This is a genomic window from Promicromonospora soli (genome assembly GCF_014653785.1).
In the GTDB taxonomy this organism is placed as follows: Bacteria; Actinomycetota; Actinomycetes; order Actinomycetales; family Cellulomonadaceae; genus Promicromonospora; species Promicromonospora soli.
Map to the genome: position 1 here is coordinate 43392 of NZ_BNAS01000009.1, position 108469 is coordinate 151860.

Sequence of the window (108469 nt, forward strand, 5' to 3'; positions counted from 1 at the left end):
TCTTAGGCGCAACGGTCGCGCCCACAACCAAGACTTAGCCGTGCGTGAGCGCCGCGACGTCGACCACCAGGTCCAGGCCGGCCGCCAGCTCGTCGGCCCAGGCCTTCGCGTCGTGGCCCGACCGGTCCACGACCAGGACGTGCCCGATCCGCTCGTTGTTGTCGCCCGGCCGCACCTCACGGCCGGGCGACGGCGTCTCGTGGCTGAGCACGCGGTCGTCGTCGGCCAGGCGCTGCGCGCCACGGACCTCCCGCACGACGCCGTCGGCGTCGGCCAGGAGGAAGGTGACCGCCGCGCTCGCCGCGACCGAGGGACCGGGCACGGGGCCACGGCCGAGCGCCAGGTCCACCAGGACCTGCAGCGGGTTGAAGCCCGTCACGAGGCGCACCAGCTCGAAGATGTAGCCGCCGCCCTGCCGGGGGTTCAGCTCGATCAGCCGCGGCCCTGCGGCGGTGACCCGCACCTCGGTGTGGCTGATGCCGTGCGTGAGGCCGACGGCGTCGAGCACCGCGATCACGTGCCGCTCGATAGCGTCGCGCTCGCGGGGCGCGAGCGGCGCCGGGAACAGGTGCCCCGACTCGACGAACCCGGACCCGGCCTCGACACCCGGCTCCGCCACGGACTTCGCGGTGATCCCCAGGATCCGCGTGACGCCGTCCCTGGTCACGGACTCGACGCTGTACTCGGGACCTTCCAGGACCCGCTCGAGCAGCGCGAGCCGCTCCAGCGGCTGGTCCCTGGTGTTGCGCTCGGGCGTGGTCGCCTCTGCGAACGCCACGGCGAGGCCCGCCTCGTCCACTACCTTGCGCACCCCGGTCCCCGAGTTCATGTCGACCGGCTTGACCACCAGCGGGTAGCCGAGGTCCGCGGCCGCCTTGTGCGCCTGCGCCCAGGTGGCGGCTGTCGCGAACGGCACGTCCGGCACTCCCCCGGCCGCCAGCACCTCGCGCACCCGGTGCTTGCGCGTGGCGGTGCGCAGCACGTCGGACGGCGCGCCGGGCAGGCCGAGCCGCTCGGCGACGAGGGCCACCGCGGGCAGGTAGTAGTCGCAGGTCGTCAGCACGCCGTCGATCCGGCGTCGCGCCGCCACCGCCCGAGCGGCGGCGACGAGCGCGGCGTCGTCGTTCGTCTCCGCGATCGCCACCTCGGAGGCGAGCGCCAGGACGGGATGAGGCTCGCCGTCGGGCAGGCGGTACAGGTCGGGATCGCGGGTGACCAGCACATAGCTGTGGCCGCCGTCGCGCAGCAGGGGCGGGAGCATCAGGCCGGTGGACTGCAGCCAGCTCTCGATCATCAGCAGGTTGGCCACGTCAGCACGCTCCGCTAACGAGAGTCGTTCTCAACATGGCGCACAGCCTGCCACGGATCGCCAGGACGAGCCGACCAGGGCTGTGGACCGCCCAGGAGAAATACAGGACAGTGGCTGGCCGCTTCTCGCCCTACGGTAGGCAGCACCGATGGAACCGCGCTCCGAGAGGACCCCTGCGATGCCCGACAACACAAGCGCAGCCCCCGCCGGCTACACGACGGTCGCCCCGTGGGTCGTCACCGATGACACCGGAGCGTTCGTCGACTTCGTCGCCCACGCGTTCGAGGGCGAGGAGCTGGCGCGCGTCGTGACCGAGGACGGACTCATCGGGCACGGCGAGATCAGGGTCGGCGACACCGTCGTGCTGGCCTTCGACCGCCGCCCCGACTGGCCGGTCATGCCGAGCCTGCTGCGCATCTTCGTGCCCGACGCCGACGCGGCGTTCGCCCGGGCGATGACGGCGGGCGCCGTCGTGGTCACGGCGCTGGACAACAACGCGTTCGGGCAGCGCGGCGGACGCATCAAGGACCCGTTCGGCAACATCTGGTGGGTGGTCAGCCAGGTCGAGGAGGTCCCCGAGGACGTGATGTGGCAGCGGCTGCAGGACCCGGTCTACGCCGAGGGCATGCGCGTGGCGCAGGAGACGCTCGACGCCGAGCTGAGCGGACGACCCGAAGGTCGGAGCAGTGCGCCCGTCGCGCCGTCGACCGCCCCGGCGGTCGAGCCCGCCACGGAGTGACACCGGGCTGACGCTGCGCGACCCCGCTCGATCACCCTTCGGCCATTTTTCACCCGCTCATTCACCCGCCCCTCCGGGACGCGCGCGCCGGGCTCGGCATAGCGTTGCCACTCCCAGATCGAGGGCGGTGGAAGGCCGCAGCTTCCACCGCCCTGGTTCTGGGAACGTCTCGCGCCGCCGGCCGGCCTTCCTGATCTCGTGGTGCCGGGCCGAGGGGGTAACGGAGACGTAGCAATGTTCCCTCTCCGTTACCCCCTTGGCCAGGTAGTCATTTCCCCGGACGACGGATGCGCAGAACGCGCAGTCAGACGCCCAGCCGGCCCGGGCCCGGGACCGCCGCTACGTCCTCGGGCGCTAGCTCTCGCCCGTCGTCGGTCATGAAGGCGAGATGCACCGGCCTCGCAGTGGCCGCCTCGACGTACACGGTGGAGGGGCCGAACCCGGAGGGACGGTGGACGTCCCCCCACGCGACGAACGCCGCCAGGATGGTCTTGAGCTCCGCTCCCGCCGCGGTGAGCACGTACTCGTCGCGCTGCCGCTGGCCCTTGTCCTGGTAGGGCCGGCGCTCCAGCACGCCACCCTCGACCAGCGTCTCGAGCCGGGCCGCGAGCACGTCGGGTGCGACGCCCAGCCGCGCGCGGAAGTCGGCGAACCGCGTCACGCCAAGTGCCGCCTCGCGGATCACCAGCAGCGCCCACTTCTCCCCCAGGACCTCCAGGCTCCGGGCCACGGAGCAGCGGGCGTTGAGGCCGCGAGGCGTTGTGCTCATCCCGACATCCTACCGATCTGAGTTGCCGTTTCCAATCCAGCCCTGCTAAGTTGGCGTTTCCTACTCAGATCGGAGCCGGATGGCCTACGCATGGGCTGCGCGTGGCAGTCGTTGGACGGCGGCCGTCGCAGTGGCACTCGCGCTGTGGGCGTCGGCGGCGCCGACCCTCGTCTACCCGGCCTATGCGGCCGAGTGGCACCTGACGACGGCGGTCACCACCACCGTGTTCGCCGCCTACCCCGTTGCCCTGATCGCGACGCTGCTCCTGCTCGGCGGGCTTCCGGAGGCCGTGGGCAACCGGGGCACGATCCTGGCCGGCCTCGGGTTCCTCGGTCTCGGGACTCTCGCATTCCTGCTCGCGCCGAACCTCGCTCTCCTGCTCGTGGGCCGCGCGCTCATGGGCGTCGGGGTCGGCCTCAGCCTCGGTCCCGCGACGAGCGTGATCGCCGCCTCCTGGTCCGACGGCACCCGCGACCGCACCGGATCGATCGCAACCGGGGCGACGGCGGTCGGCCTCGTCGCCGCGCTTCTCATCGGTGGCGCGACCGTGCAGTTCGGCCCCAGCCCGCTGCGCTCGGGCTACGGGGTCCTGCTCGCCGCGATCGTCGTCGCCGCGATCGCCGCCTGGTTCCTGCCGAGGCGCGCACGGACGACCGCGAGCCGCTGGCGGCCGCGCCCGCCCGCCGTGCCGCAGCGCCGGCGGCCGTTCCTGGCGGGAGCGCTCGGCGTCTCCGCCGCCTTCGGTGTCGGCGCGATCTTCCTCGGCATCGGGGCCCAGTTCGCGCGGGACGCCGTGGGCTCCGACGACGCCTTCGTCAACGGCGTCATCCTCGCGATCTCCGCGGCCGCCATCGGCGTCGTCGCGCTCGTCGCGGGGCGGCTCGGTGCCACCTCGGCGCTTCGCCTCGGCGCCCTCGGCGTAGCGCTCGGCCAGGGCCTGATGGTCACAGCCGGCGCGACCCACTCGCTGCTCGCCCTCGTCCTGACCTCGATCATCGGCGGCGCCGGCTACAGCCTCCTGTTCTCGGGCGGGATCACCCTCGTCACACGCAGTGCTCCCGCCGAGCACCGGGCCGCGACGACGTCATCGGCCTACCTGGTCGCCTACCTCGTCCAGGCGACGGTCGCGCTCGGCGTCGGCGCGATCGGCACCGCCCAAGGCCTGCAGACCGCGCTCGTCGCGGGGAGTGCGACCGTCGTCGCGCTCGCGCTGGCGGCTGTGCTCACGCTCCGCGGCCGTACGGCTGCGCCCGCCGTTATCCCCGCTCCCCAAGCCCCCGTACGAACGACTCCCACGAAAGCGAGCTCCTACTGATGACTGCCCTCCGAAACGCCGTAGTCCTGGTCACCGGCGCGAACGGCGGCCTCGGCCGCGCGTTCGTGGCGGAGGCGCTCGAGCGGGGCGCCGAGAAGGTCTACGCCACCGCCCGGACGCCGCGCGACTGGGACGACCCGCGCGTGGTGCCCCTCGCGCTGGACATCAACTCCCGCGAGTCCGTCGCCGCAGCGGCCGAGCGGGCCGCAGACACGACGATCCTGATCAACAACGCCGGCGTGTCCGACGCGGGGCTCCCCACCCTGAGCACGCCGCTCGACGCCGTGCGCTCGGTGTTCGAGACCAACGTGTTCGCGCAGCTCGCGGTCACGCAGGCGTTCGCGCCCGTCCTGGCCCGGAACGACGGCGGCGGCATCGTCAACGTGCACTCCGCGCTGAGCTGGCTCGGCACCGGCCCCTACGCCGCGACGAAGGCGGCCTTCTGGTCCCTCAGCAACGCGCTCCGCGTGGAGCTGCTCGACCAGAAGACGCACCTGCTCGGCGCGCACCTCGGATACACGGACACGCCGATGACCGCCGGTCTCGACGTGCCGAAGGAGGACCCGCGCGAAATCGTCGTGGCGATCTACGACGGGCTCGAAGCGGGCGAGCCGGAGGTCCTCGCGGACGAGACGAGCCGCCAGGTCAAGCAGGCCCTCGCTGGGCCGCTGCCCGCGCTGTACCCGCAGCTGCAGAACGCGCGGTAACGCCGCGCGCACCGTATATCGCGGGCGTATCAAAAAATGCATACGCCGCCGCAACGGTCACCGGCCTTCACTTGGGCCATGAACCATGAGGCAGCACCGTCAGCGCCGGCCCTTCGTACCCGCAGGATCGTGCTCGTCAGTCTGGCGGTCGTCGGCGTGGCGACCGTCGCGTTCGGCCCTGCCGGCACGGTACTGAGGATGCTGTCCATGCCGATCCGGAGCTGGCACGACCTGGCCGGTACCTGGAACGGCGTGGCCATCATGACCGTGGTCACCCTGCCGTTGGCCGCGCTGGCGCTGTGGATCCTGGCACGCCGCCGGCGCGCCGCCGGCATGACGTCTGCATGGCGGATGTCAGTGGCCGAGGTCGGCGTGGTCTACGGGACGGTGCCGTTCGTCTGGCTGACGATGCAGCCGGGAAGCGGGGCCGGCACCGTCCCCGGCCGGCTGAGCCTGGTACCGCTGCACGACCTGCAGGAGACCCTCGCCGAGGGGGCGACGGGCCAGATCGCCGGCAACCTGCTGGTGTTCGCGGCGCTGGGTTTCTTCGCCCCCATACGCTTCGCGCCGCTGGCGTCCGTACCGCGAGTCCTGGCGCTCGCGGCGGCCTGCTCGGTCCTGATCGAGGTCGCGCAGTACGTCCTGCGGCTGGATCGGGTGTCCTCCGTCGACGACGTGCTGCTCAACGCCGCCGGCGCCGGGCTGGCCGCGCTTGCGTCGCACCCCTGGTGGCGGTCAACGCCCCGCCCGGCCGGAACGGGGCCTCGTATCGCACGCGGTGCCTAGGCTTCAGGCATGCGCGTGCTGATCGTGGAGGACGAGCCATACCTGGCCGAGGCCGTCCGTGACGGCCTCCGGCTGGAGGCGATCGCCGCCGACATCGCCGCCGACGGCGACTCGGCCCTGGAGCTGCTCAGCGTCAACTCCTACGACCTGGCGGTCCTCGACCGCGACATCCCCGGCCCTTCCGGCGACGAGATCGCCAGGAGCATCGTCGCCTCGGGCAGCGGCATCCCGATCCTCATGCTCACCGCCGCCGACCGGATCGACGACAAGGTCTCCGGGTTCGAGCTCGGCGCCGACGACTACCTCACCAAGCCCTTCGAGCTCCGGGAGCTCGTCCTGCGGCTGAGGGCGCTCGACCGCAGACGCGCGCAGGCCCGGCCCCCCGTCAGCGAGATCGCGGGTCTGCGGCTGGACCCTTTCCGCCGGGAGGTCTACCGGGACGGGCGCTACGTGGCGCTCACCAGGAAGCAGTTCGCCGTGCTGGAGGTCCTGGTCGCGGCCGAAGGCGGAGTCATCAGCGCCGAGGAGATCCTGGAACGGGCGTGGGACGAGAACGCCGACCCCTTCACCAACGCCGTGCGCATCACGGTGTCGGCGCTGCGCAAGCGACTCGGCGAGCCGTGGATCATCGCCACCGTGCCCGGCGTCGGGTACCGCATAGACACGAGGGCCGACGCCGCGGGCTCTGGCGCCCCGGGGGCCGGCGCCCTGGGTGAGGCGGGCACAGGTCAGGGGGGCGGGCGTGGATAGGGCGCCCGGGATGAGCGTCCGCCTCAAGCTCACCCTCAGCTATGCCGGGTTCCTCATGGTCGCCGGCGTCCTCTTGCTCGCGGTGGTGTGGGTGTTCCTGCTGCGCTACGTGCCCGCGGACATCTACACCCCCGAGGCGAGTTCCGTCTTCGGGCGCCCCGGTGCGCCGTTCATCCCCGACCGCGAGGATCTCCAGCGCGCCTTCTTCCCGAAGGCAGCCGCAGCGCTGGCGTTCCTGCTGGGGTTCGGGCTCCTGGGGGGATGGATCCTCGCCGGCAGCATGCTCGCGCCCCTGACTCGCATCACCCACGCCGCCCGCCTGGCCACGGACGGATCGCTCTCCCACCGGATCCAGCTGGAGGGCCGCAAGGATGAGTTCCGTGAGCTCGCCGACACCTTCGACGCCATGCTGGGGCGGGTCGAGGCACACGTCGCCGAACAGCGAAGATTCGCGGCCAACGCCTCCCACGAGCTACGCACACCACTCGCGATCACACAGACGCTCCTCGACGTCGCCCGCAACGATCCGGGTCGCGACACCGGCGACCTGGTCGACCGTCTCCAGCTCGTCAACACCCGGGCGATCGACCTCACCGAAGCGCTGCTCGTGCTCAGCCGCGCCGACCAGCGGTCCTTCATCCGAGAGCCCGTCGACCTTTCCCTCATCGCGGAGGAAGCCTCCGAGACGCTCCTCCCGCTCGCGGAGAAACGCGGCCTCACCATCGAGACCTCCGGCGACATCACCCCCACCGTTGGCTCGCACGCGCTCCTCCTGCAGATGGCCACGAACCTCGTCCACAACGCGATCGTCCACAACCTCCCCGAACAGGGCAGCGTGTGGGTCACGACCGGCGCCCGCCCCGAGACCGTGCTGCTCACCGTCGAGAACACCGGCGAGACGCTCCCTCCTCAGCTGGTCTCGACGCTCACCGAACCGTTCCAGCGCGGCACCGGACGCATCATCCGCGGTGACCATGTGGGTGTCGGCCTCGGCCTGGCGATCGTCAAGAGCATCGTCCGGGCACATGACGGCACCCTCACCCTCGTCCCCCGCCCTGACGGCGGCCTGCGCGTGACGGTGCGGCTGCCCGCCGCGCACGTCCACGGAGACGTTTCGCAGCTGTGACGGTGTCGTAGACGCGCTGCCGGCGCGCGGTTATCGCCGGCATATCGAAAAGCGGAGACACCGTGGCAACGCCGTCGTCGCTGTGCTGGAGGCATGACTCGACAGGAATTCGCTCAGTACCCGGCACACGTCAGCGCCACCTCCCGGCACAGCGGTCGGCGCACCGGCGGACGTCGCATGGCGTTCGGTCTCGCGACGGCCGCCGCCGTGCTGGCCGCCGTCTTCGGCGTCTATCCGCTGCTCGACAGGGCCGACTCGCCGGTCGTGCAGTCCGTCGAGGTTGCGCCGGACGCGGGCACGGGCTCGGGTGCGGACTCGGCGGGGTCGACCGGCGTGGGCGGGGGCGAGGTGCCCGACGGCGCCGCGACGCTCGACGACGACATCCCGGCGATCACGGGGCTCGACCCCGACCTCCGTGCCGCCGTCGAAGAGGCTGCCGCCGACGCAGCGGCCCACGACATCGACTTCTGGGTCACGAGCGGCTGGCGCAGCCTCGCCTACCAGGAGCAGCTGCTCGACGAGGCGGTCCAGGAGCACGGCAGCCTCGAGGCGGCCCGGCGCTGGGTCAGCACGCCGGAGCTGTCCGCACACGTCACCGGCGAGGCGGTCGACATCGGGCCGACCGAGGCCGCCTACTGGCTCATCCAGCACGGCACCGACTACGGGCTGTGCCAGGTGTACTCGAACGAGATCTGGCACTTCGAGCTGCTGACGAAGCCGGGAGGCACCTGCCCACCGATGAAGGACGGCGCCGCCGGCTGAACGTCCAGCCACTCCTGACCTCAGTTCAGCAGGCTCGGGAGAGCCGTAATCCGCCGCAATATGGCCCTCTGGAGCCTGCTGAACGTGAGTCAGCCTGCGTCGGCCGCGCCACAGGCGGCCAGCCGGGCCCGCGCACCCGCATCGGTGAGCGTCCCGACGTCGTCCACCCACTGCTCCACCCCGCCGCGGTGCGGCAGGGCGCGCACCTCCGGGTCGGTGACGGCTCCGCGCAGCACGCCGGGCAGGTCGCGCAGCCCGGTGAACGGCCGGTCGTAGAAGGGCCCGCACGCCGGCCCGTCCAGCGCGGGCAGGCCGATGGCACGCTGCCGCTCGTGCAGCGCGTCGCAGGCAGCGCGCAACGCGGCGTCCCGCTCCTGCCAGGTCGCGGCAGCGAGCGCCCGGGCCAGGTCCTCGCCGGCCGACGGCGCCGTGGGCAGCCGGGCGAACAGCGTCCCGGCCCACTTGGGGTACGGGGGCCAGTGCCGCTCCAGCAGGAAGCCGAGCCGGACCAGCGACGTGACCAGACGTCCGGCGATCACCCGGGAGCCGAGGTCGTCGCCGCTCTGCCCGGTGCGGCCGACGAACGGCAGCTCCTGCTCGACACGCGTCCAGTCGGCCGCAAGCACGTGCAGCCACAGGTCGTGCGGGTACCAGGCGAGCCGCTCGCGCAGCGCGGTGATCTCGCCCCACGTGTCCTCGAACACCGGGCCGGCGGTGACCTCCAGCGCGGACTGCCCCGTCAGGGAGAGCCAGTCGGTAACGGTCAGGCCCGCGCCGACGTCGAGCCCCGTGCGCGACCGCACGAAGTCCCCAGGCGCCGCCACCTCGATCCGGTGCCTGACCGCCAGGTCCCAGGTGACGGGGAACGCCGTCGGCAGCCCCTGATACGACGCCGGGAGGAACGCGCCGAGGGCCTGATCGACATCGCGCACGTGCTCAGGTGGGACCAGCAGGGTCAGCCGCAGGCCCCAGTCGTGGTCGCGGGAGGTGTCGTCGTCGAGCCCCAGCACGTCCGAGCCGGAGCCGAGCCGCGCGGCCGCGCGCGGCACGTCCGGCAGCTTCCGGTCCAGGATCGGGCGGACGACGTCGTCCCAGTACGCGCGGGCGAGCTCGGTTCCGGACATGCGGCAAACCTAGGAGCCGTGCCGGCGACGGTCCAGCTCAGCGCGACGGTTCAGTGCACGCTTGCCGTGACCTCCCGCGCCGTCAGGCAGGTCCAGCCGCCCACGTAGATGCGGTCGCCGTCAGCCAGCCAGCGGCGCTCCCCCGGGTGCAGGGGCTCGGTGGGCAGGGCGTCTCCGCGCGCGGCGACGTACGTGCCGTTGGCCGACCCGAGGTCGATGACGGTCCAGCCGCCCTCCAGCCAGGCGATCTCGCAGTGCCTGCGCGAGACGCCGGTGTCCTCGCAGACGATGTCGGGCACCACGCCGCGGCTCCGGGACGGGCGGCCGACCACGAGGCGCTCACCCGTGAGCGGCACGACGGCGTCGGCCGGGACCATGCCGCCGGCCGGGACCTCGCCGGCCGACCACTCGAAGTCCGAGCTGACCTCGACGGCCCAGGCCACGGGCGCGCTGTCCGGCCGCGCCATGGGCCGGACGACCGGGAGAACCACCCTCGGCAGGGTGATCGAGTCGACCCGCCTGGGTGCCGAACCGATCCGGACCGCCAGCAGCGGGACGTGCTCCTGGACGACGGCGGGGTGTGCGGCCAGCATCCGCGCCAGGGACAGCGCACCGTCGAGCGGCAGCCCGGCGCTGGCCTGCACGCGCACGTCGTCCCGCTTCTCCAGGAGGTGCCGGAGCACCATCGACCGGAACATCGGCGCGTACGTCAGGAGCTTTCCCGTGGTGACCGCCACCGGTGCGACGCCGGGGTGGTTCAGCACCGCACAGAGCCCGTCCGCCAGGAACCGGGCCGCCTCGTCGAGGATCTCGCGGGCCGCCAGGTCGCCGTTGCCCGCCGCCCCGATGACCCGCGGCGCGAAACCGGCGAACAGCGACACGTCGTTGACGGCCGTCCACCGCTCCCGCCGCCCGAAGTGCTCCTCGGCGGCCTGGACGAGGCCCGGCGACGCGCCCATCCGCCGGCCGTCCATCGAGCGCGCCGCGGCGTCCAGGCCGCGCCGTCCGATCCAGGAGCCGCCGCCGTTGTCGCCCACGTGCGGCCCCATCCCGTCGGCGAGGTGCCACCGGCCGACGTCGTCGCACGCCACGGCCACCGCGCCGGTGCCGACGGCGAGCGTGGCGCCCGGCCCTGCGCCGAGGGCACCCAGGTGGGCCGTGACGGCGTCGCTCGAGACGGCGGTCGAGCCGGTGCGCAGCTCCTCCGCCAGGATGTCGTGGACGCGGTTCGCGTCGAGGCTGCCGGACTGCGTCATCGCCCGGAACCCGCGCATGCCGACGGCGGCGGCCGCCACCCGAGGACGTCCGCCGAACTCGGAGGCGAAGTCCCGGCACAGCTCCCGGACCACGTCCGGCACGGTCGAACGCCCGGCGACGACGGCGGCCGGCGGCCCGGTGACCTCGTAGGACCTCCCGCCCCGTCCGGTACTGACCCGCAGGCGCGAACCCGTGCCGCCGATGTCCACACCAACCACCCGGGTGTCCGTTTCGAACGCCTTTGCCCCGCCCTGCTGACCAGTCGCTATCGGCACCGGGACATACTCCCCCGGGATCTCTCGATCCGCATGCGCCGGGCGAAATTTGCACGCTGCGGTGGTCAAGCCCCAGGTCACGGGGTCTGACACATCGAGGTTGGGCGGCTCGCGTAGCGAGCGGGCCCGGGTCGCGACAGCCTGGTGGGAGAAGCTTCGAGGAGGTGACCGCGTGCCACGCGCCGGAACGGCCCGATCCGCACCCGCCCGCGTCGCCGACCTGCGGGTGGCGGCGGAGGCCGCGGCCTGACGACGCCGCTCGCCACATTCACCGGGAACGGGTGAGGTCAAGGGGCCCTCCCGGCGTTGGAGTAGCAGGGTCCGACCACTCCACGTGATCCCGAAGGAACCTCACATGCCCCAGGCAACACTGACCGTCTGGAAGTTCCGGAGTGCGGAGGGCGCAGAGACCGCATCGAAGACGATCCAGCAGCTCACCAAGAAGAACCTCATCACCCTCCACGACGCGGCGACCGTGCGGTGGGACGAGGGCGCGAAGAAGCCCAAGACCCATCAGCTCAGCTCGACGGTCGGCACCGGAGCCCTCGGAGGGTCCTTCTGGGGGATGCTCTTCGGTCTCCTCTTCTTCGTCCCGCTGCTCGGCGCGGCCATCGGCGCCGCCACGGGCGCGCTGAGCGGCGCCCTCACGGACGTGGGGATCGACGACGGGTTCATCAATCGCGTCCGGGACGAGATCACGCCCGGCACCTCGGCGTTGTTCGTCATGTCCTCGGACGCCGTGGTGGACAAGATCCACGACGCCTTCGCCGGCCAGGAGGCACCCGAGCTGATCTTCACCAACCTCAACGACGAGCAGGAGGCCGCGCTGCGCGAGGTCTTCGGCGAGGACTGACCCACTACCGAAGGAGAGATCATGACCAGCGCAAACCCACCGGGACGTGACCCCTACCCAGGGATGACCCCCGTCGCCAGCTACGGCCCTCCGCCCGGCGCTGTCACCACCGCGGGATTCGCGGGGACCATACTCATCATGGTTTCGGCGTTCCAGATCCTCCAGGGGATCGCCGCGGTCGCGGCGGACGAGGTCTACGTCACGGGGATCGAGTACGTCTACCAGTTCGACGTCACCACCTGGGGATGGATCCACATCGGCATCGGCGCGATCGCCCTTGCCGCGGGGTTAGGTGTCCTCGCCGCCCAGACATGGGCGTATATAGCCGGAATAGTGCTCGCGGTCATCGCGAGCTTCGCAAACTTTGCATTCCTGCCCTATTACCCCATATGGAGCCTAGTCATTATTGCGTTCAATATCGCGGTGATCTGGGCGCTGGCCACTCTGCTCGGAACCCGCGGCTAAGACACTGCCGCGGAGGCTGGGTGAAGTTCCCCCCTGGCAGGCGTCGGCGGACGATGGAGAGCATCATTGTCCGTAAGCACCTTTCCCATTCCTTACGTCAGTCCTTGGCTTCAAGGAATGCGCAGATATCGGGCCGGTGACGTCACTTCGTCACGGGTCGGCAGCACGGGGGCAACTGCCACTTCACCATCCGAGTGGAGGACGCGGCGGTATGCCTTCCGAACAGAGCCCTTCCGCCGTTCGCGGGAGAACTTCTGCGCCACGGGGGCCCCGGCTCATGCTCGCGCCCGGCCCGCCGGGGCGCACCCGCCGACCTGGCCGCGACTCTCCCGCACGGCCGCTACCGCGGATCTACGTCCCACGCCAACGCCTGTGGCAGCGGCTGGACGCGGCGGTCGAGGGTTCCGTCACCCTCGTCGTAGCCCCCGCGGGCGCAGGCAAGTCACTGGGCGTCGCCGGATGGTTGCGGCAGACCGCGTCGAAGCACGCCGACAACGCTGTCTGGGTCAGCGCCGACAGCTCGTGGACGCCTGACCGCCTCAGCTCCGTCCTCGACGGTCCAGGACCCCGCGAACCTGGCACGTCCCCACCCCTGGTGGTCGTCGACGATGCCCATCTGCTCCCGGGCACGACCCTGCGCCGTATCGACGAGCGCCTCAACACGGCACCGGACTCCATGCGGATCCTCCTGCTGAGCCGCTGGGCCCTTCCGCTGACCCGGCTGGTCCCTGAGCTCCTGGGCAACTTCACGTTCCTGCGGGGCGACCTGCTGCGACTGAGCGACGCCGAGGTCGCGTCGCTCGTCTCGGGACATGCCAGGACCGACGACCAGGAGGTGCTCCACGCAGTGACCAAGCACGCCGACGGCTGGTGCGCCGCCGCGGTCCTCGCCGCCCGCGAGCTGAGCGCAGCACCGGACCCGGCGGCCGCGGCGCGCCTCCTCGCCCACGACGCCACGCCGATCGCGACGAGGGTGGCGGGCGAGGTCTTCAGCACGCTGACCCCCCGGCAGCGGCACCTGCTGCTGTCCATCGCCGGCGAGGACGTGGTCAGCGTGTCCACGGCTGCCCACCTGTCCCATGACCAGCACGCGGGAGAGATCCTCGCCGAGCTGGAGGACACCGGCCTGCTCGTGATGCGCGACGACCACCACGACTGCGCCGATACCGACGAGGAGACTCCCGTTCCGTCCGGCGAGGATCTGCTGGAACGGACCGATCTCGACAGCACGCCGGTCCCGCCGGACGCGGAACCCCCTGGCACGGGCGGCTTCCGGGTCCATCCGCTCCTGGTGGCGGTGGTGCGGCAGCGGCTTGCCGAGGGCGGCGTCGACGCGGCCCGTGCGCGCTCCACCGTCATCCGTGCGGTGGGTCTCGACGTGGCGCGCGGCAACCTGTCCCAGGCCTTCCCCCGCCTCGTTCGTGTAGGAGCGCCCGCCGAGGCGGCTGACGTCCTCGCACGGGACGGCGTGCGCATGGTGCTGAACCAGTGCGACCACGACGAGGTGGGCGAGTTCGTCCGGACAGAGCCCGAGGTCGTCGGCAGCCGCCCGGACATCTGGTTCGCGATCGCCCTCGGCTGCTGGCTGCGGGACGACGTCGAAGGGACGCGGCACTGGGGGGACCGGCTGCTGGACGCTCGGCGACGGTGGTCGAACTCCTGGCTCCCAGGTGGCATGGACGGTCTCGACGCGACCATCGCCTGCATCCGGCTGTGGCGGGTCGCGCTGGGGCTCGAGCCGGCCTACGCCGCCGTCGGGCACGCGAAGCGCGTGCTGGTCGCCTCTCAGACGCGCCCCACCGTGCGGGAGGCCAACGCCGAGGTCCTGCCCGTCCTGGCCAACGAGCTCGGCGTCGCGCAGAACTGGCTCGGCGAGCTCACCGAGGCCGAGACGAGCCTCACCCTCGCTGTCAGCCTGTCGCGCAGCCAGGGGCTGGCACCGCTCGGGATGTGCGCCCTGAGCCACCTCGCTTTCACCCAGTACATGCGCGGGCGGGAGAGCGCGTGCATCGAGCTCGCCCACGAGGTCCTCGTCGCCGCCAGGTCTCCCGGGGCGCGGAGGCTGCGGTTCGTCGCGGAACGAGCGCGCCTCGCCGAGATCCTCTCGCGCCTGCTCGACGTCCCGGCGCCGTCGAAAGACCTCGACGTCCCGGCGCCGTCGAAAGACATCGTGGAACGCACGACCGGCGTCCGATATCACAGCGGCGACCTGTGCACGCGCTTCTGGTTCCGCGTCTGGGACGCCCGCAAGGAGGTGGTCGCCGGCAACGTGGCCGTGGCGCAGCGCATCCTCTCCGGTCCCGGGGAGTGCCTACGGCTGACGGACGACCAGCTCCCGGAGCACCTGCGGGTCACACTGCTCGTCGAGCGCGCGTTCGTCGCGGCGCTGGCGAGCGACCGCGAGACGCTCAAGTCGCTGGGCGACACTCTCGGGCTGCTCGGCGCCGTGGGCGAGTCAGCGCTCGTGCAAGGACTGCGCGCCGACCGGGACGGCGACCGGCGCGGGGCGGCCGCCGCGTTCGAGGCCGCCTCGGCGGACGCGACCTACTCGCAGCCGCCCACGCGCGCGCTCGCGCTGGCGTGCGAGGCTCAGCTGCTCGACGCCCTGGGCGACCCGTCGCGCTCGGAGGACCGCCTGGTGGAGGCGATCTCGGTCACCGAGGCGCGCCGGAACGCCGTGCCGTTCTTCGGCTGGGCGCGCCAGGGCACGCCCATCGAGACGCTGCTGAGGCGGCTGGACGAGCGTCCCGCCACCAGATGGCAGCACGAGCTCGCGGCGACAGCGGCCGGGCGACCGGACGTCACGGCCCTCTACGCCTCGAAGACCGCGACACCGCGCGAGCTCGACGACGTCAGCCAGGCCCTCGTCCCGCCGGCCCTGAGCCCTCGCGAGCGCGAGGTGCTCAACGAGCTGGCCCGGGGCGCGACCTACGCGGACATCGCCGCCGCGCTGTTCGTCTCCGAGAACACCGTCAAGACGCACGTCTCGAGCCTCTACACCAAGCTCGCGGCGTCCCGCCGCAGCGAAGCGCTCAAGATCGCCCGAAGCTTCCACCTGCTCTGACGACCCGCCCCGACCGCGCCGAGGCCAGCCGCTCGGCCCTCAGCACCCGAGCTCGTCCGCCAAGGCGTCACGCGCCTCCCGCACCTCCGCGGCCTGGTCCCGGATCGAGTCGGCCGCCTCGGAGACCGTCGTCTCCCCTCTGACGTCGTCGACGGCCTGCTCAAGGCCCTCCCACGCCTCGTCGAGCGCCTGGCCGCGGTCCTCGGCCACGTCCCCCGCTGCCGCGTCAAGGTCCTGCCAGGCCTGGCGCACCTCGCTACCCGCGGCACGAACCTCGTCCACGGTGGCATCCGGCGTCAGCGTCGTCTCGAAGTTGTCCAGCGCGACGGTGAGCTGCTCGGCCGCGCCACAGGCTTGTTCGGTGTTCTGCTCCGGTGTCTCGCTGGAGCACGCGGCCGTCGCCAGGAGCACCAGCCCGACCAGGGCACTTCCTGCGGTCCGTCTCATGTCCACGCCCTTTCTGCCATCGATGCGGGTCGCCCCCGAAGGGCGGTGCCTGCACGGTCCCTCGGCGTTCCCCGCTCGGTATCACCCATGTCGGGTGAGTCCTGGGCCCGACGGCGGCGGGGTCGCGCTCAGCGCAGCAGCATCGCCTTGGCGGCCGAGAACTCGTCGTCGGTGAGCACCCCCCGCGCATTGAGCTCGCCGAGCTGCGTCAGCTGGGCGAGCAGTACCTCGTTCCTTCCCGCGTCAGCCCCGGTCGCCGCCGGCTGGGCCGCGGGCTCGGCTCCCTGACCGTCCTGGACGAACACGGACTCCCAGTCGTGCTTCATGCTGATGGTCGTCCAGCCGAGCCGCTGGGGTCCCGCCAAGATCGGTGCCCTCCCGATCACGACGATGTTCGGCTTGCCAGCCACGATGTCGCCTCGGAGTCGGTGGTTCTCGGGCGATCACCTCTAGGACGAGTCGTCCCGGGCAGCGGACTGGGGGCGGGCCAGCAGCTCGATCAGCGCGATGAGCAGACCGGCGCCCACGGCGACCCCGACGACGAGGCCCGGTGTCGGGTTCGCTGCCAGCAGCAGGACGAGGGCCGCGAGCGCGACGACGGTCGTACGGGCGAAGCCGCGATGCTGGGCGAGCCAGACACCGGCCGGGCCAGTGGTCACTCCGCGGCCCTCGGCCCACAGTCGAGCCTTGCCGAAGCCCCGGCCGACGCCGGCACGCAGGCTGCGCGCCGAGGCGCTCGCCCCGCCGAGGTAGGCCGCCAGCGCGACGACCAGGCCGAGCACCGCGACGGTGCGCAGCGTGGCACGCAGGAACGTGACGAGCTGGTCGAAGACGACCTCGGCGGCGTCCAGCCGCGTCACCGTTCCGCTGAGCGCGTCGAGATACAGGCCGCGGGCGACCGCCAGGCCGACGGCCAGGAGCAGCATCGCCGCGGCGAGCGCGAGCCCCGCGACGACCAGGGCGCGCAGGTGACGCTGCGCGACGACGACGCCGGCGCCCAGCAGGACCAGGACGACCCACGGGAGCCAGCTCCCCAGCGCGACGACCTGGGCGTATCGGTTCTGGATCTCGACGAGCTGGGAGGACTGCATGACCGTGAACGTCGCGTTGATGGTGGGCAGGTTCGCCGCGAGCCCCAGCCCGCGCTCGACGAGCCGGTCCTTGAGCAGGTCGACCATCCCCGCGAGCTGGATGGTGAGCTGGCCGTCCTGGCCCACCTGGAGGACTTCGCCCCCCGTTCCCTGCATGACGGCGACAAGCTGCTCGTGCGCGACCCGGTTGGCCTGTTCCCACGCGGACGCGAACTGGTCGCTCTCCACGACGCGGTCAGCGGCCCGGCGGACGAATGACTCGACCCCACTGGTCAGGGGCGCTTCCAGCCGGGGCAGTGCCGCCGCCGCCCGCGGCGCCACGTCCCGCTCGTTCAGCCCGGCGGCGACGTCGTCGAGCAGCGCCCCTACGTCGATCCGCGTCATCACCTCCGCGGTCAGCCGGCCCGCCAGGGCGGACTGCACCGTCGGGTCGTCCGCCAGGGGGGCGACGGTGGCGACGTAGCGGTCCGTGTCGGTCAGGGTGCGCTCGGCCCAGGCGGCGACGACGCCTACGGGCGCCAGCAGGGCGCCGAGGACGATCAGGACCACGGCGGCCGCGCTCCGGGCGCGGTGGCGTGCCGGCCGGTCGGCTGACCCGCCCGGCGCGGGTGGTACCTCGCCCAGGCGTCGGCGGAGCTCCGCGTTCTCCCGTTCCAGGGCGGCAAGACGGACAGCTACGTCGGACGGCCCGACGCCGTGACCGGCTCCGACTGTGTCGCTCATGCCGTCCCTGCCCCTCTGTGCCCGCCAGGTGAATGACCTGCGGTGTCCGTCCTCCATGCTTCGGGGACGGACGGGGCGCGGCTTCCCCCAGAACGGGTGAGATGGGCTGCCGAACCCGGCTCGGGCGGGCGACGCGAGTCAGATCGCGGACATCATCAAAGAGACCGCGAAGCCGATCGCCACCAGTGAACCTGTGGCCACCCCTTCGACCCGGTACGACTCGGGAAGCAGGGTGTTCGAGACCATCGCGAGCAGTGCCCCTGCGGCAAATCCCTGCGCGAGTGCTCCCGTACGGCCGCTGGCCGGGTCGAGCAGCAGATAGCCGAGCGCGGCACTGACCGCCGCGACGAGCACCACTGCCGCCCACATCCGCAGCACCCGCGACCGCGCCCACCCCGCCGCGCGCAGCCCGCTCGACGAGGACAGCCCCTCGGGGAAGTTGCTGAGGACGATGCCTGCGAGCAGGGCGACGCTGACGTTGCCCTCGAGCACCGTCAGGCCCAGGACGAACGACTCGGGTATGCCGTCGAGCACAGAGCCGAAGACGATCGCGAGCGGAGCCCCGGTCGCCTGGGCTCCGTCCGCGTCCTTGCGCCCGCCGCCACCCTGGCGGCTCAGCCACCAGTCACCGGCGGTAAAGGTCACGGCGCCTAGCAGGGTCAGCAGCCCGACCTGGCCGACCGACGCGGTCTTGACCGCCTCGTCGACCAGCTCGAAGGCGACCGACCCGATGAGCAGCCCGGCTCCGAGCGCCATCATGACGGCGATGAACCGGCGGCTCGGCGCCCCTGCATAGGCGACCAGGGCACCGACCAGCAGGGCCGCAGCGCCGACCGCGCCCCAGAGGAACGCGACGAACATCAGCTTGGCTGGTCAGGCAAGCGCCTTGGTCTTGAGCCTCTCGAACTCCGCCGGAGCGATCGTGCCGGCGTCGAGGAGCGCCTTGGCGCTCGCGATCTGGTCGGCTGGTGACGTGGTGGCGACGTCGCGGATGTAGGCGTCAGTCTCGCTACGCGCCCGCATCACCGCCTCACTCTGCCGCTCCGCCATTCCTCGACCGCGCGCGATGAGGTAGATGAGGGCTGAGAGGAAGGGCAGGAAGATGAGGAAGAGGATCCACAAAGCCTTCCACCACCCGGAGAGCTCCCTGTCGCGAAAGAGATCTGCGACCACCTGGAAAAGCACCATCAGGTAAGCCACGAAGAAGAAGCTGTAGACCATCAGCCAGAAGAAGTCCCAGAAGTCGTTCATGACCTGCCCTACTCTCGAAGTTCCTCCATGAGGCTCGACCCTCGACGCGCTCGTGAGCACGGGGCCGAGAATTCGAAAGTAACCACGTGCCACGTTCGCTACCTCGTAGAAATCGGGTGAACGCGGCTATGCGAGCGACAGGAAGAGCTTCTCGAGCCTCTGCATGTCGGCCCCGCCGTTCTCCTCGTCGGCCAGGCACTGCTTGAGCCCCGAGGCGATGACGGCGAAGCCTGCCCGGTCGAGCGCCTTGGAGACGGCGGAGAGCTGCGTCACGACGTCGGCGCAGTCGCCCCCCTCGTCCACCATCCGCACGACGGCGGCGAGCTGGCCCTGGGCACGCTTGAGCCGGTTGGAGACCTTCTTCATCTCGTCCGGGTCGAGGTCCATGGTCGATCCTCCGTTCAGTTCCCGAAGAGGCGGGACAGGAACGAGCCCTTGGCGGGCTCCTTGGCGTGCCCTTCGCACCGGTCGCGGCGCGGCACGCCCGCCATCACCTGGTCGACGTGCTCGCCGCAGCCGGCCCACGTCGTCTTGTCGCACGTCTTGCACGTCACAGCTCTGCACACGGTGATCTCCTTCGCCAGGTTTTGGGCGAGCATACCCCCCGGGGTATCCTCGTCGTCAACCCAGGGAGGATCCACATGAAGATCGTCATCGTCGGAGGAGTCGCCGCGGGCATGTCCGCGGCCACCCGGCTGCGCCGCCTGTCGGAGGACGCCGAGATCGTCGTCCTCGAGGCCGGCGACCACGTCTCGTACGCGAACTGCGGGCTGCCGTACTACGCGGGCGGCGTCATCGAGGACCGCAACGCGCTGCTGCTGCAGACGCCGGAGTCCCTAGCATCGCGGTTCCGCCTCGACGTGCGCGTGCGGCACCGGGTGACCGGCGTCGACGCCGCTGCCCACACCCTGACCGTGGCCGACCTAGCGACCGGCGAGGAGTACGCGGAGCCCTACGACCGGCTCGTGCTGAGCCCGGGTGCCCGGCCGGTCGTGCCCCCGGTGCCCGGCATCGACCGCGCCCTCGTGCTGCGCGACGTCGCCGACGCCGACCGGCTGGTCGCCGGGATCGACGGCACGTCCGGCAGCGCCGCCGACGGCGTCCCCGCCCGCACGGCCGTCGTGATCGGCGGCGGCTTCGTCGGCCTGGAGGTCGTGGAGAACCTCGTTCGTCGGGGCATCGCCGTCACGCTCGTCGAGCTCGCCGACCAGGTGCTCACGCCCCTGGACCCGGAGCTGGCCGTCCGCGTCCGCGACGAGCTCGAGGCCCACGGCGTCGACGTCCGCACCTCCACACGGGTCTCCGCCCTGACACCCACCACCGCGGTGCTCGCCGACGCCGCGGGCGGCGACGTCGACGAGGTCTCCGCGGACATCGTGGTGGCCGCGGTCGGCGTCCGCCCCGACACGGAGCTCGCCGCGCTCGCGGGCGCAGCCCTAGGCCCCGGCGGCGGCGTCCTCGTGGACGAGGACCTGCGCACCTCTGTCCCGGACGTCTTCGCCGTCGGCGACGCCGCGACCAAGCGCGACGCCCTCGCCGCACGCGGCGAGGGCGGCCACGCGACCACGCTCATCCCGCTCGCGAACCTCGCCAACCGGCACGGCCGGCACGTCGCGGACGTGATCCTCGGCCGGACCGGCATGCGCCCGTCAGTCGGTGCGGCGGTCGTCGGCGTGTTCGGCCTGACCGCCGCGTCCGTGGGGCGCAGCGAGAAGCAGCTGCGGGCCGAGGACCGCCGCTACCGCGCTATCCACACGCACCCGAGCCAGCACGCCGGCTACTTCCCGGGCGCGAGCCAGATGGCGCTCAAGCTCCTGGTCGACCCGGACACCGACCTGATCCTCGGCGCCCAGGCGGTGGCGCACGACGGCGTCGACAAGCGCATCGACGTGATCGCCACCGCCGTCGCCGGCGGGCTGACGGCGTCCGACCTCGCGGACCTCGAGCTCGCCTACGCCCCCGCGTACGGGTCGGCGAAGGACCCGGTCAACATGCTCGGGTATGTCGCGGACAACCTGCGCTCCGGCGACACTCGCAGCATCCAGTGGCACGAGCTCGACGGCCTCGTCCGCCGCGGCGTGACGCTCGTGGACGTGCGCACCCCGGCGGAGCACGCCCGCGGCACCGTCGAGATCGCCGCCGTGCGGGCACCGTCCCGGGCCCTGAACGTCCCGCTCGACGAGCTGAGGGACCGGGCGCTGGACGAGATCCCCGCCGGGACCCCCGTCGTCGTGCACTGCCAGGTCGGCCAGCGCGGCCACACCGCGGCCCGGCTGCTCACCCAGCTCGGCTACGACGTCCGCAACCTCGACGGCGGCTACGTCACGTGGCGGGACGCCACCCGCGCGACGGCAGAGGCCGCCGGTGACGCGCGGCTGAGCGCCGTGCGGTGAGCGAATGAGCGCCCCGACGTGTCAGCCGTACAGGTCACCCCAGTGACCTGTACGGCTGACACGTCAGGGCGTTCCGTCACTCGTACCGCAGCGAGGAGATCGGGTCCTGCCGGGCCGCCCGCAGCGCGGGCAGCGTGCCGGCGAGGAACGCGATGGCCATGACGCCCAGGACGACCGCGACCACCGTGACCGGCTCGAAGGCGATCAGCGTCAGCCCCGGGAGGTCGGTCAGCAGATCCCCGGACACGCTGCCGACCAGCTGTCCGACGCCGATCGCGGCCAGGACGCCCAGGGCGCTGCCCACCAGGCCGATGACCACCGCCTCGATGCTGAACAGGGAGAAGACCCGCGCGCTCGACAGGCCCATCGCCTTCATGAGCCCCACCTCGCGCGTGCGCTCCTGCACGGCCATGAAGAGCGTGTTCACGATCCCGATGCCGGCGGCGACCAGCGCGATCACCGCGAACCCGTTCAGCACCAGCACTATCGCGTCGATGACCGCGGTGATGGTGCCGAGCTGGTCCTCGAGGGTGCTGCCGGTGTAGCCGGCGTCCGCCAGCCGGTCCTTCAGGGCCGCGGCCTCCTCCTCGCCGGCGTCGACGTCGAACGAGACGGAGGCCTGCGCGTAGCGGGTGGTCTCCGACTCGGGTGCCCCATTGGTCTGCAGGTCGTAGAGCTCTTCCGTGAGGACGTCGTTCGGGATCGCGCCGCCCATCGTGATGACGCCGGGCTCGGCGACGCCGACGACGGTCGCCTCGGTGGTCACCTGCTCTCCGGTGGCGTCGGTGACGGCCAGCACGACGGTCTGCCCGACGGCGTCGGCGGCGCTGCCCAGCTCCAGCGGCTCGAGGTAGCTCTCGGGCAGCACGAGCTGCGGGTCCCCCGCGTCGAGGTCGACCTGTTCGCCGGACGCCAGCTCGACCTTCATCCCTGGCACGAACTGGGAGATCGACAGCTGGTACTTGGTCCCGTCGTCGTACTGGACGTAGTCGGCCAGGACGCTCTTGGCCGGCTGGACGCTCAGCACGCCGTCGATCCCGGCGATGGTCTCGATGTCGTCGTCGGTCAGGGCCGACGTCGTCGTCCCGGGCGGCCCGTCGGCCTCGATCTGGTTGGGGTCGTACTCCGCGGGCCCGCCGTCTGCGGGCTCGTCCTCGTTCGTCTTGGTCACGGTCATGACGTCGTCGACGCCGACCGAGGCCACCGTGTCGTCGATGTACTGGTTGATGCCGGTGCCCAGGCCGTTGGTCAGGGACAGCGTGAAGGCGCCGATGAAGATGGCCAGCACGGTCAGGCTGGTCCGCAGCCTGGACCGGAAGGCGTTGCGGAAGGCGGTTGCGACGATGTCGACGATCTTCATGCCGCCACCCCCGCGGGCGCGGCGATCAGGCCGTCGCGGATGTAGATGCTGCGGTCGCACCGGGACGCGAGGTCCTCGTCGTGCGTGACGACCACCAGGTTGATGCCCTGCCGCTGGTTGAGGTCGAACAGGATGTCCTCCACGACGGTGCCGGTGGCCGTGTCCAGGTTCCCGGTCGGCTCGTCGGCGAAGATCACGCGCGGCTGGTTGATCAGGGCCCGGGCGATGACCACGCGCTGCTTCTGCCCGCCGGACAGGTCGTTGGCCTTGTTGCCGGCCTTGTCGTCGAGCTCGAGCTGGGCGAGGGCCGCCATCCCGCGGGCGGTACGCTCGCGCCGCGAGACCCCTGCGATCTTCAGCGGGAGCGTCACGTTGTCCAGGACGCTGGCCTGGGCGTTGAGGAAAAACTGCTGGAACACGAACCCGAAGGCGCTGTTGCGGGTCTGGTTGAGCTGCTTCGCGGAGAGCCGGGAGGTGTCGGTGCCGTCCAGGGTGATGGTCCCCGAGGTCGGCCGGTCGAGCAGAGCGAGCAGGTGCATCAGGGTCGACTTGCCCGAGCCGCTCTTGCCGATGATCGCCATGGACTCGCCCTCGGCGATGTCCAGGTCCAAGCCCTTGAGCGCCTCGAAGGCGCTGGGTCCGGACCCGTAGGTCTTGTGCAGGTTGCTGACGGAGAGCAGTGGGGAAACCACGTCGGCCGCCTCTCTCATGTGTTGCCGGGGTGCTGACGTACTCAACCCTCGGCGACGAGGCGCCCGTACGAATCCTCCCAGCGGTGACTCTCGTGTACCGCCGTGGTGGTACTCCCGGATACCGCCTGGGCGGGACGCGACCGCCTGCCGGGTGCGGGATGCTTGGCACGGCAGCGCGAGGGGACAGGACGGGGGACGAGATGCCACGAAGCGAAGAGGTGCGGTTCGGCCTCGCGCGCCGGGTGCCCGCGTGGGTCGGCCACGTCGTGGCGACTCTCACCGTGGTGGGCGCCTCCGCACTCCCCACCAGCGAGCACGGCTCCCCCGACTGGCGGGCCGACACCGCCGCACTTGCCCTGGTCGCGGCGGCGCTGCTGCTCATGCGCCGCCGGCTGCCCGTCGCGACCGTCGCGGCGACCGTGGGCGTGGTCTGGCTCAGCGTGCCGCTCGAGCTGTTCAACCAGGGTGTGGTGTTTGCGGCCGCGATCGCCACGTTCACCGCGACCCGCGGCCTGACCCGCCGGCGGGGACTGTGGGTGGGCATCAGCGCCGCCGTGCTCGTGGGCGCCGCCGGGGCCGTCGCGGTCGGCCGCGGCGCCATGCAGGTCCTGCTCCTCATCCTGCTCTTCGGCGCGCTGGGCGACATGGTCCGGGTGCAGCGCGAGCAGTTCCTGGCGATCACCGAGCGCGCCGAGCGCGCCGAGGCGACCCGGGAGGCCCTGGCCCACCAGCGGGTGGCGGAGGACCGGCTCGCGATCGCCCGCGACCTGCACGACGCCGTCGCGCACCAGATCGCCGTCATCAACCTGCACGCGGGGGTGGCGACCTCCGCACTGCGCGAGCGGCCCGACGACGCCGCGCACTCGCTGGCCGTCATCCGCGGCGCCTCCAGGACCGTGCTCGCGCAGATCGGCGACCTGCTGGCCACGCTGCGCGACCCCGGCTCGTCCGGCACCGGACCCGTCAGCCTGACGCAGCTCGACGACATCCTGCGGGAGTTCCGCGGCCACGGCCTTGACGTCACGGTGCGCCGGCTCGGCGACGCGCGCGAGCTGCCCGCGGCCGTCGACGTCGTCGCGCTGCGCGTCATCCAGGAGGCGCTCACGAACGCCCACAAGCACGGCACGGAGCACCGCGCGCACGTCGTGCTCGAGTACGCGGCGGGCAGGCTGCACATCACCGTGGCCAACCCCGTCCCGGCCCAGCTCGGCCCGACGGCGGACGCCGCCGTCGGAGCAGGGGCGGAGCGTGCGGCCGGTCACGGCCTCGTCGGGGCACGCGAGCGCGTGGAGTCGGTGAGGGGCACGCTCAGCTACGGCCGCACCGGGCTGAGCTCCTGGCAGCTGGACGTGGACCTGCCGACCGACCCGCGCCGCCCCGGCGCCGAGGCACCCCCGGCCGAGACGCCGTCCGCCGACGCCCCCGCCGTCGACAAGCCCGGCGACGAGCTCCGCGGCGACAAGCCCTCAACAGGAGAACGTTCATGATCTCCGTCCTCATCGCGGACGACCAGGCACTCATCCGCTCGGCGATCGCCGACCTCATCACGCACAGCGGCGACCTCGCCATCGCGGGCGAGGCCGCCGACGGGCACCAGGCGATAGCCCTCGCCCGCGAGCGCCGTCCCGACGTCGTGCTGATGGACATCCGCATGCCCGGCATGGACGGTATCGCCGCGACCCGTGAGATCTGTGCGGACCCGGAGCTGTCCGCGGTGCGGGTCCTGGTGCTGACGACGTTCGAGGAGGACGAGTACATCGTGGCGGCCCTGCGCGCGGGAGCGAGCGGCTTCATCGGCAAGGGGGCGGAGCGCGAGGAGATCGCCGCCGCCATCCGGGCGGTGCACCGGGGCGACGCGCTCCTGTCCCCCACGGCCACGCGGACCCTCATCGACCGGTACGTGCACTCGTCCCAGCTGCACACGAGCGAGCCGCTCCGCGCGCTGCACGACCTGACCGAGCGTGAGTCCGAGGTGCTGGCGCTCGTGGGCAGCGGCCGGTCCAACGGCGAGATCGCCGAGCTGTTGGTGATCTCACCGCACACCGCCAAGACGCACGTCAACCGCATCATGACGAAGCTGAACGCCCACGACCGGGCGCAGCTGGTCATCGCTGCCTACGAGAACGGCCTGGTCCACCCAGGAGGCCAGTAGGTCCTTGGTTGTGGGCGCGATCGTTGCGCCTAAAACGGGCGGGTAGTCGCAACGATCGCGCCCACAACCAAGAGCTACTCCCAGACGGCGATGCTGCGGCGCACCGGGACGCTGCCGTCGTCCGCTGCGAAGAGCTCGGGCGAGCGCCGGCGGGTCTTCTCGATGTCGTCGAACACGGCCCGCAGGTGGGCTCGCAGGCTGTCGCGCGCGTGGGAGATGTTGCCGGAGACCACCGCGTCCAGGATGGCGTGATGCTCGTCGACGAAGCGGCCGACGCCGTTCGTCTCGTGCAGCCCGAGGCGGCGTGCCCGGTCGAGGTGTCCCTTGGCCGCGACGACCGTCGACCAGGCGTTGCCGTGCCCGCTGAGGCGCAGCAGCCCGTGGTGGAAGGCCTCGTCCAGCCCGAAGAACGTCTCCAGGTCGAGGCCCGGTGCCCGCTGCTGCTCCAGGTTGGCCCGGAGCTCGGCGAGCACGGCGGGGTCGAGAGTGGCCGGGATGTCGTCGAACGCGGCCAGCTCGACCGCCTCGCGGAGGAACTGCGCGTCGGCGACGCGTGCGGCGTCGACCCGGGACACGAACGACCCGACCTTGGGGAAGACCCGGACCAGGCCCTCCTCGCCCAGGAGGATCAGGCTCTCCCGGACCGGCGTGCGGCTGACGCCGAGGGACGCGGCGAGCTCGTTCTCCGACAGGGAGGCGCCGGGCGGCAGCTCGAGGGTGAGCACCTTGCGGCGCAGCGTCTCGTAGACGACGTGTCGGTTGGACCGGTTCGAGGCTTCCCTCATGCCAGGAGTCTAGGCGAGGCGAGGCCAACTTCCACACCAGGGACAGTTGACACAACTTGTCGACGCTGCTTACATACAAGACCTGCCACACATCGGCCCTCGGCTTCCAACAGCCTCGGCTTCGAACAACTGAGGGCCGTCCGGACAATGACGTCAGTCAAGAAGGCAAGGAGCAGCTCCCATGGCGGAAACCGCTATGACCCCAGCCGGGAACGCAGTCACCCGGTCCACCAAGGACCTCACCAAGGCGGCCGTCTCCGGCTGGCTCGGCACGGCGATGGAGTTCATGGACTTCCAGCTCTACTCGCTGGCGGCCGCCATCGTCTTCAACCAGATCTTCTTTCCCGGCGTCAGCCCGGCGATCGCTCTCATCGCCGCGATGGCCACCTACGGCGTCGGCTACGTGGCGCGGCTCGCGGGCGCGATCTACTTCGGCCGGATGGGTGACCGGATCGGCCGACGCCGGGTGCTGTTCCTGACCATCGCGCTGATGGGTGTGTCGACGACGCTGATCGGCGTCCTGCCGACGTATCAGATGATCGGGATCACCGCGCCGATCCTGCTGGTCGTGCTGCGCCTGGTCCAGGGCTTCGGCGCCGGGGCGGAGATCGCCGGCGCCACCGTGATGCTGGCGGAGTACGCGCCCGTGCGACGGCGCGGCCTCGTCGCCTCGCTGGTCTCGCTCGGCACCAACTCCGGGACGCTGGCGGCGTCGGCCCTGTGGGCGCTGCTGCTGGCCGTGCTCAGCGAGGAGCAGCTCCTCAGCTGGGGCTGGCGGCTGCCGTTCCTGCTCAGCTTCGTGCTGATGATCTTCGCGGTGTGGATCCGCACCAACGTGAAGGAGAGCCCGGTCTTCGAGGCCCGGCCCGACGTGGTCGACGGCGTCGCCCTCACCCGCGCCGAGGTCGAGTCGGCCGAAGCCCGGCCGGTGCTCCAGGCGGCGCTCGAGCAGCGCAAGGGCAAGGCGTTCTTCCTGGCGCTGGCCCTCCGGTTCGGCCAGGCCGGCAACTCCGGGCTGGTGCAGACCTTCCTCGTCGGCTACATCGCCACGAGCCTGGCCCAGGACCGGGCCCTGCCCACCGAGGCGATCATGTGGGGCTCCATCGTCGGCTTCGTGACGGTGCCCCTGGTCGGCATGCTGGGTGACCGCTTCGGCCGGCGCTCGATGTACAGCGCGCTGTCGCTGCTCACCATCGCGTTCGCGTTCCCGATGATGCTGATGATCACGAGCGGCAGCACGGCGGCCCTGCTCTTCGGCATGATCGCCGGCCTGAACCTCGGCGTCCTGGGCCTGTTCGCCCTGGAGAGCGTGACGATGGCCGAGCTGTTCGGCGCCCGCACCCGGTTCACCCAGCTCGCCCTCTCCAAGGAGATCGGCGGCATCCTCGCGACGGCGATCGGCCCGGTCATCGCCGCGTCGCTCACCGCCGCCACCGGCAGCTGGTGGCCGATCGCCGCGATGCTCATCGTCTACTCGACCATCACCCTGGTGGCCGCCCGCCTCGCGCCCGAGACCCGGGGCCGCGACCTGGTCCAGCTCGAGGACGCCGCATGAGGGCGGTAGTCGTGCACGGCGCCGGCGACCTCCGGGTCGAGGAGCGCCCCGACCCGGTAGCCCGGCCCGGCGAGGTGCTCGTCGCCATGGAATGGGGCGGGGTCTGCGGTTCGGACGTCGCCTACTGGAAGAACGGCGCCTCGGGCACCGCCGTCCTGCGCGACCCGCTGATCCTGGGCCACGAGGTCGCCGGCCGGGTAGTCGCGAGCGGCCCGGGTGTCCACGGCTGGGATCCCGGGCTGCGCGTCACCGTCCACCCGGCGCAGGCCGCGACGGGATCCGTCCTGCCGCCGCGCCTGACGGGGCGGACCAACCTCCACACGCGGGTCCGGTACTTCGGGTCGGCGGCCTTCCACCCGCACACCGACGGCGGGTTCAGCGAGCTGCGCGCCGTCCCGGCCGACCAGCTACGGCAGCTGCCGGACGGCGTCAGCACCGAACAGGGCGCCCTCGCCGAGCCGCTGGCTGTTGCCATGCACGCGGTCAGCCGCGCCGGGGAGGTGCGCGGGCGCGACGTCGTGGTCAACGGCGCCGGGCCGATCGGCTGCCTCGTCGTGGCGGCCGCGAAGTTCCGCGGCGCCGCCTCGGTCACCGCGGCCGACGTCTCCGACGCCTCGCTGGCCGTGGCGAAGGAGCTGGGCGCCGACCAGATCCTCAACGTCGGCGGCGGCGACCGGCTGCCCGACGACTGCGAGCTCGTGTTCGAGGCGTCCGGCGCGCCGGCGGCCCTCGGCGGCGTGCTGCGGGCCACCGCCCGCGGCGGGACGCTCGTCCAGGTCGGCAACCTCCCCGGCTCCGCCGCGCCCGCCGTCCTCGGCGACCTCGTGACCCGCGAGATCACCTGGATCGGCGCCTACCGTTTCGTCGAGGAGATCAGCGACGCCCTCGATGCCCTCCGTGACGGGCTCGACGTGTCCGGAGTGATCACCCACCGCTTCGACATCGGGCAGGCGGCCGAGGCGCTCGCCACGGCGGCCGGGCCCGAGAGCAGCAAGGTGATGATCCGCCTGTCCGGCGGCTGACCCGCCGTCGGCGCCCGTCATCCGTGCACGCCCTGGCCAGGCCGCACCGGGCGACCGAACGGGCACCATGGCATCGTGTCAGTGGACGCCGTGGCTCGGAAGGGGGACCGTTCATGCGTGGCACGGATCTGCTCGTGGACGCGTTCGGCCGGATCAAGGGGACGGTGCACAGGTCGGTCAGGGGGCTGTCCGCGGACGAGCTCGCGTTCCGCGTCGACGACAGCGCGAACTCGATCGCCTGGCTCGTCTGGCACCTGACCCGGATCCAGGACGACCACATCTCCGACGTCGCCGGCACCAGCCAGGTCTGGTCCGACGCCGGCTGGGACCGCAGGTTCGGCCTGCCGTTCTCGGCGGCGGACACGGGCTACGGGCACGACGCCGACGAGGTCGCCGCCGTCCGCGTGCCGTCCGGCGAGCTGCTCACGGGATACCACGACGCCGTCCACGACCAGACCGTGCGTTACCTGGCCCGCGTGTCCGACGACGAGCTCACGCGCATCGTCGACGAGTCGTGGAACCCGCCGGTCACCCTCGGCGTCCGGCTGGTCAGCGTCGTCAGCGACGACATGCAGCACGCCGGGCAGGCGGCGTACGTCCGCGGGATCGTGCTGCGCCGGCGCTAGATCATGCGTTGGTTGTGGGCGCGATCGTTGCGCCTACGCGCCCGTTATGGGCGCAACGATCACGCCCACAGCCAAGGTGGGCGGTAAACTGGCCGAATCGCCACAGACATGACGCGTCCCGAGACCGCGGGCGAGCTCCTGACCCTCGCGGTTAATGACCTCGTGCGCACGATCCAGGACCGCGTCCCGGCGGCGCTCGCCGACGAGCCGGACGCCGTGCACCAGCTACGCACCGAGATTCGTCGCCTGCGCAACGTGCTTGCCGCGTTCCGCAAGCACCTCGACAAGGACGCGACCGCCGAGCTCCGCAGCCGCCTCAAGGAGTGGGGTGACGTGCTGGGGCGGGCGCGCGACCTCGAGGTACGCACCCAACAGGCCGCGGCGGCGGCCGACACGGCGGGCCTCGACGAGAAGGCCCGCTCAGACCTGGTCGACCCGCTGCGGACAGCCCATGCGCAGGCCCACGCCGAAGCGGTGCGCTGGACCCGGTCGGACCGGTGCGGCGACCTCGCCCGGCTGATGTACGAGTGGGCCGCCGAGCCCCGGCTCGGCGAACGAGCCTCGCGGCCGGCAAAGAAGGCCGCCCGCCGGGCCGTGCGCCGTCAGACCGACCGCACCCTCGACGCCGCCGGCAGGCTCGACGAGCCCGAGACCGCGCACGAGCTGAGGAAGGCGGCGCGCCGGCTGCGGCACACCTCCGACGCGATCACCCGCGATCCGGTCGGCCTGCTCGGCCCCCGAACCAAGGACCTCGGCGCCGCCGGGCACCGGATCCAGTCCGTGCTCGGCGACCACCGCGACGCGCTGCTCCTCGCCGAGCACGTCCGCGACCAAGCGGACGGTTCCGCAACATACGACGGCGTCGTCTACGTGTGCGAGGAGCGCGCCCTCACCGCCCTGGCGGATCTGCCGGCTGCGCTCGCTGAGCTGGAGGCCCGCTCGCACTGAACCACTTGACCGGCTACGCGATCGTACCGACCGCTGTCTTGGGAACCAGCAGCTCACCCAGCCGGCCGGCGTCGACGTTCGCGCCGAACACCGGGGTTCCCGGCTCCATGCGGACGCCCTCGGCGAGCGGCCCCGCGTTGACGGGGTCGAAGCCGAGTGCGTCCACGATCTCGGCGACCGTCGCGACGTCGGCCGCGTCGTCGCCGGCGATCGCTATCGCCTTGCGGCCCGGCGCCCCGGCCGGCCGGGCTTCGTCCTCGAGGTCGTGATAGCCCATGTGGTTGAACGCCTTGACGACGCGCGCGCCGGGCATCGCGGCCTGGACGAGCTCGCTCGTCGACTCCTCGGGGCCGAGTATCCCGTCGCGGGGCCCGTCGACCTCCCACCAGTGGTTCATCGTGTCGACGACGAGCTTGTTCTCCAGCACGGCGGCCGGGACCGTGTGATACCTGCCCAGCGGGAGGGCGAGGATCACGGCGTCCGCCTCGCGCGCCGCCGTCTCCGCGGTGACCGCGCTCGCCCCGGGAGCGAGCACCTCAACGGTGAGCGCGATCCGGGCGGGGTCGCCGGAGCCGGCGACGAGCACCCGGTATCCGGCCGCGACGGCGAGGCGGGCCAGCACCGTGCCGACCTTGCCCGCACCGAGGATCCCGATCGTGTGCACGGCGCCGGTCATCGCGACACCGCCAGCTTCGCCGGCTGCTCGGCGAGCAGCTCGCGGACCATCGGGATGACGCGCGTGCCGTAGAGCTCGACGGCGCGCAGCCGGTCGCTGGCGCGCAGGGCGCCTCCGGCGGAGTAGATGAGGTCGAACCGGCCGACGTCGAGGGCGCGGATGGCCTTGGCCATCTTGCGGGCGACGGTCTCGGGCGAGCCGATGTAGAGCGAGCCCTGGGCGACGTCCGCCTCGAACTCCTCCCGGCGCAGGGGCGGCCAGCCACGCAGGGCGCCGATACGGTCGCGGATCACCTTGTACCCCGGGTAGAACAGCTCCATCGCCTCCTCGTCGGTGTCGGCGATGAAGCCCGGGGAGTGCATGCCCACGGGGTAGGCGGTGGTGCCGAGCTCGCTCGCCGCCCGGCGGTAGAGGTCGACGTATGGCGCGAACCGCTCGGGTGCGCCGCCGATGATCGCCAGCATGAGCCGGAGCCCGTAGCTGGCGGTGCGGATCACGGACTGCGGCGAACCGCCCACCCCGACCCAGGTGGTCAGGCGGCCCGACTCGGTCTTGGGGAAGACATCCGCCTCCTCCAGCGACGGCCGCAGGGTGCCCTCCCAGGTCACCGGCTTCTCGTCGAGGAGCTTCACGAACAGGTCGATCTTCTCCTCGAAGAGCTGGTCGTAGTCGCGCAGGTCGTAGCCGAACAGCGGGAACGACTCGGTGAACGACCCGCGTCCGAGGATGACCTCCGCCCGGCCGTTCGAGAGGGCGTCGACCGTGGCGAACCGCTGGAACACGCGCACCGGGTCGTCCGAGCTCAGGACCGTCACGCCCGAGGCGAGCCGGATGCTGGAGGTCTTTGTCGCGATGCCGGCCAGCACGGTCTCCGGCGTCGAGATCGCGAACTCGGGCCGGTGGTGCTCGCCGACGGCGATGACGTCGACCCCGGTGTCGTCGGCGAGCACAGCCTCGTCGACCGTTCGGCGGATCGCCTCGCCGTAGGAGACGACCTCGCCGCGGTCGTTCCGCGGCAGGTCTCCGAAAGTGTCGATGCCGAACTCGATGTCGCCCATGCGAACTCCTCCACGACTGCACTACACATCTGATTGACACGTCAATCATGCACCCGATATAGTTGACACGTCAATCACCCGGAGGTTCTCGTGACAGACGACACACAGCGCACCCGCCAGTCGCCGACGGCCGACGAGCTGCGCATCTGGCGCGGGTTCATCGAGACCGCCCAGGCCCTGAATGCCCGGCTGGCCAGCCGGCTCCACGAGGAGTCGGCGCTCTCGCCGGGGGACTATTCCGTGCTCCTCGCCCTGAGCGAGGCGGACGGGCGCCGGCTGCGCTCCTCGGAGCTCGCGGACGCGGTGGGCTGGGAGCGGAGCCGGCTCTCGCACCACATCAGGCGCATGGAGGGACGCGAACTCATTCGCCGCGACGACTGCGCGGTCGACTATCGCGGGGCCGAGGTGGTCCTCACCGACCACGGGGCGCAGGCGTTCCGCAGCGCCTCGGTGCCGCACCTGCGCGCAGTAAGAGAGCTGTTCATCGACGCACTCTCCCCCGGGCAGCTCGACGAGGTCGAGAGATTCACCGCGGCCCTGAGTGCCCGCCTGACCCCCAAGAACTGATTTGTTGTGGGCGTGATCGTTTCGCCTAAAGCGGGCACGTAGCCGCAACGATCACGCCCACAACCGAGCTACTTGGCGGTGGCCAGGTCTGCGGCCAGCTCCTCCAGCAGGTCGTACGCCTCCTGCATGCCGCCCTCCATGCCCGTGGCGATGATCATGTCGCGGATCTCCTTGCTGGAGACGGCAGTGCGGACGGTGAGCGTGGTGCGGTCGTCGCGCTCGGCGAGCGTGTAGTGGTTCAGGCTGGGCTCGGAGTCGCCGTCGGGCATCCCCTCGAACACCTCGGTCTGGACCATGCGCTCGGGGGCCTCGATCTCCCGGAACTCGCCGTGGAACGCGACCTCGAAGCCCTCGTTCGCGCTCATCACGTACCGCCACGTCCCGCCGACCCGCAGGTCGACGGCCACGTCGGTCACGGTGCCGCGCTGCCCGGCCCACCAGCGCTTGATGAGGTCGGGCTCGGTGAGCACCTTCCACACGAGGTGGCGCGGTGCGTTGAACTCCCGGGTGACCAGGATCTCGGTGTCGGTCGGCAGCGTCAGGACGGCGCTGCCCTTGGTCGTGGTGGCCATGTCAGTCTCCCTCGGTGGTTTCTGTCTCTCCTGCGGTTGCTGCTTGCGTGAGCTCGTCGAGCACGTCGGCGACCAGGTCGAACCGTTCGTTCCAGAGGCGCTCGTACTGGGCGACCCAGGCGTGGACGGCCCGCAGCGGCACGCCGTTCACCCGGTAGAGGCGGCGGCGTCCGTCGTCGCGCACGTCCACCAGCCCGACCTCGCGCAGGACCCGCAGGTGCTTGGACACCTGCGGCTGGGCGAGCCCGAGCCGTTCGGTCAGGTCGCTCACAGCGAGCTCGCCGCCGGCGAGGGCGTCGAGGATCTCGCGGCGGCGCGGCTCGGCCACCGCGTTGAACGCGTCGGTCGTGGTCGCTGCTCGTGCCATGGTTCAAACGTATACCCATATGGGAATGTGTCAAGACCGATGCGCCCAGGGGGTTTCCGCCCGATAGCGTTGGGGCATGACTAAGACCTCGAAGAACTCGAAGTACTGGCAGCTGCTGGGCGAGCAGGTGGGCCACGAGATGGCAGCACATCTGCAGTACGTGGCTATCGCGGTCTGGTTCGACAGCCACGACCTCCCGCAGCTCGCGGCGCACTTCTACCGGCAGTCGCTCGAGGAGCGCAACCACGGGATGATGATCGTCCAGTACCACCTGGACCGGTCGCTGCCCGTGGCGATCCCCGGCATCCCCGAGGTGCGCAACGACTTCGCGAACGTGATCGAGCCGCTCCAGCTCGCCCTCGACCAGGAGCAGCAGGTCACCCGCCAGATCGAGGCGATCTTCCGCGCGGCCCGCGAGGAGGGCGACGCCCTGGGCGAGCAGTTCCTGATGTGGTTCCTCGAGGAGCAGGTCGAGGAGGTCGCGGCCGCGACGACGCTCCTCACCGTCGCCAAGCGCGCCGGGGACAACCTGTTCGACCTGGAGAACTACGTCGCCCGCGAGACGATCGGCGACGCCGGCGTCTCGGCGGACGCGCCGAGGGTGGCGGGCGGGTCGCTCTGAGATCCCGCGACTTCGGTCGAATGCTCTGAGACCGGTCCGTCGATGGACCGGTCTCAGGGCATTCGACCGAAGTCAGCAGGACGCCGGTCTTCGGCAGAAGCTACAGCGCCCTGTCCCCCGCCGCGCTGCCCTCGCCGATCCACCTGTCCGCCAGGGCCTCCGATTCTCGAGCGAGCAGCGCGACGTCGGCCCCGACGAGCACGAAGGACGCCCCGGCGTCCAGGTAGGCCTGGGCCGCCGCCGGGTCGAAGGCGTTGACGCCGACTGGTTTGCCCTCGCCGCGTACCGCCTCGAACGTCTTGAGCACGGCGGCGGTGACGTCCGGGTGCGTCTGCTGTCCGAGCAGTCCCATGGACGCCGCCAGGTCGGACGGCCCGACGAACACGCCGTCTACGCCGTCGACCCCCGCGATTGCGGCTGCGTTCTCGACGCCGGTCGCGGACTCGACCTGCACGAACAGCGACACGTGCCGGTCTGCGTCGCGCATGTAGCCCTCGACGCGGTTCCAGCGTGCGCCGCGGGCCAGCGCGCTGCCCACCCCGCGCACGCCGCGCGGCGGGTAGCGCACTGCTCGCACGACGGCACGGGCCTGCTCGGCCGTGTCGACCATGGGCACCAGCACGTTCTGCGCGCCCAGGTCGAGGATCTGCTTGAGCACCACGACGTCGCCCGACGGCGCCCGCACGACCGGGGTGACCGGGTACGGCGCCACCGCCTGCAGCAGCGCCGTCATGGTCTCCAGGCCGATCGGCGAGTGCTCGCCGTCGATCAGGAGCCAGTCCAGGCCGGCTCCGGCACAGATCTCCGCCACCAGCGGGCTGCCGGAGGACACCCACATGCCGATCTGCGGCCGGTCCGACCCGGCGATTCGGTCGCGGAACGTGGGCGGCAGGGTCAGACGAATCGGCACGAGACGGTCCCCAGTTCTCGGTAGTCGGCCAGTATGGTGTCGCCACGCTCCACCCACACGGGTCGGGTGAAGGAGCCGGCCAGGATGATCTCGCCGGGTTCCAGCGCGTCACCGTGCTGGGCGAGCTTGTTCGCCAGCCAGGCGACGCCGGTGGCGGGGTGGTTGAGGACCGCGGCGGCGACGCCGGACTCCTCGATGGTCTCGTTGCGGTACAGGAGCGCCGAGACCCAGCGCAGGTCGGTCTCCCCGATCCGCACCGGGTTGCCGCCGTAGACCATGCCGCCCATCGCCGCGTTGTCGCTGATCGTGTCGACGATGGTGCGGCCGGCCAGCTCGATGCGCGAGGACAGGATCTCCAGGGCGGGCACCACGTACTCGGTGGCGCGCAGCACGTCGAACACCGTGACACCCGGCCCCTTGAGGCCCTCGCGCAGCACGAAGGCGAGCTCCACCTCGATCCGCACGTTCGAGAACCGGCCGTGCTCGATGACCGACCCGTTCTCGAAGACCATGTCGGCGAAGATCGCGCCGTAGTCCGGCTCGGTGATGCCCGTCGCGGCCTGCATGACCTTCGAGGTGAGCCCGATCTTGCGGCCCACCGGGCGGCGTCCGTCCTCGATGCCGCGCCGGCGCCACGTGTTCTGCACGGCGTACGAGTCCTCGACCGTCATGCCGGGGTACCGCGTGGTCAGGAGCGGCACCGTGGTGCGCTCTGCCTCGGCGCGGGCCAGTTCGTCGGCGATCGTGGCGATCGTCGCGTCGTCAAGCATGGGCTTCTCCCTCACAGCTGGTGTCCCAGCTTGTACTCGCCCTGCTTCCACGACGGCAGCGCCTCGGCGTCGTCCTCCGGACGCGTGTAGGAGAACCCGTCCGCGCCGATGGTCACCGCCATCTCCGAGGTGTCCGTGCGGGCGACGACCGGCTGCGGGTTGCCGTCCAGGTCCAGGACGAGCGATGCCTCCGTGTACCAGGACGGCACGACCGGGTTGCCCCACCAGTCGCGGCGCTGGTTGTCGTGCACGTCCCAGGTCACCACGGGGTTGTCGGGGTCGCCCGTGTAGTAGTCCTGCGTGTAGATCTCGACGCGGTGCCCGTCCGGGTCGCGCAGGTACAGGTAGAAGGCGTTGGAGACGCCGTGCCGGCCCGGACCGCGCTCGATGCGGTCCGACATGCGTAGCGCGCCGAGCTTGTCGCAGATCGCGATGATGTTGTGCTTCTCGTGCGTGGCGAACGCGACGTGGTGCATGCGCGGCCCGTCACCGCCCGTCATCGCGGTGTCGTGCACGGTGGGCTTGCGGCGCATCCACGCGGCGTACGTCGTGCCCTCGGAGTCCTGGATGTCCTCCGTGACGCGGAAGCCGAGGTCCTCCATGAACTTCACCGCGCGCGGCACATCCGGGGTGACCTGGTTGAAGTGGTCCAGGCGCACCAGCGCGCCGGGGGTGTGCAGCTCGTACCGCCACGCGAGACGCTCGACGTGCTCGACGTCGTAGAAGAACTCGTAGGGGAAGCCGAGCGGGTCGATCACCCGCACCGAGTCGCCGAGGCCCTTGGTGAAACCATCCTTGCGGCGCACTACGCGGCAGCCGAGCTCGGTGTAGAACTCGACAGCCTTGTCGAGCTCCTCGGGGCTGCGCACCCGGTAGGAGAACGCGGCGACGGCGGCCAACGGCCCCTTGCGCAGCACGAGGTTGTGGTGGATGAACTCCTCGAGGCTGCGCAGGTAGACGGTGTCCTCGTCCTCCTCGGTGACGACGAGGCCGAGCACCTCGACGTAGAAGTTCCGGGAGGCGGCCAGGTCGGTGACGACCAGCTCCATGTACGCGCACCGCAGGATGTCCGGCGGTGGCGCCACGGGCGTGGGGATCGGGTCGCTGGCGGTGATGGGCGCGTCGCTGGTCACGGCGGGTCCGGTGGTGTCGGTCATCTTCAGGCTCCCTTGCCAAAAGTCGGGTTGTGCACTGCGCCGAGCGTGATGTGCACGGCCTGCTGGTCGGTGTAGAAGTCGATCGAGCGGTAGCCGCCCTCGTGCCCGAGGCCGGAAGCCTTGACCCCGCCGAACGGCGTGCGCAGGTCGCGCACGTTGTTCGAGTTGAGCCAGACCATGCCCGCCTCGACGCTCTGCGCGAAGTTGTGCGCACGCTTCAGGTCGTTGGTCCAGACGTAGGCGGCCAGCCCGTACTTGACCCCGTTGGCCAGGTCCAGGGCCTCCTCCTCGGTGTCGAACGGGGTGATCGCCACGACCGGGCCGAAGATCTCCTCCTGGAAGATCCGGGCCGACGGCGGCACGTCCGCGAAGACGGTCGGAGCCACGTAGTTGCCGGCGTCGAAGCCCGCAGGGCGCCCGCCGCCCGCCACGAGCCGGCCCTCGGTCTTGCCGATCTCGATGTAGGAGACGACCTTCTCGTAGTGCTCGGGGTGCACCAGCGCGCCGACCTCGGTCTTCGGGTCCTGAGGGTCACCGACCACGACACGCTCGGCCTGCTCGGCGTACCGCTCGACGAACTCGTCGTACACCCCGCGCTCGACGAGGATGCGGCTGCCGGCGGTGCAGCGCTCGCCGTTGAGCGAGAAGACGCCGAAGATCGTCGCGTCGATCGCGGCCTCCAGGTCGGCGTCGGCAAAGACGATGGCCGGGGACTTGCCGCCCAGCTCCATCGACAGGCCCTTGAGGTACGGGGCGGCGTTGGCGAAGATGAGCTGTCCCGTGCGGCTCTCCCCCGTGAACGAGATCAGCGGGACGTCCGGGTGCTTGACCAGCGCGTCCCCCGCGTCCTCACCGAGGCCGTTGACCAGGTTGAAAACGCCCTCGGGCAGCCCGGCCTCCTCGAAGATGCCGGCCCACAGCGACGCCGAGAGCGGCGTGAACTCGGCGGGCTTGAGCACCACCGTGTTGCCGGTTGCCAGTGCGGGGCCGAGCTTCCAGGACTCGAGCATGAACGGGGTGTTCCACGGCGTGATGAGGCCCGCGACGCCGATCGGCTTGCGGTTGACGTAGTTGATCTGGCGGCCGGGCACCTTGAAGGTGTCGTCCGACTGGCCGACTACCAGGTCGGCGAAGAACCGGAAGTTCTCCGCGGCCCGGCGCGCCTGGCCCAGCGCCTGCGTGATCGGCAGGCCGGAGTCGAAGCTCTCCAGCTCGGCGAGCCGCGCGTCGCGGGACTCGACGATGTCCGCGATCCGGTGCAGGATCCTCGAGCGCTCACGCGGCAGCATCCTGGGCCAGGGCCCGTTCAGGAACGCCTCGCGTGCCGCAGCGACCGCGCGGTCGACGTCGGCCGCCTTTCCTGCCGCGGCCTGCACGTACACCTCGTTGGTCACCGGTTCGAGCACGTCGAACGTGTCGCCGTCCGCCGAGTCGACGAACTTGCCGCCGATGTAGTGCTGGATGCGGCCGGGCAGGCCGGCGGGCACGTGGCGGGTCGTCTTGTCGTTCACCTGGTTGGTCACTGTGTCTCCGTGGGTCGGGTCCGGTGGGGCGCGGCTCCGTCGGCGCGGGCGTCCAGGAAGGCCTGCATGGTTGCCCACCGGTGGTTGCGCGCGGCTATCTCGATCTCGAGCGGGTCGGCCCTGGCCGCGATCAGGTCGAGGATGTGGGCGTGCTCGGCCACCGAGTCGTGGGCCCGGCCGGGCACGAAGGCGAACGTGGAGTCACGCAGCCCGGACAGCTGGGCCCAGCCGCGGTGGACCATGTCGAGCAGCAGCTGGTTGGGGCACGACTCGAACAGCACCGAGTGGAACTGCCGGTTGAGGGCCGTGAACGCGTGCGGGTCGAAGTGGTCGAGCAGGGAGCGCAGGTGCTCGTTCACCTCCGCCGCTCGCTCGAGGTCCGCGCCGGAGATGCGGGGCGCCGAGAGGCCGGTGGCCGCGCCCTCGACCACGCCGAGGGCCTGCATGGCGTCGACGTATCCCTGCTCGTCGACCATCGCGACCCGCGCGCCGACGTTGCGTTCGTACGTCACGAGGCCCTCGGCCTCGAGCCGCCGGATCGCCTCGCGCACGGGCACGACGCTCATCGCGAGCTCGCCGGCGATGCTCTGCAGCACGAGACGGTAGCCCGGGCTCAGCTCGTGGAGCGCTATGCGGTCACGCAGGTAGTCGTACGCGAGCTGGGACTTGCTGAGCGCGCCGGCGAACGCGGTCTCGACGGCCGACGTCGTCACGTCCTCGGTCGTCATCGCGACTCCCTCTCTGTCTGGGACTTCCATGACTCGTAGCGCGCCTGCCACTCGGCGTTCGGGGGGAACAGCCCGTCGACGGGGTGGCCGGCGGCGACCTGCTGCGCCACCCAGGCGTCCTGCTCCTCCTGGGCGAGGGTCGCGTCGGCGACCTCCTCGGCCAGGTGCGGCGGGATGACGACGACGCCGTCCGCGTCGCCCACCACGACGTCTCCGGGCAGCACCGTCGCGCCGCCGCAGGCGACGGCCACGTCGGTGTCCCACGGCACGTGCCGGCGGCCGAGCACTGCGGGGTGGGCGCCCTTCGAGAAGACGGCGAGCCCCGTGGCAGCCACGGCGTCGAAGTCGCGGACGCCGCCGTCGGTGACGACTCCCGCGGCCCCGCGGACCTTCGCGCGCAGCGCGAGGACGTCGCCGAGAGTGGCCGAGCCCGTCTCGCCGCGCGCCTCGATGACGATGACCTCTCCGGCACCGACCGCGTCGAACGCGCGCTTCTGCGCGTTGTAGCCGCCGCCGTGCGAGGCGAACAGGTCCTCGCGGTTCGGCACGAAGCGCAGCGTCCGCGCGCGGCCCACTATCGTCGCGGCCGGCGTGTTCGGCCGCACCCCTTCGATGATCACGTTGTTCAGGCCGCGTCTGCGCAGCTGGGCCGAGAGTCCGGCGACCGGCGCGCGGCGCAGCTTGTCCGCGAGCTCGTCGGTGAGCGCGAACGGCTCCGGCTCGGCCGGGAGGCCCGCGGCCTCCCGGCTCCCCCACGCCTCGGCACGCTGCGTGTCGTCGATCTTCGGGCCCGCGCCGATGTCGCCGAACGGCACGTCGCCCTGCACCACGGTGGTCACGAGGCGGCCCGACGTCGGCGCGCCCGGCGCCGCCGGGGCGTCCACCTCGACCTCGACGACGTCGCCCGGCCCGACGACGCTCGACCCGGCGGGCGTACCCGTGAGGATGACGTCGCCCTTCTCGAGCGTCAGGTGCTGGGACAGGTCGGCCACGATCTGCGCGAACGGGAACAGCAGCGCGTCGGCGTCGGTGGTGTCCTCCTGCACGAGCTCACCGTTGACCCAGGTGCGCAGGCGCAGCCCGGCCGGGTCGACCGCGCGGGCGTCGAGGAGAGCGGGGCCGACCGGTGTGTAGCCGTCGCGGCCCTTCGAGCGCACGTTCGATCCCTTGTCGGCCCAGCGCAGGTCGTAGACGCCCAGGTCGTTCGCGGCGGTCACGGCGGAGACGTGGTCCCACGCCTTCTCGACCGGCACGTGCCGGGCCGGCTCCCCGATGACCAGCGCCACCTCACCCTCGAAGGCGAGCAGCTCCGTCCCTGCGGGCCGCTCGACCTCGCCGCCCGTGGCGGCGAGCGAGCTGGTCGGCTTGAGGAAGTACGACGGTGCCGCGGGGCGTCGTCCGCGCTGGTCGGCGCGAGAGGCGTACGCGACGTGGACGGCGACGACCTTCCCCGGCCGCACCACGAGCGGTCCTGGCGCGGACGGCGGCCGGTTCGTCGGCACGTGCGGTTCGGTACTCATGAGCTCCCTTGCCCGTTCTCAAGCGGTCTTCCATGACCCTCTGGCATTTCGTATCACAGATCGTATATGGTCTGTGTAAGCACGGCAAGGCCCATCCGGGCCTCGCCCACGACGACGGGCCTGCCGAGGACGGCGGGGCCGGATGACAAGGGAGTCACGTTGCAGTTCCACCACCACGGCTACGTGTCCGGCGACCCCCGCGTGCAGCCGGCTGAGGGCTACGGCCTCGACCGGCCCGCCGAGCTGCCGGACGAGGTCGACGTGCTGATCGTCGGCAGCGGGCCGGCGGGCATGATCGCCGCCGCGCAGCTCGCGCAGTTCCCGGGCATCCGCACCCACATCGTCGAGCGGCGGGCGGGACGTCTCGAGATGGGCCAGGCCGACGGCATCCAGGCGCGCAGCGTCGAGACCTTCCAGGCGTTCGGCTTCGCCGAGCGGATCACCGCCGAGGCCTACCGGATCACCGAGATGGCGTTCTGGAAGCCCGACCCGGACAAGCCGGAGAACATCGTGCGCGGCGCCGTCCCGCCGGACGACGGCCACGGGATCAGCGAGTTCCCGCACCTGATCGTCAACCAGGCGCGGGTGCTCGACTACTTCGCCGAGGTGGCGGCCCGGGCTCCCGCCCGGGTGACCCCGGACTACGGCCTCGAGTTCGTCGGGCTGACAGTGGCGGACGTCGCCGACGGCGCGGACCAGGACTCGCCACCCGTCACCGTGACGCTGCGGCACACGGCCGGGCCGCACGAGGGCACCGAGCGGACGGTGCGCGCCCGCTACGTCATCGGGGCCGACGGGGCGCACAGCGCCGTCCGGCAGGCGATCGGCCGCAAGGCCGTGGGCGACAAGGCCAACCACGCCTGGGGCGTGATGGACGTGCTCGCCGTCACCGACTTCCCCGACGTGCGCACCAAGTGCGCCATCCAGTCGCACGACGGCGGATCCATCCTGCTCATCCCCCGCGAGGGCGGATTCCTGGCGCGCTGGTACGTCGACCTCGGCGAGGTGCCGCCGGGCGGCGGCAGCGTCCGCGCGACTCCGCTGGAAGACGTCATCGCCCGAGCCAACCGGATCATCCACCCCTACACCCTGGACGTGAAGGACGTGCCCTGGCACAGCGTCTACGAGGTGGGCCACCGGGTCACCGACGGGTTCGACGACGTCGCCCACGACCACACCGGCACCCGCACGCCGAGGGTGTTCCTCACCGGCGACGCCTGCCACACGCACAGCGCGAAGGCCGGGCAGGGCATGAACGTGTCGATGCAGGACGGCTGGAACATCGCCTGGAAGCTGGCGCACGTGCTCACGGGCCGGGCACCGGAGGCGCTGCTGGCCACGTACTCGGCCGAGCGGCAGGTCATCGCCCAGAACCTCATCAGCTTCGACCGGGAGTGGTCGCGCCTCATGAGCACACCGCCCGAGGACCTGCCCGACCCCACCTACCTGGAGGACTTCTACGTCCAGACCGCGGAGTTCCTCTTCGGGTTCAGGACCCAGTACCAGCCGTCGATGATCGTGTCCGGCCAGGCCCATCAGGAGCTTGCCGCGGGCTTCCCGGTCGGGAAGCGGTTCAAGTCGGCCCTGGTCGAGCGGGTGGCCGACGGCAACCCGACCCACCTGGGGCACCATGCCCGCGCCGACGGACGGTGGCGGGTCTACGCGTTCGCCGACGCCGCCGCACCGGGCGAGCCCTCGGCGCTGCGGGACTGGGCCGAGTGGCTGAGGACCGCACCCGGGTCGCCGCTGCTGCGGCACACCCCGGCCGGGACCGACCCGGACTCGGTGCTGGACGTGAAGGTCGTCTACCAGCAGGACCACTTCGGCGTGGAGATCGCCGAGGTGCCCGAGGTCTTCAAGCCCCGGGTCGGCCCGTTCGAGCTGGTCGACTACGAGAAGGTCTACGCGACGGACCCGGCGCACGACATCTTCGAGCTGCGCGGCATCGACCGGGGCGGCGCCGCCGTCGTCGTCCGGCCGGACCAGTACGTGGCCGCCGTCCTGCCGCTGAGCGCGACGGACGAGCTCCGAGAGTTCTTTGCCGGGGCGCTGCTCCCGCAGGACAACACGACCACCGAGGAGAACGCATGACCAGCACCCGCGAGTCCGACCTGCTCGCCGCCGTCCCCGACGGGCTCCTCATCGGCGGCCGGTGGCGGCCTGCCTCGTCGGGGGCCACGCTCACGGTCGACGACCCGTCGACCGGCAGGACCATCAAGACCATCGCCGATGCCGGTGCGGACGACGGCATGGCCGCGCTCGACGCCGCGGTCGCCGCCGCGGCCCAGTGGGCGGCGACGCCTGCCCGGGACCGCGGGGAGATCCTCCGCCGCGCGTTCGACCTCCTGCAGGAGCGCAGCGAGGACGTCGCGCTCCTGATGACCCTCGAGATGGGCAAGCCGCTCGCGGAGGCGCGCGGCGAGGTGAAGTACGGCGGCGAGTTCCTGCGCTGGTTCGCCGAGGAAGCGGTCCGGGTCACCGGCCGCTACGGGCCGAACCCCGAGGGCACGGGGCGCATGATCGTCACCCAGCACCCCGTCGGACCCTGCTTCCTCATCACCCCGTGGAACTTTCCCCTCGCCATGGCCACGCGCAAGATCGCGCCGGCCCTGGCGGCGGGCTGCACCGTCGTGATCAAGCCCGCAGCCCTGACCCCGCTGACCACCCTGTACTTCGCGCGGCTGCTGCAGGACGCCGGCCTGCCCGACGGCGTGGTCAACGTGATCACCACCTCCAGCTCCTCCGCCGTCTCCGGACCGATCATCGCCGACCCCCGGCTGCGCAAGCTGTCCTTCACCGGCTCGACACCGGTGGGCCAGCGGCTGCTGGAGCAGGCCGCGCCAGGTGTGCTGCGTACGTCGATGGAGCTGGGCGGCAACGCCCCCTTCGTGGTCTTCGACGACGCCGACCTGGACCGGGCCGTCGAGGGCGCCCTCGCGGCGAAGTTCCGCAACATCGGGCAGGCGTGCACCGCCGCGAACCGCTTCATAGTGCACCGGTCGGTCGCCGACGAGTTCGCCCGGCGGGTCACGGCTGCGGTCGACGACTTCGTCATCGGACGCGGCACCGAGCCGGACGTGACCATCGGCCCGCTGGTGGACGCCAAGGCTGTCGCGAAGGCGGAGGCCCTCGTCAAGGACGCGGTCGCCCGGGGCGCCGAGCTCACCACCGGCGGCTCGCGCGTCGACCGGCCGGGGACCTTCTTCGAGCCGACGGTCCTCACCGGGGTCGCGCCCGGGAGCGACATCCTGCGGGAGGAGATCTTCGGCCCGGTGCTCGCGATCGCCGCGTTCGACACCGAGGACGAGGCGGTAGCCCTCGCCAACAACACCGAGTACGGGCTCGTCTCGTACGTCTACACCGAGAGCCTCTCGCGTGGCCAGCGCATGATCGACCGCCTGGAGACCGGGATGATGGGCCTCAACGTCGGGGTCGTCTCCAATGCCGCGGCCCCGTTCGGCGGGTGGAAGATGTCCGGCCTCGGCCGCGAGGGCGGCGCCGAGGGGATCCACGAGTACCTCCAGACCAAGTACACGCTCACCCCGGCGTGACGGCAGCAGGCTCACGCGGCCCATTGGTGGGGACATGCGCGGACAGCACCGTCCCGTGCGCTGGCAGTCAATACGGGGGCTCTCCGCGCTGCCGACAATCGTCGCGAAGCGCGTCACACTACGGAGGGCCCCATGTACACGTACGACACACTCCTGGCCAAGGTCAGCGCCACTGGCGGCAGGACCCGGGACGTCACCGACCCCGCAACAGGTGAGCTGATCGGGCCCGCCCCGGTCAACGCCCTTGCCGACCTCGACAGCGCGGTCGCCCGCGCTGTCGAGGCCCAGCCGGCCTGGGCGGCGCGGACGGACGCAGACCGGCGTCAGACGCTCCTGAAGCTCGCCGACGCCGTCGACGAGTCCGCCGAGGCGCTGGCGCTGATCCTCTCCCGCGAGCAGGGCAAGCCCCTCAACGGGCCGAATGCCCGGTTCGAGGTGGGTGCGTGCGCGAACTGGCTGCGTGCCACCGCCGCCCTGGACCTGCCGACGCAGACCGTCCTGGACGACGAGTCCGGGCACGCGGAGCTGTCCTACCGGCCCGTAGGCACGGTCGGTGTCATCACTCCGTGGAACTGGCCGATGATGATCGCGATCTGGCAGATTGCCCCGTCGCTGCGGATGGGCAACACCGTCGTCGCCAAGCCGTCGGAGTACACGACCCTGTCCGGCCTGGCCCTGGCAGCGGTGCTCAACGACGTGCTGCCCGCCGGCGTGCTCGAGGTCGTCACGGGCGCGGGCGACATCGGCGACGCCCTCGTGCGCCGCCCCGAGATCGGCAAGGTCATGTTCACCGGCTCCACGGCAACCGGCTCGAAGATCATCACGGCCTCTGCGGGCAACATCACCCGCCTCACGCTCGAGCTCGGCGGCAACGACGCCGGCATCGTGCTGCCCGACGTCGACCCCGCCGCGATCGCCGAGGACCTGTTCTGGGGCGCGTTCCTCAACACCGGCCAGACCTGCGCCGCGCTGAAGCGCCTGTACGTGCACGACGACGTCTACGACGCCGTCGTGCAGGCCCTTGCGGAGCTCGCCGCCAAGATGCCGATGGGCGTGGGCACCGACGAGGCCAACGTGCTGGGTCCGCTGCAGAACGAGATGCAGTTCGACATCGTGGACGCCCTCGTCGAGGAGGCGAAGGCGCGTGGCGCCCGCGTCGTGCTCGGCGGCGACCCCGACCGCGACGGTGCCGGGTACTTCTATCCCACGACCCTCGTCGCCGACATCGACAACGACGCCGCGCTGGTGCAGGAGGAGCAGTTCGGGCCGGCCCTGCCGATCGTCCGGTTCAGCGACGTCGAGGAGGCGGTCGCCGCTGCGAACGGCATCGACGCCGGTCTGGGCGCCTCGGTGTGGTCCGCCGACCGTGACGCGGCCGTCGCCGTCGCGAGCCGCCTGCAGGCGGGGACCGTCTGGATCAACAGCCACGGCGGCGTGCACCCGTTCGTGCCGTTCGGCGGTGCCAAGCGCTCCGGCTACGGCCTCGAGTTCGGTGTCGAGGGCCTCAAGTCCGTCGCCGTGCCGCAGGTGATCAACGGCTGACCGGTGGGGCCGACCTCGTTGGTCGAGCCTGTCGAGACCTGGGTCTCGACAGGCTCGACCACCGCGAGTCAGACGGGCTGCACGTCCGGGTAGCGGACGGCGCCGAGCGGGTAGATGTGCCCGCCCGCCCGCCGGTGGTCGGCGCTCCCCTCGGCGTTGATGCCGAGGAAGATGCCGGTGGTCCGCAGCTCGTAGCCGAGGTCGTGCAGCCAGACGCTGGCGACGGGGATCACGAACTCGCGGAAGCAGAACAGGTAGAGGCCGTCGGCGAACTTCCACAGCGTCGACAGGTCGACGTCACCATGACCGCGCTGCTCGCCCTGGAGGCACTGCCACGCGTAGCGCTCCGAGCTGAGGTAGACGTGCTCGTACAGGTGCGACGGGCTGTATCGGTAGACGTTGCGCATGCCGACCAGGTCGCGCGTGGGGCCCGGCCTGGCCCCCGTCACCACGATCCCCGCCACCTCGCCGGCGGCGAAGGTCTGGCCCACCTGGGGCACTCCCTCGGTCTTCTCGGGGGCGATGACGGAGTGGGCGAGCAGCGCACGCCCGGTGGTCCGGGACCAGACGACGGTCAACGCCTCACCGTCGCGCGAGGCGAACGGCAGGTTGACGAAGACGACGTCGTCCCGCACCCGCACCGCGTCGTACGGGTCGACGGTGCCGTCGGCCGCGCTGAGCAGCTGCGCCGACGTCCAGCGCACGGTGGCGGCGTCGAGGAACCGGAGCCTCAGCTCCGTGCCGCCGTCGAACCTGAGCTCGACCGTCTGTCCCGTCAGGTCGGCGCCCGGAAGGCGGTAGGCGTCGATCCCGGCGGCGAAGTCGTCGTAGGTCTTCCACTGCGACTGGTCGGCGGCGTCGACGCGCACGCCGACCTCGACTCGCTGCGACTGGGTCATGATGCTCCTGACGTGGTGGTTTGCAATGCTGGTCAAGCTGCCGGTCAAGCTGCGGGTCAGGGCGCCGCTCATGGCGACGGCGGGACCAGGACCGCCTTGATCAGTCCGTCGGTGCGCTCGTGCACGGCCGCGAACGCCCGCTCGACGTCGGCGAGTTGGTAGACGTGCGTGACGAGCGACGCGAACGGGAACCGGCCCTGGGCCAGCAGGGCGAGTGCGCGCTCGTAGCCGCCCGCGGCGAGGAACGACGGCAGGATGTCGATCTCCCGCGTGAGCAGGTAGTCGTCGGACGGGACGGACAGGGCCGGCCCCGAGCCGCACGCACCGGCCAGGACCACCCGGCCGCCGCGACGGACGATCCGGATCGCGTCGAGCTGTGCGTCGACCGAGCCGGCCGACTCGATCACGACGTCGGGGCCGCCAGGGATACGCTCGCGGATCGCCGGGACGAGCCGATGGCCCCGCTCGGCGACGGTCTCGGTGGCACCGAAGGCGCGGGCCAGGGCAAGACGCCCGGTGCGCCCGCCGACCACTACGACCTCGCTCGCACCCGCGGCCGAGGCGGCGGCTGCGGCGAGGAGGCCGATGGGTCCGGGCCCGATGACGACGACCTTGTCGCCGAGGCCTACGCGGCCGCGCTCGACGGCGCGGACCGCGACGGCGAGCGGCTCGACGAGCACGGCCGTGTCGAGGTCGAGCCCGTCCGGGATGCGGTGGACGACGCCGTCGCGGGGCACGACCAGGTGGGTGGCGTACCCGCCCGCGAACGGCAGGGTCGTGCGGGGTATGTTCACGCCCAGCTGCCGGCCGGGGCCAGGATGACGCACGGGGTCGTCGAGCTCGCACAGGTTGTGGCGACCCTCGCGGCACCGGTCGCAGCGGTGGCAGGGCACGAGCATCTCGACGGCGACGGGCTCGCCCACCCCGATCCCCCGGTCGTCCTCGGGGCCGACGGCGTCGACCACGCCCACGAACTCATGCCCGGGCACCAGGGGGAACGGGTCGCCGATGTGCCCGTCGAGCAGGTGCAGGTCGGTGGCGCACACGCCGACGCGCGCGATCCGTACGACGAGCTCGCCCGGCCCGGGCTCGGGGACGGCGGACCGCTCCAGCGTCACGACGCCCTTCTGGGGGAAGACCACCTGGAGGCCGCCGTCGCCCTCGTTCTTGCGCGTCATCGCGCCTCCTCAACCGTCGTCGTACCGATCGTCGCCGAACGCCGGCGGCTGAGGCTTGCTCGTGCGCGCGCAGCCGTTGTGCGCTCGCGCAGGTGTGCGGCGCGGCGGCCGCGCGGCCGCTAGGCGACCCGGGCGCGGAACTCCGACGGCGTCTCGCCGTAGGCCGCCTTGAAGGTGCGCGAGAAGTGCGGGGCGTCGGCGAACGACCAGCGCGACGCGATCGCCGTCACCGTCGCGCCCGCGAGCGCGGGGTCGGCGAGGTCGGTGCGGCAGCGTTCGAGGCGTCGGGTGCGGATGTAGGAGGAGACCGAGATCCCCGCGTGGTGGAAGAGCGCGTGCAGGTAGCGGACGGAGATGTAGTGCGCCTCGGCGATCGCGGTCGGGGAGAGCGCCGGGTCGCCCAGCCGGTCCTCGATGTAGGAGTAGATAGCGTCCTGCAGCTGGTCCGCGGGCACTGCCCGGTCCTCGCCGAGCTGGTCGCGCAGCAGGATGGTGACCAGGTCCACGGCGTTGCGGGCGAGCCGCCATCCGGTCGAGGCGTTGACGAGGTGGAGGCGGCCGGCGAGCTGCTCCAGCACGGAGCTGACCATCTCGCCCAGGGAGTCGTCGCTGCCGAGCGCCGTGGCGGTGAGGCGGGCGACGCGGTCGTCGGACAGGTCGACGAGCCGCTTGGGGAACATGGCCACGATGGTGCGCATGCGGTCGTCGAACACGAGGGTGTACGGCCTGGTCGTGTCGTAGACGGCGACGTCGCCGGGGCGCAGGACGACGTCGTGGCCGTCCTGGCAGATGTAGGCGCTGCCCTCGAGCATGAGGCTCACCTTGTACGCCGGCTCGTTCGTGCTCTCGCCGACCAGGTTGCGGGTGCGTTCCACGACGTGCGGCACGGCCGCGACCTCGACGAGGTCGAAGTCCCGCAGGGACGCCGCGCGGACCGCGGCATGGAAGTCGTGCGGGCGCTGGCTCGACACGCGCAGCGGCACGAACGACCGGTCGACCGTGTGCTGGAACTCGGCGAACGACCCGACTCGCTGGAGCTGGGAAACCGCGCCGAGCGGGGGCGCGTACATGGAAGACATCTCTCACCTCCGGGCGGGGCCCATCCACGCCGATGCGGCCCCGGTTGCGGCTGATCGTAGCCCTGTACTCCGGGCGTTGGTACCTCCGTCCAGCCGTTCACCCCCGCCGTGCACGGAACGACAACCGCTCTTCGCGCCGGTTCAATCCGCGGGCCTGCCCGTTCCGCTTGCCTGTCTCCTGGCAGGGCGTGCATCCATGTCTGCCCCCAGTACGAAGGAGTGCTGCAATGAATCGCATCCTCAGGGCGACAGCTGCCCTCGGTGTCGGAGCGCTGGTCGTCACACTGTCGGCCTGTGTCCCGGAGAGCGACCCCGGAACCATCCAGGGCGCTCCGTCGGCGGCCGCGGACGACCTCAAGTGCGGGCTCGGCACCGGCGAGCAGGCCGCCGGCGAGCCCATCAAGGTGGCCGCCGTCGCCACGGCGTCGGGCGGCGTCGACTTCTCGTCGTCGCCGAACTCGGCGAAGGCCTATTTCGACTGCGTCAACGACAACGGCGGCATCAACGGCCGGCCGATCGAGTACGAGTTCGGCGACGACGCCCTGGACCCGACCAAGACCGCGCAGCTCGCCGCCGGTTACGCCTCCGACGAGTCCGTCGTCGCGCTGGTCGGCGACGCGACCTTCGTCGGCTGCGACGTGGCCAACGTCGAGTACAAGAAGGCGGGTCTGTACTCGATCACCGGCGTCGGCGTGCCGCAGGCCTGCTTCGAGTCCTCGAACATCGCGCCGGTCAACGCCGGCCCGCGAACCTCGGCGCTGGCCGTGCTGCAGTACTTCGAGCGGCAGGGCCAGGCCGACACGTTCTTCGCCGTCGGCCTCAACACTCGCGGCAACGGCGACTGGGCCGCCGACGGTATCGAGAAGTACACCGCGGAGGCGGGCATCGACCTGGTCGGCAACGTGCTTTCGGACCCGGCGGAGAGCAACTACCTGCCGCTGGTCAGCCAGATCAAGCAGGCCGGTCCCACGAGCCTCGTCATCGTCGACCCGGCGCCCATCACGGCGTCGATCCTCGCGGCCGCCGAGCAGCAGGACGCCAAGGGCGACATCCAGTGGGCCTGCACGGCCTCCTGCTACGACGCCCAGTTCGGCGAGCAGATCGGCGACTACTGGGAGGGCTTCGTCTCCAACTCCGAGCTCGCGCTCGTGACCGCCGACAGCAAGGACGCGAACCAGTGGCGCGCCGTCATGGACGAGTACGCGGACGCCGACGCGCCGCGCGACACGTTCAGCCAGGCCGGCTTCCTCGCGGCGAAGATCTTCGTCGACACGCTGCTCCCGCTCGACGCCGACACCCTTGACCGCGAGACCGTGTCGGAGGCCGTGCTGGGTGTGAAGGGCTACGAGTCCGACCTGCTCTGCGCCCCCTGGTACTACGGCGAGGCCGACGAGCACCACGCCAACCACGCGACGCGCACGGCCGGGATCGAGGCCGGCGCCTACGTCGAGCTCGAGGGCTGCCAGGACGTCACGGACCCCGACATGGCCGGGATCCTCGAGCGGGAGCAGTCCGAGGGACTGCTCAACAAGTAGGGCGGGCCACGACGTGAATCTGCTTCCCTTCGTTGTCGCCGGGCTTGTCATCGGTTCGGTGTACGCCCTGTCCGGAGTCGGGGTGCTCGTGTTGTACCGCACGACGGGCGTCCTGAACTTCGCTCACGGAGCCGTCGGCGGCATGGCGGCGCTGCTGGTGTGGCAGATGGTCGAGCTGCGGATGCAGCCCCCGGTCGCGATCGCCCTTGGCGTCGCGGCCGGGGCGGCGATCGCCCTCCTCTTCGGGCTGGTCGCCGGGCCGTTCCTGGCCCGGGTCGACCAGCTCCGGAAGGCGATAGCGACGCTCGGGCTCGCCCTCGCCCTGCTCGGCCTGATGCTGTTCGTCTGGAACGACAAGGCCCGCACGATCCGGCTCGAGTCGAGCCGCATCTCGTTCGACGTCGCCGGGGCGCGGGTCAACGTCACCCAGCTCGTCTGCCTTGGCCTCGCGCTGCTCGTCGTCGTCGGCACGCTGCTCGCGCTGCGCTACACGTCGACGGGGACATCGATGCGGGCGCTCGCGAGCGACCGCGAGCTCGCCGCGGTCGTCGGCACCAACGTGCGGCTCGTGGAGAACACGGCCTGGGCCATCTCGGGCGCGGTCGCCGGCGTCTCCGGCATCCTGCTGGCCGACCAGACGCGGCTGGAGCCCGCCTTCCTCACCTTCCTCATCATCCCGGAGCTGGCTGCCGTGGTCATCGGTCGTTTCGTCTCGCTCTGGCTCACCCTCGTCGGCGGCCTCGCCGTCGGCGTCGGTCAGTCGCTCGTCTCCGCCTGGCCCACGGTCAGCGCCTTCAGCACAGCGGTGCCGTTCGTCGTCGCGACGATCGTCATCCTCGTCGCCGCACGGCGGCGGGTCGTCACGGTAAGGGTGGTCCGCACATGAGCCAGGTCTTCCTCGCCCGGGCCGACGTGCGCGGCGCACTCGTCGGCCTCGTTCTCGGCCTGGCGCTCGCGCTCGGCCTGCCGGCCCTGCCCGGCGTCGGCGCGGGGCTCTCGCTCCGTACCCTCACGGTGTGCGCGATCTACGCGCTCGCCGCCGCCGGCGTCGGCGTGCTGTACGGCCGGCTCGGCCTCGTGTCGATCATGCAGATCGGCCTGGTCGCCGTCGGCGGCTGGGTCACCCTGCGGATCTACCACGCCACCCACCTGCCGTTCGAGGTGGTCATGGTCCTTGCGGCCCTGGTCACCGCCGTCGTCGGCGTGCTCGTGGGCCTGCCGGCCCTGCGGCTTTCTGGCCTCAGCCTCGCGATCGTCACCCTCATGGTCGCGGGAGCGCTGGAGGTGCTCGTCACCTACGCCGGCTTCCCCAACGGCGGCGACGGGTTCCTCGGACGGGCGTCGGGCGGGACCCTCGCGGCCATCATGCCGCGGCCCGCGCTGGGACAGTCCGACGACGACTTCTTCCGCTACGTCGGCGTTGCGGTGGTCGTCGTCCTGGCGCTGCTGCGGTGGCTGCTCATGGTGCGGCCCGGCCGTACCTGGGCCGCCATCCGGCAGGGCGAGGCGGGCGCGGTGTCCCTCGGCGTCAACACCGTCGCTCACCGCCTGTTCGCCCTTGCGGTGACGAGCGCGGTCACGGGCGTCGCGGGCGCGCTGCTCGCGGCCAGCTCCGGGATCCTCGACCCCGCGTCGTTCAAGGCGCAGCAGTCGGTCCTGCTCTTCGCGACCGTGCTGATCGGCGGGGTCTTCTCCCTGCTGGGCGCCGTCATCGGCGGTCTGCTCTTCTACGGCCTGCCGCAGCTGCTCAGCACTGTCGGCGTCGACGGCAACCTCGTGTTCGTCGTCCTCGGCCTCGGGCTGGTGCAGGCCATCACGACCACCCAGGCCGGCATCGCCGGCCAGCTCGGCGGACTGTGGCGGCGGCTACGACAACCGCGGCCGCGCCGTCCACGGGAGGTGACGGCATGAGCCGGCTCACCCTGTCCGGGATCACCGTGCGCTACGGCGGCGTGACGCCGCTGGACGACGTCTCGCTGGCGTTCGAGTCCGGCGTCTGCGGGGTCATCGGCCCCAACGGCGCCGGCAAGACGACGACGTTCAACGTGCTGTCCGGGTTCGCGCTCCCGGTGGCCGGGTCGGTCGACCTCGACGGCGACGACCTGCTGGCGGTCCCGGCGCACCGCCGCGCGCGCTGGGGACTGCGCCGCTCGTTCCAGCAGGAGCAGGTCGTGCGCACCCTCACCGCGCGCGAGAACGTGCTCCTCGCCGCCGAGCACAGCGGCTCCCCCGCCGCCGACGTCGACCGCGCGCTCGACTATGTGGGCCTAGACCGGCCGCACCGGCTGGGCGCGGAGCTGACGATGTTCGAGCGGCGGCTGGTCGACATCGCGTCCTGCGTCGTCGGGGCGCCGCGCCTCGTGCTGCTCGACGAGCCCGCCGCGGGGCTCGACCCGGCCGAGTCCGAGCAGCTGCTCGGGCTGATCACGCGGATCCCCGAGGAGGTGGGCGCGCTGGTGCTGCTCGTGGACCACGACATGGACCTGGTGCGCGCGGCGTGCGGCACGGTGGCGGTGCTCGACTTCGGCCGCCGCATCGCGGCTGGCCCGACGCTCCAGGTGCTGGGCTCCCCCGAGGTGCGCAAGGCGTACCTCGGCATCGACGAGGAGGTGACGGCGTGACCGCCCTGGAGATCCGCGACCTGCACATCCGCCGCGGCGGGATCGAGGTCGTGCACGGCATCGACCTGACCGTCACCGCGGGCGAGATCACCGCGCTGCTCGGCGCGAACGGGGCCGGCAAGTCGTCCACGGTGCTGGCGGTCGCCGGGATCGTGCGCGACACCAGCGGCTCGATCACGGCCGACGGCAGCGGTATCCGCGGGCTCGCCCCCAACAAGGTGCGGCGCGCGGGAATCGCGACGATGCAGGAGGGGCACCGCGTTTTCAGCGACATCTCGGTCGCCGACAACCTCGCGATCGCCGCACTGCTGCTGCCGCGCGCCGAACGCGCCGAGGCCGTCGAGTCGATGCTCGACCTGTTCCCCGAGATCCACGGCTTCGCCGACCGGCCGGCGGGCTCGCTATCCGGCGGCCAGCAGCAGATGCTCGCCCTCGCCACGGCGCTCGCCGCCCGCCCCAGGGTCCTGGTGATCGACGAGATGTCGCTCGGGCTCGCGCCGCTCGTCGTGGCGCGCCTGGTGCCCGCGCTGCGGGCCGTCGCCGAGCAGGGCGTCGGGGTGCTGCTCATCGAGCAGTTCACCAGCGTCGCCCTGGAGCTGGCGACCAGCGTCACGGTGCTCGCGCAGGGCCTCGTGACCCTGCGCGCGCCGGCGAAGGAGCTACGGGACCACCCCGAACGACTGGCCGCGGCGTACCGCCTCACCGAGCAGTGACCCCACCGAGCAGCAACCCCACCGAAGCAACCACCGAGCACGACATGGACGGCGTACACGCCGCCGTCCGGAGGGAGAATACAACCATGGCCGATTACGACGTCGTCGTCGTGGGAGCAGGGACGGCGGGGAGCGTCGTCGCTCGCCGTCTGGCGGACGCCGGTCGCCGAGTGGCGATCCTCGAGGCGGGCGGGTCCAACCGCGACGACATGATCCAGGACGTGGGCCGCCTGAACCAGCTGTGGCACGGCGAGCGCGACTGGGGGTATCACACGGTGCCCCAGCAGCACGCCGCCGGGCGCCGGATCCACCTGCCGCGCGGGCGCGTGCTCGGCGGCTCCCACTCGCTCAACGCCGCGATCTGGGTGCGCTGCGCCCCCGAGGACTTCGACGGCTGGGCGGCCGACGGCTGCCCCGGCTGGTCGTGGGCGGACGTCGAGCCGGTGTACCGGCGCATCGAGCAGTGGCACGGCACGCACGACGCGCGCCGGGGCTCCGACGGGCCGCTGCCGGTCGCACCCAACGAGCCGCTCCACCCGGTGCAGCAGGCGATCATCGACGCGGCTGTGCAGTCCGGCCTCCCCCTCAACGCGGACTACAACGTGGACGAGCTCGACGGCGTCTCGGTCCAGCAGGTCACCGTCGCCGACGGCGATCGCGTCACGACGTGGGACGCCTACGCGCAGCCGGCCGTCGACGAGGGCCGCCTCACGGTGCTCACCGGCGTCGTCGTGCGCCGGGTGCGGATCGAGGGCGGCCGCGCGACAGGTGTCGAGCTGGCGGACGGCCGTCTGCTCACCGCCGACCAGGTGGTGCTCTCGGCGGGCGCCGAGGGCAGCGCGGAGACCCTGCTGCGCAGCGGGGTCGGCCCCGCGGAACACCTCGCCGCCCTGGGCATCGACGTCGTCGCGGACCTGCCGGTCGGCGAGAACCTGCACGACCACTACCTCGTCCCGGTCATCTTCTCGACCGACCGCGAGGTGGACCCGCCGGCCCCGCACCGCAGCGTGACCCAGACGCACTGGTTCTGGCGCTCCGACCCGTCGCTCCCGGTGCCGGACACGCAGCCGATCAACTTCGCCGTACCGATGCTGGAGCCGGACATGGAGCCGATCCCGTGGGGCTTCTCCCTCATGGCCGGCATCGTCACCACGCGGTCGCGCGGCACCGTGCGGCTGGCGAGCGCCGACCCGGCCGACGGCATCCTCATCGACCCGCAGGTCCTTCAGGACGAGCGTGACGTCACCTCGATGCTCGCCTCCGTGCGGCAGTGCCTGGAGGTCGGGGCGCAGGAGGCGCTCGCCACGGACTGGAAGGCGCGGCCGCACTACCCGTCGGGAGACCTGAGCGACGAGGCGCTCGTCGAGTACATCCGGCAGCGCGTGATCACCTACCACCACCAGGTGGGCACGTGCCGCATGGGCTCGGACGAACGCTCCGTCGTGGACCCCACGCTGCGGGTGCGGGGAGTCGAGGGGCTCATGGTGGCCGACGCATCCGTGATGCCGACGATCACCACGGGCAACACGAACGCGCCGTCGGCCATGATCGGTGAGCGGGCGGCCGAGTTCCTGCTCTCCTGAGCTGAGCAAGCTTGCGGTGGGCACGCGGATATACTCCAATCGTCAAGGCGGACGAGAACCGCCTGCGCTCGAAAAAGGGGCGCGCGACGGGCTCGGAGCCGAGCCCGCACGGGACACATACGGACCGCACCACTCATCCGTCACTGTTCTCCCTGGAGGCCCTCGTGCCCACCGTGTCCGCACACGTCGCCCGTACTCTCGCCCGGCACATCGACCACGTCTTCGGCGTCATGGGCAACGGCAACGCCTGGTTCCTCGACGACCTCACGCGCTCGACGACCGCCCGGTTCACCGCCGTCCGGCACGAGGCCGGCGGCGTGGTCGCCGCCGACGCCCACTTCCGCGCGTCGGGCCGCATCGCCGCCGCCACCGCCACCTACGGCGCGGGCTTCACCAACGCGCTCACCGCGCTCGCCGAGGCCGCGGCGGCCCGGGTGCCGCTGGTGCTGCTGGCGGGCGACGAGCCGACGTCGGGCCCCCGCCCGTGGGACGTCGACCAGATAGCGCTCGCGGCCGCCGTCGGCGCCCGGACCTACACGGTGGGCCGTGCGGACGCTGCGGCCACGTGCGTCATCGCCATCGAGCACTCCCTGACCTACCGGGTCCCCGTGGTGCTGGCGATCCCCTACGACGTCGCGGCCCTCGAGGCCGGCCCGGTCCCGGACGCCCCTGAGCCGGCGCTGCCCCGGCCGATGGCTCCGGCGGGGCCGTTCGACGCGGCCGCCATCCGTGACCTCGCCCGGCACCTCGCCGACGCCGAGCGGCCGCTGCTGCTCGCGGGCCGCGGCGCCTGGCTCGCCGGCGCGGGCGAGGCGCTCGGCGAGCTCGCGGACGCGACGGGGGCGCTGACGACGACCACGGCGCTGGGCCGCGGCATCTTCCCCGACGGCCACTACGACCTCGGCGTAGCGGGCGGCTTCGGCGCCGAGGGGGCGATGGCGCTGGTGCGGGAAGCCGACGTCGCCGTCGTGCTCGGCGCGTCGCTCAACCAGTTCACCATGCGTTTCGGCGAGCTGTTCGCGCCAGGGACGCGCGTGGTCCAGGTGGACATCGCGCCCGCCGCGACGCACCGGCACGTCGGCGGCTTCATCCGGGGCGACGCCGCGCTCGTGGCCCGCGCTCTCGTGGACGAGCTGCACGCCATCGGGGCGGCACCGTCCGGGTGGCGCAAGTCGGTGGACGTCGCCGCGGCCCGCACCTACGAGACCGGCCCGGCGGACGGGATGGCCCCCGACGGGCGGCTCGACCCGCGCGCCGTCGCGCACCGCCTCGCCGGCCTGCTGCCCGCCGACCGGGTGGTCGTCTCCGACGGCGGGCACTTCATCGGCTGGGCGAACATGTTCTGGCCCGTCGCCTCCCCCGACCGGATGATGATGGTCGGCACCGCCTACCAGTCCATCGGGCTCGGCTTCCCCAGCATCGCCGGCGCTGCCGCGGCACGCCCGGACGCCGCCGTCGTGCTCACCACGGGCGACGGCGGCGGGCTCATGGCCCTCGCCGACCTCGAGACCGCGGTGCGCACCGCCCGCGGGCGCGGCATCGCCGTCGTATGGAACGACGCCGCCTACGGCGCCGAGCTGCACGTGTACGGGCGGCAGGGAATCACCGAGGAGCCGATGCTCATCCCCGAGACGGACTTCGCCGCCATCGCCACCGCGATCGGTGCCGAGGGCGTGGTCGTGCGCTCGCTCGCCGACCTGGACCGCGTGGCGGCGTGGACCGCCGAGCCCGTCACCGACCGCCGCTTCCTGCTGCTCGACTGCCGGGTCTCGGCTTCCGTCGTCGCCCCCTACCAGGAAGAGATCCTGCGGGTGAATCGCACCCGCTAGGCCTGAGCCCCCGAACGCGACGCCCGGTCCCCCGGCGTAGTCTGAAAAGTCCAGCGTTCGCACGGCCGCCAGCCCGGGAACGGGTGGCCGCGCAAGCGTTCCGGAGCACAGGAGCACCGGAGTCCATGAGATCGGAACGACGCCATGCACATCTCGGCCTTCCCGCACGAACTGGCCCATCGTGCCGCCACAGTGCTGGGTAGCAAGCTCGAGGCCAGCATCATCCTGGGTGAGCGCGGGTTCGCGGTACGCGCGGGCAGCAGCACCGACGCCGCCGGACGGTGCGACCGCGCCGAGTCCCTCGCCGACGACGGACCGTGCGTCGACGCCATCGAAAAGCGGACGGTCCAGGTCGTGCCGGTGATCGCCGAGACCGAGAGGTGGGAAGCCTGGCGCGACCAGTCGCTCCGTGAGGGCTTCGTCTCCGCGCTGGCGGTCCCCGCCTCTGTCAACGCGGACATCGCCGTCGCAATAAACCTGTACTCACGTACTCCGGACCCGTGGACCCGAGAGCTCGTCACAGCGGCTGACGGCTACGCGCAGCTCGCAGCCTCCATGGTGCAGCTGCACCTGAAGCTCGCTGAGTTCGAGGACGCCACGGCGGGCCTGTACCACCAGATGTCCGATCTGAGCGCGACCGAGCGTGCAGTCGGGGCCATCATGTACGCCAACGACTGCAGCGATCTCGAGGCGAGACGAATCCTCGACTCCGCATCCCGTAACCGCAACGTGTCGCAACGCGAGGTGGCCGAAACCATCCTGCGTACCCTGGTCATGAGCGAGCCCCGGCCTGAAGACGGCACTGCCACCTGACGGATCTCCGCTCAGCGAACCCGCACCGCACCCGCCTGCACGGTGACGCCTGCCCGGCTCGCCTCCCCGAGATCCTCGCCGTCGATCTCGAACACACGCGGCTCGGTCAGCTCGAGCTGCAGGCTCCGCAGGCGACGGTGCGTCGCGCTGTCGCTGCTCTTCGCCCCTTCCTTGCGGGCGACGAGGCGCCTGATGCCGTTGTCCCAGACCATGTTCCGCAGCGTGTCGGCCCACCCGGCCGCGTTGTCCGCGCTCAGGACGAGCAGGTCGAGCTCACCGTCGGCGGGGTCCGCATCGGGCAGGAGGCTGACGCCGCCCTGGAGGGTGCCGCAGTTGCCGACCAGCAGCGTGTGCACCCTTTCCCGGCTCTGTGGGCGGTCGTCAACCGTGATCCGGACGTCGAGAGTCTCGCTCGCGGACAGCGCGCGGCCCATGGACTCCACGTAGGCAAGCCAGCCGACCTCGTCCTTGAGGTCATCGTCGGTCTCGGTGATCATGTGGGCGTCGAGCCCGAACCCGGCCATGACCGCGAACGCGTACCGTTCGGTCCCGCCCGCGAGGTCGATCTCGAGCCATCCCAGGTCGATGGCCCGCGCCTCGGAGCCGAGCGCCCTCGTGCAGGCCTCGGGGACGTCGCCCAGGGGCACCCCGAGGTTCCGGGCGAGGAGGTTCCCGGTGCCGAGCGGGACGATTCCCAGCTCGACGCCGGAACCCGCCTCCGCGAGGTGTTCGGCCACGGCCCGGACGGTCCCGTCCCCGCCCGCGACGACCAGCACGTCGGCGCCCGCCTCGATCGCCTGCGACGCGACGCCCTGGCCCGCGTCGTCCTCGGTCGTCTCGAACCAGCGAACCTCGGGCTCCGTCCGCGCTGAGGCGATCGCCTCGTTCAGACCGGACTCGAGGTCCCGCCTGGTCGTCTTCGCGGGATTCCAGATGACGCCGACGCTTCGTGCGGTCATGTGCGAGATGCTTCCACAGCCGGTGCCAGTCCTCGCCTCGAGGGCCGCGGGCCGGCCATCAAGCGGGCGGGATGTTCTGGTTCAGGTGGAAGACGTTGCCGGGGTCGTAGACGCCCTTGACGGCGGCGAGCCTGGCCAGCTTCTCGGGTGGGTAGGCCCGCCGTACGCCGGCGGCGCCGTCGTCGCCGAGCACGTTGACGTAGACCCCGCTGGCGAAGGGCTCCAGGCGCGCCGCGCTCGCCCGCGCGGCCGCGATCCGGGTCTCGTCCTCGTCGGGGTCGGTCCAGCGGGCGGCCGCCACGTACTCGAACGTCGTGTCGCGCTGGCTGAAGGCGGTCTCGTCGCCGGGCACGTCGGCGATGGCGCCGCCGTAGGCCTGGAGACCGGCGCGCACGTCGGGGTGGGTGGCGAGCAGCGCCTCGATCGCGGCGAGCGGCAGCTCGCGGAAGTAGTGGCCCTTCCAGTAGCGCCGCACGGCGTAGGCCTCGGTGCTGTCGTCCCGGGTCTGGAGGTCCAGGTACGACAGCTCCTCGATCCGGCGGCCCATCGGCGCACCCAGCGCCGCCAGCTCCGTGGCATGCGCCCGCCCCTCCCGCGGGTCGCCGACCCACACGAAGCCGAGCGCCACCACGCCGTCGTGCACGCTCGCGGTGTACGTGGCCGCCCTCGGGGCGGTCGCACTGAGATCGCGCCACCGGGCGACGACCGGCGCGGCGTCGCCGACGGGGAAGTCGAGCTCGACGCTGAGCGCGCGGGTGCCGACGTCGTGCAGCCGGAACTCGAACTCTGTCACCACGCCGAAGTTCCCACCACCACCGCGCAGCGCCCAGTACAGCTCCGGCCGCTCGTCGGCCGACGCGCGGATCATGTCGCCTGCCGCGGTCACCACCTCGTAGGAGACGACGTTGTCGCAGGCCAGCCCACACTGACGGGCAAGCCAGCCCATCCCGCCGCCCAGGGTGAGGCCGCCGACGCCCGTGTGCGACACGTTGCCCGCCGTCGTGGCCAGACCGTGCGGCTGCGTGGCCGCGTCGAGCGCGCCGAGCAGGGCCCCGCCCTGCACCCACGCACGCTTCCGTTCCGGATCGACCCGGACCGCGCCCATCGGCGTGAGGTCGATCATCAGCCCGCCGTCGGGGACCCCGTGCCCGACGACACTGTGGCCACCGCACCGGACGCCCACCTCCAGGCCCTCCCGCCGCGCCAGCGCGAGCGCCTCCACGACGTCGCCGGCGGTGCGGCAGCGGACGATCAGGGCCGGCTCGTGGTCCACCATCCCGTTCCACACCGAGCGCGCCTCGTCGAAACCGACGTCGCCCGGGCGCCGGACGTCCAGCCCTGAGACCGCCGAACCTTCGATCATGTCCATGCTCGCTCCTCCTCGTGCGGGACCCCCTCGTTCAAGAGAGACCGCCCGACGGCGCCGGACTCATCGGCCGCGGGGCAGGCAGGTCAGGGTTCCGTCACGGCCGCGGCGAGCCGCTCCGCGAGCGCGCCGACCGCGGCCCGGAGCTCGGGCCCGCCCTCCACGCGGAACGGGTACGGCACGCTCGCCAGCCACTCCTGCGCGTACATCGCCGGGTTCCGTGTGCTGCCGACGAGCACGCATCCGTCGCCCGCCGCCTCGAGCCGCCCCATCTGCGCCCCGACCCAGGGGGCGACGTCGGCGAGCGGGGCGTCGAACACGACGCGGGTGGTGAACTGCCACCCCGTACCCAGGTGCTCCTCGAGCGCCGCCACGGGATCGAGGTCGTCGGGCGGTACGAACGCCAGGTCCGTGTGCTCGACGGCGAGGACCCGGTCGACGCGGTAGGTGCGGATCGCGCCGGCGCGGTGGGAGTGGCACAGGAGGTACCACCGCCCGTACCGCACGACCACGGCCCAGGGGTCCACCTCTGCGGCCCACTCGCTGCCGGACTCGCCCCGGTAGGTGACCAGCACGCGCCGTCGGGCGGCGATCGCCGCGACCAGCTCGCTGGTGACGGCGGTGTCCGGGCGGGCCGCGTACCGGTCGGGCGCGGCGGACGCGTGCTCGCGCAGCGCGGCCGCCTGCCGGCCGACGTCGTCGGGCAGCGCCCGGATGACCTTTCCGAGCGCGGTGTCGACGAGGTCGTCGCCGTCGGCGTCGGGATGACTGTCGAGGACCGCCATGACCAGGCCGAGCGCCTCGGTCTGCGTGAAGGTGACCGGCGGCAGCCGCGTGCCGCGCCCGAGGCGGTAGCCGCCGTGGGGGCCGCGGGCCGACGAGACGGGGATCCCTGCCTCGCGCAGGATCCCGACGTACCGGCGGGCTGCCCGCTCCGTGACGCCGAGCCGGTCGGCGAGCTCGTCCGCCGTCGTGCCGGGGCGGGTCTGCAGGATCTCCAGGGCGCGGAGCGCGCGTGCGGTGGGGCTGATCTCGGACGGCACACGAGCAGGCTAGATCGCGCGCCCCTCGACGGGCGAGTGGGCCGCGGGCGGGTCACGGTGAAAAGACCCGAGAGAAAGGAGTGGCTCGTGACCACCATCACGAAGTCGATCGATGTGCATGTCCCCGTCCGGACCGCCTACAACCAGTGGACGCAGTTCGAGGAGTTCCCCAAGTTCATGGGGGGCGTCGAGGAGATTCGCCAGATCGACCCGACCCATACGCACTGGAAGACGAAGGTGGGCGGGGTCGAGCGCGAGTTCGACGCCGAGATCACCGAGCAGCACCCGGACGAGCGCGTGGCGTGGAGGAGCAGTTCGGGTCCCAACCAGGCCGGTGTCGTCACGTTCCACAAGCTCCGCGAGGCCGACACCCGGGTCACGGTGCAGATGGAATGGACGCCCGACGACGTCGCCGAGAAGGTGGGCAGCGCGCTGAACTTGGACGACCGGCAGGTCCAGAGCGACCTCGAGCGGTTCAAGGAGTTCATCGAGGCCCGCGGCATGGAGACGGGAGCCTGGCGCGGTGACGTGAGCTGACGCGCCAGCGGCGTCGCGCGGTCAGCGCGACGCCGTCCGCCCGGCGCGGGTCTGAGCGACCCGCGCCGGTCAGCGCACCACCTCGAAGACCTGCTTCTGGACGCCGTTCCTGTACGCCTCGTGCTCGACCAGCCGAAGCTTCTGCGCCGGCTTGTCGGCGTCGCTGAACAGCGGCTTGCCCTGGCCCAGGAGCACCGGGTAGACGAGCAGGTGGTACGCGTCGATGAGCCCGGCGTCCGCGAGCGCCCGCGTGAGGGACACGCTGCCGTGCACCTGGATCTCGCCGCCGTCGGACTCCTTGAGCCGCGCAACATCGTCCAGCGAGCGCAGGATCGTGGTCTCGCCCCAGCTGTCGGTCAGGTCGTCCTCGGTGAGCGTCGTGGACACGACGTACTTGGGCAGGGTGTTGTACCGCGTGAACTCGTCCATGTCGGGCCAGACGGGCGCGAACATCTCGTAGCTCACGCGGCCGAGGAGCAGCGCGCCCGCCTCCTCCTGCTCACGCCCCTTGAGCTCGTAGGCCTCGGGCACGACGTCGACGGTCTTGAACGTCCACGCCGTGTCGTGCAGCTCCGGGTCGCCGCCGGTCGGGTCGACCTTGCCGTCGAGCGAGACGAAGTGCGTGGCGACGATGTTGCGCATGCGAGTTTCTCCTTGTCGTGCGGCCGCACGGTGCGGCCCTCCAGCAAGTCAGACGAGGCGGGTGCGAAGAACTCATCGGATGAGCAACGCTGGGAACGATCCGGCAACGACCCGGAAGCGGAACGTCCGGATCTGGTTCTAGCGTAGGACTCACCGGCATCCGGCCGCACTCACCACGGGAGACAAGATCATGGACATCCTGCTCATCGGAGGCCTCTGGCTCGACGCGTCCGCCTGGGACGACGTAGTACCCGAGCTCGAGGCGCTCGGCCACCGCCCCGTGCCGATCACGCTCCCGGGCCAGGGAGACGGGGCGACGTCGGCCACGCTCGACGACCAGGTCGCCACGGTTGTCGCGGCCGTCGACGCGGCGCACGGGAAGCCGCTGGTCGTAGGGCATTCCGCCGCCTGCACGCTGGCCTGGCTCGCCGCCGACGCGCGTCCTGAGAAGGTGGCCGGCGTGACGCTGATAGGCGGCTTCCCCTGGGACGACGGCAAGCTCTACGCCGATCTTTTCGAGATGACGGACGGCGTCATGCCGTTCCCCGGCTGGGGGCCGTTCGATGGGCCCGACTCCGACGACCTCTCCGAGGAGGCCAGGAACGCCATGGCGGCCGCCGCGATCCCCGTCCCCGAGGGGGTCGCCCGAGGCGTGGTGCGCCTGTCCGACGAACGCCGGTTCGACGTGCCCGTGGTGGTCGTGTGCCCAGAGTTCACGCCCGCCCAGGCTCAGCAGTGGATCGACGCCGGCGACGTGCCCGAGCTCGCCAGGGCCAAGCACGTCGACCTCGTCGACCTCGACTCGGGCCACTGGCCCATGTTCTCCCGGCCGACCGAGCTCGCCGGGGTGCTGGCTCGGGCGGCAGAGTCGGTGTGACGGCGTCGTCCTGGCCCGCCCGGAGCGGGCCCGGCCAGGCGGGCCGTCACCGCCGCAGGCCGAGGTCCCGCAGCTCGAGGTCGGCCAGCCGGCGCACGACGGCGGGGTCGCCCTCCCGCCACGCGCCCACCGGGTCGTCGGAGATCTGGGTCAGGGACCGCAGCGGCTGGTTCGCGAGCGCGCGCAGGGCCAGCAGCGCCGGGTCTGCCCCGACGAGGCGCTGTGCGGCGCTGGCCCGCCGCACGAACCGGATCCGGAGCGGCACATACAGCACCGCCACGAGCAGCACCGGGATCAGGAACACCGCGATCCCGACCAGCAGCGCGCCGTCCTCCACGAACTCGACCTGGGAGCGTCCGGCGGCGGCCAGGCTCTCCGCGGCGTCCGCCGCACCGCGGAAGGGTGCGGCCAGGTCGTCCCCCACGCCAGGGATGGCGCCGATCTGACCCTCGACGTCGTTGAACCGGCCGGCCATATCGTCGGCCGCCGACGCCGTCGCCCGGCCCGGCCGCCCCAGCTGCAGGGTGGCATCGTGAACCTCACGCCCGGCCCAGGCCCAGCCCGCGATCCAGCCGAGCAGCAGCAGATCGCCGAGCACCTGGCGGGCGCACCGGGCGGGTGCTGCCGCGTACAACCTCATGGTCTGGTCCTCCGGACGTCGACGAGTCGCACGCCGCACCGTATCGGACGTGGGGACATTCGGGGCACCGACGGAACCGATGTGGTTGCATACTCCCCGACTTGTCCCTGAGATGACGGAGGTACTGCCCATGACTGCCGACGACGAGCTGACCCGGACCTTTGTCGAGTTCGACTCCGACGGCGACGGCCGCATCACCGCGGACGAGTTCCGCCAGGCCATGGGCACCCGCGGCGAGGAGGTCACCGACAAGGACCTCGACGAGATCTTCGGCAAGGCCGACCACGACCAGGACGGCCGCATCGACCTGGCCGAGTTCACGGTGGCCTGGGACGCCTGAGCGCACCCGCCGCGCACTGCGCCACGCCGGCGTCGGCCGGGTTGGTGCGAGCAACCGCCGTCGCTACACTCGCGCAGTGGCCGAGGAGCGGGGGGTGACGGTGGAGCGGTTGTTCCGATGCCGGCTGTCGGCCTTCGCCCACGGGACGTGGGCGCGGCACGGCGTTCTCGCGGCGCTCGTGGCCGCCCTGGTGCTGGGTGTCGTCGCGATGCATGCGATGAGCAGCGCGGCCTCGCACCACCACACCACCGTGCCCTTCAGCTCCCCTGCTGCCGGCGCGGTGTCCGCCCTCGGCTCCCCGCCGGACACGATCCCCGGCCAGGCCCACGCCGACGAGGCGCACACCCACGCCCCCGAGGACTGTGCCGACGGCGACTGCGGCGGGCACGGGATGCTCACCGCCATGTGCCTCATGGTTCTCGTGGTGGTGATCGGTGCGGCACGCCCCCGGCTTCGCATGCTGCCCTGGGGCGCGTACCGAGCCGTGCGGGGAATGCTCCCGCCCGCGGGCCTCGGCGTCGCCGCACTGGCGGGGCCCTCATTGGTCGCTCTCGGGATCAGCAGGACGTAGGAGCAGCCGTACGCCGGCGCAGGACCAGTGCGCCGGCCGCTGCACGAGGCCCATCCGGGCACCCCTACGTCTATCGAGAGGTACTTGTTCCTTGAAGCGCACCACCGCGACGTTCGTCGCGCTCATCTCCGCCCTGACCCTGGCAGCCTGCTCCGACGACGCGTCGACCGGCGCGGGCTCCGGGGAGCCGGCCTTCAACGATGCGGACGTGATGTTCGCCCAGATGATGGTCCCCCACCACGAGCAGGCGATCGAGGTCTCGGACGTCGTCCTGGCCAAGTCCGGGGTCGACCCGCAGATCGCCGCCCTCGCTGAGCAGATCAAGGCCGCCCAGGGCCCGGAGATCGAACAGCTCAACGTCTGGCTCGAGGAGTGGGACGCCGGCGAGGCCGGTATGGAGGGCATGGACCACGGCATGGAGGGCATGCTGAGCGAAGCCGACATGCAGCACCTGGCCGACTCCGACGGCGCAGCGGTCGGGGACGCGTTCCTCGAGCACATGATCGCGCACCACGAGGGCGCGGTCGCCATGGCCGAGACCGAGGTCGCCGACGGCGCGAACGCCGACGCGGTCGCCATGGCCGAGTCCGTCATCGAGACCCAGACCGCCGAGATCGAGACCATGCGGGGCCTGCTTGCGGAGTAAGCGGCGAGCAACCGCCCACACCCATCGCGCCGAGCTGTGACTGTTCTGCTCGGCCCTGGCCTGCCGGCCCGGGCCGAGCAGATGGCCGACTTCTCAGGGCCGGCGTCGCGCACGGTACGTGACCACCGTGCGACGCCGGCACCGGTGCGTCGACACGACGTGAGGAAGAGCCGTTGAGCCATCCCCAAGACCGCGGCGCACTGCTGCCTTCCACCGGGCCGACGCCCGGAGCTCCCTTCCCGACCGCCCCTCCGCCGTCGGGCAGCAGCCCGGCGGGCCGCCTGCAGCCTCCCCGCCACGCCGCGAAGGCCTCCCGCGGCACTACCCGTACCGACGCCAACCTTGCCCGCCAGACGGCCGCGATGGCCGGCCTGGCGGCGGGCGTGGTGCACTGCGCCGCCACCCCCAGCCACTGGGAGGAGTGGATCCTCGCGGGGGTCTTCTTCACCGCCGCCACGGCGTTCCAGGTGGTCTGGGGAGTGCTCCAGTTCCTGTTCGAGAGTGCGGTTCTCCGGGTGGCTGGGCTGGTCGCCAACCTGGGGCTGCTCGCCGTGTGGGCGGTCAGCCGCGTCGGCGGGATGCCGTTCGGACCCGGCGCGGGCGTCCCTGAGCCGGCGGGACCCGCAGACCTGATCGTCGGCGCGCTGGAGGCAGTCGCCGTGGTCGGCCTGCTGTGGTCGCTCCTACCGCGAGAACGCCACGGCGTACTGACCCCCGTGGGCTATCGCACGGTCGTCGGGCTCGCCCTCCTGACGTTCGGGGCCACCGCTGTTCCCGGCGTGTCCGCCGCGCTGGAGCACAGCCACGCGCACGGCACCGGGGAGGGAGGTGGCCACGACCACCACGACATGCACGAGCCGACGGACCCGGCCACGACCGGTGGCTCCGAAGCGCCCGCAGAGGACGGGAAGAAGACCCAGCAGCCGGAACCGTCCGGCGACGGCCACTCCCACGCCCCCGGCGAGGAGCACGACTGACCGGCGGGCGGCCGGCCGGCCAGAATCGCGGGGGGCGGCTCCACGCCTGCAGCCCGCTTATGGTTGACCTGTCAGCTCGCTTCGAGGCCGAGAGGAGTCCGTCGTGGCGTGGACGGACCTCGTCCCGGACCTCCTGGGCGTCTTCTTCTTCGCCGTGTCGGGCTCGCTGCTCGCCGTCCGGCGTCATTTCGACATCGTCGGCTCGCTCATGCTCGGCACCTGCGTCGGTCTCGGCGGCGGGATCCTGCGGGACGTCATCCTCGCCGCCGGGGTGCCGCGGGCCTTCGACTCACCGATCTACCTCGTCCCGCCCGTGGTCGCCGCGATCGTCGTGTACTTCTTCGCCCACGTCGTGCAGCGCTTCCACGACGTCCTGATCACGTTCGACGCCGCCGGCATGGCCCTCTTCTCGGTCACCGGCACGCTCGTCTCGCTCGCCGAGGGCATGAACCCGGTAGCCGCCGCGATTCTGGGCCTGATCACCGCCGTGGGCGGCGGCGTCATCCGCGACGTCGTCGCGAACGACGTGCCGCAGGTCTTCCGCGCACGCGGCCTGTACGCCATCCCGGCGCTGCTCGGGGCCGGGCTCACGAGCCTCGCCTCCTGGGCGGACTGGTTCAACCTCGGCGCCGGCGCGGCGATCGCCGCGCTCGTGTTCGGCCTGCGGATGGTCTCCCTGCGCTATCGCTGGGAGGCGCCTCCCGCCGGCGGCCACCGTCACTCGGCGCGCAGCCACGACGACGTCGCACCACACCGACCGCGCCGCCGGCGGCCCTGAGACCAACGCGCGGTGCGAGTGACCGTCGCCGGTGACACCGTTGTAAGTGCCCGGAGAGTCGAATTCGGGCGCTCGGGCCCGCCGGCTCGGGCTCCACGAGGTGGGGAGACGCCATGAGCACGGGCGACAAGATCGAGCACAAGGCCGAGGAGGCCGAGGGCCGCATCAAGAAGAACCTCGGTGACGCGGGGGACGACCCTGAGATGGAGGCCGAAGGCCGCCGTGAGATCCTCGCCGCCGAGGCGAAGCAGGCCGGCGACAAGGTCAAGGACGTGGCAGAAGACGTCAAGGACAAGGGCGAGGACATGGTCGACAAGATGCGAGACCGGAACCGCTGACCCCTCCACCAGGTGGCCGGGCTGTACTTCAGCCCGGCCACGCTGCCGATGAACACCAGCCCTCGCGCGGGTGGCTGCCAGCACCACCGTGTCCGGAGGATGTCCGGGAAATGCTGTCTGGTGTGGTCCGCTCCTGGGCACGGACGTAGAGTCGAAATGGTCGCGATCGACGGGGATCGCGAGTCGGAACGTAAAGGAGATCGGCCATGCCCAGGAACCACTCCACCCTCGTCCGGCCGGTCGCCGCCGCGGCCCTCGGCCTCGGGCTGATGCTCGCGGCGGGATCGCCCGCGAGCGGAGCACCGAACTCCGTCCCGCTCAACGTCGGTCAGGAGACGACGGGCTCCCACACCGGCGCGAGCGGTTCCTTCACGTACACCATCGACGACGACACCCTGTGCTACACGCTCACCGCCAGGAACCTGTCGGTGGACGCCGTTGCGGCGCACATCCACGTCGGCGACCGGAAGGTCGCGGGCCCGATCGTCGTGCCGCTCGACGTCGGGGAGGGAACAAGCTTCAGCCTCAGCGACTGCGTGACGGCCGACCCGGCACTCCTCGCCGATATCGAGGACAACCCGCGGGACTACTACGTCAACGTGCACACGCCGACGTTCCCCGGCGGCGAGATCCGGGGGCAGCTCACGCACTGAGGCCGCGAAAGATCACCGCGGAGGTCCTGGTCAACCAGCACAGCCTGAACTTCCTGGCCCCCGTCGGCCGGATGTTCGGCGCGGTCGGTGCCGCTCTCCCCCGGCTTCTCGAGGTCTACCGCACCGGCGACGGGCTGAGCTGGGACGAGTTCGGCGATGACGCACGAGAAGGGCAGTCGGACGTGAACCGGCCGTGGTTCGAGCACCGGCTGGCGAAGGCGCTCGCCGGCGTAAAGGAGCTGCACGGGCTGCTCGCGCGTCCCGGCGCCCGCGTCCTGGACGTCGGCTGCGGTGGCGGCTGGTCGAGCATCGCGCTGGGCCGGGCGTACCCCACCGCCGTGGTCCATGGGATCGATATCGATGAACCGTCGGTATCGATGGCTGTCGAGAACGCCCGGGCCGCCGGCGTCGCCGACCGGGTCCGGTTCTCCCACGGTGACGCCGCTGAGCTTCCGGCCGGTCGCTATGACGTGGCCTTCGCCTTCGAGTGCGTCCACGACATGCCCCGGCCGGTCGACGTGCTCACAGCCGTCCGGAAGTCGCTGACGCCCTGCGCTCCGCTGATCGTGATGGACGAGGCGGTGGCCGACTCGTTCGCGCCGGACGGCGACGAGGTCGAGCGCCTCATGTACGGCTACAGCATCTTCGTCTGCCTGCCCGACGGCCGCTCCAGCAGCCCGAGCGCGGCCACCGGGACGGTGATGCGCCCGTCCCGGCTGCGGGAGTACGCCGAGGCCGCCGGTTTCGGCGAGCTCGAGGTCTTGCCGATCGCGGACTTCGCGTTCTTCCGCTTCTACCGCCTCAGCTGAGACGGCGTCGTGCGGCTATGGCCAGCGCGGCAAGGCTCGCGAGCGTTCCCCACAGCGCCAGCCCCTGGATCCACGGGCCGAGCGCCGTCCCCGCGGTGAGGCCGTCGCGGAGCTCGATCTCGGCCACCATGAGCCCGGCCTCGTCGAACGGGAGCGCCTGGAGCGTGCTCCCGTCGGGTGCGAACACCTGGCTGGTACCCGTGGTGGAGAGGTTGACGACGCTGCGGCCGGTCTCGATCGCGCGCATGCGGGCGATCGCGAGCTGCTGCAGGTTCTCGTCGGTGCCGCGGAAGTCGGCGTTGTTCGTCTGGAACATGAACACCTGCGCGCCGTCGTGCACGCCTTCCTGGATGACGTCGTCGAAGGCCACGTCGAAGCAGATCGCCAGGCCCACGCTCGCCCGGCCGAGGTCGACAACCGGTGAGTCGGCACCGGGCGTGTACTCGCGCACCAGCAGGTCGACGAGTCCGGGGACGATCGCGCCGTAGAGCCACCGGTCCGGGATGTACTCACCAAAAGGCACGGGGTGTCGTTTCGCGTGCGTCGCTACGGGGCCGTCCTCGGTCCACAGGAACGAGGTGTTGTAGACGAGATCGCCGACCTCCGACGCCGCGTTCAGGAGGATCGGAGCACCGTACGAGTCGGCGGCCGCAGAGAGCATCCGTGCGGTGGCCTGATCGGCAGCGGGATCGCTGTCGACGCCGCCCTCCGGCCACACCACGACGTCGACCCGCTCGCTCTCCAGCGGCGTGGAGGCGGCCAGCTGTGAACGCAGCACGTCCTGCGGGGCGCGCTGGTCCGCGTAGGCCGCGGGTCCGTTGCCCTGCACGGCGCCGACCCGGATCGTCCCGGCGTCGGCGGTCGGGAACTGGGGAACCACCGTCATGACGACGGCGAGCAGGCCTACGGGCAGCGCGCCCGACCACCGAGCCACCGAGCGAGCACGGGCGTCGTCGGCGCGCGCCTGCTTGACGCGGGCTGCCCACCGGACGGCCTCGACCGCTCCGGCACAGAGCGCGACCATGAGGAACCCAAGGCCGGACACGCCCAGCCACGATGCGACGGGGGCAATCGGGCTCTCCGACTGGCTCATCCCGAGCCGACCCCAGGGAAACCCGCTGTACGGCCAGGAGCCCAGGACGAGCTCGCGCGCCATCCAGGCCCCGGCCACGAGCGCCGGGAGCACGGCGAGCCGCGCGCTCGCGGTGTCACGCCAGCGCGGTAGCCAACGGTAGGCGAGCGTGATGAGGGGCGAGAGGACCGCGAGGACAAGCGTCTCGGCGGTCGCCAGGGCTACCCACGGCACCCAGCCGAGGGGGTCGTCGCCGAGGAATTGCGAGGCCCATGACACGTGCGGAAAGTAGAACGCGGCGCCGAACGCCACCCCGACGAGCACGCTGCCCCACAGGCTCCTCCCGACGAGGGAGACCAGAGCGAGCGTCACGGCGACGAACGCGAGCGGCCACCAGCCGAGCGAGGGGAAGGCCGCATCGAGCGCGAACCCGCCGGCCATGGCGACGCCGAGTGCCGCCCACACCGGCACGAGCGGGCGCTCGGCGTACGTGCTGTCACGTGCTGGTGGCGCGAACCGAGCCGCCGCCTTGTTCGCGGCCAGCCGCACTGGCCCGATGACGTTGTCAACCAGGATCTCTTCGCCTTCGTGAGTGAGGTAGCGGAGGACGGCACCGGGGGCCGCGACGGTGGTGTTGGCACTGACGGTCGGTGACCAGAGGGCTGGTCGATCGCATCGTAGGCGAAGACCTGCGTCGTCGAGGACGTCGAGGGCGATCACGGGCGGTGGTCGCGCCGCCACCCAGGGCGTCATGTCCGATTTGCGCTAAATGCACCGACTGCTGAACATGTCACCATGACGATCGACAGCAAGAAGGGCGGCGTACGCGCCACCCGCACTCTCCGAGCCGGCCTGGTGCTCGGCATGACGGTCTGCGTCGCGGCGGCCGTGGCCGGGTGCAGCCCGGCCGGCGACACCGGCACGGCCAGGACCACGGACCCTACGGCGGCCGCACCGGCGCCGTCCGCGGAGGTCGCGACTCCCTCCCCCAGCGACGACTCCGCGCCGACCACGATCCCGTTCGAGGCCGGACATGTCCCCGACGGCTGGTCCCAGCGGGACGGCGTCGCGTGCGGGATGAGCGCGACCGACCTCGTGACGCAGGACGACCGGTTCAGTCTCGAGCTGACCGGCCCGATGGTCACGGGTGCTGACGGCACCGTGTACCAGCCGGTCCTCCTCGAGCACGAGCTCGGCGACGACGCGACGCTGGACTTCGGCGACGACGCCCAGCTCGTCTGGGCGCAGGGCGACGTGGTGGTCGACCTAGACCTGGGCTGGCAAGAAGGGGGCGGCCCGATTCTCGAGGCCGCCGACGCCGAGGGCCTCCCGACGGGCGACTACTCCGCCTGGGAGGAGGACGCGACCGACCCCGCGATGCGCCGGATCAGCGGCCTCACGGGGGTCGCGAACGCGACCACCTGCTGGCCGAGCGGTGTGGACGAGGGCAGCGGCTTCACGAACTACGACGACCCCCGACCGGACGGCGAGTACGACGTCCGGGCAGTGGTCCTGGCGATGGTCGACGGTGAGAGCCGGCTCGTGGTGAGCGACCCGGTCACGGTCGATTGGGTGGCCCCGGCTGTCGACTGACGCAGGCGACCGCCGGGTACTCCCTCCGCCTGTCGAACGACAGGCGGAGGGAGAAGGTCAGCTCACCTCGAGCTCGCGCACCGTCAGGTCCTCGAAGTCGGCTGCCCCGCCGTAGGAGAAGAGACGGATGTGGTTGTCACCGGCGAGCGGGAAGACCCGGTGGGAGTGCACGATTCGCCCGTCACCCACGAAGACCTCGACGCTGGCGTGGTCGACCAGGGCTCGGAAGCGCAGGCGTCCGGCCGTGCGGTCGACCGGTGTCTGGGACTCTCCCCCGGTCGGGTTGAAGGTCGGGCGCCGGTTGACGAAGACGAACCCACCGTCGAGGTATGCACCCGCCGCGACGTGCCGCCCACCGCCCGGGGCCCGGCAGAGCTCGAACCCGATGTTACCGGGGCGGTTCGCGGGGTCCCACACGAGGTCGCACGAGATCTCGTAGGCCCGTGCGGTGACGTCGAGGTCGTGCGTGCCGTCGACGCGGACGTCGCCCAGTCGATGGGTGCGGGTGACGTAGTCGGCGAGCGCCACCGTCGGCTGCGAGGCGAGATAGTAGGTCCCGTCGTCGCCACGCTCGAGACGCAGGTCCCGCGCGATCATGTCGTCGCCGTTGTAGCCGTCGGTCGCCATGCTCGGCGCGTTGTGCGGGTAGTCCCAGAAGTTCGCCCAGCCCAGCGCATGACGGACGGCGGGGTCCTCGGTCCCGTCGGCTCTGTGGCCCGGATAGGTCACGGCGCCGTAGAAGTCGTATCCCCAGTCGAGCCACTGCGGTTCCACCCCGTCCGGGACGAAGCCGGACCCGTTGAAGCTGCCGGTCCAGTAGGCGTACGTCGCAGGGAGACCGCGTCCCTTGCCGTTGGCGCTGACGCCGAGGATCCAGTGGTCAGAGCCGTCGCCGGCTCGCATCGAGAAGATGTCGGGGCACTCGAGGAGCCCGATGTCTTCCTTGACGAACTCTCCGACTCGCACCCAGTGGTGCAGGTCGTCCGACGCGTAGAACCCGACCCGGCTCCCCTCGGCGTTCGCCATGAACCACCGTGACCGGGCGTCGTCCCAGATGACCTTGGGGTCGCGGAAGTCGTGCACGCCGGGGTTCGGCAGCACCGGGTCGGTGCCGCCGGGCTGGAACGTGCGGCCGCGGTCCGTCGAGTACCACAGGTACTGCGCCTGCTTTCCGGCTGGCGCCTGCGTGACGAGCGCGATGACGGCGCCGGGCCCGTATCCCGCCGTGCCCTCGTGATCGACAACGAGGCATCCGGACCAGCAGTCGCCGTTCGCGTTGGTGTTCTTCGGGAGGGCGACGCCCTGGTCGGTGAAGGCGACGTGGTCACGGGTCGTCGCGAGCCGCCAGGCCGTACCCCCGCCTCCGGCCAGGTAGTCGGCGTTGTACAGGTAGTAGTAGAGGTACTCGCCGTCGAGGTAGATGGGGCGCTGCGGGTCGTTCTTCCAGTTGTCCGGGACGCTCAGGTGGTAGGCGGGGCGATAGGTCTGGTTCACACGCCGGGTTCCTCGAAGCTTGTCGGATGCGGACGGGGCGAGGGCTGCCGCGCCGGGCGCCCCGAGCACGGCGCCGGCGGCGAGGCCGCCGGCCGCACCGAGGAGCAGTGCTCGGCGGGATGGCTGGATGGTGGTCATTGTGGTCGACCTCTCTGTCGTCACTGGTTGTCATGCGTACTTCTGGAGCGGCTTTTCGTCAGGGCGGCGTCGGCCACAGTTCTCGGGGTCGGGCATCCCAGGCGTCGGCCATGTGCCAGCCGTCGAGCCGCGTCACGGTGACCGCGCCGAAGGGCGCGGCGAGCTCGACGCCGGTGGCGTCGGGCCGGGTCGGGTAGACGCGCGCGGTGAGCGGCCGGCCGTTCGCGAAGACCTCCAGGGCCGAGTGGTCGACGATCACCCGCAGGCACACGGCGCCGTCGGGCCCGGTCGGGACCTCGCCCGACCGGGGCGTGCCGTCGACGGCGGGGTCCAGGCTGGCCCGCGAGCGGTCGAGCCGCAGCGTGACCGCGCCACCTCGGTCACGCTGCAGCACGAGACGCGTGCGTTCGCCGTCCGGGTCGTCGGCCTGCCCGGCGACCCGGACGTCGAGCTCGAGGCTGCTGTCCGCGCTCAGGACGACGTCGATCTCCAGGTCGAGCTGGTCCCCCGAGATATCGACGGCTCGGCGCTCGCCGGCACGCAGCAGGCCCGGGACGGTGTGGATGCCTTCGCGCCGCAGGAGGCTCACCTCGGCGGCGGGTTCCTGGGCCGGCGTCCCGTCGGGCGCCGACGTCACGTGCCGTGGCAGCGACATGACGCCCGACCATCCGGCGAGCAGGGTCGCGGCGTCGGGCCGGCCCTCCTGCATCCACCCGAACATCAGACGCCGGCCTTCGGCGTCCTGGAAGGACTGCGGAGCGTAGAAGTACCGGCCGCCGTAGTCGAGACGCCCGAGCCGGTGCGGCGTGAAGACGTCGCCCTCGTAGGCGCCGATCCAGTACAGCGGGTGGTGGGTGACTCCCTGGTCCCACGCGGAGAAGACGAGGATGTCCGTGGCTGTGTCCCGGCCGGCGAGCCGGAACAGGTCCACGCACTCCCACATCGTCCCGGTCCAGTCCGCGTCCCCGGCCTCGCCGGTCGACGCGTCGCCGACCACCAGCGGGCCCACGTACTCCCAGGAACGCAGGTCCGCCGAGTCGTACAGGAATGCGGCGCCGCCCCGTCCTCGGATACCCGATCCCACGAGCTGGCGCCACCGGCCGTCCTCCCGCCACACACAGTGGTCGCGGAAAGCCGTAGCGTCCACGCCCGGTGGTGTCGCGGCGATGACCGGGTTCTGCTCGGCCGGCGTCCAGGTGCGCAGGTCCCCGGAGCCGGTCGCGACGCAGGGCAGCTCGCGCCCGGCGTGCCGTCCCGAGTACACGATCGTCGGGATCCCGCCGTCGTCCACGAGAACGCCGGACCAGCATCCTTCGGCGTCCGGTCCGGTCTCGCCGGGGACGAGCGCGACCGGCTCGTCCGTCCAGCGAACGAGGTCGGTGCTGGTCGCGTGCCCCCAGTGGATCCGGTCGTGGACCGGTGAGTACGGGTTGTACTGGTAGAAGAGATGGAAGGTGCCGTCCCACTGGCCCAGACCGTTCGGGTCGTTGAGCCATCCTGCGGGCGAGACGAAGTGGAAGCGGGGTCGATGGGGATCGGCCTGGGCGCGTTCGACCATCCGGTCGTCGGCCCGTCGTGCGGTGCCGACGGTCGGCTCACTCATGCAGCTCTGTCCTTGTCTGGTGGGCGTTGCCTGATCAGGGAATGTCTAGGCGGTCTGGGCGGTAGCCGTGCCGGACACGTCGAGTGCCCGGCGGGCCACCTCGGCGTGCGGGCGGTAGCGGTGGCAGCGCACGGTCCAGCCCGGTTCGACGACATGGTGCACCGGCGCGTCGTCCCGGCACCGCCCGTCTGCCGCGTAGGGGCACGTCGTGGCGCCGAGCACCTGCGCGCGGAGCGCAGCCCGCTCGGCAGGGTCGAACGTCCCCGCACGCCGCGGGTCCGGGACGGCCGACAGCAGCAGCCGGGTGTACGGGTGGGCGGGACCGGCCATGAGAGCGGTCGACTCCCCAGCCTCAACCACCTCACCGGCAAACATCACCGTCGTCCGGTCCGCGATGTACCGTGCCGCCGCCAGGTCGTGGGTGATGTAGAGCAGGGAGATGCCCCGCTCGTCGCGCAGCCGGCGCATGAGGTTGAGGATCCCGATGCGTACCGACACGTCGAGCATCGACGTGGGCTCGTCCGCGAGGATGACCTCCGGCTCGACCGCCAGCGCGCGGGCGATCGCGACTCGCTGACGTTGCCCCCCGGACAGCTCGTGCGGGTAGGCGTCGAGCAGGGCGTGGTCCAGGTCGACCGTGTCCAGGAGCTCCGTGAGCCGCCTCTTGAGCGTCGAGGCCGACGTCGCGCGACCGTGCAGCACGAGAGCCCGCGTGAGGAAGTGCTCGACGCGGTGCGCGGGGTTCAGGGAGCCGAACGGGTCCTGGAAGACCATCTGCACCTTGGCCCGGTACGCGCGGGACGCGCGCCGGGGCTCGGCCGCGAGGACGTCGACGCCGTCCACGCGCAGCGTGCCCGACGTCGGCTGCTCGAGCCGCGCCACGCACCGCGCGATCGTGGACTTGCCGCTGCCGGACTCACCGACGAGGGCCATGATCTCCCCGCGCCGGACATCGAGGTCGATGCCGCCGAGCGCGCGGAACCTGCCCCGCGAGAGGAGGCCGCCGACCGGGAAGTCCTTGACCAGGCCGCGGATCTCCACCACCGGCGCGCCGTCAGCGGCGACGGTGCCGGCTCGTTCGCGTGCGTTGTCGGTCGTGGCACTCATTCGGAGGCCTCCTCGTCGCGGAGCTGGTCGTGGCGGTCGTCGTCAGGCTCGTCGTGGGGCGCCACCCAGTGGCCCCCGACCACTTCGACGAGGTCGCCGATGTCGGTGAACCGCACGCCGTCGGCGAGACCCCTGAGCTCGGTACGGGGTCCGGTCAGCGGCGGGAACGCATTCATCAGAGCGCGCGTGTACGGGTGGCGCGGTTCCGCGAGGATCGTCGCGGCGGGTGCGGACTCGACGAACCGCCCGCCGTACATGACGGCCATCCGGTCGGAGAGCTCGATCATCAGCGACATGTCGTGGGTGATGAACAGCACGGCGAAGCCGAGCTCTCGGCGCAGGTCCGCGATCTGCGCCATGATCTCCTGCTGCACGACGACGTCGAGCGCCGTGGTGGGCTCGTCCATGATGAGCAGCCGCGGACGCAGAGCCACCGCCATTGCGATCACGACCCGCTGCCGCATGCCCCCGGAGAGCTGGTGGGGGTATGCACGTAGCCGCGAGCGTTCGATCTTGACGAGCTCGAGCAGGTCGCCGGCGCGCCGCAACGCCTCGCTGCGCGAGACCCGCTCGTGCGTGGTGTAGACGTCGGCGATCTGGTCGCCGATGGTCATGACGGGGTTGAGCGAGTTCATGGCGGACTGGAACACCATCGCGACATCGCGCCAGCGGAAGCTGCGCAGCTCGTCGTCCGGCATCGCGAGTACGTCGCGCCCGCAAAACCGCACGCTTCCATCGGTGATAACGGCCGGCGCGCGCAGCAGGCGCATGATCGCGTGGGCAACCGTTGACTTCCCGCAGCCGGACTCCCCCGCGAGGCCGAAGACCTCGCCCTCGCCGATGGTGAACGAGACGCGGTCGGCACCGACGACGGTGCGGTTCTCCCCCCGGTACTCGACGGTGAGGTCCCGCACCTCGAGCACGGGGGTCGGACTGTGCCCGGTCGCGCTCGCTGGGCTGGTGGCATTGCTCGTGGCCGCGTCCGCGACGCCGGACACGACCGTTCCGCCGCCGGGTGCGTGGACCCCCGCCCGCCGGCGGCGCGGCACGCGCAGCCGGGGGTTCGTCACCTCGTCGACCGCGTAGTTGAGGAGGGACAGCGCGAAGGCGACGAGCGCGATGCACAGACCTGAGGGCAGGAAGGCCCACCAGGCGCCAACCATGAGCGCGCCGTCGTTGCTGGCCCAGTACAGGTTGGTGCCCCACGAGACGACCGAGACGTCGCCAAGGCCCAGGAACTCGAGCCCGGCCTGGCTGCCGATGCCGAAGATCACCACGCCGAGGAAGGTGCTCATGACGATGGACGCCATGTTGGGCAGGATCTCGCGGAACATGATCCAGCCCGAACCTTCGCCGGTGACCGTCGCCGCGGCGACGAAGTCCTTGGCCCGGATGGACAGCGCCAATGACCGCAGCACGCGCGCAGCACCCGCCCAGCCGGTGACGATGAGGACGACGACCACGGTCCCGGCGCCCGGCGGCAGGAACGCCGCCAGGACGACGAGCAGCGGCAGCCCGGGCAGGAGCAGGAAGACGTTCGTCACGAGGGACAGGACGTCGTCGGTGACCTTGCCGAAATAGGCGGCGGCGAGCCCGACGGTCACGCCCACCAGGGTCGCGGCGAGACCGACGAGGAAGCCGACCGCGAGCGACGACCGGGCACCCCAGAGGGTGAGGGCGAGGACGTCTTGCCCTTTGGCCGTCGTCCCGAGCAGATGCGCGGCGGACGGCGCCTGGGAACCAGAGCCCGTGATGACCGTGGGATCCCCGGGCACCAGGAGGGGCGCGAGGAGGGCGAGCGCGCCGAAGAGGAGGAGGATCCCGACGCCGAGGGTCGCCTTGCGGTTCCGGAGCAGGCTGCGCAGGAATCCCCGGCGTGGCGTGGGCCTGCCGGACGGGCGGGCCGGGGCCGGCGCGTCGGGCGTCAGGTCGCGGGGTACCTTCGGACGTGAGCCGGCGCCGGGGGCGGCGCCGAGAGACGCCGACGTGGATTCTGTGACGGACACGGTCTTGGTCTCCTTGGCTCCGTCAGGAGACCCGCACGCGCGGGTCGAGACGGACGTAGACGATGTCGACGAGGAAGTTCACGATCAGCACGGCCGCCGTGATCGTGAGGAAGATGCCCTGCATGAGCGGGTAGTCGAGCCCCTGCACGGCGGCGAGGAGCTGGTAGCCGACGCCGGGGTAGGCGAACACGACCTCGGTCAGCAGCGCGCCGCCGACCACGAAGCCGAGGGACATGCCAAAGGACGTCACGGCCGGGAGCATGGCGTTGCGGGCCGCGTAGCGGAACATGATGCGGCCCGGGCGCAGGCCCTTCGCCTCGGCCATGACGATGTAGTCCTCGGCGTTCGTGGCGATCATCGTGTTGCGCATCGCGAGCATCCAGCCGCCGACCGAGACCACGACGATCGTGACGGCGGGAAGGACGAGGTGCACGGCAACGTCGCTCACGAACTCACCTGTCCATGCCGGGGAGGTGCCGGCGCTGAACGCGTGGCGCAGCGGGAACCAGCCGAGCGAGACCCCGAACAGGTAGAGCGCACCCATCGCGAGCCAGAAGTACGGGAACGAGCCGACGAAGACGAGCACGGGCGGCAGCATCGAGTCGAGGAACCCGCCGCGTCGCCAGGCGGCGAGGATGCCCAGCAGGTTGCCGACGACGACGGCGATCAGCAGCGCGGTCCCGCCCAGGAGGAGCGTCCAGCCGATCTGCCCGGCGATGACCTCGACGACGGGCGTCGGGAAGCGGGAGATCGAGACACCCATCTCCCCCGTGAACACGTTGCCCAGGTAGTCGACGTACTGCTGCCAGAGCGGGCGGTCGTCGAGCCCGAAGAGCTGTTGGAGCTGCGTGATCTGCTCCGGCGTCATCCGGCTCTGCGAGCGGGCGAACATCCGCGAGACGGGGTCGCCCGGCATGAAACGCGGAAGAAGGAAGTTCAGGGTGACGGACACCCAGAAGGCGAGCAGGTAGAAGCCAAGTCGCCGCAGGACGAAGAGCACGGCGTCCTCCGTTTCGGTGCGGTACGGGAGGTCTGATGGTGTGGCGTCCGGCCGGCGCGGGTCGCGCCGGCCGGACGGCGGTCAGCCCTGCGCGGGCTCGAGGGTCGTGAGCACCAGCACCGTGGTCGGAGCGCGCGTGCTCAGCGTGGCGTACGGGTTCTCCTCGGTCGGCCATCCCGTGAACCGTGCGTCGGTGTATGCGCCCCACTCCGGGCCCGGGAACAGGGGGATCACCGGTGCCTCGGCGTCGAACTCGGCCTGGAGCTCGTTGACGATCGTGCGCTGGGCGTCCTCGTCCGTCGTCGCGGCCAGCTCGTCGAGCAGGGCGTCCGCCTGCTCGTCGCCGAAGCGGTGGTAGTTCTCGAACGTCTGCTCGCCCGCGGGCTTGACCGTCGCGGTCGACATGACGCCGCGGTAGAACTGGTACGGAGTGGGGGCGTTGTTGCTCCACACGATGCCGGTGTCGAAGGAGCCGTCCTCGTAGCCCGCCACCACGGCGGACCAGTCAGGCGAGTCGACGGATGCCTCGACGCCGATCTCGGCCAGGTTCTGCGAGATGATCTCGGCGACCGACAGCCAGTCGGACGACGTGGAGCCCACCGAGATCGTGGCGGTGAACGGAGAACCGTCCTTGAGCGTGCGGTTCCCGTCTCCACCGCGCGGGTAGCCCGCCTCGTCGAGCAACGCGTTGGCGGCCTCGACGTCACGCTGGGTCCACTCGCACGAGTCGGCCAGATCCGCGTCGCGCCACGGGTCGTAGGCACCGGACAGACCGGTGCAGTCCGCGGGGTAGGTGTAGCCCTGCATCGCGACGTCGACGATCTGCTCGCGATCGATCGCCATGCTGAGCGCCTTGCGGACGTCGACGTCGTCGTAGGGCGCCTTCGTCGTGTTGAGCTGCCAGTTGACCATCGAGCCGGTCGGCGGGAACCAGTAGTGGTTGTGCTCCGGGTCCCTCGCGACGAACGCCTGCTCGATGTTGGGGATGAACTGCGGCGCCCAGTCCACCTCACCGTTGGCAGCGGCCAGGTTCGCGCCGTCGTTCCCCGCGAACGCGAGCATGCGGATCGACGGGATCTTCTGCTTCTCGGGCTGCCAGTAGCTCGGGTTCGGCCCGAGATCGAACGACTGGTTCTCGAAGCTGAGCACCTCCGTGTACGGCCCGGTGCCGACCGGGGACTCGTTGGCCTCCTTGGCCGGGTCGTCCACCTTGGACCACACGTGGTCCGGGATGAGGATCTGTTGACCGATCTCGTAGAGCGCCGGCGAGTAGACCCGGTTCAGGTGGAAGACCACGGTGGCGTCGTCGACCGCCTCGGCCTTGTCGAGATACTCGAATCCGCCGAGAACCTTCTTCTGCAGGTCGAACGTCGTGACGACGTCCTGGGCCACCAGCGGCTCTCCGTCGGACCACTGGACGCCGTCGCGCAGCGAGAAGGTCAGCTCCTTGCCGTCGTCAGAGACGCTCCACTCGGTCGCGAGCCACGGCGTCGTGCTGCCGTCAGCCGGGTTGTAGACGAACATCGGCTCGTAGACCGCCTGCTGGGTCATGGGGGCGACGTTCGGCGAGAACGGGTTGAAGTTGCGCACGAAGGTCCCCATGTCCTCGCGCGGGACGATCAGCGGCACATCGGAGGCACCCTCGTTGGTGCCACCGCCCGAGCCGCCCGTCCCGCATGCCGCGAGGGCTAGGGTGCCTGCCAGTGCCAGCGCGACCACGCGCGCTGCGCGCCGGACCAGGCGAAAACGTGAAATCATCGGTATCGCATTCCTCTCTTCATCGCTGAAGGCGAAGGGTGGGGGTGTTGTGGTCGCCGGGGTTGATTGGCGTCAGACCGACGACCGTTCGAGCAGCGGGCAGTCGATCGTCACGGTCTCCGTGCCGATCGGCTGTCCTGCTGTGAGCGCGGCGAGCATGTCGACGCCGCGAGCGCCCATCTCCTGGAAGGGAAGGGCAATGGTGGTGAGCCGCGGACGCAGGTACGCGGCGATGAGCTCCTGGTTGTCGAACCCCACGACGGCCACGTCGCGCGGGATCGCGAGGCCACGTTCCTTGATGGCGTCGTAGGCCCCCATGGCCATCCGGTCGTTGCCGCAGAAGATCGCCGTCGGGCGGTCCGCGCTGTCCAGGAGCTCGCAGGCGGCGGCGTACCCGCCGTCGGCCGTGGCGTCGCCCGCGATGACGAGCGCGGGGTCCACCGGGACGCCGGCGTCGTTGAGCGCCTCCTCGTAGCCCTGGCGACGGCCCACGCTCGCGGGGATCGCCGGGTCGAGCGTGATGAAGCCGATGCGGGTGTGCCCCGCGTCGAGCAGTCGCTGCGTGCCGCGCCGGCCCCCGCCCACCTCGTCCGGGACGACGGCGGGGAGGCTGCCTTCGGCATCGAAGCAGTTGACGAGCACGGCCGGCACCTCGCGAACCACGTCTGGCACGTGGACCGCCCGGTGCCAGGTGGCGGCGTAGAGCAGCCCCTCGACCCTCTGCTCGAGCAGCTTCTCAATCCCGGCGGCCTCGGTGGCCACCTCGGACTCGCTCGATGCGATGAGCAGGAACTTGCCTTGCTCGAGCGCACGGTCCTGCGCGCCCTTGATCACGTCGACCGCGAAGGGCGCGGTGACGATCTCCGTCACGATCCCGTACCAGTCGCTCCGGCGTGCCGCGAGCGCCCGGGCACCCGCGTTCGGGCGGTAGCCGAGCTCGGCGGCGGCGTCGATCACGCGGCGCCGCGTCTCGTCCGGGATCCCGGCGTCCGGGCGGTCGTTGAGCACGAACGAGACCGTCGTACGCGAGACGCCGACCCGTTCCGCGATGTCGCCCATCGTGGCGCCGCGTCGCGGGCTCCTCACCCCCTCATCTCGGGGGCGGCGGCGTGTGGCATCGCTCGTCGACATTGACGTTCTCCCTCTTACTAACTCGCGTTAGGAGGAGGTTACGCGCGTTAGGAACCGTCGTCAACCGTGGGCTGACTGCAGAAACGCCTCGGATCCCGTGGTAGACCGCGGGGGGAACGGGGTGGCCTCAGAGGGCCATTCTCGGAGTGAACGAGCCGGCTTGTGGTCGTCCCCTCCGCTCACTCCGCGCGCTGGGCCTGTCCGACTCCTGTCAGCGAGCGGCGGCTGGGCCCGTGCTCTGCCGGCGCACGAACTCGGTCTTCGCCGGCTCGTGCTCCTCGGGGTTCACGCGGCCGATCAGGACATGGATCGCCGCCTCACCCAGCGCGCCGAGCGGAACGCGAATCGTGCTCAGCCCTGGTGTGGTGAGCTCGGCGCCGAAGATGTCGTCGAACCCGACGATGCTGAGATCGCCGGGCACGTTCAGCCCGGTGGCCTGTGCTTCGCGCAGCAGACCGATCGCGATGAGGTCGTTGTAGGCGACCAGTGCGCTGACGCCGGCAGCACGCACCCGCCGCAGCGCGTCGCGCCCGCCGGCGAGGGTCGGTTCGCTGGTCTGGATCTCCACGACGTGCATGCCGCGCCGTGGGGCCTCCTCCAGCAGCACCTCCCACCGCCGGGCGTTGATCCACGAACGGGCCGGACCGCTGAGATAGCCGATCGATCCGTGCCCATGCGCCCGCAGGTGGTCCAGCGCGGCAGTCAGACCGTCCCGGACGTCGACGACGACCGATGCGATGTCCGGGACGACGCGATTGATCAGCACCAGTGAGGTGTCCTGCGCGATCGCAGTCAGGGCCTCGTCATCCAGCCGGGGTGCGGCCAGCACAAGACCGTCCACCAGCGGGCGCACACGCTCCACGGCATTCGACTCCGCCTCACCGGACTCCTGAGACTCGGCAAGCACCATCGTGCACCCCGCCACGCCCGCTGCCCGCTCGGCGCCGCGCACCAGGTCGAAGTACACCGGGTTGGTGAAGTCCGTGACGATCAGGCCGAGCGTGTGGGTGCGACCCGTCGGCAGCGCACGGGCCATCGGGTTCACGCGATAGCCGAGCTCGGCGGCCGCGTCCTGGATCCGCCGCTCCATCCGCGCCGACATCCGCCCCGGCTTGCCCAGCGCACGCGAGACGGTCGACGGGCTCACTCCCGCATGACGGGCGACGTCGTAGATGGTGACCGCAGCACGGCGACCGGTTGCCGTAGGCCGCTTGTCAGTCTTCTTCGCCGCCTTGTCGGAATCCGCACTCACGGGCCCCATCGAACCACAGCCCTGCTGTCACACGACCATCACTCGGGTCGCAGCGTTGCGTTCGACCGGATGGCAACCGGTTGACATCAACACCGACCATGTGGTCGGCTTTCACTCGGTCCCGCCCGCCCGACTGTCAACGACGCAGGAGAATCCATGCTCAAACCTCAGATCTCCGCGACCCGCGAGCTTCTGCCTCTGGACGGACTGTGGCGGTTCGTCGCGGGCGACCTCGACCACGCCCCCGGCAGCCGGCCCTTGCCCAGCACGCTCGAGGCCCCGGTGCCGGCCAGCTACAACGACCTGTTCGTGGCGCCGTCGCTGCGCGAGCACGTGGGCTGGGTCTGGTACCAGCGCACCGTGCGCGTCCCCCGCGGATGGGCGAACGAGCGGGTGTTCGTCCGCGTCGACGCCGCCACCCACGCAGGGCGGGTGTACGTCGGCGAACAGCTCGTGGCCGAGCACGTCGGTGGGTACACCCCGTTCGAGGCCGACGTCACCGATCTGGTGCGCTCCGGGGACGAGTTCCGCCTGACGATCGGCGTGGACAACACCCTGACCAACGAGACGATCCCCCCGGGCACCGTGGAGGTGACCCCGACCGGGGCGCGCCGCCAGCGCTACCTGCACGACTTCTTCAACTACGCCGGCCTGGCCCGCTCGGTGGCCATCTACAGCACTCCCGCCGACAGGATCGAAGACCTCACGGTCACCACCGAGATCGACGGCACCACCGGCGTCGTGCACGTGGAGTCCGTGGTGGACGGCGTCGGCACAGTCCGCCTCCACCTGGAGGACGCCGACGGCGACGTCGTCGCAAGCGCGGACGGGACCAGCGCCGACCTGCGCGTCCCGGACGCGCGCCTGTGGGGCCCTGGCAGCCCGAACCTCTACACCCTGCGCGCCGTGCTGGAGCGCGACGGTCTGCTCGCCGACGAGTACGTCCTACCGGTCGGCATCCGCACCGTGCGGGTCGACGGGCTCCGGCTGCTGGTCAACGAAGAGCCGGTCTATCTGACCGGATTCGGCAAGCACGAGGACACCCCCGTGCGCGGCAAGGGGCACGACGACGCCTACCTGGTGCACGACTTCGCACTCATGGGCTGGACCGGCGCCAACAGCTTCCGCACCTCGCACTACCCGTACGCCGAAGAGGTCCTGGAGTACGCCGACCGGCACGGCTACCTGGTCATCGACGAGACCGCCGCCGTCGGTCTCAACCTCAACATCGGGGGCGGCATCTTCGGCAGCAGCGGGACTGCAACCTTCTCCCCCGACACGATCAACGACCGCACCCAGGCGGCACACGCGCAGGCACTACGCGAGCTGGTCCGGCGCGACAAGAACCACCCCTCGGTGATCCTCTGGTCGGTCGCCAACGAACCGGCCTCGAACGAGGCCGGCGCTCGCGAGTACTTCGAGCCGCTGATCGCGCTGACCCGTGAGCTCGACCCGTCCCGGCCGGTCACGTTCGTCAACCTCGGCATGGCGACACCGGAGACCGACCGGGTCGCCGACCTCGTCGACGTCATCTGCCTCAACCGGTACTTCGGCTGGTACGAGGACACCGCCGACCTGGCCTCCGCCGAGATGCACCTGGAGGACGAGCTGCGCCGGTGGCAGGACCGGCACAACCGTCCGCTCATCGTCACCGAGTACGGCGCCGACGCCGTCGCGGGTCTGCACGCGGTCCACACCCAGCCGTGGACCGAGGAGTACCAGCGCGACGTCCTGGACCTCTACCACCGGGTGCACGACCGCGTCGAAGCGGTCGTCGGCGAGCAGGTATGGAACTTCGCCGACTTCCAGACCTCGTCCGCGATCTTCCGAGTCGACGGGAACAAGAAGGGCGTCTTCACCCGAGACCGCCGACCCAAGGCCGCCGCCCACCTCCTGCGCGCGCGCTGGACCACGCGGCAACACTGACCCACCCGCAACACCTCCCCAGACCGACAACCCAGGCAGCGACATCCAGGCAAAGGAGCCGTCCCATGTCCACTTCAGCACCGCCTACCCCGACATCGTCGAACCCGGCGTCCAGCGCCCCCGACCGACTGAGCGCGAAGGCGATCCTCGGCTACGGCGCCGGCGACTTCGCCAACAACCTCGCGTTCGCCACAGCCGGCGCCTTCCTGCTGATCTACTACACCGACGTCGCCGGGATCAGCGCTGCGGCGGCCGGCACCTTGCTGCTCGTCGTGCGCATCTTCGACGCGTTCGCCGACATCCTCGCCGGCCGCATCGTGGACAGGACCTATAGCAAGCGCCTGGGCAAGTTCCGCCCGTTCCTGCTGTTCGGCAGCGTCCCGCTGCTCGGCCTGAGCGTGGCGACGTTCGCCGTCCCGCAGATCGGACACACCGGCATGCTGGTCTACGCCTACCTCACCTATGCCGCGCTCGGCCTGGCCTACAGCCTGGTCAACATCCCTTACGGCTCATTGGCCGGCGCCATGACCCAGGTACCCAGCGAGCGAGCAAAGCTGGCCAGCGCGCGCAGCGTCGGCGGCTCGATCGTCAGCGCCGGTCTGGGCATCCTCATCGCACCGCGGCTGGTGCCCGGGGCGGACCTGCAGACGGTGTTCACCGTCGCCACCCTGTGCTTCATGGTCGTGGGCACCGCCTGCTACCTGTTCACCTTCTTCACCTGCCGCGAACGGGTGCAGCGCGAGGTCACCCATGTCTCGATGCGGCAGAGCTTCACCACCCTCAAGGGCAACCGTCCCCTGCTCATGCTGTGCGTCAGCTCGGTCCTGTTCATCACCGGTGGGCTGTCCCTGAGCACGCTGCAGCTGTACTACGTACGCGACGTGCTGCACGCACTGCACCTGTACCCGGTCCTGTCCACGATCCAGCTGGTCGCGACGTTCGTGCTCGCTCCTGCGATCCCGTTCCTGGTGCGAAGGTTCGGCAAGCGCACCGCGTACATGGGCGGCTCCGTGGTGACGGCGCTCGGCGGGCTGATCGTCGCGCTGTCCCCCACCAACGTGATCCTGCTGCCGTTCGCCGGCCTGGTCCTGGGCATGTTCGGCTTCCTGCTGGTCAACATGCTCGTCTGGGCGCTGGAGGCGGACACGGTCGAGTACGGCGAGTGGAGGACCGGCGTGCGGACCGAAGGCATCACCTATGCGCTGTTCTCCTTCACCCGCAAGACGGGCCAGGCGATCGGCGGTGCCGTCGGAGCCTACGCACTCGCTCTGGGCGGCTACGCGGCCGGTGCCCCCGAGCAGACGGAAGCCGCCCTGTGGGGCATCCGCATCGGCACCGGGATCGTCCCGGCCCTCTGTGCGCTCGCCGCCGCGTTGATCATGCTCGCCTACCCCCTGACCGACACTCGCCACGCTGAGATCGTGGCCGAGATCGCCGCGCGCCGGCAGCAGGGCGGCGGCGACAACGGCCCCGACGGACAGCGCTCAGCTTCTCCGGCGCCCTCGGATCCGGCCTCTTCTGTGCTGGACTGACCAGCACGACGCACCTCCGCGGGCCGGAGCGACCGCTCTGCGGATCGCCCGGCCCGCGAAGAGACTTGCAACCTGGCCTACGTGTGGTGACGGCGCCCGAGGGTGGCGCCCTCGACGTCGACGTCGGGCAGGATCCTGTCGAGCCACTTCGGCAGCCACCAGGCGCTCCTGCCGAGCAGGTGCATGAGCGCCGGCATGAGCAGCATCCGGACCACGAACGCGTCCGCGAGCACACCGAACGCCAGGCCGAAGCCGACCGACCGGATCATGGCGGAGTCGGCGAACACGAAGCCGCCGAACACGGAGACCATGATGAGCCCGGCGGCGATCACCACGGACCGGCCGGCGCGGAAGCCCCGGGCGACCGCGAGGCGCGCCGGGTCTCCGTGGACGTAGGCCTCGCGCATGCCGGTGGCGAGGAACAGCTGGTAGTCCATGGCGAGTCCGAACAGGATGCCCACCAGGATGATCGGCAGGAAGCTGAGGATCGGGCCGGTGCCGTCCAGCCCGATGAGGCTCGCGCCGAACCCCTGCTGGAACACCGCGGTGATCGCGCCGTACGTCGCCAGGAGCGACAGCACGAACCCGCCGGTCGCGATGACCGGCACCAGGATCGAGCGGAACACGAGCACGAGGATGAGCAGCGACAGACCGACGACGACCACCAGGTACAGCGGTAGCACATCGTTCAGGCTCTCCGAGATGTCGATGTTGATGGCGGCCTGGCCGGCGACGCCGAGCGTCAGGTCGCCGTCGACGGGCGGCAGGTCACGCAGGGCGCGCACGAGCAGTTCGGTGGACTCGCTGTTGGGGCCGTCGGCGGGTACCACCTGGAAGGCGGCCAGGCGGCCGTCGTCGGAGACGGCGATCGGTGCGACCGCCGTGACGCCGTCGACGTCGGACAGGACGCGGGCCACGGCGAGCTGCGCTCCCCTCTCCCCGGCCTCGTCCAGGCCGGCGGGCAGGTTCACGGCGACCAGCAGCGGGGCGTTGCTGCCGGTGCCGAACGCGTCCTCGGAGATGGTGTAGGCGCGCTCCCCCTGTGAGCCGGCGGGCTCCGAGGAGCCGTCGGGCAGACCGAGTCGCATCGACTGCGCGGGGAGCGCCAGCGCCAGCAGGGCGGCGGCGCTGACCAGCACCGTGACCACCGCGCGGACGGTGGACATCGGCTTGACGTCCGCGACGGCGTCGTCGTTGTCGCTGTCGTTGTCGGCCGTCTTTGCCCGGTCCCTGCGGCTGACGACCCGCTCCCCGAGCAGCCCCAGCAGGGCCGGCGTGAGGGTGATCGCGACGAGCACCGCGATGGCCACACAGGCGGCGCCCACTGTGCCCATGAGGCCGAGGAAGGGGATGCCGGTGATGTTCAGGGCCAGCAGCGCGACGATCACGGTGCTGCCCGCGAACACGACTGCCGTGCCGGACGTGCCGTTCGCCAGCCCGATCGAATCGTGCACCGTCATCCCGCGCAGCAGCTGCTTGCGGTGCCGGTTGAGGATGAACAGCGAGTAGTCGATGCCGACCGCGAGGCCCAGCATGAGGCCGAGCACCGGCGTCACCGACGCCATCTCCACCACGCCCGAGAAGGACAGCGCGCCGAGCGCGCCGATGACCACGCCGGTCAGCGCGGTGACGATGGGGATGCCCGCGCCGAGCACAGTACCGAGCATGACGAGCAGCACCACGGCCGCGAACAGGAGCCCCGTGACCTCGCCCGGCCCCACGAGGCTCGGCACGCCCTGGGAGATGTCCGACGACGCGGCCGCCTCGACGCCGTCGATCGGCTCGGCGGTGAAGTGGTCCACGACTGCCTGCTTGGACTCGTCCTGCAGCTCGAGGCGGGGCACGTCGAAGGCGACGTTCACCCGAGCGGTCGAGCCGTCCTCGGAGACCAGGCGGATGTTCTCGGCAAGGTGCAGCAGCTCTGCGCCCTCGTCGAGCTGCGCCGCCTTCTCCTGCAGCGTGGCGCGACCCTCGTCGATCTCGGTCTGGCCCTCCTCGGCACCTTCGGCGTCGAGCTGAGCCTGCTGAGCATCGAGCTGCGCCTGCTGGGCGTCCAGCTCGTCGGTCGGTAACCCTGCGGCCTCGGCCTGTTCGCGTGCGGCGTCGAGCTGTGCCTGGCCGGCGTCCAGCTCCGCCTGGCCCGCGTCGAGCCGGGCGGAGCCCGCGTCCAGCTTCTCCTGGCCGGCCCGCAGCTCCGCGCGGGCGTCGTCGAGCTGCGCCTGCCCGTCCTCGATGTCCTGGGCCCGTGCGGCGCGTTCCTTCTCGGCCTCGAAAGGGTCGTTCACGGCGGAGACGTCGGGCAGGTCGCCCGCGTCGTCGACCAGCTCGCTGATCCGCGCCTGCTGCGAGGCCGTGAGCGGTGAGCCGTCCTGCGTGCGGTACACGATCGTGCCCGAGGCCCCGGCGAGGTCGGGCAGACCGTCCGCGAGCTCCTCGACCACCTCAGAGGATGGGAGGCCCGGGATGTCGAAACTCGTGGCGAGCGTCCCCGCCCAGGTGGCGAATGCGCCGCCGGTGAGAGCGAGCACCAGCACCCAGGAGCCGATCACCACCCATGCGCGCCGTGCGGCGCTCTTGCCCAGTTTGTACAGGAACTCAGCCATCGTCGTTCTCCTTGGGTTCTCGGTGGCGATGCGGCAATCATATACGCAACGTTGCGTCTCGCTAATAGTTCCGTAGGATCGTCCCATGGCGGAGCGTCGACGTGGAGCAGCCCGGAGCGAGTCCGCGCGCATCGCGGTGCTGGAAACTACTGCCGCGCTGTTCGCGGAACGCGGGTACGACCACCTCACCATCGAGGGCATCGCCGCCGAGGCCGGCGTCGCCAAGCAGACGATCTACCGGTGGTGGAAGTCCAAGAGCGAGCTCGTGGCCGAGTGCCTGTTCGAGGGCCGCCTGCTGCCCGTCGATCTCGTCCCACCCGACAGCGGTGACATCCGGAACGACCTGACCACCTGGCTCGACGCCCTGTTCCGGTTCACCGACGCACCGGAGAACGGCGGGCTGGTGCGGTCCCTCGTCATCGTCGCCGCCGAGAACGAGTCAGTCGGTCGCCAGCTCGACGCGTCGCTCGGCGTGTCAACCCTGCTCACCACGCGGCTGGGCGCCGCCACCAAGGCGGGCGACCTGCCCGCGGGCACTCCGCTCAAGGAAGTGGTCGACACCTTGATCGGCGCGGTCCTCGTGCACGTGCTCCAGCGCACGCCCGCCGCGCCGGGCGCCGCAAAGCGACTGGTGAGCCTGCTGCTGCCCTGAGCTTCTGGCCGGCCTGGTCATAGCGCTTCTCAGGTCTGCTCAGTGACGGGCACCGTCAGGCGGCTCCCTTGCGACGGCCGGCCAGCCCCTCCGCCGCGCCGATCAGCAGGACGGCCGCGATCACCGCCACGATGAAGCCCACGACGTTCAGCTCGAATATGTCCCCGGTGCCGAGCAGATTGGCGACGACGCCGCCGATCACCGACCCGGCCAGCCCGAGCAGGAGCGTGGCGAGCAGTCCAAGGTTCTGCTTGCCTGGCCTGATGAGCCGCGCCAGAGCGCCGATGACCAGACCTGCGACGATGAACCCGATCATGGGAATCAGTCCTCCATTCGTCAGCCGTAGGACAAGCCACGCTTCCAGAACCGGCCGCCACTCACCACCCCGGACGGGTCCGGCGTCAGGCGCGGGTCTTCTGCACGTTGCTGATGGCGCCGGAGGTCTCCAGGACGGCCCACTTGATCACCGGTCAGTCGGCGTGGGCGGCGTCGAAAGCGGTCTGGTTCTTGTGGATGTCCTCGTGGTGGGTGCCGGCCCAGTCGATCAGGGACACCACGCCGTCCTGCTCCGCATCCGGGGCCGGGTCCACGACGCGGTGCCCACCGTCATCCGGGGCACCGAGACATTCGCCCGCTTCGTCGAGGGCTCGCCGGGTCCGGCGAAGATCACGGGCCTCTCCGCCGATCGCAAGCCCAGGCCCGAGGAACTGCACCGCCGCACAGAAGGCCCACCTGGTCAGGTTCCGCCCGTGGGCACCATGCCCGAGCGGCGGCGCCCCGACGTGCTGCGGCCGACCGCAGCACGTCCGGGCGCCGTGGGCTCTCCACCACCTCACCCGCCTGCCGCGGTCAGCCCACTGCGTCGAACGTCCACAGCAGGTTGTCGTTGTGGAGCCAGGTCCACTGCTTGGTCACGGAACCCGAGGGGACCGGTCCGCCACCGTCGAGGACCAGCCCCGTGGTGCGGTTGCCGATCGAGTACCGGCCGCCGCCACGGTTGGTGATCCTCCACTGCTGGTTGGTGCCGCCGTTCCAGGCCGCCTGCCGGACCGGGTCGCCCGTGGTGGTGGAACCCCAGCCGTCGGCGACCATGCCGTTGGTGCGGTTGACGAGCCTGTAGTAGTCGTTGCCGAGGTCGATCGCCTGCCACTGCAGGTTGGTGCTGGTGACTGGAGTCCACTGCTTGAGGTTCGAGCCGCTGGCGACATTGCCGCCGCTGTCGAGGGCCAGGCGATCCGTGACGTTGATCAGGCGGAAGTAGGCGGCAGGGTTGAACGTCACCTTCAGCGATCTGATGGCGTCGTTGTTGCCGGTCGGGCGAAGGTCGGAGTTGTCCGCGGTGAACGTCCAGGCTGTGCCGGTGAAGTTGTCACCGGAGTAGCCCGTCAGCTGGTAGCCGCCGGGCACCAGCATCGAGGAGATGCCGGCGGGCGCCACGCCGGCGGCCGACAGCTGGGAGGACGTGTAGCTGCCCAGGGGCAGTTGGGCGCTGGATCCCGAATAGGCGACATCCTGGAACACCGTCACGGACGTCTTGGGCGCGGGCATCCCGTTGACCTCGACGCAGACCACCGGCACGCTGGAGGCGGGCGCGGTGGCCGGCACGGTGACGTTGATGTACTTGCCGCTGGCGGTGTAGCTGAGCGAGGCCGAGGGGTTGTTCATGAGGTAGACGCGACTGATCGCGTTGTCGATCGCCGGGATCTGGAGCACGCCGTTCGTGGGCCAGGTGAAGACGTGGGCGAAGAGCTTGCCTTCCCTCTTGGTGATCCTGCCCCAGCCCGGCTCGGTGGCGAACGGGCTGCCGCTCGTGCCGTGAACGCTGTCGCTGTACGTCGACATCCAGGAGGCCAGGCCGTTGAGGATGGTCACGGATCCGTTGGTGACCGAGCCGTCGCCCTTGGGGCCGATGTTCAGCAGCAGGTTGCCGTCCCGGGAGACTACCGTGACGAGTTCCTGCACGACGTCCTTGACGGACCGGTAGGAGTTCTCGCTCCCGGCGTTGTATCCCCAGGCGCCGTTCATGGTGGAGCACCGCTCCCACTGCCGGTTCATCGGCGCGGCGGGCACACCGAACTCCGCGACTGTGTAGTCGCCGAGCTCGAGGTCACGCTTGACCCGTTCGTTGACGATGAGGCCGGGCTTGCGGGCGATCAGCCAGTTGTAGAGGTCGGCGCCGTCCGACTTCAGCCACCAGTCCTCCAGTGTGGGGCTGCTGGGTTCGGCGAACCAGTCACCGTCAAACCACAGCAGTGCCGGGTCGTAGCGGTCCAGCAGCTCCTGCAGCTGGGCCTTCATGTCAGCGATGTAGGCGGTGCGGGCGGCCTGTGAGGCCATCGTGGTGAGGCCGCTCTCGTGGCGGTCGGTCTGAGAGGGGTGGTTCCAGTCGAGGATCGAGTAGTACAGGCAGAACTTGATGCCACGGCTCTCGCACTCGGTCTTGAGCGACCCCAGCGGGTCGCCCTGGTAGCCGGAGTAGTCGCGGAGGTTGTACTGCTGGGTGCCGGTGGTGTCCGTGAAGCTAGCGACGTTCGAGTCCCACATCGCGAAGCCCTCGTGATGCCTGGCGGTGATCACGAGGTACTTCATGCCGGCGTTCTTGGCGAGTTCGGCGATGGTGGCGGCGTTGAACGCGGTGGGGTTGAAGGGCTTGCTGACCTGGGTCTGGTAGTCGGCCTTGCTCCAGCCGCTGTCGAACGCCCACTCGCCCTGGCCAAGGTGGGAGTAGGACCCGAAGTGGATGAACATCCCGAACCGGGCCTGGTACCACCAGTCCATCTTGGAGGGGACGGTGTACGCCTCGGCGGTGGCGGACCACATGACCTGCGGCAGGCCGAACGTCACGGCACCGCCGGCCAGGGCGGCGGCCTTCATGAGAGAGCGTCTGGTGAGGGGAGCGGACGACATTGTGCGACTCCTTGAGAGGTAGGAAAAACGAAGGGCGGAAGCTTTCCGTTCGCGAAACGCCACGGACGGCGAGGGAGCGCGGATCGGGCGGGAAGGGCCAGCCATTCCCGCCAAACATCGGATGTATTGTTGACTGAGATCGCCCCATTTGTCCAGAGCAGGGCGATGATCTCGGCAAACTCCTGGTCGCTCATCGGGTCCAGTCCATCAGGACATCAGATGTATGTCCGGGCCTGGTGAGTGAGTGCAGGAGTAGTGGCTCCACGGCGCGGCCATCCGGCCACGCCATATCGGTGGCCACCGGACCTGGCCGTCGAGGCAGGCGCCACCAGCGTCCTCGACGCACCTGTGGCCGGACACGGAAGAGTCCACGGGTGCCGCCACCGGGAAGGTGCTTGCGGCTCGCGTGGACTCCTCGTGGACTACCGGCGCTCGGAAGCGCTCTAAGGCCCGGGATCTAGCCGGTCAGGGCCAGATGTCGTAATAGAACTCGAAGTCGTATCAGCCGGATCCTCAGACGTTGAACCCGAGCATCCGCAGCTGCTCCTTGCCGTCGTCCGTGATCTTCTCCGGACCCCACGGCGGCATCCAGACCCAGTTCACGCGGAACCCGTCCACGATGCCCTCGAGCGCCTGCGCGCTCTGGTCCTCGATCACGTCCGTCAGCGGGCAGGCCGCCGACGTCAGCGTCATGTCGATCGTCGCGTGGTTGTTCTGGTCCACCTGGATGCCGTAGATCAGGCCCAGGTCCACGACGTTGATGCCCAGCTCGGGGTCGATCACGTCGCGCATCGCCTCTTCGACGTCCACCACTGTGGTGGGCGACGGGCCCACTCCCTCAGCGGGAGCGGCCGGTGCATCCTGCCCGACGTCGGTGCTCGCCTCAGTCATCGGTCTCTCCTCAGCTCGTTGCCAGCGCGCCACTGCGCGCCAGCGAGTCCTTGAGCGCCGCCCAGCCGAGCAGCGCGCACTTGATCCGGGCGGGGTACTGCGACACGCCGGTGAAGGCGGTCGCGTCGCCGAGGGCGTCCTCTGCGTCGTCGTCGCCCAGGCCCTTGCCGCGGGACGACATCAGGTCGTGGAACAGCCGGTCGAGCCGCGCCACCTCGGCCAGCGGTGCGCCCTCCACCAACGTGGTCATGACCGACACCGACGCCTGGGAGATGGAGCATCCCTGCCCCTCCCACGAGACGCCCGCCACCGAGCCCTCCGGGGTGACGTCGACCCGGAGGGTCACCTCGTCACCGCACGTCGGGTTCACCTGGTGCGACTCCCCCGCGAGGTGCCCCTGGTCCGCCGACGGAAGGTCGACGAGCCCACGGCCCACCGGGTGCTTCGCGTGGTCCAGGATCACCTGCTGGTACATCTGCTCGAGCGTGCTCACGCCGCTGCCTCTCTCGGTCTCACTGAAGTCTCACTCTGCTCCGAAGAACGCGCGGACCCCCGCCAGCGCTTCCCGGAATGCCACAACTTCTTCGACCGTGGTGTAGACCGACGCCGACGCGCGCGCCGTGGCCGCGACGCCGAACCGGCGGTGCAGCGGCTGCGCGCAGTGGTGGCCTACGCGGACGGCGATCCCCTTGTCGTCGAGCACCTGCCCGACGTCGTGCGCGTGCACGCCGTCGACCACGAACGAGACCACGGCCAAGCGGTCAGCCGTGTCGAGCGGGCCGATCACCCGGACGCCCGGGATGTCGGCGATCTTCAGCATCTCGGCGGCCAGCTCCGTCTCGTGCTGGGCCACGCCGGCCATGCCGAGCTCCCCGAGGTACTGCGCGGCGCAGCCCATTCCGACGGTCTGGGCGACCATCTGGGTGCCGGCCTCGAAGCGCTGCGGGGGCGGCGCGTACGTGGTGCTCTCCATGGTCACGACCTCGACCATGGAGCCGCCCGTCACGGTAGGCGGCATGGCTTCGAGCAGCTCGCGCCGCCCGTACAGCGCGCCGACGCCGGTCGGGCCGAGCATCTTGTGCCCGCTGAACGCGGCGAAGTCGACACCGAGCTCGTGGAAGTCGACCGGCATGTTCGGCACTGACTGGCAGGCGTCGAGCACCGTGAGGGCACCCACGCGCCGGGCCGCCGCGACCAGGGTGGCGACGGGCGCCACGGCACCGGTCACGTTCGACACGTGCCCGAAGGCCAGCACCTTGGTGCGCTCCGTGACTATCCGGTCGAGGTCCGCCAGGTCGAGCCGGCCGTCGTCGGTCACCGGGATCCAGCGCAGGACGGCGCCCGTGCGGGCGCACAGCTCCTGCCACGGGACCAGGTTGGCGTGGTGCTCTGCCTCGGTGACCACTATCTCGTCGCCCGGCGCGAGCCGGAACCGCACTGCCGCCTCGCCGCCGCGCCCCAGGGACGCGTTGGAGAAGGCGTAGGCCACGACGTTGATCGCCGCCGTCGCGCCCGGCTGCCAGACGATCTCGCCCTCGTCCGCGCCGACAAACGCGGCAACTGCCGCGCGCGCCTGCTCGAACGCCTCGGTGGCCTCCTCGGCGAGCTGGTGCGCGCCGCGGTGGACTGCGGCGTTGCGCTGCTCGTAGAAGTCCACCTCGGTGTCGAGCACCACCTGCGGTTTCTGGGACGTCGCGGCGGAGTCCAGGTACACGAGGGGCTGACCACCCCGCACCGTGCGTTCGAGCAGCGGGAAGTCCGCCCGGACGGCGGCCAGCTCGGTCGTCGACAGCCCGACGGCGGATGCGGCACCCGGGGCGGTGTCGCCCGGTCGCACGGTGGCGGTGGTGGTCATGGTGTCCCCTCGCGAAACGTCAGCAGTGAATCAGGCCGAGACCGTCGTGTTCGCGCCGACGTACTTGTCGTAGCCCTCTTCCTCGAGGCGGTCGGCCAGCTCGCGGCCACCCTCCTCCGCGATCTTGCCGTCCACGAAGACGTGCACGAAGTCGGGCTTGATGTAGCGCAGGATGCGCGTGTAGTGCGTGATGAGCAGGATCCCGATGTCGGTGTTCTCCTTGGCCCGGTTCACGCCCTCGGACACGATGCGCAGCGCGTCGACGTCGAGGCCGGAGTCGGTCTCGTCGAGGATCGCGAAGCGCGGCTTGAAGAGCTCCATCTGGAGGATCTCGTGGCGCTTCTTCTCGCCGCCGGAGAAGCCCTCGTTCACCGAACGCTCGGCGAAGGCCGGGTCCATGCGGAGGTTCTCCATCGCGCCCCTGACCTCCTTGCCCCAGGTACGCAGGGCGGGGGCGGTGCCGTCGAGGGCGGTCTTGGCGGTACGCAGGAAGTTCGCGACCGACACGCCCGCAACCTCGACCGGGTACTGCATGGCGAGGAACAGACCGGCGCGGGCACGCTGGTCGACTGTCATCTCCAGCAGGTTCTCGCCGTCGAGCGTGACGGTGCCCGAGGTGACCGTGTACTTGGGGTGGCCGGCGAGCGCCGACGCAAGGGTGGACTTGCCCGAGCCGTTGGGGCCCATGATCGCGTGGGTCTCACCGCTGGCGATGGTCAGGTCGACCCCGCGCAGGATCGGCTTGGGGCCTTCCTTGGTCTCGACGCTGACGTGCAGGTCGCGGATCTCGAGGGTGGGCATATCGGTTGCTCCAGGGTTAGCTTGCGAAGTCAGTGGTTCAGATGGTTCAGGAGACGGGCACGGTGGCGTCGATGTCGACGAGCACCCGCTCGCCGTCGACCGTCACCGGGTAGACGGGCACGGGGCGCACCGCCGGAAGCTGGACGGGCTGGCCCGTCCGGAGGTCGAACTGGGAGCCGTGCAGCCAGCACTCGACCAGGCAGCCCTCCACCTCGCCGTCGGACAGCGAGACGGCACCGTGGGAGCAGATGTCGGAGATGGCGTGAAAGTTGCCTTCCGCGTCACGTGCGACGGCGACCTGGACCGGGGCGCCGTCGGCGCCGTCGAGCTCCACGAGCATCGCCTCCTCCGGTCCCAGGTCGTCGGTCATGCAGGCCAGCTGCGCGGTCATGCGGCCGGTGCCCCGGTGATCACGCTCATCGACTTCTCCAGCTCGGCCTCGATGGAGGCGAGCAGGCGCTCTTCGACCTCGGCGACGCCGATCTCGTGGATGAGCTCGGCGAAGAAGCCGCGCACGACGAGACGACGGGCCTCGATCTCGGAGATGCCCCGGGACCGGAGGTAGAAGAGCTGCTCGTCGTCGAAGCGGCCGGTGGCGCTGGCGTGGCCGGCGCCGGCGATCTCGCCGGTCTCGATCTCGAGGTTCGGCACCGAGTCCGCGCGCGCGCCGTCCGAGAGGACCAGGTTGCGGTTGAGCTCGTAGGTGTCGGTGTTCTGGGCGTTCGCCCGGATCAGGACGTCGCCCACCCAGACGGTGTGCGCCCCGGAGCCCTGGAGAGCGCCCTTGTAGGTCACGCGGGACTTGCAGTCCGGCACCGCGTGGTCCACGAAGAGGCGGTGCTCCTGGTGCTGGTCGGTGTCCGCGAAGTAGAGGCCCACCATCTCGACCTCACCACCCTCGGCGGTGAACTCGGCGTCCGGCGTGATGCGCACGACGTCGCCGCCGAACGTCACGACCACGTGCTTGAGCTTCGCGTCGCGGCCCAGGCGGGCCCGGTGCGAGGAGGCGTGCACGGCGCCGTCCGCCCAGTCCTGGACGCTGACGACGGTGAGGTGCGCGCCGTCCTCGACCACGATCTCGACGGTCTCGGCGAGCGTGCCGACGCCGGCGTGGTCGATGACCACCACGCCCTCGGCGTGCCGCTCGGCGCGGATCTGCACGTGGGCCGCGGTCGCGTCCCGCGACACGCCCTCCAGGCGCACGGAGGTGACGCCGGTGGCCACGGCCTCTGCCGGGATGGTCACGACGGTGGCCTGCTGGAAGGCGTTCCACGCGGTGACGGCGGTGCGGTCGCCGGGCCTGCCGGCGGTACCCAGGCGGGCGTCGTCGCGAGCGACGGTCTCCACCTTGACCTCGGGGGCCGCGGTCACCTGGACCGTGACCCCCGAGGTGCCGAGGTCTGCCTGGAACAGCGGCTGGAGGCGGTCGGCCGGGGAGAAGCGCCACTCCTCCTCGCGGCCGTTCGGGACGGGGATGTCCTCCAGGGAGAACGACGTGCGGCGCTCTGCTCGCGAGCCCTGAGGCTTGACGGCGCCGTGTGTGTGGGCGCCGTCGGCAACAGCGCGCGAGTGATCGGTCGTGAGAGTCATGTCAGCCGACGGACCCTTCCATCTGCAGCTCGATGAGGCGGTTGAGCTCGAGTGCGTACTCCATGGGCAGCTCGCGCGCGATGGGCTCGACGAACCCGCGCACGATCATGGCCATGGCCTCGGTCTCTTCCATACCCCGGGACATGAGGTAGAACAGCTGGTCCTCGCTCACCCGCGAGACCGTGGCCTCGTGCCCCATGGACACGTCGTCCTCGCGGACGTCCACGTACGGGTAGGTGTCGCTGCGGGAGATCTGGTCCACCAGCAGCGCGTCGCAGAGGACGTTGGACGCGGAGTGGGTGGCGCCCTCGAGCACCTGGACCAGACCGCGGTACGACGTGCGGCCGCCGCCGCGCGCCACGGACTTGCTGACGATCGACGACACCGTGTTCGGCGCGGCGTGGACCATCTTCGCGCCGGCGTCCTGGTGCTGGCCCTCGCCCGCGAAGGCGATGGACAGCGTCTCGCCGCGGGCGTGCTCGCCCAGCAGGTAGATCGCCGGGTACTTCATGGTGACCTTCGAGCCGATGTTGCCGTCGACCCACTCCATCTGGGCGCCCTCTGCGGCCGTGGCGCGCTTGGTGACCAGGTTGTACACGTTGTTCGACCAGTTCTGGATCGTCGTGTAGCGCACGCGGGCGTTCTTCTTCACGATGATCTCGACCACTGCGGAGTGCAGGGAGTCGGACGTGTAGATCGGGGCCGTGCAGCCCTCGACGTAGTGCACGTACGAGCCCTCGTCGGCGATGATCAGCGTGCGCTCGAACTGGCCCATGTTCTCGGTGTTGATCCGGAAGTAGGCCTGCAGCGGGATCTCCACGTGCACGCCCGGCGGCACGTAGACGAACGAGCCGCCCGACCACACGGCCGAGTTCAGCGCGGCGAACTTGTTGTCACCCGACGGGATGACCGTGCCGAAGTACTCCTGGAAGAGCTCCGGGTAGTCGCGCAGGCCGGTGTCGGTGTCGACGAAGATGACGCCCTGCTGCTCCAGGTCCTCGCGGATCTGGTGGTAGACGACCTCGGACTCGTACTGGGCAGCGACGCCCGCGACGAGGCGCTGCTTCTCCGCCTCGGGGATGCCGAGCCGGTCGTACGTGGCCTTGATGTCCTCGGGCAGCTCCTCCCAGGACGTGGCCTGCTTCTCCGTGGAGCGCACGAAGTACTTGATCTTGTCGAAGTCGATGCCCGACAGGTCGGAGCCCCAGCTCGGCATCGGCTTCTTGCCGAAGAGGCGCAGCGCCTTGAGGCGCTGGTTCAGCATCCACTCGGGCTCCTTCTTCAGAGCCGAGATGTTGCGGACCACTTCCTCGCTCAGGCCTCGCTGCGCGGACATGCCCGCGGCGTCGCTGTCGTGCCAGCCGTACTCGTAAGAGCCGATGCTGGCGATGATCTCATCGTCGGAGCGCTGCTCTGGCGCTTGCGTTTCTGCGCTCATCACTTTCCTTCGGTGGGGGTCGTCGCGGGGATGTTCGTCGCGGGGGTGTTCACGGGAATGTTCGTGGTGCAGGCGTACGCGCCGCCCGCGATGGTGGCGAGGCGCTGGACGTGCGAGCCCAGCAGCTCGCTGAACGCGCGGGCCTCCTGCTCGCACAGCTCGGGGAACTCCTCGGCCACGTGCTGGACGGGGCAGTGCCCCTGGCACAGCTGGACCGCGGGTGCCACCACACCGGCCGTCGGGCCCGTCAGCGGCGCAGGCACCGGCCGCACGGAGGCGGCGTAGCCGTCTGCCGACAGCAGCTGGACGAGCTGGGCGGCCCGTCCCGCGGCGTCGGACGCGGTGACGTGCGGGGCGTACCTGCGGGCGACGGCGTCGAACCGGTCCTTGGCGAAGCCGGCCACGGCCTCCTGGCCGCCCGTGTCCCGGAGGAACCGCAGGACCTGCCGGGCGATCTCCTGGTAGCCGCCCGCCAGCTCGGACTGTCCGCCGCTCGTGACGACGTAGCTGCGTGCGGGGCGCCCTCGCCGGGGGGTGCCCGACCGCGAGGCCTCGTAGACGGTGATCTTGCCGTCGTCCTCCAGGAGCGTCAGGTGCCGGCGCACGGCCGGAGCCGTCAGGCCCAGCACGGCGGCGAGCGCGCCCGCGGTCACGGGACCGCGGGAGGCGACGAGCTCGAGCACGCGCCGACGCGTGGTGCCGTCGGTCTCGTGGCTCGCCGGGTGGGCTGCCACCTCTGTCTGTGCGCTCATGCTGGTCACCTCCTCGTACGTCGATCCGGGGCACGTTTCACCCGCGTGGTCACGCCTTCGCAGACGCCAATGCTTTTGAGAACATCCTTGTTCCCTAATTCGAGATGCGCAAGGAAGGCGACCCTCAGTTGGGTCCGATCGCGACACATCTCACACGCGTGGTCCACACCCAGGTCACGGACCGTGACGACGCCCCGCGTACCGCCGCCTACGATTGTGCGGTGCCCCTGTCCGACGCGCCCGCGATCGACCCCGCCCAGGCGGCCACCGCGGGCGCTGTCCCAGCCAGCCCAGCCGGTGCCGCCGCCAGTGCCGACCACGGGGTCGCCGTGGAAGTACGCGGCCTCGTCAAGCGCTACGACGGCCGCGCCGTCGTGGACGGCCTTGATCTCGTCGCCCGCCAGGGCGCCATCACCGCCGTCCTGGGCCCGAACGGCGCCGGCAAGACGACCAGCATCGAGTGCTGCGAGGGCCTGCGCTCCCCCGACGGCGGCACGGTCCGCGTACTTGGCCGTGACCCGATCGGCGACGCGCGCTTCCTGCGTCCCCGGGTCGGCGTCATGCTGCAGGACGGCGGCCTGCCCACCGGTGTGCGCGCCCTCGAGCTGCTGCGCCACGTCGCCGCCATGTACGCCGCGCCGCGCCCCGTGGACGAGCTCGCCGAGCGCCTCGGCCTGCACGGCTTCGCCCGCACCACGGTGCGCCGCCTGTCCGGCGGGCAGCGGCAGCGGGTCGCCCTCGCGGCGGCCGTTGTGGGCCGGCCCGACGTCGTGTTCCTCGACGAGCCCAGCGCCGGGATGGACCCGCAGAGCCGGCGCGCGGTCTGGGACCTCGTGCGCGAGCTGCGGGCCGACGGCGTCGCCATCGTCCTGACCACCCACCTCATGGACGAGGCGGCCGACCTCGCCGACCACGTCCATGTCGTGGACCACGGCCGCGTGATCGCGTCGGGCAGCGTCCGCGAGCTCACTGACGGCGTTGCCGACCGGGGTCCCCACGGAGACCCGCAGCGCAGCGAGGACGCTCCGTGGGGCAAGGGCGGCGGGGCGGGACCCGGGACCCTGCGCATCGAGGCCAGGCCCGGGCTGGACCTCGCGGGCCTCCGCAACGTGCTGCCCGCCAGCCTGTCCGACGGCGGCGGGGCCGGCGCCGCCCCCTGGATCGCCGCCGAGGCCGAACCCGGCGTCTACACCGTGACCGGGCCGGTGGACCCGTCCACGGTCGCGGCCGTGACAGCGTGGCTCGCCGACCGCGGCGTGCTGGCCAGGTCCGTCACCACCGGCAGCCGCACCCTCGAGGACGTGTTCCTCGACCTCACGGGGAGGAACCTGCGATGACCGTCGAGACCCCGCCCGCCGCCGCGCCCGCCGTCCGCCGGATCGCCGCCCAGGCTTCGTTCGAGACGCGCGCCATCCTACGCAACGGCGAGCAGCTGCTCGTGACGATAGTGCTCCCCGTGCTGGTGCTCGTGGGCCTGGTGCAGACGTCGTTCCTGGAGCTCGACACGCAGGGGTACTCGCGGATCGACTTCGTGACGCCGGGCGTGCTCGCGCTGGCCGTGATGTCGACGGCGTTCACGTCCCAGGCGATCGCCACCGCGTTCGACCGGCGCAACGGCGTGCTGCGCCTGATGGCGACCACCCCGCTCGGCCGCACGGGGCTGCTGGCCGGCAAGGTGCTCGGCGTCCTCGCCGTCGAGGTGGTGCAGGTGGCCGTCATCGCTTCCGTCGCGGTAGCCCTCGGCTGGCGGCCGGACCTGGGCGCGCTGCCCGCCGTCGTCGGCGCGGGGCTGCTGGGCACGGCGGCGTTCACCGCCCTGGCGCTGCTGCTGGCCGGGACCCTGCGCGCCGAGGGTGTGCTCGCCGTGGCCAACCTCGTGCTCGTGCTGCTCACCGTCGGCGGCGGCGTGCTGCTGCCCGCCGAACAGCTCGCGGGTCCGCTGGCGCACGCTGCGGTGCTGCTGCCGTCGGGCGCCCTGGGCGAGGCGATGCGCGGCGCCCTGCTGCACGGCGCCGTCCCGCCGTTCTCCGTAGTGGTTCTGCTGGGCTGGACGGCCGCGCTCGGCGCCGGAGCGGCGCGGCTCTTCCGCTGGCACTGACCGGCTCGAGCGGCTGAGGGGTCCCGGGATGGGTCTGTTGCTGGGCCTGCAGCAGTGACTTCGGTCCGTTGCTGCGCTTGCGCCCGTTACTTCGGTCAGTCCGAGAATTCCCCCCATAGCCCGACGGTATGACTGTTTCGCGAGTAGGCGGGTGAAAAGCACCGGTTTAGGGTGTATTTCACCTACACTCCCCAGGAGGCAGCGTGACTTCCACCCGTAGCAACCGCCGTCGGCTGATCGTCGGCACCGGTATTGCGATCGCCCTCGCGGCAGCCCCGGCTGCAGCGGCCATGACGTCCTCGGCGGCGCCGGACGAGGCGCCCGCGCCCGTCGCGGGCGCGGTGATCGAGGACTCGTACATCGTCGTGCTCAAGGACAACGACGTCGCAAAGGCCCAGGTCAAGGGCACGGCCAACGGCCTGGTGAAGAAGTACGGCGGCGAGGTGCGCCACTCGTACACCAACGCCGTGCGGGGCTTCTCCGCATCGATGTCGCCGGGCCAGGCAGAGAAGCTCGAGGCCGACCCGTCCGTCGCGTACGTGGAGCCGAACCGCGTGATGACGGCGACCGACACGCAGTCGCCGGTCCCGTCCTGGGGCCTGGACCGCATCGACCAGGCGGACCTGCCGCTCGACGACTCGTACACGTACGGGAGCTCGGGCACGGGCGTGACGGCGTACATCGTCGACACGGGCATCCTGACCACCCACGAGGACTTCGGCGGCCGCGCGGTCAGCGGTACCGACACCGTGGACGGCGACGACGACGCCACCGACTGCGCGGGCCACGGCACGCACGTGGCGGGCACCGTGGGCGGCTCGTCCTACGGCGTCGCCAAGGACGTCTCGCTCGTCGCGGTCCGCGTCCTGGACTGCGAAGGCTCGGGCAGCTTCGACGGCGTCATCGCCGGCATCGACTGGGTGACCGCCGACCACGCCGCCGGCGAGCCGGCCGTGGCCAACATGTCGCTCGGCGGCGGCTTCTCCCAGGCCGTGAACGACGCCGTGTCCGCGGCGGTCGCGGACGGCGTCACCTTCGCTCTCGCCGCCGGCAACGACAGCGCCGCCGACGCCTGCGACGGTTCGCCCAGCTCCACCCCGGAGGCGATCACCGTCGGCGCCACCGAGGACACAGACGCCCGGGCCACGTACTCGAACATCGGCAGCTGCGTGGACATCTTCGCGCCGGGCAGCGACATCACGTCGGCCTGGTACACCGGCGACACCGCCACCAACACCATCAGCGGTACGTCGATGGCCACACCGCACGTCGCGGGCGCCGCGGCGCTCGTACTCGGTGGCAACCCCGCCGCCACGCCGGCCGAGGTCGGCGACGCCCTGACGGGTGCGGCCCTGCCGGACGTCGTGACCGACCCGGGCACCGGCTCACCCAACCTGCTGCTGAACGTCAGCGGTCTCTGACGATCACTGCTCAGTAGAGCGCCTGTCCCCTTTCTGCGAGGCTTGCCTCGTGCGGGAGTGGGGCAGGCGCTCTGCTTCGCCGACTCGCACCGGGCGAGAATCACACCCGGCCGGGGCCGAACGCGGAGCCCCGCGCCGCCGTCGGCCGATAGCGTGGGGCCGTGACCGCAACCGCCGCCCCCACGTCCCGGTTCGCCGCGCTCGCCGGCCGCGTCGACCGCTTCCGCCACTGGACCCGCGCGGTCCTCGTCGCGAACCTGGTCGGCCAGATCGGCATCATCGGCACGGGTGGCGCCGTGCGGCTGACCGAGTCGGGCCTGGGCTGCTCCACGTGGCCGCAGTGCGAGCCCGGGTCCTTCACCCCGCAGTTCCACGAGGCCACGACCCTGCACCCGTACATCGAGTTCGGGAACCGCACGCTCACGGGCGTGCTGTCGGTCATCGCGGTGCTGCTCGCGGTAGCGGTGTGCACTGACCTGAAGCGGTCGACGTCCTACCGCGTGCTCGGCCTGGTGCCGATCGTGGGCGTGCTGGCGCAGGCCGTGATCGGCGGCGTGGTGGTGCTGCTGGACCTGCACCCGGGCTGGGTGTCGCTGCACTTCGGCGTCTCGGGCGCCCTCGTGGCGGCGTCCCTCTACGTGCTGCACCGGCACGGCGAGGGAGACGAGGCCCCGACCCTCGTGGTCGGCCCGCGCGTGCGCGCCCTGGCCTGGACCCTCGCCACGCTGACCGCCGTCGTGGTCGTGCTCGGCGTGCTCACCACCGGCGCCGGCCCGCACAGCGGCGACGCCGAGGTGGGCTACCGGTTCGCCGTCGACCCGGCGCTGCTGACCAAGTGGCACGCCGCCGCGGTGTGGGCGTTCATGGCCGTCCTGGTGACCTACCTTGTCGCCGTGCGCCGCGGTCCCGCGCCGGTGCGCCGGGCCGCGCTGATCCTGCTCGGCATCACGCTGGCGCAGGGCGCCATCGGGTACGTGCAGTACTTCACCGACCTGCCCGAGCTGCTGGTGGGGCTGCACATGATCGGCGCGGCGGTGCTGATCGCGGGGACGACGCGCGTGTGGCTGACGACGCGGGTGCGCTGAGCCGGGCCCTCGACGTCGGGCCGGCGAGCCGGCCCGGGACGACGCGGGTCAGCTGGCCACCGGCAGCGGGGGCGGCGTCCAGCTCGCGAAGCGCGCCATGCCGTCGAGCATGAGACGCGCCGGCACCACGCTGAGCGCCGCGTTGCGCAGCCCGACGAGCGCCGGGTTGCCGAGCTGCTCGCCGAACCGGGCGCTTGCCCAGGCGGCGCGCAGCACACCTGAGGTCCGCGGGCGGCGCACCCGGTCGTAGGCGGCCAGCCCGTCGACGACGGAGTCCGTGCCCGAGACCGACGCTGCCAGCACCACTGCATCCTCGATGCCCTGGCAGCCGCCCTGGCCCACGTTCGGCGGCATGGCGTGCGCGGCGTCACCGGCCAGGGCTACCCGGCCGCGGGCCATCCGCGGGATCGGCTCGGGGAACCCGTAGAGGTCGAGCTGCTGCACCTGCTCCGGCGTGGTCGCGGCCAGGACCTGCGGGATGGGGTCGTGCCAGCCGGCGAAGGCCGCGCGGGCGGCGTCGAGGTCCCGCGCCGGGTCCCCCGTGGGCCGACCCGCCGGGCCGACCTGGGTCCCGTACCAGTAGAGCCGGCCGTCACCGAGCGTGATCAGACCGAACTCGCCGCCGGGGCCCCAGGTCTGGGACATCTCGGTGATCCCGGGGTTGTCGAGCACGGCGAGCCACGTCGTCGACCCGACGTAGACCGGCTCCGCCGCGTCAGCTGCGACCGCTGCGCGCAGGCGCGACCGGACGCCGTCGGCGGCCACCACGAGGTCCGCACTCAGGGTGGAGCCGTCCTCGAGGGTGACCGTGGCGGGGCGCGCGGCGTCGCCGGGATCGACCGCGAGCGCCGGTGCGCCGTAGGTGACGACGTCGCCGAGCCCGGAGAGCAGCGCCTCCTGCAGGCGCGGCCGGTGAAAGGCGATGGCCACGGTGCCCAGCCGTGCCGCGATCTGCTCGGACGAGACGTGCACCAGCGCGCGCCCCTTGCCGTCGCGGAGCGTGCCGGGATAGGCCCGCTGACCGACGGCGCGCACGGCGTCGCCCACTCCCGCGGCGTCCAGGCCGCGCAGCGCGTTGGCGAGCAGAACGATGCCGGCGCCCGTGGTGCGGGGCTCGGGCGAGCGCTCCAGCACGCGCACGTCCCAGCCGCAGCGCAGCAGCGCGTTGGCCGCGGTCAGTCCCGCGATCCCTGCTCCGACGACGATCGCGCTCTTGGTCATGAGGCTCATCATGCTCTACGGCACGCCGGCTCCGGGCGTGGGCGCCCCCGCGAGATAACAACGTGGCGAGATAGAACTGCAGCGAGACAGAACTGTGGCGAAGTAGAACTCCAGCCTCGGCTTCGGTTCTACTTCGCCACAGTTCTATCTCGCTGCAGTTCTATCTCGCGGAGAGCGGAGAGGGGAGAGCGAGGGCTCAGACCTCCGGGACCCAGAGGTCCTCACCGTTCGCGGGCGTGCCGACCGCCCCCGCGCCGACCGGCACGGCCTCGGGCAGGTCGCCCAGCGCGCGCTGCGACACGGCGCCCGACGAGAAGTTCGCGTGGCACTCGGGGCAGTACCAGTCCGGCGTCGGGACCGGGGTGTCGAAGCCGCCGTACACGACGTCCGGCTCGAGCTTCATGTTGTCGTGGATCGCCTGGCCCCACACGATGCGCTTGGTCGCGCCACGCTGACCGCACGACGGGCACGCCGGGCGCATCTGCGCCCGCTGCGACAGCACCGCGTGCGGGTGCAGCAGCGCGTGGCACGGGGCGCACAGCAGGAACGTCTGCTCGATGAGCTCCGCGAGCGGTCGCTCGCCGGTGTGGCCGGTGTGGGCGCCGTCGTCGTGCGGCCGCAGCTGCATGACGTCGACGAACCGCTCGCACGAGGCGCAGCGCTCCTCGCGGCGCAGGTCCGTGCCGGCCACCTGCTTGTGCCCCAGGAGGCGCAGCACGTGCAGGTTGGGCGACAGCTCGTCGGTCTCGCAGTTGCCCGCGTCGAGCGTGCCGGTGGCGCCGTGCTTGTACTGGTGGGCGATGCCGTCGAGCACCAGGCGTGCGTGCTCCTGCGGCAGCCAGCCGGAGGACCGCGCGTAGGCCGCGGCACCGTTGAAGAGGTCGTCCCAGACCACTGGCTTGTCCGGGCCGAACACCTCGTCACTGACCCAGTCCTCGCCCTGGCTGGTGCCCATGAGCTCGACCGCGGCGACGATGCCCGGTTCGGAGCCCACGACGGTGACGACGACGTCGCCGCGCTGCGGGCCGTCCGCGCCACCCGGCAGACGGTGCTCGTGGCTTCGGCTCGCGATGGCGACCGCCTCGCCCAGCCAGTCCTCGGACCAGTTCAGGTAGACGGACGGGACGAGCCAGGCCGGGAGGGACGATACGTTGGGAAGCATGTCGGGTTCGCTGGTCACGCGGGGAGAATAGCGCAGGCCGGTAACGCCGTTATGACACGCCCGGTGCTCGACCTTCCGGACTTACCGGAACTCGACCAGGACCCGGTCGTACCCGAGCGAGGACAACATCGCCTCAAGGGTCGCAGTCGTGTTCGTACGGGCGCGTTCGTCCAGGTCGGAGCCCGTTGCGGCAGCGGCGATCTGGTCCTGGGCCGCCGCGAGCGCCTCCTGCCGGGCATCGGTGTCCGTATCGAAGAAGTCACCCACCCGATCCACCAGGCCGCGGTCCTCCGTGAGGGCGCGGCTGGCGTCGAGGTCGATGCGCGGCTCGGCAAGCTGCGGCTCCGGCAGCGTGACCGACACCGTCGCGCCGTCGTCCGAGATCTGGATCGCGTCCTCGGTGAGCCCCGTGAAGTCCACGTACGCCTCGACCGAACCGTTCACGACGAGCACCGTGCGCTCCCCCGCGAGCCAGCCTGGCAGGTACTTGACGTCCTTCTCCAGGTCCACGAGCACCTCGTACTGCGCCTCGGCCGCCACGAACCGCGCCAGGTCCTTGATGCTGAGGAGGACCGGCGTCTCCGACCGGTCGACCTCGCTGGTCGTGAACGGGTTCAGCCCCTCGACCAGCACCCGCCAGAACGCGTCGCGGAAGTCGTCGCGCAGCGCGGACAGCACACCGACGACCAGCCCGGCGGTCAGCGCCAGGCCGACGAGAAACCCGATGATGCCAGCCAGCCAGGCGGGCATGCGGCGGCGGCGGGCACTCCCGTCCGGCGTCGGCCCGCTGCCCTTGCCCGATGGAGGCCCTGCCTGTGAGTGCACCTGCTTGGTGTCGGCGTCGGCGCCAGTCATCGCAACCGCCCCCTTCGGAGATATGTCCGAATATCTCGTGGGGCCACAGGCTAGCGCCACCCACTGACACTCGCCGCCTGAGGACGATCGCGGCGAGACCGGTCGGTCGCACGCCCCCACCCCCCGCCGACGAGTTCGGTCGGTTGCGTCAGCCCCAACCGTGAGTTCGGTCGGTTGTCTCGAGATCGGTC

Annotated in this window: 103 protein-coding genes and 1 pseudogene; 48 read left to right on the forward strand and 56 right to left on the reverse strand. The window is 71.3% G+C overall.

Annotated elements, in window-relative coordinates; all coding sequences use genetic code 11:
* Window positions 1-34: 34 nt before the first annotated feature.
* On the reverse strand, window positions 35-1309 hold the full coding sequence (locus IE250_RS22185) for an ATP-grasp domain-containing protein (protein WP_189671494.1): 1275 nt from the start codon (window positions 1307-1309) through the stop codon (window positions 35-37).
* A gap of 178 nt (window positions 1310-1487) precedes the next feature.
* Here IE250_RS22185 and IE250_RS22190 point away from each other — a divergent pair, with 178 nt between their 5' ends.
* A complete protein-coding gene (locus IE250_RS22190) occupies window positions 1488-2048 on the forward strand; it encodes a VOC family protein (RefSeq protein ID WP_189671495.1) in 561 nt (186 codons plus the stop codon).
* A 304-nt stretch (window positions 2049-2352) separates the two neighbouring features.
* On the opposite strand, the gene IE250_RS22195 is transcribed toward IE250_RS22190, so the two are convergent.
* Complete coding sequence (locus IE250_RS22195) at window positions 2353-2817, reverse strand: winged helix-turn-helix transcriptional regulator (protein ID WP_189671496.1); 465 nt, start codon at window positions 2815-2817, stop codon at window positions 2353-2355.
* 130 nt (window positions 2818-2947) lie between these two features.
* Here IE250_RS22195 and IE250_RS22200 point away from each other — a divergent pair, with 130 nt between their 5' ends.
* The 6 genes from IE250_RS22200 to IE250_RS22225 all read left to right on the forward strand — a co-directional run bounded on the left by IE250_RS22200 (window position 2948) and on the right by IE250_RS22225 (window position 8263).
* Window positions 2948-4132, forward strand: a complete 1185-nt coding sequence (locus IE250_RS22200) for an MFS transporter (protein ID WP_189671497.1) — start codon at window positions 2948-2950, stop codon at window positions 4130-4132.
* Entirely contained in the window at window positions 4132-4839 is a 708-nt protein-coding gene (locus IE250_RS22205) for an SDR family oxidoreductase (RefSeq protein WP_189671498.1), read from the forward strand. The genes IE250_RS22200 and IE250_RS22205 overlap by 1 nt, the downstream gene beginning before the upstream one ends.
* A gap of 129 nt (window positions 4840-4968) precedes the next feature.
* Window positions 4969-5625: a VanZ family protein gene (locus IE250_RS22210; RefSeq protein WP_229872695.1), complete on the forward strand. Its 657-nt coding sequence runs from the start codon at window positions 4969-4971 to the stop codon at window positions 5623-5625.
* Between the two features lie 9 nt (window positions 5626-5634).
* Window positions 5635-6375 carry a response regulator transcription factor gene (locus IE250_RS22215; protein WP_189671500.1) on the forward strand — a complete coding sequence of 247 codons (741 nt, stop codon included), beginning with the start codon at window positions 5635-5637 and terminating at the stop codon, window positions 6373-6375.
* 10 nt (window positions 6376-6385) lie between these two features.
* Window positions 6386-7501, forward strand: a complete 1116-nt coding sequence (locus IE250_RS22220; protein WP_308434179.1) for a sensor histidine kinase — start codon at window positions 6386-6388, stop codon at window positions 7499-7501.
* Window positions 7502-7594: 93 nt separating this feature from the next.
* The gene (locus IE250_RS22225; protein WP_229872696.1) at window positions 7595-8263 is read left to right on the forward strand and encodes a M15 family metallopeptidase; all 669 of its coding nucleotides are present in this window, start codon (window positions 7595-7597) and stop codon (window positions 8261-8263) included.
* A gap of 89 nt (window positions 8264-8352) precedes the next feature.
* On the opposite strand, the gene IE250_RS22230 is transcribed toward IE250_RS22225, so the two are convergent.
* Window positions 8353-9387, reverse strand: a complete 1035-nt coding sequence (locus IE250_RS22230) for a DUF4037 domain-containing protein (protein ID WP_189671502.1) — start codon at window positions 9385-9387, stop codon at window positions 8353-8355.
* 50 nt (window positions 9388-9437) lie between these two features.
* Window positions 9438-10919, reverse strand: a complete 1482-nt coding sequence (locus IE250_RS22235; protein WP_189671503.1) for a BadF/BadG/BcrA/BcrD ATPase family protein — start codon at window positions 10917-10919, stop codon at window positions 9438-9440.
* A gap of 355 nt (window positions 10920-11274) precedes the next feature.
* Here IE250_RS22235 and IE250_RS22240 point away from each other — a divergent pair, with 355 nt between their 5' ends.
* From IE250_RS22240 to IE250_RS22250, 3 genes are all read left to right on the forward strand, one after another.
* A complete protein-coding gene (locus IE250_RS22240; RefSeq protein WP_189671504.1) occupies window positions 11275-11772 on the forward strand; it encodes a DUF1269 domain-containing protein in 498 nt (165 codons plus the stop codon).
* 21 nt (window positions 11773-11793) lie between these two features.
* Window positions 11794-12237 carry a DUF7144 family membrane protein gene (locus IE250_RS22245; RefSeq protein WP_229872697.1) on the forward strand — a complete coding sequence of 148 codons (444 nt, stop codon included), beginning with the start codon at window positions 11794-11796 and terminating at the stop codon, window positions 12235-12237.
* Window positions 12238-12514: 277 nt separating this feature from the next.
* A complete protein-coding gene (locus IE250_RS22250) occupies window positions 12515-15301 on the forward strand; it encodes a LuxR C-terminal-related transcriptional regulator (protein ID WP_189671505.1) in 2787 nt (928 codons plus the stop codon).
* 39 nt (window positions 15302-15340) lie between these two features.
* Here IE250_RS22250 and IE250_RS22255 read toward each other — a convergent pair whose 3' ends face one another.
* The 7 genes from IE250_RS22255 to IE250_RS22285 form a co-directional block, all read right to left on the reverse strand.
* Window positions 15341-15748, reverse strand: coding sequence for a hypothetical protein (locus IE250_RS22255; protein WP_189671506.1), 408 nt, complete (start codon window positions 15746-15748; stop codon window positions 15341-15343).
* Between the two features lie 128 nt (window positions 15749-15876).
* The gene (locus tag IE250_RS22260; protein WP_189671507.1) at window positions 15877-16158 is read right to left on the reverse strand and encodes an SHOCT domain-containing protein; all 282 of its coding nucleotides are present in this window, start codon (window positions 16156-16158) and stop codon (window positions 15877-15879) included.
* A gap of 39 nt (window positions 16159-16197) precedes the next feature.
* Window positions 16198-17562, reverse strand: a complete 1365-nt coding sequence (locus tag IE250_RS22265; RefSeq protein ID WP_189671508.1) for a hypothetical protein — start codon at window positions 17560-17562, stop codon at window positions 16198-16200.
* A gap of 138 nt (window positions 17563-17700) precedes the next feature.
* Window positions 17701-18423, reverse strand: a complete 723-nt coding sequence (locus IE250_RS22270; RefSeq protein WP_189671509.1) for a ZIP family metal transporter — start codon at window positions 18421-18423, stop codon at window positions 17701-17703.
* Window positions 18424-18435: 12 nt separating this feature from the next.
* Window positions 18436-18813: a PLDc N-terminal domain-containing protein gene (locus tag IE250_RS22275; protein WP_189671510.1), complete on the reverse strand. Its 378-nt coding sequence runs from the start codon at window positions 18811-18813 to the stop codon at window positions 18436-18438.
* Window positions 18814-18939: 126 nt separating this feature from the next.
* Window positions 18940-19200 (reverse strand): metal-sensitive transcriptional regulator, encoded by a 261-nt coding sequence (locus tag IE250_RS22280; protein ID WP_189671511.1) that lies wholly within the window; start codon window positions 19198-19200, stop codon window positions 18940-18942.
* A 14-nt stretch (window positions 19201-19214) separates the two neighbouring features.
* The gene (locus IE250_RS22285; protein WP_189671512.1) at window positions 19215-19379 is read right to left on the reverse strand and encodes a DUF8730 family Cys-rich protein; all 165 of its coding nucleotides are present in this window, start codon (window positions 19377-19379) and stop codon (window positions 19215-19217) included.
* A gap of 75 nt (window positions 19380-19454) precedes the next feature.
* On the opposite strand from IE250_RS22285, the gene IE250_RS22290 reads away from it, so the two are divergent.
* Window positions 19455-21206 carry an FAD-dependent oxidoreductase gene (locus IE250_RS22290; RefSeq protein ID WP_189671513.1) on the forward strand — a complete coding sequence of 584 codons (1752 nt, stop codon included), beginning with the start codon at window positions 19455-19457 and terminating at the stop codon, window positions 21204-21206.
* A 76-nt stretch (window positions 21207-21282) separates the two neighbouring features.
* Here the strand turns inward: IE250_RS22290 and IE250_RS22295 are convergent, their stop codons facing one another.
* Window positions 21283-22566, reverse strand: a complete 1284-nt coding sequence (locus IE250_RS22295; protein WP_189671514.1) for an ABC transporter permease — start codon at window positions 22564-22566, stop codon at window positions 21283-21285.
* Window positions 22563-23276 (reverse strand): ABC transporter ATP-binding protein, encoded by a 714-nt coding sequence (locus tag IE250_RS22300; RefSeq protein WP_189671515.1) that lies wholly within the window; start codon window positions 23274-23276, stop codon window positions 22563-22565. The genes IE250_RS22295 and IE250_RS22300 overlap by 4 nt, the downstream gene beginning before the upstream one ends.
* A gap of 182 nt (window positions 23277-23458) precedes the next feature.
* Here IE250_RS22300 and IE250_RS22305 point away from each other — a divergent pair, with 182 nt between their 5' ends.
* The gene (locus IE250_RS22305; RefSeq protein ID WP_189671516.1) at window positions 23459-24745 is read left to right on the forward strand and encodes a sensor histidine kinase; all 1287 of its coding nucleotides are present in this window, start codon (window positions 23459-23461) and stop codon (window positions 24743-24745) included.
* Complete coding sequence (locus tag IE250_RS22310) at window positions 24742-25410, forward strand: response regulator transcription factor (protein ID WP_189671517.1); 669 nt, start codon at window positions 24742-24744, stop codon at window positions 25408-25410. The genes IE250_RS22305 and IE250_RS22310 overlap by 4 nt, the downstream gene beginning before the upstream one ends.
* A gap of 74 nt (window positions 25411-25484) precedes the next feature.
* Here the strand turns inward: IE250_RS22310 and IE250_RS22315 are convergent, their stop codons facing one another.
* Window positions 25485-26195 (reverse strand): GntR family transcriptional regulator, encoded by a 711-nt coding sequence (locus tag IE250_RS22315; RefSeq protein ID WP_189671518.1) that lies wholly within the window; start codon window positions 26193-26195, stop codon window positions 25485-25487.
* Window positions 26196-26376: 181 nt separating this feature from the next.
* On the opposite strand from IE250_RS22315, the gene IE250_RS22320 reads away from it, so the two are divergent.
* The 4 genes from IE250_RS22320 (at window position 26377) to IE250_RS22335 (ending at window position 30346) form a co-directional block, all read left to right on the forward strand.
* Complete coding sequence (locus tag IE250_RS22320) at window positions 26377-27750, forward strand: MFS transporter (RefSeq protein ID WP_229872699.1); 1374 nt, start codon at window positions 26377-26379, stop codon at window positions 27748-27750.
* Complete coding sequence (locus tag IE250_RS22325; RefSeq protein WP_189671519.1) at window positions 27747-28772, forward strand: L-idonate 5-dehydrogenase; 1026 nt, start codon at window positions 27747-27749, stop codon at window positions 28770-28772. Before IE250_RS22320 ends, IE250_RS22325 begins: the two co-directional genes overlap by 4 nt.
* A gap of 113 nt (window positions 28773-28885) precedes the next feature.
* Window positions 28886-29398, forward strand: a complete 513-nt coding sequence (locus IE250_RS22330; RefSeq protein WP_189671520.1) for a mycothiol transferase — start codon at window positions 28886-28888, stop codon at window positions 29396-29398.
* Window positions 29399-29506: 108 nt separating this feature from the next.
* Window positions 29507-30346 (forward strand): CHAD domain-containing protein, encoded by an 840-nt coding sequence (locus IE250_RS22335; protein WP_189671521.1) that lies wholly within the window; start codon window positions 29507-29509, stop codon window positions 30344-30346.
* A gap of 13 nt (window positions 30347-30359) precedes the next feature.
* On the opposite strand, the gene IE250_RS22340 is transcribed toward IE250_RS22335, so the two are convergent.
* Together IE250_RS22340 and IE250_RS22345 are read right to left on the reverse strand one after the other, a co-directional pair.
* Window positions 30360-31022, reverse strand: coding sequence for an NADPH-dependent F420 reductase (locus IE250_RS22340; protein WP_189671522.1), 663 nt, complete (start codon window positions 31020-31022; stop codon window positions 30360-30362).
* Window positions 31019-32080 (reverse strand): LLM class flavin-dependent oxidoreductase, encoded by a 1062-nt coding sequence (locus tag IE250_RS22345; protein WP_189671523.1) that lies wholly within the window; start codon window positions 32078-32080, stop codon window positions 31019-31021. Before IE250_RS22345 ends, IE250_RS22340 begins: the two co-directional genes overlap by 4 nt.
* Window positions 32081-32170: 90 nt before the next feature.
* Here IE250_RS22345 and IE250_RS22350 point away from each other — a divergent pair, with 90 nt between their 5' ends.
* Window positions 32171-32647, forward strand: coding sequence for a MarR family winged helix-turn-helix transcriptional regulator (locus tag IE250_RS22350; RefSeq protein WP_189671524.1), 477 nt, complete (start codon window positions 32171-32173; stop codon window positions 32645-32647).
* A 68-nt stretch (window positions 32648-32715) separates the two neighbouring features.
* Here IE250_RS22350 and IE250_RS22355 read toward each other — a convergent pair whose 3' ends face one another.
* Both IE250_RS22355 and IE250_RS22360 read right to left on the reverse strand, forming a co-directional pair.
* Window positions 32716-33219 carry an SRPBCC family protein gene (locus tag IE250_RS22355; RefSeq protein ID WP_189671525.1) on the reverse strand — a complete coding sequence of 168 codons (504 nt, stop codon included), beginning with the start codon at window positions 33217-33219 and terminating at the stop codon, window positions 32716-32718.
* 1 nt (window position 33220) lies between these two features.
* Window positions 33221-33586, reverse strand: coding sequence for an ArsR/SmtB family transcription factor (locus tag IE250_RS22360; RefSeq protein ID WP_189671526.1), 366 nt, complete (start codon window positions 33584-33586; stop codon window positions 33221-33223).
* Window positions 33587-33662: 76 nt separating this feature from the next.
* On the opposite strand from IE250_RS22360, the gene IE250_RS22365 reads away from it, so the two are divergent.
* Window positions 33663-34208, forward strand: a complete 546-nt coding sequence (locus IE250_RS22365; protein ID WP_189671527.1) for a ferritin — start codon at window positions 33663-33665, stop codon at window positions 34206-34208.
* 100 nt (window positions 34209-34308) lie between these two features.
* On the opposite strand, the gene IE250_RS22370 is transcribed toward IE250_RS22365, so the two are convergent.
* The 6 genes from IE250_RS22370 to IE250_RS22395 are packed head-to-tail and all read right to left on the reverse strand — an operon-like array spanning window position 34309 to window position 40816.
* Entirely contained in the window at window positions 34309-35118 is an 810-nt protein-coding gene (locus IE250_RS22370; RefSeq protein WP_308434180.1) for an HpcH/HpaI aldolase family protein, read from the reverse strand.
* Window positions 35103-35888: a 2-oxo-hept-4-ene-1,7-dioate hydratase gene (gene hpaH / locus IE250_RS22375; RefSeq protein WP_189671528.1), complete on the reverse strand. Its 786-nt coding sequence runs from the start codon at window positions 35886-35888 to the stop codon at window positions 35103-35105. Before hpaH ends, IE250_RS22370 begins: the two co-directional genes overlap by 16 nt.
* Before the next feature lie 11 nt (window positions 35889-35899).
* Window positions 35900-37045, reverse strand: a complete 1146-nt coding sequence (gene hpaD, locus IE250_RS22380) for a 3,4-dihydroxyphenylacetate 2,3-dioxygenase (RefSeq protein WP_189671529.1) — start codon at window positions 37043-37045, stop codon at window positions 35900-35902.
* 2 nt (window positions 37046-37047) lie between these two features.
* Window positions 37048-38568 carry a 5-carboxymethyl-2-hydroxymuconate semialdehyde dehydrogenase gene (hpaE, locus tag IE250_RS22385; RefSeq protein WP_189671530.1) on the reverse strand — a complete coding sequence of 507 codons (1521 nt, stop codon included), beginning with the start codon at window positions 38566-38568 and terminating at the stop codon, window positions 37048-37050.
* Window positions 38565-39296: a GntR family transcriptional regulator gene (locus IE250_RS22390; RefSeq protein ID WP_189671531.1), complete on the reverse strand. Its 732-nt coding sequence runs from the start codon at window positions 39294-39296 to the stop codon at window positions 38565-38567. The genes hpaE and IE250_RS22390 overlap by 4 nt, the downstream gene beginning before the upstream one ends.
* Complete coding sequence (locus IE250_RS22395) at window positions 39293-40816, reverse strand: fumarylacetoacetate hydrolase family protein (RefSeq protein WP_189671532.1); 1524 nt, start codon at window positions 40814-40816, stop codon at window positions 39293-39295. Before IE250_RS22395 ends, IE250_RS22390 begins: the two co-directional genes overlap by 4 nt.
* Window positions 40817-40975: 159 nt before the next feature.
* On the opposite strand from IE250_RS22395, the gene IE250_RS22400 reads away from it, so the two are divergent.
* The 3 genes from IE250_RS22400 (at window position 40976) to IE250_RS22410 (ending at window position 45909) form a co-directional block, all read left to right on the forward strand.
* On the forward strand, window positions 40976-42907 hold the full coding sequence (locus IE250_RS22400; RefSeq protein ID WP_189671533.1) for an FAD-binding monooxygenase: 1932 nt from the start codon (window positions 40976-40978) through the stop codon (window positions 42905-42907).
* Window positions 42904-44367 carry an NAD-dependent succinate-semialdehyde dehydrogenase gene (locus tag IE250_RS22405; RefSeq protein WP_189671534.1) on the forward strand — a complete coding sequence of 488 codons (1464 nt, stop codon included), beginning with the start codon at window positions 42904-42906 and terminating at the stop codon, window positions 44365-44367. Before IE250_RS22400 ends, IE250_RS22405 begins: the two co-directional genes overlap by 4 nt.
* A gap of 132 nt (window positions 44368-44499) precedes the next feature.
* Window positions 44500-45909 (forward strand): aldehyde dehydrogenase family protein, encoded by a 1410-nt coding sequence (locus IE250_RS22410; RefSeq protein ID WP_189671535.1) that lies wholly within the window; start codon window positions 44500-44502, stop codon window positions 45907-45909.
* Window positions 45910-45977: 68 nt separating this feature from the next.
* Here IE250_RS22410 and IE250_RS22415 read toward each other — a convergent pair whose 3' ends face one another.
* The 3 genes from IE250_RS22415 to IE250_RS22425 all read right to left on the reverse strand — a co-directional run bounded on the left by IE250_RS22415 (window position 45978) and on the right by IE250_RS22425 (window position 49065).
* On the reverse strand, window positions 45978-46808 hold the full coding sequence (locus IE250_RS22415) for a MoaF C-terminal domain-containing protein (RefSeq protein WP_189671536.1): 831 nt from the start codon (window positions 46806-46808) through the stop codon (window positions 45978-45980).
* A 68-nt stretch (window positions 46809-46876) separates the two neighbouring features.
* The gene (locus IE250_RS22420; protein WP_189671537.1) at window positions 46877-47986 is read right to left on the reverse strand and encodes a zinc-dependent alcohol dehydrogenase; all 1110 of its coding nucleotides are present in this window, start codon (window positions 47984-47986) and stop codon (window positions 46877-46879) included.
* A 119-nt stretch (window positions 47987-48105) separates the two neighbouring features.
* Window positions 48106-49065 carry an AraC-like ligand-binding domain-containing protein gene (locus IE250_RS22425; RefSeq protein ID WP_189671538.1) on the reverse strand — a complete coding sequence of 320 codons (960 nt, stop codon included), beginning with the start codon at window positions 49063-49065 and terminating at the stop codon, window positions 48106-48108.
* Window positions 49066-49292: 227 nt separating this feature from the next.
* On the opposite strand from IE250_RS22425, the gene IE250_RS22430 reads away from it, so the two are divergent.
* From IE250_RS22430 to IE250_RS22465, 8 genes are all read left to right on the forward strand, one after another.
* Window positions 49293-50600, forward strand: a complete 1308-nt coding sequence (locus IE250_RS22430) for an ABC transporter substrate-binding protein (protein ID WP_189671539.1) — start codon at window positions 49293-49295, stop codon at window positions 50598-50600.
* 13 nt (window positions 50601-50613) lie between these two features.
* Window positions 50614-51486, forward strand: coding sequence for a branched-chain amino acid ABC transporter permease (locus tag IE250_RS22435; RefSeq protein WP_189671540.1), 873 nt, complete (start codon window positions 50614-50616; stop codon window positions 51484-51486).
* Window positions 51483-52511 (forward strand): branched-chain amino acid ABC transporter permease, encoded by a 1029-nt coding sequence (locus tag IE250_RS22440; RefSeq protein WP_189671541.1) that lies wholly within the window; start codon window positions 51483-51485, stop codon window positions 52509-52511. Before IE250_RS22435 ends, IE250_RS22440 begins: the two co-directional genes overlap by 4 nt.
* The gene (locus IE250_RS22445) at window positions 52508-53221 is read left to right on the forward strand and encodes an ABC transporter ATP-binding protein (protein ID WP_189671542.1); all 714 of its coding nucleotides are present in this window, start codon (window positions 52508-52510) and stop codon (window positions 53219-53221) included. The genes IE250_RS22440 and IE250_RS22445 overlap by 4 nt, the downstream gene beginning before the upstream one ends.
* On the forward strand, window positions 53218-53934 hold the full coding sequence (locus IE250_RS22450; protein WP_189671543.1) for an ABC transporter ATP-binding protein: 717 nt from the start codon (window positions 53218-53220) through the stop codon (window positions 53932-53934). Before IE250_RS22445 ends, IE250_RS22450 begins: the two co-directional genes overlap by 4 nt.
* A gap of 86 nt (window positions 53935-54020) precedes the next feature.
* Window positions 54021-55517, forward strand: coding sequence for a GMC family oxidoreductase (locus tag IE250_RS22455; protein WP_189671544.1), 1497 nt, complete (start codon window positions 54021-54023; stop codon window positions 55515-55517).
* Window positions 55518-55681: 164 nt separating this feature from the next.
* A complete protein-coding gene (locus IE250_RS22460; RefSeq protein ID WP_189671545.1) occupies window positions 55682-57346 on the forward strand; it encodes a thiamine pyrophosphate-binding protein in 1665 nt (554 codons plus the stop codon).
* A 144-nt stretch (window positions 57347-57490) separates the two neighbouring features.
* Window positions 57491-58159 (forward strand): GAF and ANTAR domain-containing protein, encoded by a 669-nt coding sequence (locus tag IE250_RS22465; RefSeq protein ID WP_189671546.1) that lies wholly within the window; start codon window positions 57491-57493, stop codon window positions 58157-58159.
* An 11-nt stretch (window positions 58160-58170) separates the two neighbouring features.
* Here IE250_RS22465 and IE250_RS22470 read toward each other — a convergent pair whose 3' ends face one another.
* The 3 genes from IE250_RS22470 to IE250_RS22480 form a co-directional block, all read right to left on the reverse strand.
* Complete coding sequence (locus IE250_RS22470; RefSeq protein ID WP_189671547.1) at window positions 58171-59118, reverse strand: diacylglycerol/lipid kinase family protein; 948 nt, start codon at window positions 59116-59118, stop codon at window positions 58171-58173.
* A 58-nt stretch (window positions 59119-59176) separates the two neighbouring features.
* A complete protein-coding gene (locus IE250_RS22475; protein ID WP_189671548.1) occupies window positions 59177-60487 on the reverse strand; it encodes an FAD-binding oxidoreductase in 1311 nt (436 codons plus the stop codon).
* Between the two features lie 83 nt (window positions 60488-60570).
* Window positions 60571-61527, reverse strand: coding sequence for a helix-turn-helix transcriptional regulator (locus IE250_RS22480; RefSeq protein WP_189671549.1), 957 nt, complete (start codon window positions 61525-61527; stop codon window positions 60571-60573).
* An 87-nt stretch (window positions 61528-61614) separates the two neighbouring features.
* Between IE250_RS22480 and IE250_RS22485 the strand changes: the two genes are divergently transcribed.
* A complete protein-coding gene (locus tag IE250_RS22485) occupies window positions 61615-62064 on the forward strand; it encodes an SRPBCC family protein (RefSeq protein WP_189671550.1) in 450 nt (149 codons plus the stop codon).
* A 69-nt stretch (window positions 62065-62133) separates the two neighbouring features.
* Here the strand turns inward: IE250_RS22485 and IE250_RS22490 are convergent, their stop codons facing one another.
* Complete coding sequence (locus IE250_RS22490; protein WP_189671551.1) at window positions 62134-62706, reverse strand: dihydrofolate reductase family protein; 573 nt, start codon at window positions 62704-62706, stop codon at window positions 62134-62136.
* Window positions 62707-62896: 190 nt separating this feature from the next.
* Here IE250_RS22490 and IE250_RS22495 point away from each other — a divergent pair, with 190 nt between their 5' ends.
* The gene (locus IE250_RS22495) at window positions 62897-63583 is read left to right on the forward strand and encodes an alpha/beta fold hydrolase (RefSeq protein ID WP_189671552.1); all 687 of its coding nucleotides are present in this window, start codon (window positions 62897-62899) and stop codon (window positions 63581-63583) included.
* Between the two features lie 46 nt (window positions 63584-63629).
* Here the strand turns inward: IE250_RS22495 and IE250_RS22500 are convergent, their stop codons facing one another.
* On the reverse strand, window positions 63630-64223 hold the full coding sequence (locus IE250_RS22500) for a hypothetical protein (protein WP_189671553.1): 594 nt from the start codon (window positions 64221-64223) through the stop codon (window positions 63630-63632).
* 130 nt (window positions 64224-64353) lie between these two features.
* Between IE250_RS22500 and IE250_RS22505 the strand changes: the two genes are divergently transcribed.
* From IE250_RS22505 to IE250_RS22540, 8 genes are all read left to right on the forward strand, one after another.
* Window positions 64354-64563, forward strand: coding sequence for an EF-hand domain-containing protein (locus tag IE250_RS22505; protein WP_189671554.1), 210 nt, complete (start codon window positions 64354-64356; stop codon window positions 64561-64563).
* Between the two features lie 76 nt (window positions 64564-64639).
* Window positions 64640-65134 (forward strand): DUF6153 family protein, encoded by a 495-nt coding sequence (locus IE250_RS22510; RefSeq protein ID WP_189671555.1) that lies wholly within the window; start codon window positions 64640-64642, stop codon window positions 65132-65134.
* Window positions 65135-65225: 91 nt separating this feature from the next.
* Window positions 65226-65780 carry a DUF305 domain-containing protein gene (locus tag IE250_RS22515; protein WP_189671556.1) on the forward strand — a complete coding sequence of 185 codons (555 nt, stop codon included), beginning with the start codon at window positions 65226-65228 and terminating at the stop codon, window positions 65778-65780.
* A 173-nt stretch (window positions 65781-65953) separates the two neighbouring features.
* Window positions 65954-66757 carry a hypothetical protein gene (locus IE250_RS22520; RefSeq protein WP_189671557.1) on the forward strand — a complete coding sequence of 268 codons (804 nt, stop codon included), beginning with the start codon at window positions 65954-65956 and terminating at the stop codon, window positions 66755-66757.
* A 103-nt stretch (window positions 66758-66860) separates the two neighbouring features.
* Window positions 66861-67535, forward strand: a complete 675-nt coding sequence (locus IE250_RS22525; protein ID WP_189671558.1) for a trimeric intracellular cation channel family protein — start codon at window positions 66861-66863, stop codon at window positions 67533-67535.
* Window positions 67536-67648: 113 nt separating this feature from the next.
* Entirely contained in the window at window positions 67649-67873 is a 225-nt protein-coding gene (locus tag IE250_RS22530; protein ID WP_189671559.1) for a CsbD family protein, read from the forward strand.
* A 206-nt stretch (window positions 67874-68079) separates the two neighbouring features.
* On the forward strand, window positions 68080-68526 hold the full coding sequence (locus IE250_RS22535) for a CHRD domain-containing protein (RefSeq protein WP_189671560.1): 447 nt from the start codon (window positions 68080-68082) through the stop codon (window positions 68524-68526).
* Between the two features lie 71 nt (window positions 68527-68597).
* A complete protein-coding gene (locus IE250_RS22540) occupies window positions 68598-69335 on the forward strand; it encodes a class I SAM-dependent methyltransferase (RefSeq protein WP_189671561.1) in 738 nt (245 codons plus the stop codon).
* Here IE250_RS22540 and lnt read toward each other — a convergent pair.
* Window positions 69328-71160, reverse strand: a complete 1833-nt coding sequence (lnt, locus tag IE250_RS22545) for an apolipoprotein N-acyltransferase (RefSeq protein WP_229872700.1) — start codon at window positions 71158-71160, stop codon at window positions 69328-69330. The genes IE250_RS22540 and lnt overlap by 8 nt on opposite strands.
* A gap of 42 nt (window positions 71161-71202) precedes the next feature.
* Here lnt and IE250_RS22550 point away from each other — a divergent pair, with 42 nt between their 5' ends.
* Window positions 71203-72000 carry a hypothetical protein gene (locus IE250_RS22550; RefSeq protein WP_189671562.1) on the forward strand — a complete coding sequence of 266 codons (798 nt, stop codon included), beginning with the start codon at window positions 71203-71205 and terminating at the stop codon, window positions 71998-72000.
* Window positions 72001-72057: 57 nt separating this feature from the next.
* Here IE250_RS22550 and IE250_RS22555 read toward each other — a convergent pair whose 3' ends face one another.
* From IE250_RS22555 to IE250_RS22590, 9 genes and pseudogenes are all read right to left on the reverse strand, one after another.
* On the reverse strand, window positions 72058-73632 hold the full coding sequence (locus tag IE250_RS22555; protein ID WP_189671563.1) for a glycoside hydrolase family 32 protein: 1575 nt from the start codon (window positions 73630-73632) through the stop codon (window positions 72058-72060).
* A 58-nt stretch (window positions 73633-73690) separates the two neighbouring features.
* Window positions 73691-75235 carry a glycoside hydrolase family 32 protein gene (locus IE250_RS22560; protein ID WP_189671564.1) on the reverse strand — a complete coding sequence of 515 codons (1545 nt, stop codon included), beginning with the start codon at window positions 75233-75235 and terminating at the stop codon, window positions 73691-73693.
* A 45-nt stretch (window positions 75236-75280) separates the two neighbouring features.
* Window positions 75281-76342, reverse strand: coding sequence for an ATP-binding cassette domain-containing protein (locus IE250_RS22565; RefSeq protein ID WP_189671565.1), 1062 nt, complete (start codon window positions 76340-76342; stop codon window positions 75281-75283).
* A complete protein-coding gene (locus IE250_RS24710) occupies window positions 76339-77265 on the reverse strand; it encodes an ABC transporter ATP-binding protein (protein ID WP_229872706.1) in 927 nt (308 codons plus the stop codon). The genes IE250_RS22565 and IE250_RS24710 overlap by 4 nt, the downstream gene beginning before the upstream one ends.
* Before the next feature lie 141 nt (window positions 77266-77406).
* Window positions 77407-78348 (reverse strand): annotated as a pseudogene (locus IE250_RS24715) (ABC transporter permease); the annotation flags it as partial.
* A 22-nt stretch (window positions 78349-78370) separates the two neighbouring features.
* Window positions 78371-79348: an ABC transporter permease gene (locus IE250_RS22575; protein ID WP_189671566.1), complete on the reverse strand. Its 978-nt coding sequence runs from the start codon at window positions 79346-79348 to the stop codon at window positions 78371-78373.
* A gap of 81 nt (window positions 79349-79429) precedes the next feature.
* Window positions 79430-81106 carry an ABC transporter substrate-binding protein gene (locus IE250_RS22580; RefSeq protein WP_229872701.1) on the reverse strand — a complete coding sequence of 559 codons (1677 nt, stop codon included), beginning with the start codon at window positions 81104-81106 and terminating at the stop codon, window positions 79430-79432.
* 72 nt (window positions 81107-81178) lie between these two features.
* Window positions 81179-82192 (reverse strand): LacI family DNA-binding transcriptional regulator, encoded by a 1014-nt coding sequence (locus IE250_RS22585; RefSeq protein ID WP_229872702.1) that lies wholly within the window; start codon window positions 82190-82192, stop codon window positions 81179-81181.
* Window positions 82193-82448: 256 nt separating this feature from the next.
* Window positions 82449-83489: a LacI family DNA-binding transcriptional regulator gene (locus tag IE250_RS22590; RefSeq protein WP_229872703.1), complete on the reverse strand. Its 1041-nt coding sequence runs from the start codon at window positions 83487-83489 to the stop codon at window positions 82449-82451.
* A 156-nt stretch (window positions 83490-83645) separates the two neighbouring features.
* On the opposite strand from IE250_RS22590, the gene uidA reads away from it, so the two are divergent.
* Both uidA and uidB read left to right on the forward strand, forming a co-directional pair.
* Entirely contained in the window at window positions 83646-85415 is a 1770-nt protein-coding gene (gene uidA, locus IE250_RS22595) for a beta-glucuronidase (protein ID WP_189671569.1), read from the forward strand.
* A 65-nt stretch (window positions 85416-85480) separates the two neighbouring features.
* Window positions 85481-86947, forward strand: coding sequence for a glucuronide transporter (gene uidB, locus IE250_RS22600; RefSeq protein WP_189671570.1), 1467 nt, complete (start codon window positions 85481-85483; stop codon window positions 86945-86947).
* Between the two features lie 77 nt (window positions 86948-87024).
* Here uidB and IE250_RS22605 read toward each other — a convergent pair whose 3' ends face one another.
* Complete coding sequence (locus IE250_RS22605; protein ID WP_189671571.1) at window positions 87025-89550, reverse strand: MMPL family transporter; 2526 nt, start codon at window positions 89548-89550, stop codon at window positions 87025-87027.
* Window positions 89551-89635: 85 nt separating this feature from the next.
* Here IE250_RS22605 and IE250_RS22610 point away from each other — a divergent pair, with 85 nt between their 5' ends.
* The gene (locus IE250_RS22610; RefSeq protein ID WP_189671572.1) at window positions 89636-90202 is read left to right on the forward strand and encodes a TetR/AcrR family transcriptional regulator; all 567 of its coding nucleotides are present in this window, start codon (window positions 89636-89638) and stop codon (window positions 90200-90202) included.
* Window positions 90203-90257: 55 nt separating this feature from the next.
* Here the strand turns inward: IE250_RS22610 and IE250_RS22615 are convergent, their stop codons facing one another.
* The 10 genes from IE250_RS22615 to IE250_RS22660 form a co-directional block, all read right to left on the reverse strand.
* A complete protein-coding gene (locus IE250_RS22615; RefSeq protein ID WP_189671573.1) occupies window positions 90258-90518 on the reverse strand; it encodes a GlsB/YeaQ/YmgE family stress response membrane protein in 261 nt (86 codons plus the stop codon).
* Window positions 90519-91051: 533 nt separating this feature from the next.
* A complete protein-coding gene (locus IE250_RS22620) occupies window positions 91052-93109 on the reverse strand; it encodes an alpha-L-fucosidase (protein WP_189671574.1) in 2058 nt (685 codons plus the stop codon).
* Between the two features lie 513 nt (window positions 93110-93622).
* Window positions 93623-94000 (reverse strand): metal-sulfur cluster assembly factor, encoded by a 378-nt coding sequence (locus tag IE250_RS22625; protein WP_189671575.1) that lies wholly within the window; start codon window positions 93998-94000, stop codon window positions 93623-93625.
* Between the two features lie 10 nt (window positions 94001-94010).
* The gene (gene sufU / locus IE250_RS22630; RefSeq protein ID WP_189671576.1) at window positions 94011-94493 is read right to left on the reverse strand and encodes a Fe-S cluster assembly sulfur transfer protein SufU; all 483 of its coding nucleotides are present in this window, start codon (window positions 94491-94493) and stop codon (window positions 94011-94013) included.
* 30 nt (window positions 94494-94523) lie between these two features.
* Window positions 94524-95855: a cysteine desulfurase gene (locus IE250_RS22635; protein ID WP_189671577.1), complete on the reverse strand. Its 1332-nt coding sequence runs from the start codon at window positions 95853-95855 to the stop codon at window positions 94524-94526.
* A gap of 30 nt (window positions 95856-95885) precedes the next feature.
* Window positions 95886-96656, reverse strand: a complete 771-nt coding sequence (gene sufC / locus IE250_RS22640; RefSeq protein WP_189671578.1) for a Fe-S cluster assembly ATPase SufC — start codon at window positions 96654-96656, stop codon at window positions 95886-95888.
* Between the two features lie 46 nt (window positions 96657-96702).
* Window positions 96703-97047, reverse strand: a complete 345-nt coding sequence (locus IE250_RS22645) for a non-heme iron oxygenase ferredoxin subunit (protein ID WP_189671579.1) — start codon at window positions 97045-97047, stop codon at window positions 96703-96705.
* Entirely contained in the window at window positions 97044-98246 is a 1203-nt protein-coding gene (sufD, locus tag IE250_RS22650; RefSeq protein ID WP_189671580.1) for a Fe-S cluster assembly protein SufD, read from the reverse strand. The genes IE250_RS22645 and sufD overlap by 4 nt, the downstream gene beginning before the upstream one ends.
* A gap of 1 nt (window position 98247) precedes the next feature.
* Window positions 98248-99684, reverse strand: a complete 1437-nt coding sequence (sufB, locus tag IE250_RS22655) for a Fe-S cluster assembly protein SufB (protein WP_189671581.1) — start codon at window positions 99682-99684, stop codon at window positions 98248-98250.
* Complete coding sequence (locus IE250_RS22660) at window positions 99684-100436, reverse strand: helix-turn-helix transcriptional regulator (RefSeq protein ID WP_189671582.1); 753 nt, start codon at window positions 100434-100436, stop codon at window positions 99684-99686. The genes sufB and IE250_RS22660 overlap by 1 nt, the downstream gene beginning before the upstream one ends.
* A 221-nt stretch (window positions 100437-100657) precedes the next feature.
* On the opposite strand from IE250_RS22660, the gene IE250_RS22665 reads away from it, so the two are divergent.
* The 4 genes from IE250_RS22665 (at window position 100658) to IE250_RS22680 (ending at window position 105040) form a co-directional block, all read left to right on the forward strand.
* A complete protein-coding gene (locus tag IE250_RS22665; RefSeq protein ID WP_189671583.1) occupies window positions 100658-101773 on the forward strand; it encodes an ABC transporter ATP-binding protein in 1116 nt (371 codons plus the stop codon).
* Window positions 101770-102534 carry an ABC transporter permease gene (locus IE250_RS22670; RefSeq protein WP_189671584.1) on the forward strand — a complete coding sequence of 255 codons (765 nt, stop codon included), beginning with the start codon at window positions 101770-101772 and terminating at the stop codon, window positions 102532-102534. The genes IE250_RS22665 and IE250_RS22670 overlap by 4 nt, the downstream gene beginning before the upstream one ends.
* A 203-nt stretch (window positions 102535-102737) precedes the next feature.
* Window positions 102738-103955: a S8 family peptidase gene (locus IE250_RS22675; RefSeq protein WP_189671585.1), complete on the forward strand. Its 1218-nt coding sequence runs from the start codon at window positions 102738-102740 to the stop codon at window positions 103953-103955.
* 161 nt (window positions 103956-104116) lie between these two features.
* A complete protein-coding gene (locus tag IE250_RS22680) occupies window positions 104117-105040 on the forward strand; it encodes a COX15/CtaA family protein (protein WP_189671586.1) in 924 nt (307 codons plus the stop codon).
* 48 nt (window positions 105041-105088) lie between these two features.
* On the opposite strand, the gene IE250_RS22685 is transcribed toward IE250_RS22680, so the two are convergent.
* The 3 genes from IE250_RS22685 to IE250_RS22695 form a co-directional block, all read right to left on the reverse strand.
* A complete protein-coding gene (locus tag IE250_RS22685; protein WP_189671587.1) occupies window positions 105089-106261 on the reverse strand; it encodes an FAD-dependent monooxygenase in 1173 nt (390 codons plus the stop codon).
* A 196-nt stretch (window positions 106262-106457) separates the two neighbouring features.
* Complete coding sequence (locus IE250_RS22690) at window positions 106458-107441, reverse strand: hypothetical protein (protein ID WP_229872704.1); 984 nt, start codon at window positions 107439-107441, stop codon at window positions 106458-106460.
* A gap of 63 nt (window positions 107442-107504) precedes the next feature.
* Complete coding sequence (locus IE250_RS22695) at window positions 107505-108278, reverse strand: DUF4230 domain-containing protein (RefSeq protein WP_189671588.1); 774 nt, start codon at window positions 108276-108278, stop codon at window positions 107505-107507.
* Window positions 108279-108469: the final 191 nt, after the last annotated feature.

What these genes read in the sequence shown, in the direction of transcription:
- IE250_RS22555 (WP_189671563.1), bottom strand. Translation starts at nt 73,632, where the DNA reads ATGACCACCATCCAGCCATCCCGCCGAGCACTGCTCCTCGGTGCGGCC.
- IE250_RS22335 (WP_189671521.1), top strand. Translation starts at nt 29,507, where the DNA reads ATGACGCGTCCCGAGACCGCGGGCGAGCTCCTGACCCTCGCGGTTAAT.
- IE250_RS22535 (WP_189671560.1), top strand. Translation starts at nt 68,080, where the DNA reads ATGCCCAGGAACCACTCCACCCTCGTCCGGCCGGTCGCCGCCGCGGCC.
- IE250_RS22580 (WP_229872701.1), bottom strand. Translation starts at nt 81,106, where the DNA reads ATGATTTCACGTTTTCGCCTGGTCCGGCGCGCAGCGCGCGTGGTCGCG.
- IE250_RS22290 (WP_189671513.1), top strand. Translation starts at nt 19,455, where the DNA reads ATGAAGATCGTCATCGTCGGAGGAGTCGCCGCGGGCATGTCCGCGGCC.
- IE250_RS22550 (WP_189671562.1), top strand. Translation starts at nt 71,203, where the DNA reads ATGACGATCGACAGCAAGAAGGGCGGCGTACGCGCCACCCGCACTCTC.
- IE250_RS22465 (WP_189671546.1), top strand. Translation starts at nt 57,491, where the DNA reads ATGCACATCTCGGCCTTCCCGCACGAACTGGCCCATCGTGCCGCCACA.
- IE250_RS22320 (WP_229872699.1), top strand. Translation starts at nt 26,377, where the DNA reads ATGGCGGAAACCGCTATGACCCCAGCCGGGAACGCAGTCACCCGGTCC.
- IE250_RS22645 (WP_189671579.1), bottom strand. Translation starts at nt 97,047, where the DNA reads ATGACCGCGCAGCTGGCCTGCATGACCGACGACCTGGGACCGGAGGAG.
- IE250_RS22475 (WP_189671548.1), bottom strand. Translation starts at nt 60,487, where the DNA reads ATGGACATGATCGAAGGTTCGGCGGTCTCAGGGCTGGACGTCCGGCGC.
- IE250_RS22660 (WP_189671582.1), bottom strand. Translation starts at nt 100,436, where the DNA reads ATGAGCGCACAGACAGAGGTGGCAGCCCACCCGGCGAGCCACGAGACC.
- IE250_RS22230 (WP_189671502.1), bottom strand. Translation starts at nt 9,387, where the DNA reads ATGTCCGGAACCGAGCTCGCCCGCGCGTACTGGGACGACGTCGTCCGC.
- IE250_RS22490 (WP_189671551.1), bottom strand. Translation starts at nt 62,706, where the DNA reads ATGCGCAACATCGTCGCCACGCACTTCGTCTCGCTCGACGGCAAGGTC.
- sufC (WP_189671578.1), bottom strand. Translation starts at nt 96,656, where the DNA reads ATGCCCACCCTCGAGATCCGCGACCTGCACGTCAGCGTCGAGACCAAG.
- IE250_RS22275 (WP_189671510.1), bottom strand. Translation starts at nt 18,813, where the DNA reads ATGAACGACTTCTGGGACTTCTTCTGGCTGATGGTCTACAGCTTCTTC.
- IE250_RS22695 (WP_189671588.1), bottom strand. Translation starts at nt 108,278, where the DNA reads ATGACTGGCGCCGACGCCGACACCAAGCAGGTGCACTCACAGGCAGGG.
- IE250_RS22255 (WP_189671506.1), bottom strand. Translation starts at nt 15,748, where the DNA reads ATGAGACGGACCGCAGGAAGTGCCCTGGTCGGGCTGGTGCTCCTGGCG.
- IE250_RS22430 (WP_189671539.1), top strand. Translation starts at nt 49,293, where the DNA reads ATGAATCGCATCCTCAGGGCGACAGCTGCCCTCGGTGTCGGAGCGCTG.
- sufD (WP_189671580.1), bottom strand. Translation starts at nt 98,246, where the DNA reads ATGACTCTCACGACCGATCACTCGCGCGCTGTTGCCGACGGCGCCCAC.
- IE250_RS22620 (WP_189671574.1), bottom strand. Translation starts at nt 93,109, where the DNA reads ATGTCGTCCGCTCCCCTCACCAGACGCTCTCTCATGAAGGCCGCCGCC.
- IE250_RS22365 (WP_189671527.1), top strand. Translation starts at nt 33,663, where the DNA reads ATGACTAAGACCTCGAAGAACTCGAAGTACTGGCAGCTGCTGGGCGAG.
- IE250_RS22560 (WP_189671564.1), bottom strand. Translation starts at nt 75,235, where the DNA reads ATGAGTGAGCCGACCGTCGGCACCGCACGACGGGCCGACGACCGGATG.
- IE250_RS22315 (WP_189671518.1), bottom strand. Translation starts at nt 26,195, where the DNA reads ATGAGGGAAGCCTCGAACCGGTCCAACCGACACGTCGTCTACGAGACG.
- uidA (WP_189671569.1), top strand. Translation starts at nt 83,646, where the DNA reads ATGCTCAAACCTCAGATCTCCGCGACCCGCGAGCTTCTGCCTCTGGAC.
- IE250_RS22530 (WP_189671559.1), top strand. Translation starts at nt 67,649, where the DNA reads ATGAGCACGGGCGACAAGATCGAGCACAAGGCCGAGGAGGCCGAGGGC.
- IE250_RS22445 (WP_189671542.1), top strand. Translation starts at nt 52,508, where the DNA reads ATGAGCCGGCTCACCCTGTCCGGGATCACCGTGCGCTACGGCGGCGTG.
- IE250_RS22470 (WP_189671547.1), bottom strand. Translation starts at nt 59,118, where the DNA reads ATGACCGCACGAAGCGTCGGCGTCATCTGGAATCCCGCGAAGACGACC.
- sufB (WP_189671581.1), bottom strand. Translation starts at nt 99,684, where the DNA reads ATGAGCGCAGAAACGCAAGCGCCAGAGCAGCGCTCCGACGATGAGATC.
- IE250_RS22610 (WP_189671572.1), top strand. Translation starts at nt 89,636, where the DNA reads ATGGCGGAGCGTCGACGTGGAGCAGCCCGGAGCGAGTCCGCGCGCATC.
- IE250_RS22270 (WP_189671509.1), bottom strand. Translation starts at nt 18,423, where the DNA reads ATGTTCGTCGCGTTCCTCTGGGGCGCGGTCGGCGCTGCGGCCCTGCTG.
- IE250_RS22280 (WP_189671511.1), bottom strand. Translation starts at nt 19,200, where the DNA reads ATGGACCTCGACCCGGACGAGATGAAGAAGGTCTCCAACCGGCTCAAG.
- IE250_RS22360 (WP_189671526.1), bottom strand. Translation starts at nt 33,586, where the DNA reads ATGGCACGAGCAGCGACCACGACCGACGCGTTCAACGCGGTGGCCGAG.
- IE250_RS22605 (WP_189671571.1), bottom strand. Translation starts at nt 89,550, where the DNA reads ATGGCTGAGTTCCTGTACAAACTGGGCAAGAGCGCCGCACGGCGCGCA.
- IE250_RS22415 (WP_189671536.1), bottom strand. Translation starts at nt 46,808, where the DNA reads ATGACCCAGTCGCAGCGAGTCGAGGTCGGCGTGCGCGTCGACGCCGCC.
- hpaH (WP_189671528.1), bottom strand. Translation starts at nt 35,888, where the DNA reads ATGCTTGACGACGCGACGATCGCCACGATCGCCGACGAACTGGCCCGC.
- IE250_RS22190 (WP_189671495.1), top strand. Translation starts at nt 1,488, where the DNA reads ATGCCCGACAACACAAGCGCAGCCCCCGCCGGCTACACGACGGTCGCC.
- IE250_RS22300 (WP_189671515.1), bottom strand. Translation starts at nt 23,276, where the DNA reads ATGAGAGAGGCGGCCGACGTGGTTTCCCCACTGCTCTCCGTCAGCAAC.
- IE250_RS22240 (WP_189671504.1), top strand. Translation starts at nt 11,275, where the DNA reads ATGCCCCAGGCAACACTGACCGTCTGGAAGTTCCGGAGTGCGGAGGGC.
- IE250_RS22195 (WP_189671496.1), bottom strand. Translation starts at nt 2,817, where the DNA reads ATGAGCACAACGCCTCGCGGCCTCAACGCCCGCTGCTCCGTGGCCCGG.
- IE250_RS22440 (WP_189671541.1), top strand. Translation starts at nt 51,483, where the DNA reads ATGAGCCAGGTCTTCCTCGCCCGGGCCGACGTGCGCGGCGCACTCGTC.
- IE250_RS22220 (WP_308434179.1), top strand. Translation starts at nt 6,386, where the DNA reads ATGAGCGTCCGCCTCAAGCTCACCCTCAGCTATGCCGGGTTCCTCATG.
- IE250_RS22310 (WP_189671517.1), top strand. Translation starts at nt 24,742, where the DNA reads ATGATCTCCGTCCTCATCGCGGACGACCAGGCACTCATCCGCTCGGCG.
- IE250_RS22615 (WP_189671573.1), bottom strand. Translation starts at nt 90,518, where the DNA reads ATGATCGGGTTCATCGTCGCAGGTCTGGTCATCGGCGCTCTGGCGCGG.
- IE250_RS22215 (WP_189671500.1), top strand. Translation starts at nt 5,635, where the DNA reads ATGCGCGTGCTGATCGTGGAGGACGAGCCATACCTGGCCGAGGCCGTC.
- IE250_RS22250 (WP_189671505.1), top strand. Translation starts at nt 12,515, where the DNA reads ATGCTCGCGCCCGGCCCGCCGGGGCGCACCCGCCGACCTGGCCGCGAC.
- IE250_RS22565 (WP_189671565.1), bottom strand. Translation starts at nt 76,342, where the DNA reads ATGAGTGCCACGACCGACAACGCACGCGAACGAGCCGGCACCGTCGCC.
- lnt (WP_229872700.1), bottom strand. Translation starts at nt 71,160, where the DNA reads ATGACGCCCTGGGTGGCGGCGCGACCACCGCCCGTGATCGCCCTCGAC.
- hpaD (WP_189671529.1), bottom strand. Translation starts at nt 37,045, where the DNA reads ATGACCGACACCACCGGACCCGCCGTGACCAGCGACGCGCCCATCACC.
- IE250_RS22625 (WP_189671575.1), bottom strand. Translation starts at nt 94,000, where the DNA reads ATGACTGAGGCGAGCACCGACGTCGGGCAGGATGCACCGGCCGCTCCC.
- IE250_RS22295 (WP_189671514.1), bottom strand. Translation starts at nt 22,566, where the DNA reads ATGAAGATCGTCGACATCGTCGCAACCGCCTTCCGCAACGCCTTCCGG.
- IE250_RS22540 (WP_189671561.1), top strand. Translation starts at nt 68,598, where the DNA reads ATGTTCGGCGCGGTCGGTGCCGCTCTCCCCCGGCTTCTCGAGGTCTAC.
- IE250_RS22505 (WP_189671554.1), top strand. Translation starts at nt 64,354, where the DNA reads ATGACTGCCGACGACGAGCTGACCCGGACCTTTGTCGAGTTCGACTCC.
- uidB (WP_189671570.1), top strand. Translation starts at nt 85,481, where the DNA reads ATGTCCACTTCAGCACCGCCTACCCCGACATCGTCGAACCCGGCGTCC.
- IE250_RS22340 (WP_189671522.1), bottom strand. Translation starts at nt 31,022, where the DNA reads ATGACCGGCGCCGTGCACACGATCGGGATCCTCGGTGCGGGCAAGGTC.
- IE250_RS22345 (WP_189671523.1), bottom strand. Translation starts at nt 32,080, where the DNA reads ATGGGCGACATCGAGTTCGGCATCGACACTTTCGGAGACCTGCCGCGG.
- IE250_RS22355 (WP_189671525.1), bottom strand. Translation starts at nt 33,219, where the DNA reads ATGGCCACCACGACCAAGGGCAGCGCCGTCCTGACGCTGCCGACCGAC.
- IE250_RS22425 (WP_189671538.1), bottom strand. Translation starts at nt 49,065, where the DNA reads ATGTCTTCCATGTACGCGCCCCCGCTCGGCGCGGTTTCCCAGCTCCAG.
- IE250_RS22390 (WP_189671531.1), bottom strand. Translation starts at nt 39,296, where the DNA reads ATGACGACCGAGGACGTGACGACGTCGGCCGTCGAGACCGCGTTCGCC.
- IE250_RS22265 (WP_189671508.1), bottom strand. Translation starts at nt 17,562, where the DNA reads ATGAGCGACACAGTCGGAGCCGGTCACGGCGTCGGGCCGTCCGACGTA.
- IE250_RS22420 (WP_189671537.1), bottom strand. Translation starts at nt 47,986, where the DNA reads ATGACGCGCAAGAACGAGGGCGACGGCGGCCTCCAGGTGGTCTTCCCC.
- IE250_RS22225 (WP_229872696.1), top strand. Translation starts at nt 7,595, where the DNA reads ATGACTCGACAGGAATTCGCTCAGTACCCGGCACACGTCAGCGCCACC.
- IE250_RS22325 (WP_189671519.1), top strand. Translation starts at nt 27,747, where the DNA reads ATGAGGGCGGTAGTCGTGCACGGCGCCGGCGACCTCCGGGTCGAGGAG.
- IE250_RS22205 (WP_189671498.1), top strand. Translation starts at nt 4,132, where the DNA reads ATGACTGCCCTCCGAAACGCCGTAGTCCTGGTCACCGGCGCGAACGGC.
- IE250_RS22410 (WP_189671535.1), top strand. Translation starts at nt 44,500, where the DNA reads ATGTACACGTACGACACACTCCTGGCCAAGGTCAGCGCCACTGGCGGC.
- IE250_RS22330 (WP_189671520.1), top strand. Translation starts at nt 28,886, where the DNA reads ATGCGTGGCACGGATCTGCTCGTGGACGCGTTCGGCCGGATCAAGGGG.
- IE250_RS22245 (WP_229872697.1), top strand. Translation starts at nt 11,794, where the DNA reads ATGACCAGCGCAAACCCACCGGGACGTGACCCCTACCCAGGGATGACC.
- IE250_RS22395 (WP_189671532.1), bottom strand. Translation starts at nt 40,816, where the DNA reads ATGAGTACCGAACCGCACGTGCCGACGAACCGGCCGCCGTCCGCGCCA.
- IE250_RS22635 (WP_189671577.1), bottom strand. Translation starts at nt 95,855, where the DNA reads ATGACCACCACCGCCACCGTGCGACCGGGCGACACCGCCCCGGGTGCC.
- IE250_RS22685 (WP_189671587.1), bottom strand. Translation starts at nt 106,261, where the DNA reads ATGACCAAGAGCGCGATCGTCGTCGGAGCAGGGATCGCGGGACTGACC.
- IE250_RS22495 (WP_189671552.1), top strand. Translation starts at nt 62,897, where the DNA reads ATGGACATCCTGCTCATCGGAGGCCTCTGGCTCGACGCGTCCGCCTGG.
- IE250_RS22305 (WP_189671516.1), top strand. Translation starts at nt 23,459, where the DNA reads ATGCCACGAAGCGAAGAGGTGCGGTTCGGCCTCGCGCGCCGGGTGCCC.
- IE250_RS22670 (WP_189671584.1), top strand. Translation starts at nt 101,770, where the DNA reads ATGACCGTCGAGACCCCGCCCGCCGCCGCGCCCGCCGTCCGCCGGATC.
- IE250_RS22455 (WP_189671544.1), top strand. Translation starts at nt 54,021, where the DNA reads ATGGCCGATTACGACGTCGTCGTCGTGGGAGCAGGGACGGCGGGGAGC.
- IE250_RS22500 (WP_189671553.1), bottom strand. Translation starts at nt 64,223, where the DNA reads ATGAGGTTGTACGCGGCAGCACCCGCCCGGTGCGCCCGCCAGGTGCTC.
- IE250_RS22405 (WP_189671534.1), top strand. Translation starts at nt 42,904, where the DNA reads ATGACCAGCACCCGCGAGTCCGACCTGCTCGCCGCCGTCCCCGACGGG.